General features: G+C 62.4%; 121 protein-coding genes and 1 other RNA gene (2 of these 122 cut by a window edge). 54 read left to right on the forward strand and 68 right to left on the reverse strand.

The genetic code is table 11. The features are described from left to right. On the forward strand, nt 1-433 hold the 3' portion of the coding sequence (locus tag CLU90_RS24860) for an ABC transporter permease (RefSeq protein ID WP_092714916.1). Its footprint begins 542 nt before the window's first position; only the last 433 of its 975 coding nucleotides appear in the window; its start codon lies beyond the left edge, outside the window; it ends in the stop codon at nt 431-433. A 72-nt stretch (nt 434-505) separates the two neighbouring features. Beyond that, nucleotides 506-1441 carry an ABC transporter substrate-binding protein gene (locus CLU90_RS24865; protein ID WP_198511351.1) on the forward strand — a complete coding sequence of 312 codons (936 nt, stop codon included), beginning with the start codon at nt 506-508 and terminating at the stop codon, nt 1439-1441. Between the two features lie 15 nt (nt 1442-1456). Here the strand turns inward: CLU90_RS24865 and CLU90_RS24870 are convergent, their stop codons facing one another. Continuing rightward, complete coding sequence (locus CLU90_RS24870; protein WP_092714920.1) at nt 1457-2356, reverse strand: LysR family transcriptional regulator; 900 nt, start codon at nt 2354-2356, stop codon at nt 1457-1459. A gap of 98 nt (nt 2357-2454) precedes the next feature. On the opposite strand from CLU90_RS24870, the gene CLU90_RS24875 reads away from it, so the two are divergent. Next, nucleotides 2455-3522: an SDR family oxidoreductase gene (locus CLU90_RS24875; RefSeq protein ID WP_092714923.1), complete on the forward strand. Its 1068-nt coding sequence runs from the start codon at nt 2455-2457 to the stop codon at nt 3520-3522. Nucleotides 3523-3583: 61 nt separating this feature from the next. On the opposite strand, the gene CLU90_RS24880 is transcribed toward CLU90_RS24875, so the two are convergent. From CLU90_RS24880 to CLU90_RS24890, 3 genes are all read right to left on the reverse strand, one after another. Next, nucleotides 3584-4546 carry an SMP-30/gluconolactonase/LRE family protein gene (locus CLU90_RS24880; RefSeq protein ID WP_198511261.1) on the reverse strand — a complete coding sequence of 321 codons (963 nt, stop codon included), beginning with the start codon at nt 4544-4546 and terminating at the stop codon, nt 3584-3586. 63 nt (nt 4547-4609) lie between these two features. Next, nucleotides 4610-4852: an Imm32 family immunity protein gene (locus CLU90_RS24885; protein ID WP_072454415.1), complete on the reverse strand. Its 243-nt coding sequence runs from the start codon at nt 4850-4852 to the stop codon at nt 4610-4612. A gap of 5 nt (nt 4853-4857) precedes the next feature. After that, nucleotides 4858-5607 (reverse strand): hypothetical protein, encoded by a 750-nt coding sequence (locus tag CLU90_RS24890; RefSeq protein ID WP_034759643.1) that lies wholly within the window; start codon nt 5605-5607, stop codon nt 4858-4860. A gap of 274 nt (nt 5608-5881) precedes the next feature. Here CLU90_RS24890 and CLU90_RS24895 point away from each other — a divergent pair, with 274 nt between their 5' ends. Continuing rightward, entirely contained in the window at nt 5882-6124 is a 243-nt protein-coding gene (locus CLU90_RS24895; protein ID WP_034759639.1) for a hypothetical protein, read from the forward strand. A 47-nt stretch (nt 6125-6171) separates the two neighbouring features. On the opposite strand, the gene CLU90_RS24900 is transcribed toward CLU90_RS24895, so the two are convergent. Next, complete coding sequence (locus CLU90_RS24900; RefSeq protein ID WP_092714925.1) at nt 6172-7326, reverse strand: sensor histidine kinase; 1155 nt, start codon at nt 7324-7326, stop codon at nt 6172-6174. A 330-nt stretch (nt 7327-7656) separates the two neighbouring features. Here CLU90_RS24900 and CLU90_RS24905 point away from each other — a divergent pair, with 330 nt between their 5' ends. The 8 genes from CLU90_RS24905 to CLU90_RS29485 all read left to right on the forward strand — a co-directional run bounded on the left by CLU90_RS24905 (nt 7657) and on the right by CLU90_RS29485 (nt 15312). Next, nucleotides 7657-9258 carry a sensor domain-containing diguanylate cyclase gene (locus tag CLU90_RS24905; RefSeq protein WP_092714927.1) on the forward strand — a complete coding sequence of 534 codons (1602 nt, stop codon included), beginning with the start codon at nt 7657-7659 and terminating at the stop codon, nt 9256-9258. A gap of 134 nt (nt 9259-9392) precedes the next feature. After that, on the forward strand, nt 9393-10232 hold the full coding sequence (locus CLU90_RS24910) for a hypothetical protein (RefSeq protein WP_139178318.1): 840 nt from the start codon (nt 9393-9395) through the stop codon (nt 10230-10232). 2 nt (nt 10233-10234) lie between these two features. After that, the gene (locus CLU90_RS30165; RefSeq protein WP_092714932.1) at nt 10235-10681 is read left to right on the forward strand and encodes an HD domain-containing protein; all 447 of its coding nucleotides are present in this window, start codon (nt 10235-10237) and stop codon (nt 10679-10681) included. A gap of 426 nt (nt 10682-11107) precedes the next feature. Beyond that, the gene (locus tag CLU90_RS24920; protein WP_100429079.1) at nt 11108-11854 is read left to right on the forward strand and encodes a RelA/SpoT domain-containing protein; all 747 of its coding nucleotides are present in this window, start codon (nt 11108-11110) and stop codon (nt 11852-11854) included. Nucleotides 11855-11931: 77 nt separating this feature from the next. Further along, nucleotides 11932-13038 carry an IS5 family transposase gene (locus CLU90_RS24925; protein WP_070221477.1) on the forward strand — a complete coding sequence of 369 codons (1107 nt, stop codon included), beginning with the start codon at nt 11932-11934 and terminating at the stop codon, nt 13036-13038. 148 nt (nt 13039-13186) lie between these two features. Continuing rightward, a complete protein-coding gene (locus tag CLU90_RS29480; RefSeq protein WP_157808893.1) occupies nt 13187-13522 on the forward strand; it encodes a hypothetical protein in 336 nt (111 codons plus the stop codon). Between the two features lie 504 nt (nt 13523-14026). Further along, a complete protein-coding gene (locus tag CLU90_RS24930) occupies nt 14027-14890 on the forward strand; it encodes a hypothetical protein (protein WP_100429080.1) in 864 nt (287 codons plus the stop codon). A 125-nt stretch (nt 14891-15015) separates the two neighbouring features. Further along, nucleotides 15016-15312 (forward strand): hypothetical protein, encoded by a 297-nt coding sequence (locus CLU90_RS29485; protein WP_157808894.1) that lies wholly within the window; start codon nt 15016-15018, stop codon nt 15310-15312. Nucleotides 15313-15392: 80 nt separating this feature from the next. On the opposite strand, the gene CLU90_RS24935 is transcribed toward CLU90_RS29485, so the two are convergent. From CLU90_RS24935 to CLU90_RS24980, 11 genes are all read right to left on the reverse strand, one after another. Continuing rightward, on the reverse strand, nt 15393-16538 hold the full coding sequence (locus CLU90_RS24935) for an Arm DNA-binding domain-containing protein (protein ID WP_100429081.1): 1146 nt from the start codon (nt 16536-16538) through the stop codon (nt 15393-15395). 201 nt (nt 16539-16739) lie between these two features. Next, entirely contained in the window at nt 16740-17591 is an 852-nt protein-coding gene (locus tag CLU90_RS24940; RefSeq protein ID WP_100429082.1) for a phosphoadenosine phosphosulfate reductase domain-containing protein, read from the reverse strand. Beyond that, entirely contained in the window at nt 17588-18202 is a 615-nt protein-coding gene (locus tag CLU90_RS24945) for a hypothetical protein (protein ID WP_198511262.1), read from the reverse strand. The genes CLU90_RS24940 and CLU90_RS24945 overlap by 4 nt, the downstream gene beginning before the upstream one ends. Then, nucleotides 18199-18438, reverse strand: coding sequence for a hypothetical protein (locus tag CLU90_RS24950; RefSeq protein ID WP_100429083.1), 240 nt, complete (start codon nt 18436-18438; stop codon nt 18199-18201). The genes CLU90_RS24945 and CLU90_RS24950 overlap by 4 nt, the downstream gene beginning before the upstream one ends. Continuing rightward, complete coding sequence (locus tag CLU90_RS29765) at nt 18432-18584, reverse strand: hypothetical protein (protein WP_175445091.1); 153 nt, start codon at nt 18582-18584, stop codon at nt 18432-18434. The genes CLU90_RS24950 and CLU90_RS29765 overlap by 7 nt, the downstream gene beginning before the upstream one ends. Continuing rightward, on the reverse strand, nt 18581-20416 hold the full coding sequence (locus CLU90_RS24955) for a replication endonuclease (protein WP_100429084.1): 1836 nt from the start codon (nt 20414-20416) through the stop codon (nt 18581-18583). The genes CLU90_RS29765 and CLU90_RS24955 overlap by 4 nt, the downstream gene beginning before the upstream one ends. After that, complete coding sequence (locus CLU90_RS24960) at nt 20406-20783, reverse strand: hypothetical protein (protein WP_100429085.1); 378 nt, start codon at nt 20781-20783, stop codon at nt 20406-20408. Before CLU90_RS24960 ends, CLU90_RS24955 begins: the two co-directional genes overlap by 11 nt. A 101-nt stretch (nt 20784-20884) precedes the next feature. Continuing rightward, on the reverse strand, nt 20885-21286 hold the full coding sequence (locus CLU90_RS24965) for a hypothetical protein (protein WP_100429086.1): 402 nt from the start codon (nt 21284-21286) through the stop codon (nt 20885-20887). Between the two features lie 121 nt (nt 21287-21407). Continuing rightward, nucleotides 21408-21671, reverse strand: coding sequence for an ogr/Delta-like zinc finger family protein (locus CLU90_RS24970; protein ID WP_100429087.1), 264 nt, complete (start codon nt 21669-21671; stop codon nt 21408-21410). Further along, nucleotides 21668-21880 carry a hypothetical protein gene (locus CLU90_RS24975; protein WP_332870875.1) on the reverse strand — a complete coding sequence of 71 codons (213 nt, stop codon included), beginning with the start codon at nt 21878-21880 and terminating at the stop codon, nt 21668-21670. The genes CLU90_RS24970 and CLU90_RS24975 overlap by 4 nt, the downstream gene beginning before the upstream one ends. Nucleotides 21881-21903: 23 nt before the next feature. Continuing rightward, nucleotides 21904-22107 (reverse strand): hypothetical protein, encoded by a 204-nt coding sequence (locus tag CLU90_RS24980; RefSeq protein WP_100429088.1) that lies wholly within the window; start codon nt 22105-22107, stop codon nt 21904-21906. Between the two features lie 312 nt (nt 22108-22419). Between CLU90_RS24980 and CLU90_RS24985 the strand changes: the two genes are divergently transcribed. Together CLU90_RS24985 and CLU90_RS29490 are read left to right on the forward strand one after the other, a co-directional pair. Further along, nucleotides 22420-22845 carry a helix-turn-helix domain-containing protein gene (locus CLU90_RS24985; protein ID WP_232731326.1) on the forward strand — a complete coding sequence of 142 codons (426 nt, stop codon included), beginning with the start codon at nt 22420-22422 and terminating at the stop codon, nt 22843-22845. Nucleotides 22846-22945: 100 nt separating this feature from the next. After that, nucleotides 22946-23635 (forward strand): hypothetical protein, encoded by a 690-nt coding sequence (locus CLU90_RS29490; protein WP_157808895.1) that lies wholly within the window; start codon nt 22946-22948, stop codon nt 23633-23635. Here CLU90_RS29490 and CLU90_RS29495 read toward each other — a convergent pair. Beyond that, nucleotides 23632-23859: a hypothetical protein gene (locus tag CLU90_RS29495; protein WP_157808896.1), complete on the reverse strand. Its 228-nt coding sequence runs from the start codon at nt 23857-23859 to the stop codon at nt 23632-23634. The two genes, CLU90_RS29490 and CLU90_RS29495, sit on opposite strands and share 4 nt — an antisense overlap. Here CLU90_RS29495 and CLU90_RS24990 point away from each other — a divergent pair. Continuing rightward, nucleotides 23858-24298 (forward strand): hypothetical protein, encoded by a 441-nt coding sequence (locus tag CLU90_RS24990; protein WP_157808897.1) that lies wholly within the window; start codon nt 23858-23860, stop codon nt 24296-24298. The two genes, CLU90_RS29495 and CLU90_RS24990, sit on opposite strands and share 2 nt — an antisense overlap. A 4-nt stretch (nt 24299-24302) precedes the next feature. Here CLU90_RS24990 and CLU90_RS24995 read toward each other — a convergent pair whose 3' ends face one another. After that, nucleotides 24303-24752, reverse strand: a complete 450-nt coding sequence (locus tag CLU90_RS24995) for a hypothetical protein (protein ID WP_100429090.1) — start codon at nt 24750-24752, stop codon at nt 24303-24305. Nucleotides 24753-24853: 101 nt separating this feature from the next. On the opposite strand from CLU90_RS24995, the gene tnpA reads away from it, so the two are divergent. Genes tnpA through tnpC form a run of 3 tightly spaced genes read left to right on the forward strand, consistent with a single transcriptional unit; the run spans nt 24854 to nt 27200 of the window. Then, the gene (tnpA, locus tag CLU90_RS25000) at nt 24854-25240 is read left to right on the forward strand and encodes an IS66-like element accessory protein TnpA (protein ID WP_100427870.1); all 387 of its coding nucleotides are present in this window, start codon (nt 24854-24856) and stop codon (nt 25238-25240) included. Continuing rightward, nucleotides 25237-25584, forward strand: coding sequence for an IS66 family insertion sequence element accessory protein TnpB (gene tnpB, locus CLU90_RS25005; protein WP_100427869.1), 348 nt, complete (start codon nt 25237-25239; stop codon nt 25582-25584). The genes tnpA and tnpB overlap by 4 nt, the downstream gene beginning before the upstream one ends. A gap of 29 nt (nt 25585-25613) precedes the next feature. Further along, nucleotides 25614-27200, forward strand: a complete 1587-nt coding sequence (gene tnpC / locus CLU90_RS25010; protein WP_100427868.1) for an IS66 family transposase — start codon at nt 25614-25616, stop codon at nt 27198-27200. Nucleotides 27201-27256: 56 nt separating this feature from the next. Here tnpC and CLU90_RS25015 read toward each other — a convergent pair whose 3' ends face one another. The 24 genes from CLU90_RS25015 to CLU90_RS25125 form a co-directional block, all read right to left on the reverse strand. Then, complete coding sequence (locus CLU90_RS25015) at nt 27257-28318, reverse strand: phage late control D family protein (protein WP_100429091.1); 1062 nt, start codon at nt 28316-28318, stop codon at nt 27257-27259. Next, entirely contained in the window at nt 28315-28923 is a 609-nt protein-coding gene (locus CLU90_RS25020) for a phage tail protein (protein WP_100429092.1), read from the reverse strand. Before CLU90_RS25020 ends, CLU90_RS25015 begins: the two co-directional genes overlap by 4 nt. 15 nt (nt 28924-28938) lie before the next feature. After that, nucleotides 28939-31809 carry a phage tail tape measure protein gene (locus CLU90_RS25025; RefSeq protein ID WP_442906710.1) on the reverse strand — a complete coding sequence of 957 codons (2871 nt, stop codon included), beginning with the start codon at nt 31807-31809 and terminating at the stop codon, nt 28939-28941. Continuing rightward, entirely contained in the window at nt 31810-31923 is a 114-nt protein-coding gene (locus tag CLU90_RS25030) for a GpE family phage tail protein (RefSeq protein ID WP_071650284.1), read from the reverse strand. 8 nt (nt 31924-31931) lie between these two features. Further along, nucleotides 31932-32240, reverse strand: coding sequence for a phage tail assembly protein (locus CLU90_RS25035; RefSeq protein WP_100429094.1), 309 nt, complete (start codon nt 32238-32240; stop codon nt 31932-31934). Nucleotides 32241-32279: 39 nt separating this feature from the next. Beyond that, complete coding sequence (locus CLU90_RS25040) at nt 32280-32789, reverse strand: phage major tail tube protein (RefSeq protein ID WP_100429095.1); 510 nt, start codon at nt 32787-32789, stop codon at nt 32280-32282. A 56-nt stretch (nt 32790-32845) separates the two neighbouring features. After that, nucleotides 32846-34021, reverse strand: a complete 1176-nt coding sequence (locus tag CLU90_RS25045; protein ID WP_100429096.1) for a phage tail sheath protein — start codon at nt 34019-34021, stop codon at nt 32846-32848. Between the two features lie 71 nt (nt 34022-34092). Next, a complete protein-coding gene (locus CLU90_RS25050; RefSeq protein ID WP_139178466.1) occupies nt 34093-34572 on the reverse strand; it encodes a hypothetical protein in 480 nt (159 codons plus the stop codon). Beyond that, on the reverse strand, nt 34572-35468 hold the full coding sequence (locus CLU90_RS25055; RefSeq protein ID WP_100429097.1) for a phage tail protein: 897 nt from the start codon (nt 35466-35468) through the stop codon (nt 34572-34574). Before CLU90_RS25055 ends, CLU90_RS25050 begins: the two co-directional genes overlap by 1 nt. Continuing rightward, nucleotides 35465-36085, reverse strand: coding sequence for a phage tail protein I (locus CLU90_RS25060; RefSeq protein ID WP_198511263.1), 621 nt, complete (start codon nt 36083-36085; stop codon nt 35465-35467). Before CLU90_RS25060 ends, CLU90_RS25055 begins: the two co-directional genes overlap by 4 nt. Next, entirely contained in the window at nt 36078-36989 is a 912-nt protein-coding gene (locus tag CLU90_RS25065; protein WP_100429098.1) for a baseplate assembly protein, read from the reverse strand. Before CLU90_RS25065 ends, CLU90_RS25060 begins: the two co-directional genes overlap by 8 nt. Further along, nucleotides 36986-37321 (reverse strand): GPW/gp25 family protein, encoded by a 336-nt coding sequence (locus CLU90_RS25070; RefSeq protein WP_442906711.1) that lies wholly within the window; start codon nt 37319-37321, stop codon nt 36986-36988. The genes CLU90_RS25065 and CLU90_RS25070 overlap by 4 nt, the downstream gene beginning before the upstream one ends. Nucleotides 37322-37326: 5 nt before the next feature. Further along, entirely contained in the window at nt 37327-37980 is a 654-nt protein-coding gene (locus tag CLU90_RS25075) for a phage baseplate assembly protein V (RefSeq protein WP_232731327.1), read from the reverse strand. A gap of 131 nt (nt 37981-38111) precedes the next feature. Beyond that, a complete protein-coding gene (locus CLU90_RS29500; RefSeq protein ID WP_157808898.1) occupies nt 38112-38546 on the reverse strand; it encodes a hypothetical protein in 435 nt (144 codons plus the stop codon). A 183-nt stretch (nt 38547-38729) separates the two neighbouring features. Beyond that, entirely contained in the window at nt 38730-39197 is a 468-nt protein-coding gene (locus CLU90_RS25080; protein ID WP_100429101.1) for a phage virion morphogenesis protein, read from the reverse strand. Continuing rightward, complete coding sequence (locus CLU90_RS25085; protein ID WP_070301026.1) at nt 39194-39682, reverse strand: phage tail protein; 489 nt, start codon at nt 39680-39682, stop codon at nt 39194-39196. The genes CLU90_RS25080 and CLU90_RS25085 overlap by 4 nt, the downstream gene beginning before the upstream one ends. Then, nucleotides 39666-40178: a lysis system i-spanin subunit Rz gene (locus tag CLU90_RS25090; RefSeq protein WP_232731328.1), complete on the reverse strand. Its 513-nt coding sequence runs from the start codon at nt 40176-40178 to the stop codon at nt 39666-39668. Before CLU90_RS25090 ends, CLU90_RS25085 begins: the two co-directional genes overlap by 17 nt. Continuing rightward, nucleotides 40175-40735 carry a glycoside hydrolase family 108 protein gene (locus CLU90_RS25095; RefSeq protein WP_100429102.1) on the reverse strand — a complete coding sequence of 187 codons (561 nt, stop codon included), beginning with the start codon at nt 40733-40735 and terminating at the stop codon, nt 40175-40177. The genes CLU90_RS25090 and CLU90_RS25095 overlap by 4 nt, the downstream gene beginning before the upstream one ends. Further along, entirely contained in the window at nt 40735-41106 is a 372-nt protein-coding gene (locus CLU90_RS25100; RefSeq protein ID WP_100429103.1) for a hypothetical protein, read from the reverse strand. Before CLU90_RS25100 ends, CLU90_RS25095 begins: the two co-directional genes overlap by 1 nt. Nucleotides 41107-41171: 65 nt before the next feature. Next, nucleotides 41172-41387, reverse strand: coding sequence for a tail protein X (locus CLU90_RS25105; RefSeq protein ID WP_100429104.1), 216 nt, complete (start codon nt 41385-41387; stop codon nt 41172-41174). Continuing rightward, on the reverse strand, nt 41387-41890 hold the full coding sequence (locus CLU90_RS25110) for a head completion/stabilization protein (RefSeq protein ID WP_100429105.1): 504 nt from the start codon (nt 41888-41890) through the stop codon (nt 41387-41389). Before CLU90_RS25110 ends, CLU90_RS25105 begins: the two co-directional genes overlap by 1 nt. Nucleotides 41891-41998: 108 nt before the next feature. Continuing rightward, nucleotides 41999-42715 (reverse strand): phage terminase small subunit, encoded by a 717-nt coding sequence (gene gpM / locus CLU90_RS25115; protein WP_100429106.1) that lies wholly within the window; start codon nt 42713-42715, stop codon nt 41999-42001. Continuing rightward, on the reverse strand, nt 42715-43734 hold the full coding sequence (locus CLU90_RS25120) for a phage major capsid protein, P2 family (protein ID WP_100429107.1): 1020 nt from the start codon (nt 43732-43734) through the stop codon (nt 42715-42717). Before CLU90_RS25120 ends, gpM begins: the two co-directional genes overlap by 1 nt. Before the next feature lie 47 nt (nt 43735-43781). Next, on the reverse strand, nt 43782-44570 hold the full coding sequence (locus CLU90_RS25125) for a GPO family capsid scaffolding protein (protein ID WP_198511264.1): 789 nt from the start codon (nt 44568-44570) through the stop codon (nt 43782-43784). Nucleotides 44571-44706: 136 nt separating this feature from the next. Here CLU90_RS25125 and CLU90_RS25130 point away from each other — a divergent pair, with 136 nt between their 5' ends. The 5 genes from CLU90_RS25130 (at nt 44707) to CLU90_RS25150 (ending at nt 49277) form a co-directional block, all read left to right on the forward strand. Next, nucleotides 44707-46506, forward strand: coding sequence for a terminase ATPase subunit family protein (locus CLU90_RS25130; protein WP_100429565.1), 1800 nt, complete (start codon nt 44707-44709; stop codon nt 46504-46506). Between the two features lie 62 nt (nt 46507-46568). After that, complete coding sequence (locus CLU90_RS25135; RefSeq protein ID WP_100429564.1) at nt 46569-47573, forward strand: phage portal protein; 1005 nt, start codon at nt 46569-46571, stop codon at nt 47571-47573. Then, nucleotides 47570-47785: a hypothetical protein gene (locus CLU90_RS25140; protein WP_100429109.1), complete on the forward strand. Its 216-nt coding sequence runs from the start codon at nt 47570-47572 to the stop codon at nt 47783-47785. Before CLU90_RS25135 ends, CLU90_RS25140 begins: the two co-directional genes overlap by 4 nt. 516 nt (nt 47786-48301) lie before the next feature. Further along, the gene (locus tag CLU90_RS25145; RefSeq protein ID WP_100429110.1) at nt 48302-48628 is read left to right on the forward strand and encodes a hypothetical protein; all 327 of its coding nucleotides are present in this window, start codon (nt 48302-48304) and stop codon (nt 48626-48628) included. A 10-nt stretch (nt 48629-48638) separates the two neighbouring features. Beyond that, the gene (locus CLU90_RS25150) at nt 48639-49277 is read left to right on the forward strand and encodes an SOS response-associated peptidase (protein WP_100429111.1); all 639 of its coding nucleotides are present in this window, start codon (nt 48639-48641) and stop codon (nt 49275-49277) included. Nucleotides 49278-49812: 535 nt separating this feature from the next. Here CLU90_RS25150 and CLU90_RS29505 read toward each other — a convergent pair. Next, a complete protein-coding gene (locus CLU90_RS29505) occupies nt 49813-50055 on the reverse strand; it encodes a hypothetical protein (protein WP_139143671.1) in 243 nt (80 codons plus the stop codon). Between the two features lie 295 nt (nt 50056-50350). On the opposite strand from CLU90_RS29505, the gene CLU90_RS25155 reads away from it, so the two are divergent. Then, on the forward strand, nt 50351-50728 hold the full coding sequence (locus CLU90_RS25155; protein WP_070219393.1) for a response regulator: 378 nt from the start codon (nt 50351-50353) through the stop codon (nt 50726-50728). 286 nt (nt 50729-51014) lie between these two features. Here the strand turns inward: CLU90_RS25155 and ssrA are convergent. The 4 genes from ssrA to ompA form a co-directional block, all read right to left on the reverse strand. After that, nucleotides 51015-51375: a transfer-messenger RNA gene (ssrA, locus tag CLU90_RS25160) on the reverse strand. Nucleotides 51376-51641: 266 nt separating this feature from the next. Then, nucleotides 51642-52346 carry an HAD family hydrolase gene (locus CLU90_RS25165; protein ID WP_100429566.1) on the reverse strand — a complete coding sequence of 235 codons (705 nt, stop codon included), beginning with the start codon at nt 52344-52346 and terminating at the stop codon, nt 51642-51644. A 68-nt stretch (nt 52347-52414) separates the two neighbouring features. After that, nucleotides 52415-53110: a bifunctional 2-polyprenyl-6-hydroxyphenol methylase/3-demethylubiquinol 3-O-methyltransferase UbiG gene (gene ubiG / locus CLU90_RS25170; protein ID WP_092714937.1), complete on the reverse strand. Its 696-nt coding sequence runs from the start codon at nt 53108-53110 to the stop codon at nt 52415-52417. A gap of 127 nt (nt 53111-53237) precedes the next feature. Then, entirely contained in the window at nt 53238-53948 is a 711-nt protein-coding gene (gene ompA, locus CLU90_RS25175) for an outer membrane protein OmpA (RefSeq protein WP_046682685.1), read from the reverse strand. 655 nt (nt 53949-54603) lie between these two features. Between ompA and gyrA the strand changes: the two genes are divergently transcribed. From gyrA to CLU90_RS25255, 16 genes are all read left to right on the forward strand, one after another. Next, nucleotides 54604-57288, forward strand: coding sequence for a DNA gyrase subunit A (gyrA, locus tag CLU90_RS25180; protein WP_092714939.1), 2685 nt, complete (start codon nt 54604-54606; stop codon nt 57286-57288). A 152-nt stretch (nt 57289-57440) separates the two neighbouring features. Continuing rightward, nucleotides 57441-58025, forward strand: a complete 585-nt coding sequence (locus CLU90_RS25185) for a DUF2059 domain-containing protein (RefSeq protein WP_157808899.1) — start codon at nt 57441-57443, stop codon at nt 58023-58025. Between the two features lie 24 nt (nt 58026-58049). Beyond that, on the forward strand, nt 58050-59141 hold the full coding sequence (gene serC / locus CLU90_RS25190) for a 3-phosphoserine/phosphohydroxythreonine transaminase (RefSeq protein ID WP_092714943.1): 1092 nt from the start codon (nt 58050-58052) through the stop codon (nt 59139-59141). Between the two features lie 82 nt (nt 59142-59223). Beyond that, complete coding sequence (pheA, locus tag CLU90_RS25195) at nt 59224-60294, forward strand: prephenate dehydratase (RefSeq protein ID WP_092715296.1); 1071 nt, start codon at nt 59224-59226, stop codon at nt 60292-60294. 91 nt (nt 60295-60385) lie between these two features. Further along, complete coding sequence (gene hisC, locus CLU90_RS25200; protein ID WP_100429112.1) at nt 60386-61492, forward strand: histidinol-phosphate transaminase; 1107 nt, start codon at nt 60386-60388, stop codon at nt 61490-61492. A 4-nt stretch (nt 61493-61496) separates the two neighbouring features. Further along, the gene (locus CLU90_RS25205) at nt 61497-62405 is read left to right on the forward strand and encodes a prephenate dehydrogenase (RefSeq protein WP_100429113.1); all 909 of its coding nucleotides are present in this window, start codon (nt 61497-61499) and stop codon (nt 62403-62405) included. 18 nt (nt 62406-62423) lie between these two features. After that, nucleotides 62424-63779, forward strand: coding sequence for a 3-phosphoshikimate 1-carboxyvinyltransferase (gene aroA / locus CLU90_RS25210; RefSeq protein WP_100429114.1), 1356 nt, complete (start codon nt 62424-62426; stop codon nt 63777-63779). A gap of 121 nt (nt 63780-63900) precedes the next feature. Further along, the gene (gene cmk / locus CLU90_RS25215) at nt 63901-64569 is read left to right on the forward strand and encodes a (d)CMP kinase (RefSeq protein WP_046682679.1); all 669 of its coding nucleotides are present in this window, start codon (nt 63901-63903) and stop codon (nt 64567-64569) included. Nucleotides 64570-64687: 118 nt separating this feature from the next. Beyond that, nucleotides 64688-66400 (forward strand): 30S ribosomal protein S1, encoded by a 1713-nt coding sequence (gene rpsA / locus CLU90_RS25220; RefSeq protein ID WP_071650172.1) that lies wholly within the window; start codon nt 64688-64690, stop codon nt 66398-66400. Between the two features lie 17 nt (nt 66401-66417). After that, nucleotides 66418-66723 carry an integration host factor subunit beta gene (locus CLU90_RS25225; protein WP_008446215.1) on the forward strand — a complete coding sequence of 102 codons (306 nt, stop codon included), beginning with the start codon at nt 66418-66420 and terminating at the stop codon, nt 66721-66723. Between the two features lie 240 nt (nt 66724-66963). Beyond that, nucleotides 66964-67266 (forward strand): LapA family protein, encoded by a 303-nt coding sequence (locus CLU90_RS25230; RefSeq protein WP_034751796.1) that lies wholly within the window; start codon nt 66964-66966, stop codon nt 67264-67266. 46 nt (nt 67267-67312) lie between these two features. After that, complete coding sequence (gene lapB / locus CLU90_RS25235) at nt 67313-68488, forward strand: lipopolysaccharide assembly protein LapB (protein ID WP_092714952.1); 1176 nt, start codon at nt 67313-67315, stop codon at nt 68486-68488. A 78-nt stretch (nt 68489-68566) separates the two neighbouring features. Then, nucleotides 68567-69934, forward strand: coding sequence for a UDP-glucose dehydrogenase family protein (locus tag CLU90_RS25240; RefSeq protein WP_092714954.1), 1368 nt, complete (start codon nt 68567-68569; stop codon nt 69932-69934). Beyond that, complete coding sequence (gene rfaE1 / locus CLU90_RS25245) at nt 69931-70884, forward strand: D-glycero-beta-D-manno-heptose-7-phosphate kinase (protein ID WP_092714956.1); 954 nt, start codon at nt 69931-69933, stop codon at nt 70882-70884. The genes CLU90_RS25240 and rfaE1 overlap by 4 nt, the downstream gene beginning before the upstream one ends. Nucleotides 70885-71050: 166 nt before the next feature. After that, nucleotides 71051-71734, forward strand: a complete 684-nt coding sequence (locus tag CLU90_RS25250) for a ComEA family DNA-binding protein (protein WP_100429115.1) — start codon at nt 71051-71053, stop codon at nt 71732-71734. Nucleotides 71735-71912: 178 nt separating this feature from the next. Next, nucleotides 71913-72881, forward strand: coding sequence for an IS1595 family transposase (locus CLU90_RS25255; protein ID WP_100429116.1), 969 nt, complete (start codon nt 71913-71915; stop codon nt 72879-72881). A 15-nt stretch (nt 72882-72896) separates the two neighbouring features. Here the strand turns inward: CLU90_RS25255 and CLU90_RS25260 are convergent, their stop codons facing one another. Continuing rightward, nucleotides 72897-74462, reverse strand: a complete 1566-nt coding sequence (locus tag CLU90_RS25260) for a phospholipase D family protein (RefSeq protein ID WP_100429117.1) — start codon at nt 74460-74462, stop codon at nt 72897-72899. Nucleotides 74463-74663: 201 nt separating this feature from the next. Between CLU90_RS25260 and CLU90_RS25265 the strand changes: the two genes are divergently transcribed. Continuing rightward, nucleotides 74664-76019, forward strand: coding sequence for a M20/M25/M40 family metallo-hydrolase (locus CLU90_RS25265; RefSeq protein ID WP_100429118.1), 1356 nt, complete (start codon nt 74664-74666; stop codon nt 76017-76019). Here the strand turns inward: CLU90_RS25265 and CLU90_RS25270 are convergent. Then, the gene (locus CLU90_RS25270) at nt 76016-77779 is read right to left on the reverse strand and encodes an FAD-dependent oxidoreductase (RefSeq protein WP_092714966.1); all 1764 of its coding nucleotides are present in this window, start codon (nt 77777-77779) and stop codon (nt 76016-76018) included. The two genes, CLU90_RS25265 and CLU90_RS25270, sit on opposite strands and share 4 nt — an antisense overlap. A 252-nt stretch (nt 77780-78031) precedes the next feature. Between CLU90_RS25270 and cysM the strand changes: the two genes are divergently transcribed. Next, nucleotides 78032-78934 carry a cysteine synthase CysM gene (gene cysM / locus CLU90_RS25275; RefSeq protein ID WP_034751785.1) on the forward strand — a complete coding sequence of 301 codons (903 nt, stop codon included), beginning with the start codon at nt 78032-78034 and terminating at the stop codon, nt 78932-78934. Between the two features lie 89 nt (nt 78935-79023). On the opposite strand, the gene CLU90_RS25280 is transcribed toward cysM, so the two are convergent. The 5 genes from CLU90_RS25280 to CLU90_RS25300 all read right to left on the reverse strand — a co-directional run bounded on the left by CLU90_RS25280 (nt 79024) and on the right by CLU90_RS25300 (nt 84867). Next, a complete protein-coding gene (locus CLU90_RS25280; RefSeq protein WP_034751784.1) occupies nt 79024-79356 on the reverse strand; it encodes a hypothetical protein in 333 nt (110 codons plus the stop codon). Nucleotides 79357-79794: 438 nt separating this feature from the next. Beyond that, nucleotides 79795-80958, reverse strand: a complete 1164-nt coding sequence (gene mltB / locus CLU90_RS25285; protein ID WP_092714968.1) for a lytic murein transglycosylase B — start codon at nt 80956-80958, stop codon at nt 79795-79797. Beyond that, complete coding sequence (locus CLU90_RS25290) at nt 80949-82970, reverse strand: transglutaminase TgpA family protein (RefSeq protein ID WP_100429119.1); 2022 nt, start codon at nt 82968-82970, stop codon at nt 80949-80951. The genes mltB and CLU90_RS25290 overlap by 10 nt, the downstream gene beginning before the upstream one ends. Further along, the gene (locus CLU90_RS25295; RefSeq protein ID WP_100429120.1) at nt 82967-83953 is read right to left on the reverse strand and encodes a DUF58 domain-containing protein; all 987 of its coding nucleotides are present in this window, start codon (nt 83951-83953) and stop codon (nt 82967-82969) included. Before CLU90_RS25295 ends, CLU90_RS25290 begins: the two co-directional genes overlap by 4 nt. Before the next feature lie 5 nt (nt 83954-83958). Next, complete coding sequence (locus CLU90_RS25300; protein ID WP_100429121.1) at nt 83959-84867, reverse strand: AAA family ATPase; 909 nt, start codon at nt 84865-84867, stop codon at nt 83959-83961. Between the two features lie 217 nt (nt 84868-85084). Between CLU90_RS25300 and CLU90_RS25305 the strand changes: the two genes are divergently transcribed. After that, on the forward strand, nt 85085-86011 hold the full coding sequence (locus CLU90_RS25305) for a histone deacetylase family protein (protein WP_092714977.1): 927 nt from the start codon (nt 85085-85087) through the stop codon (nt 86009-86011). Here CLU90_RS25305 and CLU90_RS25310 read toward each other — a convergent pair whose 3' ends face one another. Both CLU90_RS25310 and CLU90_RS25315 read right to left on the reverse strand, forming a co-directional pair. Then, nucleotides 86012-86338, reverse strand: coding sequence for a hypothetical protein (locus tag CLU90_RS25310; RefSeq protein ID WP_092714979.1), 327 nt, complete (start codon nt 86336-86338; stop codon nt 86012-86014). Between the two features lie 162 nt (nt 86339-86500). Continuing rightward, on the reverse strand, nt 86501-87226 hold the full coding sequence (locus tag CLU90_RS25315; RefSeq protein WP_100429122.1) for a hypothetical protein: 726 nt from the start codon (nt 87224-87226) through the stop codon (nt 86501-86503). Nucleotides 87227-87485: 259 nt separating this feature from the next. Here CLU90_RS25315 and ylqF point away from each other — a divergent pair, with 259 nt between their 5' ends. After that, nucleotides 87486-88433 carry a ribosome biogenesis GTPase YlqF gene (gene ylqF, locus CLU90_RS25320; protein WP_100429123.1) on the forward strand — a complete coding sequence of 316 codons (948 nt, stop codon included), beginning with the start codon at nt 87486-87488 and terminating at the stop codon, nt 88431-88433. 156 nt (nt 88434-88589) lie between these two features. Here ylqF and CLU90_RS25325 read toward each other — a convergent pair whose 3' ends face one another. Beyond that, nucleotides 88590-89393, reverse strand: coding sequence for a DODA-type extradiol aromatic ring-opening family dioxygenase (locus tag CLU90_RS25325; protein WP_100429124.1), 804 nt, complete (start codon nt 89391-89393; stop codon nt 88590-88592). A 114-nt stretch (nt 89394-89507) separates the two neighbouring features. On the opposite strand from CLU90_RS25325, the gene CLU90_RS25330 reads away from it, so the two are divergent. Further along, nucleotides 89508-90398 carry a LysR family transcriptional regulator gene (locus tag CLU90_RS25330; protein ID WP_100429125.1) on the forward strand — a complete coding sequence of 297 codons (891 nt, stop codon included), beginning with the start codon at nt 89508-89510 and terminating at the stop codon, nt 90396-90398. Here the strand turns inward: CLU90_RS25330 and CLU90_RS25335 are convergent, their stop codons facing one another. Together CLU90_RS25335 and CLU90_RS25340 are read right to left on the reverse strand one after the other, a co-directional pair. Next, nucleotides 90399-91283 carry a hypothetical protein gene (locus CLU90_RS25335; RefSeq protein ID WP_100429126.1) on the reverse strand — a complete coding sequence of 295 codons (885 nt, stop codon included), beginning with the start codon at nt 91281-91283 and terminating at the stop codon, nt 90399-90401. Beyond that, on the reverse strand, nt 91280-93532 hold the full coding sequence (locus CLU90_RS25340; RefSeq protein ID WP_175539344.1) for a M1 family metallopeptidase: 2253 nt from the start codon (nt 93530-93532) through the stop codon (nt 91280-91282). Before CLU90_RS25340 ends, CLU90_RS25335 begins: the two co-directional genes overlap by 4 nt. A 231-nt stretch (nt 93533-93763) precedes the next feature. On the opposite strand from CLU90_RS25340, the gene CLU90_RS25345 reads away from it, so the two are divergent. From CLU90_RS25345 to CLU90_RS25365, 5 genes are all read left to right on the forward strand, one after another. Continuing rightward, on the forward strand, nt 93764-95299 hold the full coding sequence (locus tag CLU90_RS25345; RefSeq protein WP_092714991.1) for a TonB-dependent receptor domain-containing protein: 1536 nt from the start codon (nt 93764-93766) through the stop codon (nt 95297-95299). 146 nt (nt 95300-95445) lie between these two features. Beyond that, nucleotides 95446-96117 carry a thiol:disulfide interchange protein DsbA/DsbL gene (locus CLU90_RS25350; protein WP_092714993.1) on the forward strand — a complete coding sequence of 224 codons (672 nt, stop codon included), beginning with the start codon at nt 95446-95448 and terminating at the stop codon, nt 96115-96117. A 14-nt stretch (nt 96118-96131) separates the two neighbouring features. After that, nucleotides 96132-96356, forward strand: a complete 225-nt coding sequence (locus CLU90_RS25355) for a hypothetical protein (RefSeq protein ID WP_092714995.1) — start codon at nt 96132-96134, stop codon at nt 96354-96356. An 81-nt stretch (nt 96357-96437) separates the two neighbouring features. Next, nucleotides 96438-97184 carry an SDR family oxidoreductase gene (locus tag CLU90_RS25360; protein ID WP_100429127.1) on the forward strand — a complete coding sequence of 249 codons (747 nt, stop codon included), beginning with the start codon at nt 96438-96440 and terminating at the stop codon, nt 97182-97184. Between the two features lie 114 nt (nt 97185-97298). Then, nucleotides 97299-97847 carry an ester cyclase gene (locus CLU90_RS25365; RefSeq protein ID WP_100429567.1) on the forward strand — a complete coding sequence of 183 codons (549 nt, stop codon included), beginning with the start codon at nt 97299-97301 and terminating at the stop codon, nt 97845-97847. Between the two features lie 10 nt (nt 97848-97857). On the opposite strand, the gene CLU90_RS25370 is transcribed toward CLU90_RS25365, so the two are convergent. From CLU90_RS25370 to CLU90_RS29770, 7 genes are all read right to left on the reverse strand, one after another. After that, complete coding sequence (locus CLU90_RS25370; protein ID WP_100429128.1) at nt 97858-98775, reverse strand: LysR substrate-binding domain-containing protein; 918 nt, start codon at nt 98773-98775, stop codon at nt 97858-97860. Further along, complete coding sequence (locus CLU90_RS25375; RefSeq protein ID WP_092715001.1) at nt 98772-99668, reverse strand: efflux RND transporter periplasmic adaptor subunit; 897 nt, start codon at nt 99666-99668, stop codon at nt 98772-98774. Before CLU90_RS25375 ends, CLU90_RS25370 begins: the two co-directional genes overlap by 4 nt. 38 nt (nt 99669-99706) lie before the next feature. Further along, a complete protein-coding gene (locus CLU90_RS25380) occupies nt 99707-99907 on the reverse strand; it encodes a DUF1656 domain-containing protein (protein ID WP_034751763.1) in 201 nt (66 codons plus the stop codon). After that, nucleotides 99897-102041, reverse strand: a complete 2145-nt coding sequence (locus CLU90_RS25385; protein ID WP_232731330.1) for an FUSC family protein — start codon at nt 102039-102041, stop codon at nt 99897-99899. The genes CLU90_RS25380 and CLU90_RS25385 overlap by 11 nt, the downstream gene beginning before the upstream one ends. 10 nt (nt 102042-102051) lie before the next feature. Next, entirely contained in the window at nt 102052-102558 is a 507-nt protein-coding gene (locus CLU90_RS25390) for a MarR family winged helix-turn-helix transcriptional regulator (protein ID WP_100429129.1), read from the reverse strand. Nucleotides 102559-102631: 73 nt separating this feature from the next. Continuing rightward, nucleotides 102632-104044 carry an efflux transporter outer membrane subunit gene (locus CLU90_RS25395; RefSeq protein ID WP_100429130.1) on the reverse strand — a complete coding sequence of 471 codons (1413 nt, stop codon included), beginning with the start codon at nt 104042-104044 and terminating at the stop codon, nt 102632-102634. Between the two features lie 122 nt (nt 104045-104166). Continuing rightward, nucleotides 104167-104484, reverse strand: coding sequence for a DUF4148 domain-containing protein (locus CLU90_RS29770; RefSeq protein ID WP_198511265.1), 318 nt, complete (start codon nt 104482-104484; stop codon nt 104167-104169). A 286-nt stretch (nt 104485-104770) separates the two neighbouring features. On the opposite strand from CLU90_RS29770, the gene CLU90_RS25405 reads away from it, so the two are divergent. From CLU90_RS25405 to CLU90_RS25415, 3 genes are all read left to right on the forward strand, one after another. After that, nucleotides 104771-105073, forward strand: coding sequence for a hypothetical protein (locus CLU90_RS25405; RefSeq protein WP_100429132.1), 303 nt, complete (start codon nt 104771-104773; stop codon nt 105071-105073). A 96-nt stretch (nt 105074-105169) separates the two neighbouring features. Beyond that, nucleotides 105170-105487: a hypothetical protein gene (locus CLU90_RS25410; RefSeq protein WP_100429133.1), complete on the forward strand. Its 318-nt coding sequence runs from the start codon at nt 105170-105172 to the stop codon at nt 105485-105487. 81 nt (nt 105488-105568) lie between these two features. Beyond that, a complete protein-coding gene (locus tag CLU90_RS25415) occupies nt 105569-106045 on the forward strand; it encodes a DUF2244 domain-containing protein (RefSeq protein WP_092715014.1) in 477 nt (158 codons plus the stop codon). On the opposite strand, the gene CLU90_RS25420 is transcribed toward CLU90_RS25415, so the two are convergent. Next, nucleotides 106030-106512, reverse strand: a complete 483-nt coding sequence (locus tag CLU90_RS25420) for a hypothetical protein (RefSeq protein ID WP_092715016.1) — start codon at nt 106510-106512, stop codon at nt 106030-106032. The two genes, CLU90_RS25415 and CLU90_RS25420, sit on opposite strands and share 16 nt — an antisense overlap. Before the next feature lie 86 nt (nt 106513-106598). After that, entirely contained in the window at nt 106599-107639 is a 1041-nt protein-coding gene (mgrA, locus tag CLU90_RS25425; RefSeq protein WP_100429134.1) for an L-glyceraldehyde 3-phosphate reductase, read from the reverse strand. Between the two features lie 121 nt (nt 107640-107760). On the opposite strand from mgrA, the gene CLU90_RS25430 reads away from it, so the two are divergent. Continuing rightward, a protein-coding gene (locus CLU90_RS25430; RefSeq protein ID WP_100429135.1) for a CYTH and CHAD domain-containing protein crosses the window boundary here: on the forward strand, nt 107761-108790 show its 5' portion. The gene runs 551 nt beyond the window's last position; the window shows 1030 of its 1581 coding nt (coding positions 1-1030); the start codon lies at nt 107761-107763; its stop codon lies off the right edge, out of view.

Below are 108790 nucleotides of genomic sequence, written 5' to 3' on the forward strand. Positions count from 1 at the left end.
GGTGATCGCCGTGGCCGTCTCCATCATGCTCAGCCGTACCACCTTTGGCCGGCATATCTACGCCGTCGGCTCGAATGCGGAAGCGGCGCGCCTGTCCGGCGTGAAGGTGGGCCGCGTGACCCTGCTCGTGTACACCCTGTCCGGCGCCTTGTCGGGCCTGACTGGCTGCGTGCTGATGTCGCGCCTGGTGACGGCGCAGCCGAACGAGGGCGTGATGTACGAACTCGATGCGATCGCCAGCGCCGTGATCGGCGGCGCCTCGCTGATCGGCGGCATCGGCACCATTTCCGGCACCGTCATCGGTTCCTTCGTCATCGGCATCCTGCGCAATGGCTTGAACATGAACGGGGTATCGAGCTTTATCCAGCAAATCATTATCGGACTGGTCATCTTGCTGACCGTCTGGATCGATCAGAAGCGCAACCGCGCCTGAAGCAGCAGCTGAAAGTAGTCACATCCATAAATCTATAATTAAATGAGGACGACAATGAAAACCATCAAAGCCATGTCTCTCGGTCTGTTGACCGCAGCATTTGCCCTGAGCGCCAGCGCCGCCTTCGCCGCCCCGGGCGAGATCGCCGTGATCGTCAAGACGACCAATTCCAACTACTGGCAAAACGTCAAGAAGGGCGCCACGGCCAGCGCGGCCGATGCCAAGGGCTACAGCCTGACCTTCCAGGGACCGGCTTCGGAATCGGCCATCGCCGACCAGGTCAGCATGGTGGAAAACGCCGTCACGCGCAAGGTGGCCGGCATCGTGCTGGCCGCGTCGGACCCGGACGCGCTGGTGCCGGCCCTGAAGAAGGCGTGGGAAGCGAAGATTCCCGTCGTGCTGATCGATTCGCTGGTGGCCGACAGCGGCAAGCGCTATTACCAGTCCTTCCTGTCGACCGACAATGAAGCGGCCGGCGAGCAAAGCGCCAAGGCCCTTATTTCGCAAGTCGGCAAGACGGGCAAGATCGCCGTGATGTCGTACGTGGCGGGCGCCGGTTCCGAAACGGGCAGGGTGGGCGGCTTCAAGCGCTATATCGAAAAGAACTCGCAGCTGCAGATCGTCGGCACGTATTACTCGCAGTCGCAGATGGCCACGGCGCTGAACCAGACGACCGACGTGCTGGCCTCGAATCCTGACTTGAAGGGCATCTTCGGCGCCAATGAGCCGACGGCCGTGGGCATGGGCCGCGCCATCGCGCAGGCGGGCAAGGCCGGCAAGGTAATCGCCGTGGGCTTCGACGGCAATGAAGACCTGAAAAACTTCGTCAAGGACGGCACCCTGTACGCGACCGCCGTGCAGGGTTCGTACTCGATGGGCGCGCTGGGCGTGAAAACCCTCGTCAGCCTGATCGAAGGCAAGAAGGTCGCACCGTTCGTCAACACGGGCGTGGTGATCGTCACCAAGGCCAATGTCGACCTGCCGGAAGCGAAGAACGTCTTGTATTGAGTTCCATATTGCGTATCAGCTGATCGTCAGGCGCCGCTTCAATTCATTGAGCAGCGTGCCGGTCTTGGTGGTCAGCTGGCGCGCCAGCGGCCACGCGAGGGACAGCGGCAAGCCTGGCGTGGCGCAGGCCGGCAGTACTTCGACGATGGCGCCGCTGGCCAGGTGCTCGTGCACGAGCCAGGTCGCCTGCTGCGCGATGCCCAGGCCCGCCAGCACGGCGGCCGTTTGCGCCTCGGCGTCCCCCACCGTCAGGCGCGGACTGACCGTCCGCCGTTCCGCCCCATCCTCGCCAGCAAACAGCCATGGCGCCGCCGTGCCGTCGCCGCGGCCGTAGGCGATGCAATCGTGGCCATCGAGATCCGCGATGGCGAGCGGCGTGCCGCGTCGCGCCAGATAGGTGGGCGCCGCGCAAAAGATCAAGCGCTCTTCGCCCAAGGGCATCTGCCCCAGCGTTGGCGGCCAGCTGCCCGGTGCGCCGATGCGCACGGCGATATCGATGCGCTCCTCGAACAGGTCGGCAAAGCGGTCGCTGAAGCTGATGGATGGCTGCAACTGCGGATACTTTTCGCACAGATCAATCAGCGCCGGCATCACGCGCATGCGGCCATACGACGCGGGCACGCCGATGCGCACCTTGCCTGCCAGTTCCCCATCCTGCTCGGCCAGCACGTTTTCCGCCTCGACCAGTTCCTGCAGCACGCGCTTGCAGGTGGCGTAATAGGCATGCCCCGCGCTGCTCAACTGCAAACGCCGCGTACTGCGCTCGAACAGGATCACGCCCAGGCGTGCTTCCAGGCGCGCCACGCTCTTGCTCACGGCCGAGCTGCTCAGGTGCAGTCTCTCGGCCGCCCTGGTGAAACTGCCGGCATCGGCGGTGGCAAGAAAAGGGGCGATACCTTTCAAATGTTCGGACATGATTGCAGAATATTTTTCACGAATAAGGTGAAATACTATCGCGGATAAGAATTTCTGTCCGCTATATCATGGCTTTTTACACAGGCATGGGAGTACGCATGAACAAGCACGCATTGATTATCGGCGCCAGCGGCGTTATCGGCAGCAATCTGGCCACGCACTTGCTGGCGCAGGGCTGGCAGGTGACGGGCGTCTCGCGTGGCCGCACGCCGGTTCCCGCCGGTTGCGCATGCCTGCCGCTCGATGCCACGGATGGCGCGGCGGTCAGCGCCGCCCTGGCGGGCCTGGACGCCAGCCACGTCTTTTTCACGGCCTGGGCGCGCCAGGCCAACGAGCAGGAAAACATCCGCGTCAATGGCGCCATGGTCGCCAATGTGCTGGCCGCGCTGGGTCCCACCGGCTACTTGCGCCATGCGGCGCTGGTCACTGGCCTCAAGCACTACCTGGGACCGTTTGACGCCTATGGCAAGGGTAGCGTGCCCGTCACGCCGTTCCGCGAAGAGCAGGGTCGGCAAGCGGTCGAGAATTTTTACTATGAGCAGGAAGACCGGCTGTTCGACGCGGCCGCGCGGTATGGTTTTACGTGGAGCGTGCACCGCCCGCACACCATCATCGGCTACGCGCTGGGCAATGCTATGAACATGGGCCTGACCCTGGCCGTGTATGCGAATCTGTGCAAGGCCGGCGGCCAGCCCTTCGTCTTTCCCGGTTCGCTCGCGCAATGGCATGGCTTGTCCGACATGACGGACGCGGGGCAGATCGCGCGCCATCTGGCGTGGGCGGCCGACAGTCCCGCCGCGCGCAACGAAGACTTCAATATCGTCAATGGCGACGTGTTCCGCTGGAAGTGGCTGTGGCCGCGCCTGGCCGCCTACTTCGGCATCGAGGCGGCCGATCTGCCCGAGGCGATGACACCGCTGGCCGACCGCATGCAGGACGCGCCCGAGCAGTGGCGCGCCATCGCCGAGCAGCACGGCCTGGTGGAGGCGGATGTCAGCCGCCTAGCTTCCTGGTGGCATACGGATGCGGACCTGGGCCGACCGATGGAAGTGATGACCGACATGGGTAAGAGCCGCAAGGCGGGCTTCCTTGATTACCGGGATACGCAGGATGCCTTCGTCAATCTGTTCGACAGGCTGAAGGCGGAGCGCGTCATTCCGCGTTAAACCCAAAAGCAAGGACTGGGGTCGGACCCTGAGGGTCCGACCCCGGCACTTCGCCGTTGGGCTATTGAGGAGGCACCGCCAATCCATGCGCCTTGCGCTCTTGCGCCCGTTCCCATTCCAGGCCCGGGCGGTCGACGCGGAACTGCAGCAGCCGTCCCTGCACGACTTCCGTCACGTAGGCCGTGCGGCCATCGGGGCCGCCGAAGGTGATGTTGCTGGGCTTGGCGCCGGGTACGCTGATCTCGCGCAGGATGCGTCCTTGCGGCGACAATTTGACCACCGTGCCCTTGCCGTAGCGCGTTACGTACAGGTTGCCGTCCACGTCCACGCGCATGCCGTCCATGCCGAAATCGTCGAACTTGATCAGCAATCGCTTGCCGCTCAGGCTGCCGTCCGTGGCGATGTCGTACATCCAGATATTGCGCTGCACGCTTTCATTCACATACAAGATCTTGCCGTCGGGGCTGACCTCGATGCCGTTAGCCGTGCCCATGGTGTCGAGCGCCAGGGTCACCGTGCCGTCGGTCGCGATGCGCCACACGCGGCCCGTGTTTTCCTTCCAGTTCGGGTCGCTCGCATACAGCACGTCGTCGGCCGTGATGGCGATGTCGTTCGGCTGCGTCATGCGCGGCTCGCGCGCGTGGATGGTGAGCGCGCGCGTGGCCGGGTCGACCAGGTAGATCGTGTGTTCCATGTAGTCGGCCAGATACATCTGGCCGCGGCTGCCGAAGCGGATGCCGTTGGCGATGCTGGCGCCGGGCAGGGTCAGGTACACCTCGCCGGCGCCGCCGGGGCTGACCTTGCCGATGGTTTGCTGGCGCGCGAAGTTGACGGCATAGATATTGCCATCCGCATCCACGGCCGGGCCTTCGATGCCCTTGGTGAAGGAGTGCGCGGGCGTGAGCGTGGTGGCGAGGAACAGCGCCTCGTGCGCGGGCTGGCTGGCGCAGGCGGACAGGCTGGCCAGCGCGGTGGCCAGCACGGCCGTGCGCAGCGACGGCAGGGCATATCGGGATTGGTGCATCGGTGTTCTCTGGATGGCAAAGGTGGCGTATGTTACCCGACGCGCGCCAGCCGGTGCGCCTGGCTAGGCCGCCACGACGACGAGGTCGGGAAAGTCGTCCTGCCAGCCGTCCCATTCATCTTGCAGATGGGCGTGCATGCCGGCGCGCTCTTGCGCCTGATCGAAGGTGTCCGCGCTAGCCAGCAGAAAATGGGCGATGGCGCGCAGGGTGGCCGGGTCGGCGTGGATGGTCACGTCGGAGCAGCGTTTGGGACGTTCTGCGGCCTCGTCTTGCAGATAGCAGTGCAGCGATAAATGTGTACTCATGGGTGTCAGTTGTTGATATAGGCGCCCAGCATGGTGTGTGCGTTCAGTGCGGCGCGGGCCGCTTCCAATTCCCCTGGCTGCAGGTACCAGAAGATCCAGTCGGCATGCTCTTCGCAGCGGCCATACGCCTGCATTGCGTCGCGCAGGGCTTGTCGGCGCTCGGGCGGCAGCGCATCCAGTCGGGCTTGCGTAAAACCATTGATGGGATATACATCGCGCAGGTGCGAGTCTTGCAGTCCGCGCCGCTTGATGGCGGCCCAGTTATTTGCGGGGCAAGGAATGCCAAAGGTCATCGGATGGGCCTCGTCGAGCTGCCGGTAGCCGAGTGCGTAGCCGGTGCCATAGCCCTGCGTTTCAGCGTAGCAGTACATATACTCGCAATGCTCGAACAGACCGGGTATGGCCCGCGCAGCGTCGAACAACGGCGCCAGCGCAAGCTTGCTGGCGCGTATGGCCAGCACGAACAACGAGCCCGATGAATACACGACAAGCGCGTCGCAGTTGGTGGTCTCGTCGGCTTCGTCGGGCGGCACGATGCGCGGTGAAAACAGCTCGATGCTGTCGGTCTCTGGCGCAAACAGCATCTTCTCGTAATTTCGCTGTGAGAATTTGACGACCTTGCCGCGCTTGTTGCCATAGCGCTCGACGGGTTCGCCGATGTGTGCGAACCAGGCAAACAGCTGCGCGCTTGCCGCGGCGGCGATGAAGGGGCTATCTTTCTTGAATTCGCCTACCAGGAAGTGATATTGATCCATGTGTCGTCAGAGTAAATGGGCAACGCGCATGATGCCATGCGCGGCCCCCCTGTGCCTAGCGCGCACGCGAGGAATGGTGCTGGCCATGGATGCATGGTGGCGGTGCCGCGCGGGCGAGGTGGAAAAAGATGCGCGACAGGACAGCGCAATGGCCGGGTTGAGGCGTATGATGGAAATACGGATGTGGTTGCCGCAAGGCAGTGCGACCGGCGCCGGCCGTACCTCTTGCAGGTTTTTTTCGTGGTTTTGGCAGTAGTGACAACGAGGAGACATCATGGACAAACCCGAATTCATCCTGGCCGCCAAGGCCATGGAAACGCTGGAGATGTATCAAACGTTTTACGGCCACTCCAGCGAGTACCAGGCGCACCAGCAGGAAGTGCTGAAACTGCTGCGCCACAAGGGCGCCTCCCTGCTCGTGTCCGAGCATGGCCCGGCGAAATTTCTGCTGGCCTTTGCCGATGCGCTGGAAGCGGCCAGCTTGCCGGGGGAATATGTGCCGCTCAACCGCAGGTAGGGCGAGCCTGTCCCGGCAGGGGATCCAGATATCTGCCGGGATAGTCCCTAGCCGCCGTTCCCTCTGTCGTTCAGCGATACCCTGGGCAGGCGCACGGTAAATATCGTGCCGCTTTCCAGGCTGGACTCGGCGCCGATGGTGCCGCCGTGCGCGCTGGCGATCTCACGCGCGATAAACAGACCCAGGCCGATGCTGGTGGCATTGGGCGCCTTGTGATCGTCGGAAATGGCCAGCTGGACCAGCGGATCGAAAATGCTTTTCAGCGACGCTTCCGGGATCTGGCGGCCGAAATTCTTCACTTGCACCACGGTCGTATCGGCATCGCCGAAAGCCGTGATGGTCACCGGCTGGTCGTCGGTGCGGTATTGCGCAGCATTGTTGAGCAAATTGGAAAACAGCTGGGACAGGCGGGCCGCATCGAAGTCGCCAATCATCTCGCCCGTGGTGCTCAGTTCAAACTTGCATTGCGGGTGAGCGGCCGATGCATCCTCGACGGCCGTCTTGCAGATTTCCCCCAGGTCGCCCAAGGCGGGTGAAATGGGCATGTGTCCCCCCAGCTGCGTCCTGGCGAACTCCAGCAAATCGTTCACCATGGTTGTCATGGTGGCCGCGCTGCGGGCGACCCGCGCACCGATCTGCACCGTGGAAGCGGAGGTCGCGCTTGGCCTGCTCAGCAGAGCACCGGCCATCGTCATCGTGCTCAGCGGACTGCGCAGATCGTGGCTGAGGATGGCGAGAAAGGTATTGCGGGTGCGGTCGCTCTGCTGCGAGTAGCGTATGGCTGATTCCTGCAGCGCCTGGTCTATCGCTTCATTGAAGCGCAAGATGTCGTCCGTTGCCGTTTTCGACGTCACCGGCACCTGTGCCATCCACAGGCGCAGCACGCTGGCCCGCATGGCGCGAAATTCCGCCGTCAGCTGCGGTAGCGTGAAGCCGATCTGCTGGCGCAGCGAGCCATGCGTGGCGGCTGCCGTTTCCTTGCCCGTTATTTCCGATACGCCCGTGGTCGATTTCTTTTTTCGCTGCGCCGCGTTCTCGATGACGTCCATGTCGCGCACGATGGTTTGCAGCATCTGCTTGGCATGATCGCGCAATTCCACTTTCGAGATGGCGGCTCCCGGAATGGGCAGCGACCTGGCGAAGAGTTCCCACTCTTCCAGGATTGGCTCCAGATGGCCGGTAATAAAGCGCGATAGTTTCACGGAGGACCAATGCGTTGATGGAAGAGGAGCCAGTGTACGCTGTTGAGGTGGGGATGGGGGATTGCATCCCTGTGCCGGGTGTTATCTACGTGTGACCCGGCGCCATGGCGTCAAACATGTCCTTGCCAACGGCCCCTTGGCCATGAAAGAAATCTTGCGTTCATGCTGTGCAGGTGGCTGGAATTGCGGTATCGCAAACAGTGGCAAGCATGAATCGGATTCATCGATGCCATGGTAGTGACTTTTTTATATCGTGTTTGTGACGATGTGTGAGTATTTTGCCGCCTATTTGGTGCACACTTTGCCGGATATAAATCCGGGAGTGCCGCCATGACCAGGTCACGCAGCTTGCCGCCACGATTGCTGGGAGCACGCTTCCGTGGCTTTTCCCTGCTGCCGCTGGCCATTTCATTTGTCGTGCTGGTATGCCTGTCGCTGCTGGCGCTCCAGCTATGGATGACCTTGCGCGCCCGCGAAGTGCAACTCGATGAAGCGGGGCGCGAAAGCGCCAATCTGGCGCAATCTGTGGCGCAGCATGCCTATGACACCATCAAGGAAGCCGATACGGTGCTGGTTGGACTCGTGGAGCGGGTGCAAACAGACGGTGTTTCCGATCCTGAACTGGCCCGCATGCACAAGTTGCTGGTCACGCGTGTCGCCGAGCTGCGCCAGTTGCACGGCATCTTCATCTATGCCAGGGATGGCAGCTGGCTGGTGAACTCGCAGCAAACGCTGTTGAGCAATTTGAATAATTCCGATCGCGATTACTTCAACTACCATCGAACGCATGCAGATCGAGGCCCCTATGTCGGGCCTCCCGTGCGCAGCAAATCGACGGGACATTGGATCGTCACCGTGTCGCGGCGTATCAATATGCCTGACGGCAGTTTCGGCGGCGTGGCGCTGGCGACCATTGATATGAATTATTTCAGGGTGTTTTATGAACGCTTTTCGATAGGAAAAAAAGGCGCCATTTTCATTGCAAATGGAAACGGTATTCTGTTATTGAGACGGCCGTTCGACGAAAGTTTGCTGGGACGCGATCTTTCGCAGTTTCCCTTATTTCATGATTATTTGCCCAAAAGTCCCGTTGGGACGGCTGTGATCAAGTCGCGAGTCGATGGCGTGACGCGTATCAATAGCTATCGTAGAGTCGAGGAATACCCGCTGGTGGTCTCCGCCGCGTTGTCGCAGGATGAAGTGCTCGCTGCGTGGCGTGTCGATGCGGTGATGCAAAATGCGGTGGGGGGCGTGCTGGTATTGCTGATCGCGTTCATCGGATACCGCGTGGTGCGGCAGATCGATTTGCGGGGCAAGAGCGAGGCGGGACTGGTCGAGGCGCGCAATGAACTGGAAATGATCAATGAAACCCTGGCCCGCCTTGCCAACCAGGATGGGTTGACGGGGCTGGCGAACCGGCGCCACTTCGACCAGTCGCTGCTTGCCGAGTTCAGCCGTGCGCAGCGTGAGGAGAGCTCGCTTGGGTTGGTGTTGATCGATGTCGATTTCTTCAAGCAATACAACGATATCTATGGCCATGTGGCCGGCGACGAGTGCCTGAGAAAAATCGGCAAAGTGGTCGGCTACAGCATGCGCAGGCCGGGCGACCTTGCGGCGCGCTACGGCGGCGAGGAAATGGTCGTTTTATTGCCCGGTACGGATATGCAGGGCGCATTGGCGGTGGCGGAAGGCGTTCGCCAGGCCGTGCAATCGCTGGGAATCGAGCATAGTGGCAATCCTCTCGGCGTGGTGACGGCCAGCGTCGGCGTGGCGGCTTTTATGCCGATGCACCTGGAAAACCTGCCGGTCGAGTTGGTTGAGCTTGCTGACAAGGCACTGTACAAGGCCAAGGCATCGGGGAGAAATCAGGTTTGTTATGAGTCTTCTGGCAAAAGTGCCGAGCAGGCCGCCACTGCTCTTGCGTTTCGATAGCCGTTGTTGACGGTGCATGAGCCGGGGCGGCTTTGTGCTGCGTCCTCGGTGGCGCGTGCGCCAGCCCTGTCCATGTACAATCGGCAACATACGGATCGACGTATCCGCCCCTTCATTGCGGAGTACGTTCAAGCGTGACACAAACATTGCAAACCTGGCTGCTGGCCTGGCGGGAAGCCTTCACATGCGTCGGCCTGGGGCTGCGCGATGCGCGTCATGCGGGCCTGTGGTGGCGTTCCGCGCTGTGGTGCATGGCGGTCGTGGCGCTGTGGCTGGGACTGTATGGTTACTTCGGCCGTTTTTTTGTCGAGCTGAGCGCCATGCTGGCGCTGGTGTCCGTCACCGGCTTGCTGGGCCTGGGCGTGATGGATGGCGTCGGGACACTGGCCAGCGGGCCGGCCACCGTGTCGCAGATGGGCAATATCGCCGGCGGCCTGGGCAGCGCCGCCAAGGCCATGCTGTCGATCGGCCAGATTGCCCTGGCGTTGCTGGCGCTGGCTGCTTTTTTCTATGTGATGGTCTTTATCGTCGGCGCCATCGGCACGGCGCGCCTGCCGCTGCGCTGGCTGCTGCTGGAGCGCGCCAAGGCGGTGGCGGCGCGACGCTATGTAGCGTGGCAGCCTCCGGCCGGCCTGGATGCATCCTCCGCGCGCCCCGCCTGGCGGCGGCGTCTGTTGCTGCTGCTTTCCCTCTTGATTCCGGTGTGGGCCATGTGCGTGCTGATCTCGTACTTGCTGGCCTGGAACATCCAGATGGTCTACGGCGCGGCGGCCGAAGAGGTGCTCGGCGCGGAACAGCAAGCGGCGTTGCGCCGCGAACAGCGCCCGGCGATTTTTGCTCTGGGCCTGCTGCTGTGCTTGCTGATGCTCGTCCCGGTCCTCAATTTACTGTTGCCAGCCGTGCTGTGCACCAGCGTTTGCCATTTGCAGCGCCGCGGCTGGCGCGCAACGCATGCATTAATCAAAGTGGAGTGAACATGAGTGAACACGCAAGACGCGGTACCTTGGAGCGCGCGATTGAAATCGCCGCCGCCACCCATGCCGGCCAGACGGACAAGGGCGGCGCGCCATACATATTGCACCCTTTGCGCGTCATGCTGCGCGTCGCCCCCGGCGCCCAGCAGATTGTCGCCGTGCTGCATGACGTGGTGGAAGACAGCGATGGCAAAGTCACCTTCGACGACCTCGCGAGTGAAGGATTTTCCCAGGAAGTCATCGACGGCGTGCGCGCCGTGAGCAAGATAGAAGGCGAGTCGTATGAAGCGTTTATCGCCCGCGCGGCGTTGAACCCGGTGGGCAAGGCCGTCAAGCTGGCTGATCTGGCTGAGAATAGCGATTTGTCGAGGATAGAGATGCCGACGGAGAAGGATTTGGAGAGGGTGGGGAAGTATGGGCGGGCGATGGGGTATTTGGTGGTGAATTGAGTTGACTACATAATGGCTGGTAACTCTTGCAGGAAAAGGTAGATAGTGACGCGAGTTATTTTATTTATCTAACTCTATTGCAAATCAGTAACTGGAGTAGGATTACTCTCTCCAGTCTAAGAATTAAAGTAAAAAGGCATTAACGTCGACTGGGTGGTTGAGATGAAGGTGAGAAATTGATTTCTATCGAGAAAGACGATTGCTTTTTCAATGAAGCTGATATTGTCTTTGGATGCATCGATGAAAAATATATTGCTCCCCATACTGATAATTGCGATAAGAAATTTAAAAAATTAAATATTGATGAATTCTTTGACTTTATCAGGGTTGTTGTTTGAAACTGAACTATATCTTTTGATAAATTTTTTAAGAAATAAAACTTTTATGTAGTATTATGTTGGTAAATTTATTAATCCAAGGATTTTTATGAGCTTTCCCATACCGGAATTTTCAAGAAAACAAGTGCAACGTGCCGGATACACATTGGTAAATTTCGAGGAGAGTGAAGGTGATTTTGACATGGATGCTTGGCATGATGCATTTCTTGTCCTTACGAACTGGAGAGCTTGTCACGGTTATCCAATAAATACGTTTCAAGCAACTTTAAGGAACAAACTAAAAAAAATTGATCCTGATGCTCTTGTTGCTCAACGGCTTAAAAGAACGCCTTCGATTATAAATAAACTCCAGCGAATAAAAGGAATGAATTTGGCTCGGATGCAAGATATTGGCGGATTGAGGGCCGTTGTAAATTCATTGCCGCAGCTTCAGGTTCTTCATCAAGAATATAAAACTACGATTTTCACACACACATTGGTTTCCGAATATGATTATGTGAAAGAACCAAAAGAATCTGGATATCGCAGCGTTCATCTTATTTATAGGTACAAACTACGCTACGACTCGCCTTATGATGGCCTTCAACTTGAACTTCAAATGCGAACTAAGTTACAGCACGCATGGGCTACGGCAGTTGAAACAATGGGGACATTCCTTCGGCACTCTTTGAAGTCTAGCGAAGGGCCGGATGAATGGTTGAATTTTTTTGCACTTGTATCTTCGGCTTTCGCTCACTCCGAGAAAATGCCACTCGTGCCAGGGTATGAACACCTATCAAAGGCTGAAACGTACAGGAAGACGAAAGAAGACTCTGAGCGTCTAGCAGGCTGCTGAAATACCAGAGCGGCCGCCCGTCCAGAGCGGCGATCTGAATGTTATCCTGTCACTCCCGTTCCCCTACCTGAGAATCGATGCGCGGCGCCGACACCTTCACCGAAAGCTTGTTCATGATGCGCAAGCTGGAAGACTTCATTCCCCAAGATCACCCGCTGCGGGAGGTCCGCAAGATGGCCAACGCGGCGCTGGAAAAGATGGCAGGTCTGTTCGCCGGCATGTACGAATCGGAAAGCAAAGGCGGCCGCCCCAGCATCGCGCCGGAAAAGCTGCTGCGCGCCATGCTGCTGCAAGTGCTCTACAGCGTTCGCTCCGAGCGGCAGTTGATGGAACAGGTTCAGTACAACCTGCTGTTCCGCTGGTTCATCGGCCTGGCCATGGACGACAACGTCTGGGTGGCCAGCGTTTTCAGCAAGAACCGCGAGCGCCTCATTCGGCACGACGCCGTCATCGAATTCTTCAATGAAGTGCTGGCCATCGCCGGCCAGAACAACTGGCTATCGGGCGAGCATTTCAGCGTGGACGGCACCTTGATCCAAGCTTGGGCAGGCCACAAGAGCTTCGTGCGCAAAGACGGTGATGGCGGCGACGGCAATGGCGACGGCGGTGACTTCAGGGGCAAGAAGCGCAGCAACGAAACACACCAATCGAAGACCGATCCCGAAGCGCGCCTGTACCGCAAGGGCAACACAGGCAGCGAGCTGCGTTACATGGGCCATACCCTGAGCGACAACCGCCACGGACTGATCGCCAATGCGCGTGTGACCCAGGCCGACGGCTATGCTGAACGGGAAGCGGCGAAGGCGATGGTGAACGATGCGCGGCAAGCGCTGAGCGATCCCGCAATTGTGATCACGGTGGGCGCCGATAAGGGGTACGACGCGGCAGAATTCATCCAGGCCTGTGCGGCCATGAACGTGATGCCACATGTGGCGCAGAACAAGTCGGGCCGCAGCTCGGCGGTGCCTGACACGATTGCCCAGAGCCTGGGCTACGCGATTTCTCAGCAGAAGCGCAAGCTCATCGAGCAGGGGTTTGGCTGGGCCAAGATGATTGGCGGTATCCGCCAGGTGATGGTGCGCGGCCTGCGCAAAGTTGACCAGATGTTCGTGCTCAACATGGCGGCTTATAACTTGGTGCGCATGCGTTCCCTAGGACAAATCCGTCCGCAGGGCGCGCAGTAAGGGAAAACGGGTTCGAAATCCGACGAAAACAGGAGAAAACGGTCATGTTCGCGTAAGACTTTTCACTTTACGAAACGAATTTCGAAATCCTCATGATTTCGCCATACGACCGTTTTCCGTCGGCTGGTATTTCAGCAGCCTGCTAGGAGTGAGAGAAAAGCTTGAACGATTTAGTAGTGCGGTACGTGCAATCCCCACTACCGGAAAGAAAAGAGCGGCGTACTACTTAGTTGAACTTCAACTTACGGGAGATGACTCCAATGTGAAAATCACCTCGTTTGCAAGGGATAAGCTAGAAGAGGCAAATACGCAGTACAGCAGCGCTGAACGCGAGGCCAAATCGACCGGGACACAAGTAGTATTGGTTGCAGCAGGCTCTATTGAATCTCTAAAGCGTGCTTACCCGAACTATTTTCTTGATACCCACGAATTTTTGACACACCTTGAAAAAATTGCACGAAGCAAGTTTTCGATTGTTGAGTAATTTTCACTTCTCAGTAGTTGTGGGCGAGTGCGGGCGAGGGTCATGCGGGCGAGGCTCAGATCCGGCATTTGTACATAGCCTGAGCCGTTTGTGTTGTCGTTAGGAAAAACCGCCTGCGGCGCAAAAGCTAGTCAGAGGAATCGGAGAGGGTTGCGCTTGCAAGCGCAACCCGGTTTTGCGGCGCCGAGCTGCGCTCGCCGAATGCCCCGCAAAACCCCCGCGCCCGTACCGGACGCGGATTCGATGCCCGCGTTCTGCATACATGGAATAAATAAAAAGGGCCTCCCCGCCAAAACGGGGAAGCCCTTTTTATTTATTCGGTGGTGGAGACGGCGGGAATCGAACCTACCGTAAACCTAGATTTTTAAGGCATCTTGACTGTTTTGCTGTCAAAATGTGGACAATCAACCTCCCAGCGGCAGTAGTTGGGCAAGAACCAGAAGAATACTGTACCAGTTGTCATTCGCGGCTGGGTGGGTAGCCAAATAAACTAAGGAGTAGGAGATGTTCAATTTGTTGGTGAGCGGCTGGGATATAGCGTCCACACGTGGATCGCTGACGATGCCACTTGGTCGGGTCTTTCAGTTTACAGACGCAAATATTGATGCCCAGTACGCCCCAGGCGGAGTTCTTGACGAGGCTGCACTGATGAAGCTGCCGTTGGTAGTCACCAATGAATCATCTAGCGATCCTGCCTCCCCTGTGATGGCCAGGATTGGCAAGATCACCAAAATTAAGCGCGGCGGTAGGGATTACACCATTGAATACGCGATAGATACGGAGATTCCGCCGATTCCTAATTCTGTGCTTGAGTCGCTCGCTGGCCAGTTGAATTTCGATATTAACGGAAGGTCCTTCGGTGAATTTGAGACAAACCATTGGGCCGTTAAGGATGTTGACTTGTTCCAAGTGTTGTTCACGGAAGGTATCGGCCGCACTGAGCCGAGGATTTTCAAGCTACCCATAGGCCCTATAGATGCAAACCTCGTAACGGTGATGATGCCGTTCGACTCTGGGTTTAATGGCGTGTTCACCGCTCTTCAAGGCGCGGTCAACGCCGCCAACATGCGATGCTTACGAGCCGACAATATTTGGGATCATGATGTAATTATCCAAGACGTAGTTATGCTCATAGGAAGCGCTCGCGTTGTGATTTGTGATCTAACGAACAAGAATCCTAATGTATTCTACGAAGCTGGGATTGCACACACGATAGGCAAAGACGTAATCTTGATCGCGCAACATGACTCCGACATTCCATTCGATCTACGTCATATACGATATATAAAATATTTATCTAATGAGCAAGGTTTGAGGGAGCTCACGGAGAAGGTATCGATGCGGCTGGAAGCGTTGACGAGTAGATAATAAGAGCCTCCCTCTGGTTTTTATGCGAATGGCCGGTTTCGAAGGGGCTATCTCGACAGCACTATAAATTTAAAAAGATCATGGTACGAAACTCGTATTCAATAATGTAAACGTGGGATTTTTAAATGCTTTGTTCTATATATTATTATTTTCCTCACGCGTCAGCCTTCTTTGGAATGGCATCTGCTGGGGCATGGTTTTATTCGTGTTTTGTAAAAGTAACAAGAGATCAGATGGTGGCACGACGCATCAAGAAAGCACATCTAAAGGGTGAAAAACCGAATCTTAGCGGGGTATCCTTTGATGGGAAAGATATTTCGGAAACTTTATCGGCTCAATCTAAATGGAATGCTATAGGTGCAGTTATGGCCGCGTTTGCCGTTGGCCTGCAATCATTAAGTTTAGCCGTAAACTGCGGATGAATTCGTTTGCCTATCGGGAATGACCACAATGGCTGCTCGGGGGCATTTTCAGCCCCTTGTTTAAAGAAGTAACGCAATCGTTAAATGCCAAAAACACTCTCTGCTTTTGACCCGGCACTTTGATCTGCATCCGGCATCCACCGTCCGTAAACCCGGGCAATCATTGTCCAGTCTGCATGCCCCATTTGCTTTGCCACCCACATCGGGTGCTCACCGGCCGACAACATCATGCTGGCATAGGTGTGCCGCGTTTGATAAGGGTTTCGATAGCGCACGCCAGCGCTTTGCAGGATGCCGGTCCATAACGTTTTGCGGATCGGCTGATCACCTTCCCAGCGCCGCTCCAGGCGAGGATTTTGAAATACTTCCTCCCCCTTTGCCCAAGTGAATGCTTTTTGTTCCTGCAGCGCATGCATGGCGCGCTCCAGCAGCTTGATCTCGCGGCGGCCGGCGTTGGTCTTGGTGCTCTCGGCCGCCTTGGAATGCTGGGTGAGGGCGCGCGTCACCATCACGACGCCACGCACGAAGTCGACGTCTGCCCAATCGAGGGCTACCAGCTCGGACGTGCGTAGGCCGCTCCAGAAGGCAAACTGCAGCAGGTTACGCCCCTGGCCGGTTGCTTGCGTGAGAATCGCCGCCTGCTCTTCCTTCGTGAATGGGTCAATATCGTCCTTCGATTGCGGCGCCTCCACTTTGGAATAGCACCAGCGCGCCAGCGGGTTGACCTCGATCAGCTCGTCCTCTATCGCGTCGTCCAGCGCCTTGCGCAGCACGCTCTGGATGTTGGCCATGGTCTTGTTGGTCGCGTTCATGGGTTCCAGCTTCGCCCGTACATCCTTCTTGCGCAGTGCCGACAGCATGATGGTGCCGAACCAGGGGATCAGCTGGCCAACGACTATCTTGCGATAGCCGTTGTACGTGCTGGCCTTAAGGTGCTTTTTCTGCCTGTCCAGCCACTTATCCAGAAACGCCTCGATGGTCTGCACGTCGCCGACCTGGTCGGCAAACTTGGCTGCATTGGACGACTGCGGAAAGGTGGCCGTGTAGTCAAAGCTGTTGGTGGCGATCGCATGAAGGATCGCCGCCCGATGGTTCTCGGCCCGTTTCAGGTTAGCGGAGGTGGGCTTGAGCGCGATCCTTTCCCGGCACCTGGTGCCGCGATACATGAAGGTGATTTCGATGCTGCTTTCCGATGCAGCTTTAACACCTCGCCCGTCTCTACCCATGATTCATACCCTTTCACGTCAATTAAAATTCGATTGTCTGGTGCCTTGATCCAGACGGCATCTTTCGGCCAGATCCCGTCCCGGATCTTTGTTCTGATCGCGTCAGGCGTGTAGCCTGACTCGCTTGAAAACTTCGGTATGGTCATGTAGCGAAGCATTCGCTTTTCCTTTTTAAACTGGTATCGTTTTGTGAGCACATCATCAGTCCGTGCAGCCGCAATCCGTCAGCGCATCATCGAACGGGAACAATTCACCGTGATTCATCGCCATGTCATACATCGCCTGATAGCTGGGTCGATCCTTTCGGAACCAGCCGCCTGCACCCGATCCGGCCGTTTGGGCGTTCCTTTCCTGCTGTATCCACCACAGGGCGCGGCTGGGCTTTTCGCGGATCAGGGATAGCACCTGGTTGCCGCCTTTCAGGAAGCACAGATCGCAGTTGCCGTGCATCGTCTTGCCGCTCATATTTGGCAAGCCCAGGTCAAAATCTTGTGTTGCCCAGAACGCGCTGACATCGGCCACGGTCAGGCCGGCCGCCGCCAGGGGCGCTTCTTTCACTTCGTGCTTGCCGTAGTCCTGCGTCGACAGCCGCGCCACGCGCACGGGCTCGTCGGCACGCATGCCGATAAACGTGGTCCACTCGACCAGGCCTATCGACTTCAAATAGCGCTGCATCGGGCGTACCTTGAGTTCGGCCGTGCAAAAGCGCGCCACAGGGTTCGGGAGGAATTTCTTTTCGTCGTGGAGATCGGCGAACGGTTCGCCGCAGCGGCTGGCCGTTGCAAAGTCCACGATGGCAAACTCCTTGCCGCGCGCTTCGTTGCGAGGACGGTTTTCTATCCAGACGATGGGAACGCCCCAGCGCTCGCCGCAGTCGCGCACAAATTCAAGGGTCGCTTCCTCTTCCTTGCCGGTGTTGGCGAAGCAAACCACCACGTCAGCCGGCAGCGTGCCGCCGTAGGCCTGAATCGTCATCCACAGCATCATGCCGCTGGTGCGGCCGCCGCTGAACGAAATGACGCCCGGTCCGTCGAACAGGAATGGGCTGTTCATGCTGGCACCGCGCAGCGTTGAGCCAGGGCCACCAGCCAATGCGCCAGCTCGGGCGGCGTGTGTTCGCGTTCCGCCTTGCCGCATTCCGGCCGCCAGCCGGGATCTCCTTTCCGGCGCCGCTCGCCGGCGCGGTTGCGGCCGGATGGGGCGATCACATGCGAGGCTTCGCCCAGGAGGATGGGCATGGCCGGTATTTGAGCCGGCGCACAGCCGACGATGTACAGCAAGGTAGCCTTTTCGGCGCGGTGGCCAAACGAGCTTTGGAAAATGGGCAGCGTCCAGCCGCCAAATTTGTCCCGCTCGCCGACCGCTGGCAAGCCGCAGTGTGGCCAGAGGGTAGAGCGCTTCGGGTGTTCGAGCACGCCGCCGAACTTGCGCACCTGGGCGACGGCCCACACCGCCAGTTCCTTTTCGTCCGGGCGCGGCTTGGCCAGGTGGCGCAGCGTGCCCCAGGAGCGGCAAGGCGGATGCGCCACCACCGGCACGCCTCCCGGCCAGGCGCGGGCGTCGCGCTCCGCGTCCCAGGCGTCAACCGCCGGCATGGTCTTGTAGATCGAATTGGCGCGCACGAACAAGGCCGCCACGGCAGGTACTGAGCGTTCCGTTGTCATGCTGGACACCCGATAGGCGCGGTTGCCTTCTTGACCGCCTCGATGGCCGCCAGGGGCACCGCACGGAACATGCCGGGCCACTGGTGGTCCAGCTCCACCCACGCATGCAGCTCGCCATTGCCCACGTCGCGGCGCAGGTCGTTGACGGTGCCGGCCTGGTAGCCTTCGTCGGTATCGAATGTCACGCGGTCGCCCAGGGCGATTTGCCGCGGTGAATCGGTCAGGGTGGTCAGCATTGCGGTGCTCCTTTCAGTTTAGCGGTAACGCCGCACACGCCGTAGCGGTCGATGGCGGCGTCGATCACGTCGCCGCTGGATGCGGCAACCTCAAAAAATTCAAAGCGTTCGGTTTGCGTGCGAACGATCACGGCAAAGGTGCTCATGTGCCATTCCCTTCTTGGGGTGGGGTGTCGGGGACGATCAGCCGGGGATACGGGCAGGCATTGACGGCCGCCCAGGCGGCAATCACGGCTGTTTTTGCCTCGTCGGGAAGGTCAGGCACTGGCGCCGCCGGCGGCGTGGCCGGGGCAGGGCGGTCGGGGTGCGTACAGTTATTTACACGAGTCCGAGGAACGGCAACCCCAACAGCCACCCCGCGCCCGCCTGTGGCCTGTACCGGCGTCCACGTATGGCGCACGGACTTGAAGACCACGCCGATGAGGTCGCTGCAGCGCACGCCGTAGGGCGTGGTGCGCAGCGTTTCGCCATAGCGACCGATGACGGTCTTTTCGTCCTTGGCCAGGGTGACGACCAGTTCCTTGCGCGGCACCAGGGCGCCGCCCTGGGCGCGCAAGTATTCGGCCCAGCAGGCGCGCTTTTCGCCCTGGATCTTTTGCACGGCATCCCAGGCGCGGCGCATGGCGGCCGGGGCTTCGTTGAGCATGCTTTTCTCGATGCGGCGCAGTTCGCGCCACACGGTCACGGGCGCGCCACCCCATTGCTGGAATTGACGGATGCCCCAGCAGGCGGCCCAGGACTCGACGCGCGCCGATGGCGTCAGCTCGACATCGCCTTCAGTGTCGGCGGTGACGACATAGCCTTCCTTGGTCTTGTGGTCGGCCACGCCGTCGATGTTCTTGGCCACGTACTTGGCGATGTAGCCGGAGGCGCTGCCCTTGGCCCAGTCGATGCGTTTCACGTCCAGGCGGCGCGCGAAGGCGCCCGGTTCGCCACGGTCCACGCGCCAGGCGTAGCGCTTCATGATGCGGATGGCGCGGCCTGCCACATCCTGCAGGTGAACCGTCTTGTATTTCGCGGTGGGGCGCACGAACAGCAGCAAATGCCAATGCGGGCACCCATCGTGATGCGGCTCGGCGATGCGAAAGCCGTACAGGCCGATACCTCGGCGCGCCAGCGCGGAGCGGCACAGCGACGTCATCTTGCCCAGGTAGGCATTCGCCTCGCGCGGCGTGGAGCCGTCGAACTTGTCGTTTGGCTTGCCGCTGTGCTGCATGGCGTGGAAGCGCGATGGGCACGTCCAGGTGATGAAAATGCCCTGGTCGCCGCACTCGCGGGCGATCTGCTCAAAGCCGTTGATGCGCAACATCAACTCGCCGCGCCGGATGGCTTTATTCGCGGTCGTTTTCTCGGCCAGCTCGGCGATGCTAAATTGCTGGCCGTGCTCGTTCTGCACCAGCGTGGCGGCCAGCGCTGCCGCGTTTCGCCGGTTTTGCGCCAGGCGCGACAGCACGGCGTCGTTGCTGGCGTAGGGTTCGCCGCTGTATTTCACATAGCCCAGGCGGATATTGCCCGCTTCAAAGGCGCGCTTGACGCGTTTGCGCAACTGGCGGCGCCACCAGCGGGCATCCACCAGGCGGGCGATGGTGTCCGTCAGCGCATCGAACTCGGGAAGCTCGATGCCATACGAGGCGCATTCATCTTCCATGATCTGCAGGGCGTGCGTGTCGGACACGGCCATCCACAGCATCTTAGTGACACCATCGGCCGCGCGCTCGGCGGTGGCCACGATATCGGCGTCGCTTTGCGACAGATCGACGCCAGCCGGCACGTACAGATCGGCGAATTCGCGCACAAAGCTGGTGGCGATGGACTCATAGACTTTGTACCAGGACGACCAGGCCATCTTGGCCATTGCGGCCGTGATGACGCGGTTGCGCCATTTGTAGGGGATGCGGGCCAGCTCGGGCGCGAAGTACGGGGATCGCAAAAACGCCTCGTGACGCTGGGCGGGCTTGAGAATTTCTTTAGATGGCATTTAACAGTCTTTCGTACACACGGATAGCGGCAGAGGTGGCGGCGCGCAGCTCGATGCGCTCTTCCTCGGTAAATGAATGGATGGGCGATTCCCAGCGGTCGGCGTCCATGCCGGCGGCGATCAGCACTGAGCGGCGCGCGCCACGCGGCGACAATCCCCAGGCCTGCGCGATAAAGCGCGTCTCGCTGGCACGCCGCCGCTCGATGGCGCGCAAGCTGGCCCGTTCGGCCAGGCTGGCTTTCGCGGCAGCGATGGCGGCGAGCGCTTCCGGCGCCCCTGGGGGCGTCGGCACGTCCCTGTCACGGGCGGCGAGGATGGCCGCCGCTGGCAGGAACGACAGGTGATTGTCGATAAGAGACGCCGGCATCGCTCAGTCCTTGATGGCGCCGATGGCCCGCAGCACGTCAGGGGTAATGACGATTAGGAGCGACAGCAGCCAGATGCCGCAGGTTTTGGCCAGGCGCAGCATCAGCGCGCCTCTTGCTTTGAAAAGTACTCCGCCCAGTAGGACAGCGTGCGCGAGGAGCCATTGCTGTGCCGGACGCCTTCTTCGGTGGCAAACATGTAGTGCAGCTCGATGGGCATGCTCCCGACCAGTACGCGCTGGTGCGCTGGTGTAAAGAATCCCGCGACGGTCAGTGCTTTGGCATCGCTGATGATGAAAGTGATGTTGGCGGCGCCGAAGGCATGATAGGTTTTTGCAATCTGATGTATGGAGTACGACAGCGCGTCGATGCTGGTGCCAGCGCTGGCTTGCAGCAGGAAGCAAGCTGGGGCCACCGGAACAACGCATTGTTGCGGGGCAGGGCGGGCCGTGCTCGGCGCGGAAAGAGTGCCTGTTTGCTTGGCGGCGTACAGCGTGGTTTCCATCGGTTTCCTTATTTTTGGTTGAACGAATCCCGCACGCTCAAAAAGGGAGCGCTGCAGGGCACAGCAAAAGAGGGGGAGTTACAGCGGCCGGGTTACGGCGGCGCGAGGAGCGGAATAGTCATCAGCAGCCCGCAGTCAGGTCCAGGGCCAGCTGGCTGGTGGCTGCCGTGCGCGCATGCTGGGACATTGGAATGCGGATATCGGCCTTGGGCATGGCGGACAGCGAGAGGGTGCGCAGTACTTCCAGGCCTGCCACGAAGGAGTGCCCGCATTCAGGGTTCTGGCACATGTAGGTGATTTCCTTGAACATGGCGGACATGGTGCGGCTCTTGACGGCGCGGACGGTGTATTCGCAATGCGGGCAGGGCAGGCCGATGACTCTCATTTCAGCTTTCTTTCCACTTGGTACAGGGCGCGACCGCGACCTGTCATGTTTTTTGCCTGCTTGCGTAAGCGCGACTTGACCAGCCATTCGGCCGCCTGATCGATACTTGCCAGCCCCTGGCGTTGACGCACAATTTCCAGCAGCGCGCGCTCGTCGTCATTGAGATTAATTTGGTGATCTGGCATGTGGATAGCTTTGCAGTTGCTCAAAAGTTACTATTCAGTGTCTCGGATTAAGCACTGCGAAGCTGTACGCTGTCGATGTTGGCTTCATCAGCGGCAATAACTGCCAAGGCTTCACGCATGACGATCTGGCGCACCAACACTGCAAGCGCTTCGCCTTGGTAGTCGGCGAGAGAGGAAACAAGCTGGTGTTCGTAATCGTCCAGACGCAGCATGACGCGGTGGCTGCGGATACGTTTTGCATCGGGGTACATGGGCCTGCTCCTGTGCAGTTAAGCGTGATGGACAACGGACAATTGGACGAGTTCGGCCTCATAAGATTGCAGGCCTCGCAGCAACATTAGGCGCATAAACGACGCCCGCGAACGGGAGTCTTTCTGTGCGAACTTTTCTACGCGCTCAATTTCAGGTGGGAGCAAGCGGATAGGAATTGGCTGCGAAAGTGGATTCTTTGGCTGCCGCGTAACTGGGGCGATAGTTGTCATAAGGTATGATTTGTATACGTCACATGGTAATGACGTAAATATAGTGCGAAAAACCGCACTTGTAAAGTAAAAGGTGAGAAATTGCGTGAAATTATTGGTGTGCGTCTTAAGGCTGAACGTGAACGACTCGGCTATAACCAGGCGGATTTTGCGGCGGTAGGTGGGGCCTCAAAGCGTACCCAGATCGACTGGGAGCAAGGGAAGCAAGTACCAAATGCGGAGTTTCTAGCTGCTGTTGCGGCAATTGGGGTTGATGTGCTCTATGTTGTTACGGGCCAATTCACGCCTGGGAACTTGAGCGCGGACGAGAGCGAAGTTGTTGCTGGATATCGCAAGATGGATATTCGTGGAAGGGCTGGCGTGCTTGGCTTAATCGGCGGAATGAACCAGCCGCAAAACCTTGTGCAGCCAGTGCACCATGGTGATATTGGACAAAATATTTACGGCAATATCACTGGGCCAAATACAGTAAAAATGCCCAATAAGAGTAAAAAGAAACCCATTTGATGGGGTGTTTTCCCTCACCAATAGTCAGTGAGAGAGGGCTTCATTTTGTGATAAATGTTGTTAAATTGAAATTATAAGTTGTAAAGATGTGGATTTCGGAATGGATAGACCAGAATTTAGCGGCGATGTTGGACAGAATGTCTTTGGAAATATTATTGAAGCTCCCCGGCTGAACAATGTAGTTACACTGCACTTGGGGGCAGAAAAAAATGACGTTGAATTAATTACCGATTTCCAACGACGTCGTATCAATGCACTGGTGAAAGACCTGTCCGCACTTACGGGCGACCATCCCTTGGACGTGTACAGAATCATCATTACAGACTTCGGTTTAAAGAAGATCAAGGAGCTACCACTTGAGAGGTACTCGGAAGTAAAAAATCTACTGGAGACCTGGATAAAAGATGCCAAGTCTGCCGATGTCCCTGCAGACCAAGGCGAGCCACCGTCAGAAATTCCTGTATTACCGCGACCTGTTGTGGGAGGCAATGCTGATAATGCTTGCCAAGTATGTGAGGAGCGGGCCGCTAACATCGGCAAACTTCAACGAACTGCAAGGGTCCGTTTGATTTTGCTTAGCATGTCTTTAGCTGCGTGCGGCTGGCTCCTATACAAGTCCCCTGTAAGCGGGGAGTCAAGCACTTCTTCCTTAGATAGTAAGTGCTACATTGCCGGAAAATCCTACTCGATAGGGCATATTGAAAAATCTAGGGGAAGCGTCCCCGTTGAGTGTGTCGGCGCGACTGGCGATATGCCAGCAATGTGGCTTCCCGCTAATCGAGGGCATTAACGACGGCAGATGCATTGTTTGCGGCGCAGCACTTCCTGATATTTGAAATGCGTGAGCTGTGTACTTAGCGCGGTTGCAATGGTTTCGGGATTTGCTGTCGCCAGAATCCTAAGCCATATTTCTTTGGAACGCACCTGGTCAGATATTCCTAATATCTGCCGATGGATATGGTGCCGAATTTCGTTTTCTTGGCGTTCTACTTCTTCTAAATTTCTGTTGATCATGACATTCTCCAATATTGATGCTTTTGATGTATTAACTGGCCAAATTTTTGCAAAATTGTACGAAAATTTTCCGAAACCAATCTTCCTGGACGCGAGAAAATTTGTAGAAGGTGGTGAAGCTGCATGCTTCAATGCTGACAGCTTCACAGGTGCCGAAGTGACTCCTCCAGCAGAGGCATTTATCAACACCGCCACATGGTTGGTGCAAGAGGGGTACATTTCCGTACGCCCCAATAGCAAGACAGCCACAGGCTTCTCGGATGCGGTACTTTCCGAAAAAGGTTTGACCGCCCTCAAAGCTGTCCCCGATAGTCTGGTCAGCCGCGTTACCTTGGGCGAGAGATTGGTGCAATCAGTGAAGGCCGGAACTATGGAGACACTCAAGGGTGTAACAAATGAAGTATTGAGCGTCCTGATAAAGTCTGTGACCCTCCCGTAGTTCGTCACGCCTGCGCTTTGGAAGTCGTTTCCGCCGGCTTCCATGGCTCCTCGCTGTTCTCCCGAATTATTTCGCGCACCTCCTTGATGTGCTCCCACGCCAGTTTTGCCGCTCGCTTGGCACCGCTCTTGCTTTTGTAAAGATGCTCCAAGGTCTTTAGCGTTCCCGTGGCTCCTGCCTGCTCCTGCCCCGTCTTTTTTTTCTTCGCCGCCACGTCCTTCCACTTGGCCACCACGCCCGTGATGCCTTCGTCCGGGTCTTTCTCGTCCTCGCGTTCAGCCTCGACCGCTTCCGTTTTCGTTTCAAACTCCACGCGCGTGGTAAAGCCGTTGCCGCCCAGGCTGTGCGTGACCTTGACCGATAGCCATTCGGTGGCGTCGATCTCGGGCTTGAAGCCTTGCACGGTCACTGGTGATTGCGGGAACACGGCCGGGTTGCCCAGGGCCAGGCTCATTTCAAAGGTAAGCGTAAAGCCAGCGCCGTCTTTACCTTGACTACTCCTGCCAGCATGATTTGAGGTTGAGACACAAATCGATTGTGTCCACAAACTCGATTATGGACACAATAATTCAACCAGTCGCAAGACCCTCAAAACGTGGCAGCTACCGGCGCCACTCCGATGAATTCAAGCGGGCCGTCGTCGCCCAGTCGCTGCTGCCTGACGCATCCGTTTCGCGCATCGCCCGCCAGCACAACCTCAACGCCAATCAGGTATTCGCTTGGCGTAAACTGTTCGGAGAAGGCCAGCAGGAATCTGGCAATAATGTCTGCACACTGCTGCCGGTGACGGTGGTGGCGTCGGTCATGGCACAGCCCGTGGCCGAGCAGGCACCAGCGTGCGGCGGCATCATCGAACTGACCGTTGGCAAAGCGCGGCTGCGGCTGGAAGGCGCCGTTGACACTGCCGTGCTGCACCTGGTGTTGCAGCGGCTGCTGCCATGATCGGCCTGCCGGCCCACACCCGGATCTGGATCGTCGCTGGCATCACCGACATGCGCTGCGGCTTCAACGGCCTGGCGGCCAAGATAGAGACGACGCTGCAGGCCGATCCATTCAACGGCCATGTGTTTGTATTTCGTGGCCGGCGCGGCGACATCATCAAACTGCTGTGGTGGACTGGCGACGGCCTGTGCCTGCTGGCCAAGCGGCTTGAGCGGGGCCGTTTCATCTGGCCGCAGGCCAGCAGCGGCACGGTCACGCTGACGCAGGCCCAACTGTCGATGCTGCTCGAAGGCATCGACTGGCGCCAGCCAGTACGCACCTGGCAACCATCGTCGGGCTTGTAAACGTCGGCGCCCTCGCGTAAACTTGGCCCATGCTCAATTCAGCCGATCTGCCCAACGACATCGATGCCCTCAAGGCATTGCTGCTGGCGGCCGAGCAGACGCTGCGTGAGCGCGACACCGTCATCGCCGCGCACGACGAGCTGGTGTCAGGACTGCGCGCGCAACTGACGACGACCGAGGTCGAGATCGAGCATCTGAAGCTGATGATTGCCAAGCTGCGTCGCATGCAGTTCGGTCGCAAATCCGAGAAGCTGGACCACCAGATCGAACAGCTGGAACTACAACTGGAAGACCTGCAAGCGACCGAGGGTGAGGCCGAGCGTGAGCGGCCGCCGGCAGACAAGGCACCGCGCACCAAGTCGGCGCGCAAACCGCTGCCGGAGCACCTGGCGCGCGACGAGCGCGTGTATCAACCGCAGGCCGAGGCTTGCCCGGCCTGCGGTGGCGGGCTGCGCAAGTTGGGTGAGGACGTCGCCGAGCAACTGGAGTTCGTGCCGGCCAGCTTCCGCGTGATCCGTCATGTACGTCCGAAGCTGGCGTGCAAGTGCTGCGACACCATCGTGCAGGCACCGGCGCCAAGCCGGCCGATCGCGCGCGGCATTGCCGGACCGGGGCTGCTGGCCCATATCCTGGTGGCCAAGTTCGCTGACCATCTGCCGCTATACCGGCAGTCGGTGATCTATGCCCGCGAAGGCGTCGAACTGGAACGTGCGCTGCTGGCGAACTGGGTCGGGGCGGCCAGCGCGCTGCTGCGCCCGCTGGTCGAGGCGATCCGGCGCCATGTGCTCGCTGGCGCCAAGCTGCACGCCGACGACACCCCGATTCCGGTCCTGGCGCCCGGCAATGGCAAGACGAAAACAGCGCGGCTGTGGACCTACGTGCGTGACGATAGCGCGTCGGGCGACACCACGCCAGCAGCGGTCTGGTTCGCCTACACGCCGGACCGCAAGGGTATCCATCCGCAAACCCACCTGGCCAGCTTCAGCGGCGTGCTGCAGGCTGACGCCTATGCCGGCTTCAATGCGCTGTACGTCGACGGCACCATCCAGGAGGCGGCATGCTGGGCGCACGCACGGCGAAAATTCTACGACCTGCACGCGGCCAGGTCATCTGCCATCACGACCGAGGCTCTACGACGCATCGCCGAACTGTATGTGATCGAAGCCGAGATACGCGGCAAGCCGCCGCACGAACGACAACTGGCGCGCCAGCAACGATCACGACCATTGCTCGACGAGCTTAATGGCTGGCTACGCGCCACGCTTGAAAAGCTGTCGCGCAAGTCGGACACGGCGGCGGCAATCCAGTACGCGCTGAACCTATGGCCGGCGTTACTGCGTTACTGCGACGACGGCATCATTGAGATCGACAACTCGGCCGCCGAGCGGGCGTTGCGCGGTGTCGCCATCGGCCGCCGCAATTACCTGTTCGCAGGTGCCGACAGCGGCGGCGAGCGTGCTGCCGCGATCTACTCGCTGATCGGCACGGCCAAGCTCAACGGTGTTGACCCCGAGGCCTGGCTGCGCCATGTGCTGACCAACATCGCCGATCATCCGGTCAATCAGGTCGACGACTTCCTGCCTTGGAACTGCGCCGCGCAGCTCCCTTCGGCTTAAACAACACGCCGCTTCCCAGCGGTGTGATGCCATCATCTAGCAAATCAACGCCAGGCTCAAGACGGCGCAGGCTTTACGCTTACCGTGATGCCTTCGTCCGGGTCTTTCTCGTCCTCGCGTTCAGCCTCGACCGCTTCCGTTTTCGTTTCAAACTCCACGCGCGTGGTAAAGCCGTTGCCGCCCAGGCTGTGCGTGACCTTGACCGATAGCCATTCGGTGGCGTCGATCTCGGGCTTGAAGCCTTGCACGGTCACTGGTGATTGCGGGAACACGGCCGGGTTGCCCAGGGCCAGGCTCATTTCAAAGGTGGCCAGTCCGCGCAGGATGCGCTGCCATTCGGCCACGGCCGCCGCGCGCGCGTCGGTTTCGTTGGCGAAGGTGGTGCGCAGGCGCTTGCTGTTGCCGGGCACGCCGGCCACGACGCTGCGGCGGCGCGCGTAGCGCTCGTCGTGCCAGAAGGCGCGCACGCCCGTATAGGCGTCGCTCTCGGCGCTGTGATAGCGGTGGCCGTCGCCCAGGGCGCGCGTGATGGGAATGACGGGCAGCGCCTTGCCGCTGGCGGTGCGGCTCTGGTTGATGGGGATGAAGAGCAGGGTGTCATTCTTGACGGTGGCCACCGCGTCGTATTTCCTGCCCAGCCGGCGCAGGAAGGCCGCATCGCTTTCGTGCGTCTGGTCGATGTGCTCGACGGCGGTGTCGCGCAGGCGCGCCGACACGCCCGACGCCAGCTCATTGCGGAAGGCAATCGCCTCGATGATGGCGCCCAGGGTGGTCTTGTGAAAGCTGTGTTCCTGCTGCTGTTTAAACGTGTCGATCAGGTTGGCCGACCTGGCGCGCAGGGTGATGGTGTCAGGCGCGCCGCTGTGCTCCACCTCGTCGACGGTGAACTTGCCCATGTCCACCAGACCGGACGCTTGCCAGCCCAGCGCCAGGGCGATCTGCGCGCCGCGCGGCGGCATGGCCAGCTTGCCGTCGCTGTCATCCAGGGAGATATCGAGCTGGTCGCTCTCGTCGCCACGGCACAGGGTCAAGGTGAGATTGATGAGCCGCGGCGAGACGATGGCCGTCAAATCCTTGTCCTCGATGCTGACCTTGAAGGCGGGGATATGCTCGCTCATTTGAACTTGTTCGCCGCGCTGCCGATGGCGTCGCTGATGCTGCCGCCGATCTTGTCTTTCATCTCGCTGACCACGCCGCCATATTTCGAGGTGATGCCGCCGACCACATTGCCCACCACGCTTCCCACGGCATTCTTGGCCGCGCCGGCAATGCTGCTGGTCATGCCGTCGATGCTGAGCATGTTTTTCAGGTCGCCGATGTCGCCCAGGCCGACCATGGCCAGCACGCCGTCGTCGTCGCGCTTGAGCGCAATCGAGAACTCGACACGGCGCGCGCCACCGCTGCCGTCCAGGATGGTGCGGCCTTCCGTCATGCTCGTGATGCGGTAGGAGCCGAGAATGCGGCCCGTGCCCTGGATCAGTATCCACGATTTGCCCGTGTCGGCCATCATGCGCAGCGCATCGAGCGAGTACAGGGAGCCGGTCAGTTCCGGCGCCACCCAGCCCGACAGGGTTATGGTGTCGTCGCCTGGCCCCACGTACTGGTGCGCGTCGCGCAGGCCCACGCGGGCCGTGCTGGCGTGTTTCCATTCCGTTTGCCGCTGCAGCTCGTGATAGGCCAAGGTCGGCAGGCTGAACACGAACATTCCTAAAATCATCATCATGGCGTGCTTCTTTCTTTAATCGTGGTCGCGCAGGGACGAGCGGATGCGCGCCGCCTTTTCGCGGTCGCGTTGTTCCATGGCCGCATACACGGCGCGGGCGATGGCCTGGGGATCGGAACCGGCTTGCGCCTGGATGGTGATTTCGATCTTGTCGCCCTGGATGCTCAATCCGGCGCCGAACCCGCCTTGGGCCAGCGGTGCTCGCGTGTCGAAGGCGCTGGCGGGCAAGGCGGTGGCCGTGCCGATGGCGATGCCGGCGCCCAGTTGCGTCAGGCGCTGCGCCAGGCCCGATACCTTGGCAATCGGCGCGCCCTCGCTGCGGTCCAGGCCCACGGCCAGGCCTTGCATGGTGTAGTCGCCAAGCTGGGCAAATACGCGGCTTGGGCTGTGGATGCCCAGCTTTTCCTTGAACCAGGCAATGGTGCTGGAACCGGCATTGCTGATGGCGTCCTTGACGGCGCCCATGGACCCCGTGATACCGTTGACCAGGCCGCGCAGGATGTTGGCGCCGAACTCGGTGAACTGGGCCGGCAGCTGGATGCCGAACCAGCTCATGACGCCCGCGAACGCCTGGTAAAACACGCCGATGGGCGACCAGTTGATAATCAGGGCGCTGATGCTGCCCATGCCGCCGGCACAGACCGTGCGCAGGCGCGACCAGATATCGGCAAAGAAGGCGGAAATGGGCGCCCAGGATGCGGTGATGCACTGCAGGATGCTGGCGCCGAAGTCGGTGAACTTGGCCGGCAGAGCAATGCCGAACCAGCCCAGCACGCCCGCGAAGGCGCGATAGAACAGGCCCAGCGGTGACCAGTTGGCGATCAGGCTGCTGACGCCGCCGATGCCGCCGGCAAAAGCGGTCTTGACGTGCGACCAGATGCCGGTAAAGAAACCCTTGATCGGCTCCCAGTATTTGTAGATCAGGTAAGCGGCGCCGGCGATGGCCGTCACGGCCAGGCCAATCGGATTGAGCATGAAGGCACGGCCCAGCCACAGCACGGCCCGGCCCGCCCACATGAAGGCGCCGCCCAGGCCGCGTAAGATCGGCGTGAGCACGCCGCCCGTCACGCCCATCTTGGCGAACATGACGTGCAGCATGGCATACGGGCCGATCAGTGCGGCAATGCCCAGCATCAGCGGGCCGAGCACCAACAGCAGGCCGGCCAGCACGGCAAAGGCGGTAATCATGACCTTGGCCACGGTCGGGTTGCGTTCCATGAAGCCATTCAGGCGCGTGACGGCGGCAATCGCCATTTCCAGCCCCTGCGCATACAGTGGCAGGATTTTCTCGCCCATGGTGAGCTTGAGGTTGGCTAATTTGGATTGCGCTTCCAGTTCCTTGCCGGCGGCCGAGTCGCGGCCCAGTTTTTCCAGCTTGCCGATATCGGCGGCGCCACGGTTGAGCTTTTCGTTCTTGTGGATTTGGCCGCGCTGCAGATACATCTGCGAATACAGGTTCGACGCGGTGCGGTTCGAAAAGATGCTGCCGATGGCGTCGAGCACCTGGTTTTTGTCTTTGATGCCTTTCTTGGCCAGTTGCGGCAACAGCACCTTTTCCATCCATTCGAACTGGTTTTCGCGGAATAGATCGGAACCCAGCAGCGCGCCAGGATTGAGGAAGGACAGTTGTCCCGCTTTATCATGCGTGACCTTGCTCTTGTCACCGATCAAGCCAAATTCTTCCAGTTTCTTGGCCGAGCGTTTGGTGGTGCGGCCTTGGTACAAGTTTTGGTAGGCGCTCATCAGGGACGTGCCGACGCGGTTGCCGCTCATTTCCTGCACCAGCGGTTCCATCTGGTAGTAAAAGGCGTCATCTTTCAAGCCCTTGGCCGCGATGCCGCCCGTCTTGATCATGTTCAGCCATTCATTCGGGCCGACGCGCCCGCCCGTGGCGGTGATGACCTGCTGGACGATGTTGGCCTGGGCTTCGAACTTTTCCTTGCTCTCCAGGCCGCCGCGCAGCTCGATGACCTTGAGCATGTCCATGAACTTGCGTTCGTTGTCGGCGCCTTCGGCCTCGCCAAAGAAGGCGTGATTAGCAAACTTCATCTTGGCTAGGGTAGGGGCGACCATTTCCGCGTGGTGCACATCGGCAAAGGCGCTCATGCCGTCGCGCATGAGCTGCAGGTTGTCGAGCTGGCTGGTGCCGTAGGTCTGCATGTTGCGCGCGAAGGCGACGGCCTCGGCTGACACCTTGTCGCCCAGGCCCAGCGCGTTGACCCTGCCTACTTCCGTTTGATAGTGCTTGGCCTCGTTCAGGCCCTTGACGACAGGCGCGCCCAGCACGGCGCCCGTGGCGGTGGCGCCAGCGCCGGCCATGGCCAGGTTGCCCGCCTTGTTGCGCAGCTTGTCGGCATGCTGGGTGGCGTTGGTTACGCGCTGCTGCTTGGCGTTTGAGGCGGCCAGGCGCTTTTGTTGCGACGCCAGCTCAACGTTGGTCAACTGGATACTGTTTTTAAGCCACTCCTGGGCCTTGCCCAGTTGGCGCGTGTCGATGCCGGCCTCCTTGAGGCTGGCGCGCAGGACGCGGAATTGCTGGCTTTGTTCTCGGCCTTTCAGCGTCAAAGCCTGGGTGACCTTCGTCGCCGCCTTCAAATCACGCGTCATGGCGCGTGTAGGAGACTCGGTCTGCTTTATGCTTGCGGCCAGCTCTTTTACTTTTTTTTGAGCTTCTTTCAGCTCAACCCCCGTTGTTCGAATACCGCTATGTAGTTCGCGGAATTTCCCAAGGTTTCTCTGCTGCGCGTTCAGGTCGCGCAAGCGGTCGCTGGTCGCCCTCAAAGCCTTAGCCGTATCGCTGGAGCCGCCCATGATCTTTTTCAGCGGGCCGGTAATTTTGTCCAGTGCCGCAAATACCACCTGTAACTTCAAATCCCGACCGGCCATCTATTCCGCTCCGCTTCGCTGCCGGGCGCGCTCGCGCCAGGCCATCAGTTCATCAATCGTAAAACCGTCCATCGCCGCCGGCGTCCAGTGAAAGACGCCGGCAATGTCCGCCATGGCGTCTTCTACTTCGCCGGGGATACCGAAAGGCGATCGGCTTTGCTCGCCAAAAAACCGGCGACCTCGGCACCCACGGCCAACAGGTCGGCCGGGTCCATGTTGGCGATGTCGTGCGCGGTCAGGGTCGGCTCGGTAATGCGCGGCAGCACGATCTGCAGGGCCGACACGTTCAGGTTGGCCAGCTCGATCAGGGAAATGCCGCGCAGGGCGCCCGCCTTGGGTTTGCGCACGGTCAGCGCGGTGATGAAGCTGTCGCCGCGCTTGATTGGTTCGTCCAGCTCGATGACGGCTTGGTTTTGGGTATCGTTGTTCATGCTGTGTTCCTTGTGGTGGGGTAGTGAGTAAAAAGGGGATTACAGGCCGATGGCCTTGCGAATGGCGGCATTGGTGTCGCCGCCGCCGAAGTTTTCGGTGCCGCTCATGAAGTCCAGTTCGATGACCGTGGCGCCGTCGATCATCAGCTTGTAGTAGCTGCAGGCCATGGTGTATTTGTGGGTGGTGTCGTCGCCCATCTTGGCCGCGCCCATATCGATTTCCTTGTAGCGGCCGCGCACGACGACCTCGACGGCGGCGACCGTGCCCTCATCGTCTTCCTGGTAGGCGCCGGCAAAGCGCAGTTGCACGGCGCCGTGCGCATGCGCGCCGTACTGTTTCAGGGCTTCGGCGATCAGGCCGCCAGCGCTCCATTCCAGCGACAGCGCCTCGTTGCCGAAGTCGACGGACACGGGGCCGCTCATGCCGCCGGCTCGGTACTCTTCCATCTTGCGGCTCAGTTTCGGCAAGGTGACTTCGGGCACCATGCCCATGAAGGAGACGCCGTTCTGGAACAAGTTAAAATTTTTCAGTTTGCGGGGCAGGCCCATAATTTCTCCAATGCTTCAATGCGCCCGCGCTGGGGCGGGCAGGGTGGTGATGGGTATTACGCGGCGATGCGCGAGGCGAAGTCGGCCAGGTAGCGGTCGGTAATGCGCTGTTGGAATTTCAGGTTTTCCAGCGGCGGCACGGGCGTGTAGTCGTAATCGATGGCCAGCTTGCCGTCTTTCAGCGCCGTCTTGTCGTTGTATTGCTCGTCATACCAAGCGTGGCCGTCGATGATGTAGCCCTGCAGTTTCAAGTCGCGGAACTTGGCGTTGATGCTTTCCAGCAGGTCACGCACCAGGGACGGGTGCAGGGGCAGGTCGACAAAGGCGAAATGCGCCTCTGCGATGGTGTCGGCCAGCACCTGGGCCGTGCGCGTATAGCTTTCGAAATAGAAGAAGCCGCCCGGCGCTTCGCAGGTGCGCGAACCCCAGAAGCGGTAACCGCCCATGTTGATCAGGGTGGTTACTTCCTTGGCGTTGAGCACGCCCGCGTCGGTGGCGGGGTCTTGCAGGTCGAAAAACACGTCCTTGGTGATGCCGGTCGGACCGTTGACGACCACGTTGGACAGGGTCTTGTGCCAGCCCGTTTCCTCGTCAATCTTGGCGCGCAGGCCCATGGCGTAGGCGACAGCGGAAATGCTGGCTTCTTCATCAAGGGCTGTATCCCAGTTCACAAAATCCGGCCAGATCATCATTGCCTCGCGCTGGCCGAACTGGCCACGATAGGCGGTGGCCGCCGTGACGGTGGCGCAGCCGTAGGCCGACGCATACACGAAGCCGCGCAGGCGCTGCGCCACGCTGGCCAGGGCGTTGGTGACGGCCTGGGTATCGAGGCCCGGCGCGCCCAGGATGCGCGGTTTCACGCCCAGTTTGCTTTGCGCAGCCAGCAGCGCCTGGGCGCCCAGGTACTTGCCGTCCGGGGAAACGCCGCCCACGGCGTTGCTGGTGGTTTCCGCTTCCGTCTCGCCTTGGGCCACGCGCACCACGATGGTCAAGGGCTTGGTCTGCGCGGCAATGGCCTGCAGGCTGCGGTACAGGGTGCCCGTCTTGCCAGCCTTGCCCATGGCGGCCAGCACGTTAGTGACGAGCACGGGCGTGTCGAGCGGGAAGGCCGCCGGGTCGGCGTCGTCGGCCGTGGCGATCAGGCCCAGCACGGCCGTGGAGACGGTGCGGATGGGGCGCGAACCCTCGTTGATTTCAATGACGCGCACGCCATGGTGGTAGTCAGTTGCCATGTGGTTCTCCTTGGTAAATGTGAAAATGTCGGTTGGCGCTTCGGCGCAAGGGCGTTAGCTGCCTGGCACCGCTATAACTGGATGCCTAAAAAGGCCACCTGCATTTGCTCCGGCGCCGCAGCGACAATCACCTGATAGGCTGCGCTGACAGCATTGCGCAGCTGGTCGATGTCGGTTGCCGCAACGACCGCAGGGGCTTCGGTAATGTCCCGCAACGCCCGGCGGGCCGTGTGGATGGCCATCACCATGTCGTTGTCACCCTCGTTCAAGGCGTCATAGCCGAGTCCACACAGGCGATTGAGCAATTGCTCTCGCAAGATCCGCGTGGCATTCAAATGCGCCAGGGCTTTGCCCTGAAAGAGGGTGCCGTCCTGGTCGGGACGAACGGCCCACATGGCTGTCTCACGATCCCAGGACTCGTTTTCCTCGGGCGGGCGGCTGCAATCGACCATGCCGGCGGCCAGCGCCTTGTCAATGAATGCCAAGGCTTCGCGCTCAAAAGCACAGACGGCGGATGTGACGGGATCAATCAGATAGCGCATTGTGTTCATCAGTATGTCTCCCGCCAGAATTGAAGTGTCGGAACGGTTAATTGCACGTTGTAGTTCCATTGATAGGTTTCACCTGGCAGAACGATGACGCTTGCCTTGGTGCCGTAGCCGCCGTTTGAATTGGAGATATCGCCGTCGGCATGGACTTCCCCGCCGCTGTCCCTGACGAGCACCATTGCGTGGAACTGACTGTTCGTAAGGTGAATGAAGCCGGCATTGATATGCATCACGCGGCCGGTGCTATTGGTGTAGTTCACGTTGGGTAGGCGACTGGCCGGGGCGACGTTATGGCGCCGCAGATCGCCTGGCGCCTTGCCGGCCAGCGCTTCTTGCAGGCCGGTGATGCGGCTGATGGCCAGTTGCGGAATGCGTGCGGTGGAGAGCATGCCGCTGATGACATCAGCCGCGTCGTGCTGGTGCCCAATTTTCGCGGCGTATTGTTCTACATAGCCCCGCGTCGCCAGCACGATGCTGGGATCAATCTTCAGCTCGATGGCGGCCGTGCTGGCGACGATCAGCACCACACGTACCACTTGCGTGCGCGCGCTGCCTTCGGCCATGACGGGCTTGTAGCTTGGCGGGCAGTTGGCCACCGCGCACAGATCGCCCGCCTCGTCGTAAAGACCGATTTCGCGTATCCACCAGCCGCCCACCTCTTCGGGCAGCACCTGTTCGGCGATGATCTGGCTGGGGTTGGCCGGGTCGATAGCCAACTGGTTCAGGTCGGCCCGGCGCACTTCGCGCACCAGCACCTTTTGCATGCGGTCGGGGATCGGCAAGGCGCCGTTGCCGTCACCCACGCCCATTTTTTTCAGTTTCAGGGTTTGGCCCAGGGCGATGGCATTCGCCAGCTTGGCCTCGCCCACTTGCGTCAGAACGGCAAAATATGTGCTCATGGATAGATGGTCATGGTGTCGATGGTATGGGATGCGCCGCTTTGTAACAGCGTGCCGCGCACTTCGATTTCTTCGGCGATCCACGGATAAACCGTCATCGCATCGCCGTGGTAGGTGGCCAGGCCGATCTGTGCCTGGCCCCGGCTTTCCAGATACAGCGCCAAGCCCGTCAAATGCCGGCTGACGGGCTTGGCGTCGGCGATCAGGCGTTCCATTTCCTGAAACATCGCGTCCGTGATGCCCGTGTCGAGCACGCCCACGTCGAGGCGGAAGGTGCCCGGCACGCCGGGCGGCGTGGTCTGCCACCATTCGGTGATACGGATCAGGTAGCCCAGGGACTCCACTACGCGGCGCACGGCGGCAATGGTGCCCTTGTGCTTGTGGATGAAGTAGGACGCCTTGATCGTGCCGCGCTTGATCGACTCGGGCCAGGCGTCATCCCAGCGGTCGACGGAACAGGCCCAGGCCAGGAAGGGCAGCAAGTTGACCGGGCAGCGGTCGGCATTCCACAGGTCGCGCAGCGGCACGGGCACGTTGACCAGCTCGGCGCAGGCCACGGCAATGGCGCGCTCCAGCTCCGTGGTGTTGGGCGGCAGGGTCGGCACGATGCTATTCATCGAGCACCACCACGTTCAAGTTGATGCCGGTGCAGCGCGCGGCCTGGGTGGCGTCCAGTTCGATATCTGCGGCCGGGCTGGCCAGCACCACCTTGCGCACGCCCTCGACGTGGACGGCGGCGCTGCAGGCGGAACGATAGATGCTGTGGCCCAGCGGGCGGCGCGGCTGCGACACGCGCGCGGCGTTGGCGCGCGCGGCGTCCAGCAGAATCGGCACTTCCGGGCCGACGCCGATAAACAGGGTGGCTTCGATCTGGTAATCGATGACCTGGGCGGCCTGTACCGTGAGGCGGTCGCCCAGGGGACGCACCTCCTCGGCGTTGAGCGCGCGCGCCACGGTGCCCAGCAGCGCGGCATCGGCAATGCCGGTGGCGTTATTGGCCAGCACCGTGACGGTGACGTGCGCCGGCGCCGGGCTGGTGGCGCTCGCGTCCTTGACCTGGCCGTCCGCACTGCGCGCATGGAATTCATACGACGCCTTCGGGCCGGCCACGGACAGGCCGTCCGGCGCTTCCTGGATGCGCAGGCGGTAGGCGTCGTTGTCTTCCATGACGGCGGCCACGGGCGGCAGGGCGTTGGGATTGGCAGGCGTGATGACCAGGCGCGCCACGTTGACGTTGGCGCCCAGCTGATCGAGGTCGCCATCGAGGGCAAACGCCAGCATGACGGCCTTGCCCGCTTCGTTGACACGGTTGCGCAAGATGGTTTCCTGATACGCGTTTTCTTCCAGCAGCTTGGTGGCCGGCTCCGATTCCAGCTCCAACAGGGCCGTGACGGCTTCGCGCTCGGCTTCCGGCAGCAGGCTGACCAGGTGGGCTTTGCGCGTGGCGAGGATGGCTTCGAAGTCCAGCGCTTCCACCACGCTGGGCGCCGGCAATTGGGTCAGGTCGATAGGCGTGCTCATACGACGCCCCTTTGCTTGACGGGTACGGCCAGGGTGATGCCCTGGCCATTCGCCGTGCCGTCCAGCAGCAGCGCGATGGCGCCGTCCGTGTCGCGCGTGAGCTGCACGCTGGCCAGTTGCAGGCGTGGCTCCCAGCGGCGCAGGGCAAAGGCGGTGGCCGCGTAGATGCGCAACTGCGTGGCGCTGTTCAAGGGCTGGTCGATCAGCTCGGGCACTTCGGAACCATAGCGACGGCGCCGGATGCGCGAACCCATGGGCGTGGTGAGAATGTCGGTCACGGACTGGCGCAGGTGGTCCAGGCCCGTCAGGCTGCGCCCGGTGGCGCTGTGCATGCCCATCATGCTTGCGGCCCGCCCGACTGGTCGCCGCCGGCCCGGACGCCGCCGTGCGCATGCTTGGCCAGGCTGATGGCGCCGGCCAGCACGTCCTCGCTGGCTTTGACAGTTCCTTGCACCGCCATGGCCACGCCGCCAGCGGCGCCGGCCTTGGCGTTCACGCCGCCATTCAGCGCGGTGGCACCGTTGACGATCAGGTTTTTCATGACGGTCAGGTCGCCCATGCAAATGGTGCTGGGCGCGTTCGATGTGACCTTGTTGGCCGTGATGGTGGCGGTGCCGCCGGGTAGCACTGCCGTCAGGGCGTGGGCCGCGTGGTCGTACTGCACTACGGCGCCGTCGGGGTAGTGGGTGGTGTGGATGCTGTCGCTGGACTCGGGCGCGTCAAATTCCTGCGAGTACAGGGCCGGCACGATGATGCCGCGTGTCAGGTCGCCGCCAGGGGAAAAGACGATGACCTGTTCGCCGACAGTCGGCGCTGACCAGGTGCGCGTGCTGCCAGCGCGCGGCGTGGCCCATTTCAGCCATTCGGTGGTGAGTGTCGGCCCGAGCCGCACGCGCGCCTTGGCCCCTTTGACCTCGGCAATGGTGCCCAGGCGGATCAGGTTTTGCAGCAAGCGGAGGAGGTCGGACTGGTCGGCGTTCATGCAATGCATGTTGCCGAAGTCCGCGTGCGGATGCACGCGGGGGCGGGTTGATAAGTGGCTTAGCGACTATGGTGCGAGTGTCGCTTTATCAATTCTGCATGTTGTCAGGTGAAGTTCTGCTTAATAAATCGTATCGGTTTTCATAAATCTGGCAATCTCGTACGGGACATTGCAATTGCCTCAGGCGAAAAACTTTGCGGATGGCGGAGAACAACCGCTTCAAAAGCGAAGTCCATCAGATCCATTTCCGCCAGTATGGTAAACCCCATTGAAACCTCTCGTTTGGTTACGATACGCTCAACGGCAGGGATAATTCCATGACGCTTGATCATCTGCCAAGTTCGTGATGCTGGCTGACGTTTACCTTTTCGGGCGGAGAGGCCTTCTTCGTAAGCGTATACCGCCAGAAGGCATTCACGTTCTACGTCGCTGGTAGCTCCGTGCGCATCGGCTCGAATTTGGATAGCGCGCTTGCGAGCTTGATCAGCCAAGTGTGGAGCGCCTCGGGCCCGTGCATTTACACCAAATGAATCGCAATCTTCCACCGTGACAAATTTGGCTATTTTCGGGTCCATGACGGAACCTCGCTTTAGTTAGGTTATGGGGTGTTCAAGAGAGTAATCGTAGGACTTTTCATATGGCTTGAGTCATTCTACGCCGTTTTTTGTAACCTTTTACCTCTGCTGGGCTGCGGCTTTTGGCCTGAAAGACCACAGTTCCTCGAAACCAACCTTGGATGAAGAATAAATCAGCTCATCTCAGAACTTTTCCAAGTGACGCAGCAAGGATTCGCGGATTAACGTCCGATCCGTTTCACTTAACCCCAATAGCGGTCGGGCGGGGTAGCTGTATTTCGGTCCCTTCTTGGTGACGTTGTCTGTCAGACCCTCATGATGCACCCGTGCGACGTGCATCACTTTGCCCACGAAGCCGATAGTCAACTGGCCAGGATCGGCGTGCACCTTGAGGTATTTCGCGGTGCGTATCTTGTTGAACATGGCCGCCTTTTGCCGCTTGATCCGTCCATTCTTCCCTTTGAGTTCCTTGCGCCGCTTACGCGCCGGGTAGGCAGTGCCATCCGGCCCCTGCTGCGCCTTGATGCGCTGCGCCTGGCTGCGGCGCAGGTCGATGGCCACCTTGTGATTGATGGCGCGGCGCTGGGCTGGCTGCAGCTTGACCAGCAGGGCGCCGGCCCAGGCTTCCAGTGCGTGCAGATCGTCGCTCATGGCGTTGCCTCGGGCGTGCGCCATTCGGCCAGAAGGGTTTCACCGTCATACAGTTTCCAGAACTCGTCCGCGTAGGCCGGCATATGCTGTATCTCGGCCAGATGCTTGATGTCCAGGCGGCCCGCCTCGCCTGCCTTGACTGCCACGCGCTCGGTCAGGTCCAGCTTGATGGAAATGTCGACCGTTTCGTGGTTGTTAAAATCCACCTCGAAGGCGATACCGTGCTTGCGGGTTTCCTCGTTGGCCATCAGGTCGAGCTGGTGGACTTTGAGCCAGGCGATCAGGGCCACCATGATGGCGTCGGCGTCGCCCGCGTAGTCGGTGACGATCAGGTTGAGCTTGAAGCGGTATTCGAAGGAGAGCGAGGCGGTGGCACTGGCCACCACATTGCCCTCATCGGCGAAGACCAGCAGGCGGTCGGGGTCGCGCTGCAGGTCGGGGATGGCGGCGGCCAAGTGCTGGCGCAGGCTATTCGGTTTGTACATGGTAGGTGTCTCGTACTAGGTTGTAGGCGTCGATGCAGGCGTTCAGCTGGCGGGTGGCGTCGTCGCCGTCGCCGGCAATGGCGTCAAGAGCTGCCGCAGTCGCTGGGTCAAGTTCGGCGCGCGCTTCACGCCGATGGCCTGCGGCAGCGGTGGTATCTGCGCTTGCGGTGCACTGGCCGCTGGCAACGGGGATTGACAGGCGCACAGCGCCGCTGCGCACATCAAGGCTGAAACGGTTGCGCTCGGTTTTCGCATGGGTTTGCTCCTGGGTGAGGTGGTCGGCGCGCAGCGCCAGGGCGGCGCCGGCGGCGCGCTCCAAGGTGAGCACGCGGGCGGTGGCCTGGGCCAGTTCGGTGGCGGCGGTGGCTGTTTGGATAGCGGCCGCCCGCTGCAGTTCGGCGATGCTGGCATCCTTGCGCCAGCCCTGCGTCGTCCAGCCCGCGATGGCGCCGCACAGCAGGCAGGCAGCCAGCGGGCGCCAGGTGGTTGCCGTCACATGACCACCCGTTCCTTGATCCAGCCGAACAGAAAACGGCGCTGGCTCTTGTTGGACTCGGTGATGTCCAGGTAGCGCGCCGCCTGCAGGCCGTTCAAGGCGCGCAGCAGCACGGCGGCGCCGTCCTGGCCGCGCCATGTCAGGAAGGCGGCCAGTGCCCCTAGCGACTGCGCGCCCAGGCGACCGTCGACGAACAGGGCGGGATAGCGGGCGCCCGTGTCGTTGAAACCGTTCAGCCAGCGCTGCAGGAACTCGGCCGCGCGGTGCGGCCCCATGTTCACGCCCGTGTCGATGACCTCGGCGCCAATGCCGGCATGAATGGCCAGCACCTGGTCGAACTTCGGTTCCGTGATGTAGCGCGCCGTGTAGATGGCGCGCGCCACAGCCACGGGCAGGTCGCGCATCGGGCCTTGATAGCCGTTGGCGCGCGCCACGGCCACGGTGATGCCGAAGTTGGTTTCGCCGCCCTTGTCTTGCGGGTCGTTCACATAGCCGCCTTCGGCGCGCAAGATGGCGTCGATCACGCGCGCGATCAAAGGGTTGTTGGTGGTGGCCATCAGTGTTCCTTCGCGTCTTTGACCAGCTCGGCGATGTCCTTGTCGCTGCGGCGCTGGAACCACAGGGCCACGGCGCGCGATACCCACCAGCCCGGCGCGCCCACGATCAAGTCGATGGCCGAGGCGTTGACCATGGCGCCGATGGTCGGGAGCTGGGCGCACAGCAGCTGGTACACCGTGCCGCCCAGCAGACACGAGAAGACGCCCGCGCAAGCCAGGCGGGCGACGAATTCGCCCTTGTTGAAGGTGCCGTCGCTGTTCAACGGCGGCAGGACGATGTACAGCATGGCGGCGCCGACCATGCCCAGCGCCGCCTTGAAGCCGTACAGTTTGACCAGGGTGGCGAAACCACCAAACGATTCTGCGGACATTGCTTGATTCTCCGGGGTGAGGATAGATAGATTTTTCATGATGGATAAAAGGGTGAATGCCAGGATCAGTCCCATAGCTGCACAAGATCGGCGGCGGCCACCTGGCCCGTGCTGGGCGCCGGCTCGGACAGGGTAACGACCAGGCCGGCCGGCAGCACGGCGCCGTGGCGCGCCAGCGCGGGATTCATTTCCAGGGTTTGCTCGACGTATCCCGCGCCGTCGCCCAGGTAGCGCCACACCAGGGCGTCCACCGTGTCGTGCTGCTGCGTGCGCACCTGCATCAGATGAGTTCCACGGTGAGGTGCGTGCGGCCGACGATATCGGCAATCGCCCATTGCGCATTGCGCCGCTGCGCGCCGGGCGCCTCGTCCAGCCACTCCATGCTTTTCTTGTCGCTCACGGACGTGGCCGTGCTGTCGTAGTCGCGGTAACGCTCGATCAGATCGGCTTTCGCCGTGCTGTAGACGGCACGCCGGTACTGCGCCAGCAGGCGGGACTCGCGGTTGATCTTGGTTGCGGGAAGGTCCCCCAATGCAAGGAATCCGGCAGCGGCCTGCTTGCCCTGCCAGTCGGCCAGTTCGCGGTTGACCTGCAGGATGGCATCGACCACGGCTTGCACCAGGCGCGCGTCGGTGACGGTTCCATCCAGGCGCATGGCGTCGCGCATATCGGTGAGCAGGATGTCGGGAAACCAGCCGTCGTTCTCGATGACGCCAGGGACAGACGCTGGCGGCGCCGGCGTGCTGCCGGGATGGATGGACGGGGGCAGGGCCATGAAGGACATACGGGACGCTTTCAATAATAGGGCGGTGGACGGGGTTCATCAGGTCAACATCGTTGCCAATGCGTTGGCCAGAATCCCCCCGTGCCGCCGTGCTGCGGGGGATGCTCTTTACGTGGAACCGGCCGCGCGCTTGAGGCGCCTTTCCAGCCGTTCCATATCTTTCTTGACGCCGCATGACTCGGACAGGGCGCGGGCACGTTTCAACTGGCCCATGGCCGTTTCCGCCTGTGCTACCAGTTCCGGGGCGATGTCCGTGTCGTCCGCCTGATCGAGCACAGCGATCATGGCCAGGCCGATGGCCTTGTGCAGCTTGGCGCGGGCCTGATCGGGCGCATCGCTGGCGGCCGTCAGTTGTTCCACCTGGCCCAGCACCTGCGCCGCGTGCTGCGGATCGGCGGCGAGCTTGCCGTGCAGGAAGCCCTCGGCAAACTCGTCCAGCATCAGGGTGGCGATGTCGCGGCTGTAGGTGTCGGGCAAGGTGAACTTGTGTGCCAGCGCGTATTCAGCCATGACCAGGGCGCGCGCGTATTCGCCCGTGTCGATGTGCCACACCAGCAGGGTGGCGAACACGTCATCCTGGGCGCCCTTGCCGCCGGCCAGCACGCCGTCGATCCATTGCGCGTAATCCGGCAGCAAGGTGGCCTTGACCTCGATCTTGCGTTCGACGGACTGGATAGCCTTCAGTCGGCGCCGGTCGTCGGACAGCTTGTAGAGCATCAGCTCGTAGGCCGTGCCGGTGGTGACGCCCTGCGGCGGTGCGGCGCCGGCCGTGCGCTCGGCCAGCATGCGCGCGCGGTGGCGCAGGGCGGGGGACTGGTTGGCCATTATTTGTCTTTCAGCTCGATGTTTTCCACCAGCGCGGCCAGGCCCAGGTCTTCAATCACGTAGGCGTCGTTGGACGACTCGTAATTCTCGATGCGGTCGCGCTTGGGCACGTCCTCTACGCGGCGGCGGCGCGCGCCTTCCTGGAAGTAGATCGACAGATTGTCGAAACGGGTAATCAGGATGGCGTTATCGGGGAAGAAGGGCACGCGCGCCGCTGGCAAGCCGCCGATGCGCTTCTGGCTGATGATGATGTCGGCCGCCAGGGTTTCCGTGGGCGCCTGCTTGGTGTTGACCAACGGGAAATACTTGTCGTTCAACAGCTTGCGCCCGACGATGGCCACCAGATTGGTGTCTTCCTGATACCACGGGTCCAGCAGGTTGACGGCATCGGTGACGGCCGCGTCGAGGTTGGCATAGTCGGCGCCGTCCACGTCGCCGATGATGACCTTGCCCGGCATGCCGTTGGCGACCAGGCCCAGCACGCGCTCGGGCGCCAGCTCGCGCAGGTGCTGCAGCCAGCCTTTATTGACGTCCTGCAACAGCGGGTTGGCGTCCAGATCGGTGTCGGCCATGGCTTTCACGCCGTTGAAACCGATGACGATGCGGTCCAGCGCCTGGCGCGTCAGGATGGCATTGGCCACGCGCGATTGGAAGTCAGGGAACTTGGCCCAGGCGTCGAGCTTGGCATAGTTCAAATGCGTGTCGAAGTTGGTCTGTTCGCAGCGGTACTTGGTGCCGTCCAGGGTGGACAGGTCGCGCGTCTTGCGCTCCTTGTCCTTGGTGTTGGTGCGGCCGGCAATCGGGCCGGACACGCCCAGGCCCAGCTTTTCGCCTTCCTGCTCGCCCACGCCGATGATGTTCACCTTCGACAGGAACTCGCTCGATTCCTGCATCTTGTTTTCCAGCTTTTGCTGCACGCTGGGCGTGACGCTGAAGGTCTTGGCCACGTTGTCCGTGTCGTTCAGTTGGCCCAGGCGGGTTTCGTATTGGCCAAAGACCTGGCGCGTTTGCTTTTTCATAAATCAGTGCTCCGTTGTTGAATGTGGTAGGTGGATGGCGCGGGCGTTTAAAACTCGGTCTGCACGGCGCCGTCGTTGCCGGTGGCGGCCGGGCGGCGCGGACCGTTGCCAGGGGCTTCGTCCATCTGCGCCTTGAAGGTGGCCAGCTCGTCCTGCGTCGCTTTCTGCGCTTTTTCCGCGGCATCGAGCCGCTTGAGGGTGTCGGCGTAGTTGTCGTTGACGGTGACGACGTGGCCAGCCAGCGCCTCGACGGCCTCGCTGATGTCGGCGAACTGCGCCGCGTCGGTGCCGGATTTATTGGAAAAGCGCGACAGCAGGTTTTTCACGGCGTCGGCCAGCTTGGTGCCCTGCGGCTCCTCAAATTCCAGCGTCACCTCGATGGCGGAGGTGAACAGGTTGTCGGTTTGCTGCTTGCGGCCGGCGGAGAATTTCAGCGCCTCGGTGCCCAGGCTGGCCGGGCTGTCGGTGACGCCCAGGCCGACCAGGTAGGGCTGCGACGAGTCGGCAAAGTCGGGCTGAATTTCCAGGCTGGTGTACAGCTTCTGTTTCGCCTTGTTGATGGCCACCAGTTCCGGCGTGGGTTCGATCTGCGCGAACAGAGCCAGTTTTTTCCCGCTGTCCGTGTCCACTTCCTCGGCCTTCACGGCGATCACGTCGCCGTAGGCCTTGAACTGGCTGTCGGGCAGGATGCCGCGAATGTGTTCGAGCCAGATGCGCGCGCCGTAAGTTTTCGGGTTGTAGGTGGCGGCGATTTGCTCGATGGTGGCGCGGTCGATGTTGCGGCCGTCGGTGGTGGCGCCTTCGGTGGCGACGCGGAAGAATTGGGATTTAGGCATGGTGGCGTGTCTCGGTTGATCGGATAACGCCATGGTCAACGTCTTGGCGCTACGATTCAATGCGGCGCGGGTTGCTATGGGCCATAGCGACTTTTGCCTTTCCCCGCTCCGCGCGCGCGCGGCCTACGCTGGCGGCATGTTAGGAATCCATCAAACCCCTGAAGAAAAAATCGCCGAACTGGCCGTGCCCGAATCCGAGCCGCGCCGTGCCGCGCGCGCCCTGTACTGGAAGGGCTGGCGCATTTCGTCCATCGCCCGCCACCTCGAAATCAAGCGCAGCACCATCAATAGCTGGAAGCTGCGCGACGAGTGGGACAAGGCGCAGGCCATCGAGCACGTCGAGGCAGCAGCCGAGCTGCGCCTGGTGAAACTGATCGAAAAAGAGGTCAAGAGCGGCAGCGACTACAAAGAAATCGATCTGCTGATGCGCGCTATCGTGCAGGCGGCGCGCGTGCGCCGCTATGAGCAGCCGGGCGGCAACGAGGTCGATCTCAACCCGAAGCTGGCGAACCGCAACGCCGGGCCGAAGAAGAAGCCGATGCGCAACGACTTCAGCGAAGAACAGAAAATCCAGCTGCTCGACGCCTTCCAGGACTCGCTGTTCGATTACCAGAAAGTTTGGTATCGCAACGGCGACCAGCGCACACGCGCCATCCTTAAATCGCGCCAGATTGGCGCCACCTGGTATTTCGCGCGCGAAGCGCTGGCCGACGCCATGGCCACGGGCCGCAATCAAATCTTCCTGTCCGCGTCGAAGTCGCAGGCGCATGTCTTTAAGCAATACATCGTGCAATTCGCGCGCGAGGCGGCCGGCATCGAGCTGACGGGCGACCCCATCGTGTTGCCGAACGGCGCGCATCTGTATTTCCTGGGCACCAATGCGCGCACGGCGCAGGGCTACCACGGCAATTTCTACTTCGATGAATTTTTCTGGACGCAGAACTTCCAGGAGCTGAACAAGGTGGCCTCGGGCATGGCCATCCACAAGAAGTGGCGCAAGACCTACTTTTCAACGCCATCCTCGACCACGCACCAGGCTTACCCGTTCTGGACTGGCGAGCTGTTCAACAAGCGCCGCGCCAAGGCGGATCAGGTCAATATCGACGTGAGCCATGGCCGCCTGTCGTCGGGTTTTACGGGCGAGGACAAGATCTGGCGCCAGATCGTCACCATCCTGGATGCCGAGCGCGGCGGCTGCAACCTGTTCGACATCGACGAGCTGCGCAACTTCGAATACAGCCCGGACCAGTTCGATAACCTGCTGATGTGCAATTTCATCGACGACTCGGCCTCGGTCTTCCCCCTGGCCGAGCTGCAGCGCTGCATGGTCGATTCCTGGGTGGAATGGGACGACTACAAGCCCTTGCTGGGTCTGCGCCCGTTCGGCAACCGGCCCGTGTGGATCGGCTATGACCCGGCCTTGAACGGCGACAGCGCCGGCTGCGTGGTGCTGGCCCCGCCCATGACGGCCGGCGGCAAGTTCCGCATCCTGGAGCGCCACCAGTGGCGCGGGCAAAGCTTCGAGGATCACGCCGACGCCATCCGTCAGATGACCGGCCGCTACAACGTCGAATACATCGGCATCGATACCACGGGCATGGGCATCGGCGTGCTGCCCATCGTGCGCGGCTTCTTCCCTGCTGTGACGGCCCTGAATTACTCGCCCGAAGTCAAAACCCGCATGGTCTTGAAGGCCAAAAACATCATCAGCAAGGGCCGGCTGGAGTTTGACGCCGGCTGGACCGACATCGCGCAGTCCTTCATGGCCATCCACAAAGCCCTCACCCCAAGCGGGCGGCACGTGACCTATGTCGCTGGCCGCAGCGACGAAACCGGCCACGCCGATCTGGCGTGGGCCTGCATGCACGCCCTCGATCACGAGCCCTTCGAAGGCACCACCGATAACCACCACTCTTTCATGGAGATTTATTCTTGAGCAAAGCACGACACTTGCGCGCGCACGGCCAGCAGGCCCAGGGCGCACCATCAACAGCGGCCATGGCCACGGCGCCGGCCGCCGCCGGCATCGAGGCGTTTTCGTTCGGCGACCCCACGCCCGTGCTCGAGCACGCCGATATCCTCGACTGCTTCGAATGCTGGAAGAACGGCCACTGGTATGAACCGCCCGTCAACCTGGCGGGCCTGGCCAAGTCCTTCAACGCGGGCGTGCACCACAGCAGCGCCATCCACTTCAAGGCCAACGTGCTGGCGTCCACCCTGATTCCCAGCAAGTATTTGTCACGCGACGCCTTCAAGCGCATGGCCCTGGACTTCCTGACGTTCGGCAATGCCTACCTGGAAGACCGGCCCAGCCGCAGCGGCAAGGCGCTAAGCTATCAGCACGCCCTGGCCAAGTACATGCGGCGCGGCGTCGATCTGGATACCTATTATTTCGTGAACGGCTACCAGGCCGTGCACCAGTTCGACAAGGGCCGCGTGTTTCACGTGATGGAGCCGGACGTGAACCAGGAGCTGTATGGCGTGCCGCAGTACCTGAGCGCCCTGCAATCGGCCTGGCTCAACGAGGCGGCTACTTTGTTCCGTCGCAAGTACTACAAGAACGGCTCGCACGCCGGTTTCGTGTTCTACATGACCGACGCCGCGGCGAACACGCAGGACGTGGACAACCTGCGCCAGGCCATGCGTGACAGCAAGGGGCCGGGCAACTTCCGCAACCTGTTCATGTACGCGCCCAACGGCAAGAAGGACGGCATCCAGATTCTGCCGGTGTCGGACGTGGCCGCCAAGGACGAGTTTTTCAACATCAAGAGCGTCACGCGCGACGACCAGCTGGCCGCGCACCGCGTGCCGCCCCAACTGATGGGCATCCTGCCGAACAATGCCGGCGGCTTCGGCGCCGTCGAGCCTGCCGCGCGCGTCTTCGCGCGCAATGAACTGGTGCCGCTGCAGGCGCAGTTCATGGCGATCAACGAGTGGGCCGGCGTGGAAGTGGTGCGCTTCGCCCCGTATGACCTGGGCCTGGGCAAGGAGAGCGCGCAATGAGCGACCACGTGGACAATACCGACAAGATCATCTTCGCCGAGGTGGCGCGCGGCCTTGCCGCCGTGCGGCGCCGGCCGGGCCTGGTGGCGCACGGCTGCTGCCACTACTGCGACGAGCCGCTGGCGCCCGCGTTGCTGTTCTGCGATGTGGACTGCCGCGACGATTACGAGAAGGAGCTGGCGGCCAAGACCCGTGCCGGTCGCACAGGATGACCGACACGCCGCGCTAGCTGGCAGGGCAGGGGCGCGACAGCCCAGCCGCGCCAGAGCGCCCCAGCCACCGCACAAGCCGCCCATGAGGCGGCTTTTTCACGTCCCGCCGAATGATGTTGCTCCAGAAGCAAGAAAAAGTCCCATTTCGGCCCGGCGCGCGCAGTTGTCCCCCCTCCACACCTGCCCGCTATATAGGGCTCTTTTGACTCAAATTTGCGCCATGGCCGAAGGCGCATGAGGACTGGCGCGGCGGGGCGAAGAGGGGGCATGCGATTTGACGCATTTTGACGCACTTTGAGCGGTTTTTCGTGCTGGTGGTGTTGCGACGTGGGGGTAGTGTTGTTTTCGCGCTGCGCGGCGTCCTGGCACGGTTATGGGCTATGTATGGGCGTCTCTATTCTGAGGATCATTCATCTTCACGCCGTCGCATCATTGCCAAGTATTGCGACCTCAAGAACTCTTGATATACTGTATGTATGTACAGTATTTTACTTGGGTGTCACAATGATTGTTAAAATGTTAAAGATGCGCCTTGATGGAGTGGAGGTGCCCAAGCGAAGGTTGAATGATCGCTACCACTCGGCCCGGTCTGGCACATTGGAAGTCGTGGAAACGACAGACCAGGGCTTGCACCGTTTGGTAAAGCTGGCCCGCTTCACTTACGGGGATAGCGGCAAATACGTTGACACACTTTTCGATGTGAATTTGCTCTGGTATCGGGACGGGCGCATGGTCTTGTCAGGGTTTGAGCGCAGCAAGAAAGATATGCAATTTTGCGACTATGCGCAGTCCTGGCTGTGTTTTGTCGGGACGGAGCCGCCGCCAATGCCGGAAGGCAGGTAGAATAATTTGCATGTGCGCCGACTATACCCCCAGCCGTAGCGATCAAATCGAACAGCATTTTGCTGTCCGTTCCCCTCAATTTGACCTGCCGCCGGAAGCCTGGCCAGGCTACATGGCGCCGATCATTCGAGCGTCGCACGACGTGCCCGGTGAGCTGGAAGTCACGCCGGCATGTTTCGGGATGGTGCCCCATTGGGCCGATATGAAGCTGGCGCGCCAGACCTACAACGCCCGCACCGAAACCGTGGCGCAGAAACCATCCTTCCGCAATGCATGGAAGCGCAAACAGTTTTGCATTATTCCTGCAGATAATTTCTTTGAACCCTGCTACGAAACAGGGAAGCCGGTCCGCTGGCGCATCGAGCGCGCCGATGGCATGCCGGCCGCCATCGCCGGGATATGGGAATTCCGGCCGCAAGACTTCCTGCTGTCGTTCTCGATGCTGACGATAAACGCCGATGGCCACCCGCTCATGCAGCGTTTCCACAAGCCGGACGATGAAAAGCGGATGGTGATGATCCTCGACCCGGACCAGTATCACGGCTGGCTCGATGGTTCCCTTGTGAGCCAAGAGGATTTGTTCCAGCAGTATCCAGCAGAACGCCTAATAGCTGTAGCTGATCCGCTTCCGCCGCGTGTGAAAAAATGAACACGCGCTGGGCGCTTGCGAGCTAGGGGCCGGTCAGACAATCGGACAAAAGCTTAACAGCTTTGTGCTTCAACGCAGTGCAAATTTCACCACGCCAGTTCTATAAAAGCAGAGGTCGTGTCCAAATGTCAGTCTTGATTGCCGCTCTGGACTACGGCTCTGGCTGTGCAGTGTGCAACATTCGATCTGGCCTCAAAATCAGCGAAGCCGCCAGGTTCACAGGTTGACCAAGCTATGTTGTTTCTCCTTTCGGCGCGCCTTAAAACCACCCTTACCGCCACGGACATGTCAATGTTATGGCGACGCATGTAGAGGATGGCATGTAGAGATCCTAATCGTTCTTCCATATCGATGGCTGAATTGACGATCGACTCGGAAAGAGCGTCAATTCTGCGTTCGTTCGCGGGGTCTGGGGATAAAAAAACAATATTCATTTTTTCATCTCTCGCTTTATATCTAGAAGTACTAACATCACGAGAAACTGACGTTAGAGAGTCGGTTGAGACTCCTTCGGCCAGGAAGTGGATTTGCCATCTTATGGCACAAGTGCAACCACTCCGCCTGTTTCTATGAGCTGACATGCTAACGCAGAAGCTTCGATCCGTGCCGCATGCTCCGATTTAAATACACTTGGCGTTGGGATTTCAACAATAGGGGAATACTGAATCCCTGCATGAGCGGTTAAGAGGACCATGCCCTGATACATGCCGTTCACTTTCCTGTAGGCAACTATCTGGTACTCATAGTCACCATGTTGCAATTTTTGGTCATTTCCCATTTACGCCTCCGCTATGAAAGATGTTGGGTAGTCAATTTCGAATTTGTATTTTAGAGCATTTTTTGAAATTGAAAAGCGCACTACAGTCAGCAACTAATATGCGTTTTGGTCCAGTGGAAACCAATGACATTATTTCATTTTTTGCATGTTTTTCTGAAAGTTATGTATAATCTCAATCAGGCAATCTTATCCTCAGTCCTCACCCCTGACTGTTCAAAATTTCAGCCGCCTTGAACTTGCCGGCTCAATATGTGTCCTTACATTTGGATGCATCAGAACGAACGGCAGGTGCTGTATGGCAAACCAACTCTACCCCTTGCGAATCATGATTGTTGATGACAATCGTGATGCCGCCGATCTTGTCGCGGAATTTCTTGTGATGTGTGGCCATGAGGCTGTCCCGGTATATGGCGGCGCCGAGGCACTGCAGACGGCCGATAGTTTTATCCCTGATGTGGTCTTCCTTGATTTGGGAATGCCTGGTGTGAACGGCTTGGAGGTCGCCTCCACCCTCCGGCAGGCGTCTCGCTTCCAGCACATCAAAATGATTGCCCTTACTGCGTGGAGTGATGACGTCACTCGGATGCAGACTAAGGCCGTGGGTTTCGATCATCATTTGGTCAAGCCGGCAGACTTGGACGACATACTCGGACTGTTGAGTGTCGGCGCTTGAGCGTCGGAATCGTCTGGCCTGGTAACATCGAATTGACTCTTTGCTCACTAAGTCAGCGAATGAACTTACTTCGCCGCCCCGCTGACATGGGATAGCGAAGGCGAGCGTTGTTTCTTATGTGCGTGGTGAGGTATTGTTAACGTGCCGATGCCAGATCAGGGTACGAGGCGTGTACACAGAAAAAAAGGCTGTCATTTTGTTGTCATTCCCAGGCTAAAACAGCCCAAAAACAACCCAAATAATGGCAGCCTTCTTCTTGCTAACTACTTGATTCTAAAGAATTCAGTGGTGGAGACGGCGGGAATCGAACCCGCGTCCGCAAGCACTCCACAGACAGTTCTACATACTTAGCACTATCATTTAATTTAACTCAGCCAGCACGGATGTGCACGTTATGGGCAAGCGAGTTACCTATTATTTAGTCGGACGCTAAGTAACCCAGCATACGACGAGTCCCTGTAAATGACTCTAGAGCTTTTGACGGCCCACCCCAGGGACGAGGTGTTCTAGAGCTAACAGCGATTAAGCTGCCAGTGCGTACGAGTTATCGTTTGCAGTTAAGTTTTTTCAGGTTGTATTTACGAGGTAGCCCGCCCTCGGTATGCCCTGCGCTGCTTTGCAACCCACGTCGAAACCAGGTCGTCCCCACAGAACCTTCATTGTAGCGCAATCTGCCCACTCTTGCATGCTGCATTCGCGGTAAGGAACGAGGTATCCTCGAATCGCTTGAGCCAGACGAATTGGAGGGGCTTGTGCCGGCAGGCTGCAAGCCGCGCATCCGCAAGCACTCCACAGGCAGTTGTATCACCCTACAGGCAAGTGCTGGGGTCAGACCCGGCGGGTCTGACCCCGGATTTTTGTTGCTGGTCGAAACAGGTGTTTGTAGCGTGCGTGAGTTTTCAGAAGTAAGCCATCAAGCCGCCAACTGCCGCTCCTGCGCCGCCTTCACCACCCCGGTGACCAGCTCGAGCAAGGCCTGCGGCGTATCAAGCAAATGGTCCGCGTTCCAATGTTGCGGCTCGACGGGGCCGCAGTAGCCCCAGGCGCAGGCGACCGTGCGCATGCCGGCTGCGCGGCCGGCCTGGATGTCGCGCAGGTCGTCGCCTACGTACCAGCAGTCTTCGGGCGCCAGGTCCAGGCGGCGGGCCGCTTCCAGCAGGGGGGCGGGGTGCGGTTTCGGGTGCGGCATGGTGTCGCCCGAGATTACGCAGCCGGCGGCGCCCAGGCCGATCTGGCCGACCAGCGGGTCGGTGAAGCGGGCGGCTTTGTTGGTGACCACGCCCCAGGCCAGGCCCAGAGCTTGCAGGCCTTCCAGCATGGCGGGGATGCCGTCGAACAAGCGGCTTTCCACGGCCAGGGCCGCTTCGTAATTGTTCAGGAAGCCGTCTTTCAGGGCTTCGTAGCCGCTTTCGCCAGGAGCTATCCCATACGACGCGCCTATCATGCCGCGCGCGCCGGCCGAGGCCGTGGGGCGCAGGATGTCATACGGGGTCGGTGCCAGGCCGGCGCGTGCGCGCAGCAGGTTGATGGCCGCCGCCAGGTCGGGCGCGGTGTCGGCCAGGGTGCCGTCGAGGTCGAACAGAATGGCGCGCGGGGCTGGCAGATGGTCAGTGATCATGGCGGGCAAAGTGTGTCAAGTGAGAATGAAAAATGGCGGCCGCAGCCGCCCTGTATTGTGCGTGATGGTTACAGCGGCCGGGTGCAGGCCACCAGGTAATTGACGCTGGTATCGCTATTAAGTGAGTAAATCTTGGTCAGCGGATTGTAGCCCATGCCGCGCATGCTGTTGACGTCCAGGCCGGCGCTGCGCAGGTATTGCGACAGCTCGGCCGGGGTGATGAATTTGTCATAGTCGTGCGTGCCTTTCGGCAACAGACGCAGCAGGTATTCGGCGCCCAGGATGGCGAACAGGTACGCTTTCGGGTTGCGGTTCAGGGTCGACAGGAAGACGTGGCCGCCCGGCTTCACCAAGGTGGCGCAAGCCTTGACGATGGCGGCGGGGTCTGGCACGTGCTCGAGCATTTCCATGCACGTCACGACGTCGTACTGGCCCGGCTCTTCCTCGGCCATGGCTTCGGCGGCGATCAGCTTGTAGCGGACCTTGGCGCCCGATTCCAGGCTGTGCAGGTCGGCCACTTTCAAGGCCTTGTCGGACAGGTCGATGCCCGTCACGTCGGCGCCCTTGCGGGCCATCGATTCGGCCAGGATGCCGCCGCCGCAGCCGATGTCGATCACGCGCTTGCCGGCCAGCGGCACTTTCGCGTTGATCCATTCCAGGCGCAGGGGATTAATTTCGTGCAGGGGACGAAACTCGGAAGTGGGGTCCCACCAGCGGTGGGCCAGCTCACTGAATTTTTGGATTTCGAGAGGGTCGGCGTTCATAGGTCGAATAATAGCGGCAATTTTACAATCGGGCAGCCACGGACGAAAAAAAACCCCGCCGTAGCGGGGTTTTTCATGCTGTTCTTGACCTGCGCGATGACTTGCGCAAGTCGAGAGGGCTCAGCTATTACTTGTTGCGGGTACCAACAACTTCGATTTCCACGCGACGGTTTTTCGCACGGCCTTCGGCAGTTTTGTTGTCAGCAACAGGTTGTTTCTCGCCTTTGCCTTCGGTGTACACGCGGTTGCTTTCAACGCCTTTGTTGACCAGGTAGGCTTTGACAGCATCAGCACGACGTACCGACAGTTTTTGGTTGTAAGCATCGGTGCCGACGGAGTCGGTGTGACCCACAGCGATGATGACTTCCAGGTTGATGCCACCCAGTTGTGCGGCCAGCTCGTCCAGCTTGGCTTTGCCTTCTGGCTTCAGCGTAGCTTTGTCGAAATCGAAGAATGCATCAGCGGCGAAGCTGACTTTTTCCGAGGTAGGAGCAACGACGACTGGCACTGGTACGACAGGTGCTGGTGCTGGAGCAGGTACGACTGGTGCTGGAGGAGCCACGCATTTGCCGTCTTGCAGGGTTTCTGGCTCTACGCACAGTGGCACGTCGCAACCTGGCACCGCGTCAGCAGGTGTCCAGTAGCCGGTACGCCAGCACAGACCGAATGGGTCACGCACGATGACGCCGCGAGCATCTTGCACATAAGCGCTTTTTGGGCTTGGTGCTTTGATGTCAGTGGTAACTGGCGCGAATGGTGGGGAGGTTGGGGTTTGGGCCGAAGCCGAGCCAGCAATCACTGCGGATGCAGCGAAAAACAGCGTTACAAATTTATTCATTCTTTTTTCCTTTCGGGGGGTGATATCCGCAGAACAACACTGCGCTACTGGTGCTACGTGCCAAGATTTTATCATGTAGACCATATGCGCTCGTTTCAGATTGCGAAACTAGCAATTAACTTCTCAGTCATTTTGCCACACGCATCAGGGGCACACGACCGTGGTTAAATCAAAGCTTGCCCGATTTTAGACCGTGCGTTGTTTTTGCGCAACGAAAATGCCCATTTGTAACGCGTCTGTAACATTTGATCGCTTTTTTTGCCTCTTTTAAGGGCAGGTGTCTTGAACTGGTATTGCCATTGTGCATTATCGACAGGTCAACATGCGCGGCCCCGGTGCAAACTGCCAATCTTGTTGGTATGGCCAATTTGTACAGGTAGCTGAGCGCGCATGCTAAAATCGTGCGCTTGACTGTCAAGAGCGTCGAGCAAATGCCCACGGCGGCACTGCATGGCCAGGACGTACCCCCGCGGTACCCGTACTGGCCGTGCCGCCAGCCCGCCGATTTGTTTTGCGCTCTGCGACATGGAAGCCGGGCCCCGCCAGCAGCGCGCGGCGCGGCGTCCACGACGACAGCCACCCAGGATATGCAGTATTGCGTCATACATTGCGTAACAGATAAGTTAACCACAGCCTGAGATCAGTCGAACCGCCAATGGATCAATTCGCAAAAGAAACAATTCCTATTTCCCTCGAAGAAGAGATGCGCAAGAGCTACCTCGATTACGCCATGAGCGTGATCGTCGGTCGCGCCTTGCCCGATGCGCGTGACGGCTTGAAGCCTGTGCACCGCCGCGTCTTGTTCGCGATGCATGAAATGAATAACGTGTGGAACCGCCCTTACGTCAAGTGCGCCCGCGTGGTCGGCGAAACCATGGGTAAGTACCATCCCCACGGCGATGCCTCGATCTATGACACCCTGGTGCGCATGGCGCAGGATTTTTCGTTGCGCTACATGCTCGTCGATGGTCAGGGCAACTTCGGTTCCGTCGACGGCGATGGCGCCGCGGCGATGCGTTACACCGAGTGCCGCCTGGACAAGATCGCCAGCGAGCTGCTGGCCGACATCGACAAGGACACCGTCGACTTCCAGCCCAACTACGATGGCAAGGAAAAGGAACCGACGGTCTTGCCGACGCGTATTCCCAACCTGCTGATCAATGGCTCGTCCGGTATTGCCGTCGGCATGGCGACGAACATTCCGCCACACAACATCACCGAAGTCATCGACGGCGCGCTGCACGTGCTGCGCAACCCCGATTGCACGATCGACGAATTGATCGAGCTGATCCCGGCGCCGGACTTCCCGACGGCCGGCATCATCTATGGCGTATCCGGCGTGCGCGACGGCTACCGCACGGGCCGTGGCCGCGTCGTCATGCGCGCCAAGACCCACTTCGAAGAATACGGCAAGGATGGCGGCCGCATCGCCATCATCGTCGACGAGCTGCCATTCCAGGTCAACAAGAAATCCTTGCTGGAACGCATCGCTGAAAACGTGCGCGACAAGAAGCTCGACGGCATTTCCGACATCCGCGACGAGTCCGACAAGTCGGGCATGCGCGTGGTGATCGAGCTGAAACGGGGCGAAGTGCCGGAAGTGGTGCTGAACAATCTGTACAAGCAGACCCAGTTGCAAGACACTTTCGGCATGAACATGGTGGCCCTGGTCGATGGCCAGCCCAAGCTGCTGAACCTCAAGCAGATGCTGCAATGCTTCCTGTCGCACCGCCGCGAAGTGGTCACGCGCCGCACCGTGTTCGAACTGCGCAAGGCGCGCGAACGCGGCCACGTGCTCGAAGGCCTGGCTGTCGCGCTGGCCAACATCGATGACTTCATCGCCATCATCAAGGCCGCGCCGACGCCGCCGATCGCCAAGGTCGAGCTGATGGCCAAGGCCTGGGATTCGTCCGTCGTGCGCGAAATGCTGGCCCGTACGGGCGACGGCACGACGCCGGGCGGCGTGGACGCCTACCGTCCGGAAAACCTGCCGAAGCACTACGGCATGCAGACCGATGGCCTGTACAAGCTGTCGGACGACCAGGCACAGGAAATTCTGCAGATGCGCCTGCAGCGCCTGACCGGCCTGGAGCAGGACAAGATCGTCAACGAATACAAGGAAGTCATGGCGCACATCGCCGACTTGCTCGACATCCTGGCCAAGCCGGAACGCGTCACCATCATCATCACCGATGAAATGACGGCGGCGAAGAACGAATACGGCGTCGGCAACAAGGACGTGCGCCGCTCGCAGATCGAACTGAACGCGACCGACCTGGAAACGGAAGACCTGATCACGCCGCAGGACATGGTCGTGACCCTGTCGCACACCGGCTACATGAAGGCGCAGCCGATCACCGAATACCGCGCGCAGAAGCGCGGCGGCCGCGGCAAGCAGGCGATGGCGACGAAAGAGGAAGACTGGATCGACCAGCTGTTCATCGCCAACACGCACGACTACATCCTGTGCTTCTCGGACCGTGGCCGCATGTACTGGCTGAAGGTGTGGGAAGTGCCGCAAGGCTCGCGCAATTCGCGCGGCAAGCCGATCGTCAACATGTTCCCGCTGCAGGACAACGAAAAGATCACCGTGATCCTGCCGCTGTCGGGCGAGAACCGCACGTTCCCGGAAGACCATTATGTCTTCATGTCGACCAGCCTGGGCACCGTGAAAAAGACGCCGCTGAAGGACTTCAGCAATCCACGCAAGGCCGGCATCATCGCGGTCGACCTGGACGACGGCGACTTCCTGATCGGCGCGGCGCTGACCGATGGCCAGCACGACGTGATGCTGTTCTCCGATTCGGGCAAGGCAGTGCGCTTCGACGAAAACGACGTGCGTCCTATGGGCCGTACGGCGCGCGGCGTGCGCGGCATGAACCTGGAAGAAGGCCAGCACGTGATCGCCCTGCTGGTGGCCGAGAACGAGCAGCAGTCGGTGCTGACGGCCACGGAAAACGGCTACGGCAAGCGTACGCCGATCACCGAGTACACGCGCCATGGCCGTGGCACGAAAGGCATGATCGCCATCCAGACCAGCGAGCGCAACGGTAAAGTGGTTGCCGCGACCCTGGTCGATACCAGCGATGAAATCATGCTGATCACCACCGGCGGCGTCCTGATCCGCACCCGCGTGTCGGAAATCCGCGAGATGGGCCGCGCGACGCAGGGCGTGACCCTGATCGCCGTGGAAGACGGCACCAAGCTGTCCGGCCTGCAGCGCGTCGTGGAAACGGATATCGACGAAGTCGAGCTGACGACGGAGGCGGGTGCGGAAGCCGCCGCTGCGCCGGCAGCGGCTGAACCGGCCGATCCGGCAGATCCGGCCCAGCCGGAGTAAGATGATTGGGGCTCTTTCGGGAGCCCCAATTGCTATTGGCGTGCCATGTGCGCCGCCAGCAGCGTTTCGTAGGTCGGCTTAGCCCGTCGGGCGTAAGCCGACATGCATCGCCGGCAATGTCTATTTACAAGTCACTCAACATCCCGCATGCCATGAGAAAAATCGTCGCCACCTTCTTCGCCGCGTTTTCGCTGGCCTTTCTTGCGACCTTGCCGGCCCTGGCCCAGAGCACGCAAGCCACGCCCGCCCGCCAGGCGGCGCCCAGCCCCGCCATGAAGGTCGCCGTGCGGCGCATGCTCGATGCGATGCAGTTCCCTCAGCTCACGCGCAATATCTTCGACCAGATGCTGCAATCGGTGCCCGCCATGATCCGCCAGTCGGCGCAGCAGCAAATCAGCGGCAACCCGAACCTGGACGAGCAGCGCAAGGCACGCGCGCTGGCCAGCGCCGAGGAAGAAATCCCCCTGGCCATCGGCACCCTGACGCAGGTACTGGCCGACCCGACCCTGATCGACGAGCTGGCCGCCGAAATGGTGCCCCTGTATGCGCGCTTTTACACGGTGCAGGAAGTCGAGCAGCTGACGGCCTTCTACAAGACGCCGCTGGGCCGCAAGATGCTGTCCACCATGCCGCAGCTGTCCGCCGAATCGCTGGCCATCAGCCAGCGCGTGCTGATACCCCGCGTGAATGCCGTGCTTGACCAGGTCATGCGGGCGGCCACGCAGTCGCCCCAATAACTCCACTTTTCCAAGGACCGTATCGTGACTCACATCTATAATTTTTCCGCCGGCCCGGCCGTCCTGCCCAAGGAAGTGCTGGCGCAAGCGGCTGCCGAGATGCAGGACTGGCATGGCAGCGGCATGTCGGTGATGGAAATGAGCCACCGTGGTCCCGAATTCATCTCCATCTACAAGCAGGCCGTGACCGACCTGCGCGAGCTGCTGGCCGTGCCCGAGAATTACAAGATCCTGTTCCTGCAGGGCGGCGGCCTGGGCGAGAACGCCATCATCCCCATGAACCTGGCGGGCCTGGCGGCGCAGCAGCCGGCCACCGTCGACTTCGTGCACACGGGTTCGTGGTCCGGCAAGTCGATCCAGGAAGCGGCCAAGTATGCCAACGTCAACGTGGCCGCCTCGTCCAAGGCCGCACGTTTCACTGGCGTGCCGCCCGTCTCCGAATGGAAGCTGACGCCGGGCGCCGCCTACCTGCACATCTGCACCAATGAAACCATCGACGGCGTGGAATTCCAGCAGGCGCCGAACGTGCCGGCAGGCACCACCATCGTGGCCGACATGTCCTCGCACATCCTGTCGCGCGTGATCGACGTGTCGCAATACGGCGTGATCTTCGGCGGCGCACAGAAAAATATCGGCCCGGCCGGCCTGACCCTCGTCATCGTGCGCGAAGACTTGCTGGGCAAGGCGCTGCCGATCTGCCCGTCGGCTTTCGACTGGACCATCGTGGCCGAACATGAGTCGATGTACAACACGCCGCCCACCTACGGCATCTATATCGCCGGCCTGGTTTTCCAGTGGCTCAAACGCCAGGGTGGCGTGGCAGCCATGGAACAGCGTAATATTGAGAAAGCGGCGCTGCTGTACGCGGCGCTCGATGCGGACGACTTCTACCAGAACCGGGTCGAGCCCGCATACCGCTCGCGCATGACCATCCCGTTCTACCTGCGCGATGAAAGTCTGAACGACGCATTCCTGGCCGGCGCCAAGCAGCGCGGCCTGCTGCAGCTGAAGGGCCACAAGTCCGTCGGCGGCATGCGTGCATCGATCTATAACGCGATGCCGATCGAGGGCGTGCAAGCCTTAGTGAATTATCTGAACGAGTTTGCCGGACGCTGAGTCGCCTAGACGACCGCGCCGGCCCGCCGCCGGCGCAGGCCGTGCGGCCATGATTGAAGTACAGCTGACGAAACAAACCACCATGACCGATAAATTGAAACCGCTGCGCGAACAGATCGATGCCATCGACGCGCAAATCCTCGAACTGCTGAACCGCCGCGCGCAAATCGCCCAGCAGGTGGGCCACGTGAAGGCCGAGACGCAGGCGCCCGTGTTCCGTCCCGAGCGCGAAGCGCAGGTGCTGCGCGGCGTGGCCGAGCGCAATCCCGGCCCCATGGGCGACCGCGAAGTGCAGACGATCTTCCGCGAAATCATGTCGTCCTGCCGCTCGCTGGAAAAAAGGGTGACCGTGGCGTATCTGGGCCCGGCCGGCACCTTCAGCGAGCAGGCCGTGTACCAGCAGTTCGGCAGCGCCGTCGAAGGCTTGCCGTGTGCGTCCATCGATGAAGTGTTCCGTGCCGCCGAAGCGGGCACGGCGGACTTCGGCGTCGTGCCGATCGAAAATTCCTCGGAAGGCGCCGTCAACCGCACTCTGGACATGATGCTGCAGACCAGCCTCATCATCAGCGGCGAGGTGGCCATTGCCGTGCACCACAGCCTGATGACGAAGAGCGGCAACATGGATGGCGTCACGTCCATCTGCGCCCATTCGCAGGCGCTGGCGCAGTGCCAGGTGTGGCTGAACCAGCATTATCCGAACGTCGCCCGCCACGCCGTGGCCTCGAACGCCGAGGCGGCCCGCATGGCCGGCGAAGATGGCACGGTGGCGGCGATTGCCAGCGAACTGGCCGGCGCGCAGTACAAGCTGGGCGTGGTCAAGGGCCATATCCAGGACGACCCGCACAACCGCACGCGCTTTGCCGTCGTGGGTACCTTGCAGACGGCGCCGTCGGGCAAGGACCAGACCTCGCTGGTGCTGGCCGTGCCGAACAAGGCGGGCGCCGTGTACCAGTTGCTGGCGCCCCTGGCCAAGCACGGCGTGTCGATGACGCGCTTCGAGTCGCGCCCGGCGCGCATGGGCAGCTGGGAGTATTATTTCTACGTCGACGTGGAGGGCCACGTGCACGACGCCGCCGTCGCCCAGGCGCTGGCCGAGCTGCAGAGCAATGCGGCGTTTTTCAAGGTGCTGGGGTCGTATCCGGTCAGTTTGTAACCCGGTAAAGGCCGGGGTCGGACCCTCAGGGTCCGACCCCAGTCATTGCTTTGGGGGTTCACCAATCATTCACCAACTTTTAAAGAACACCATGTCTAAAAATATCGGTCCAGAATACGTCCGCGCCATCGCCCCTTACCAGAGCGGCAAGCCGATCGCGGAAGTCGCGCGCGAATTCGGCCTCGACGAGGCAGCCATCGTCAAGCTGGCGTCGAATGAAAATCCGTACGGCATGCCGGAATCGGCGAAGCAGGCGATGATCGCCGCCATCGATGACCTGGGCCGCTATCCGGACGCCAATGGCTTCGACCTGAAAGCCGTGCTGTCGAAGCGCTACGACGTGCCGGCCGACTGGATCACCCTGGGCAACGGCAGCAACGACATCCTGGAAATCGCCGCGCACGCGTTCGTGCAGCATGGCCAATCCGTCGTCTACTCGCAGTATTCGTTCGCCGTGTACGCGCTGGCCACGCAAGGCCTGGGCGCGCGCCACATCGTCGTGGCGGCGCAAGCCTACGGCCATGACCTCGATGCCATGGCGGCGGCGATCGCCGACGACACGCGTCTGGTCTTCATCGCCAATCCGAACAACCCGACCGGCACCTTCCTGACGGCCGCGCAGCTGGAAGCGTTCCTGCAAAAAGTGCCGGCGCACGTCGTCGTCGTGCTGGACGAGGCCTACAACGAATTCCTGTCGGCCGACGACCAGTACGAGTCGACGGCGTGGGTGCGCCAGTATCCGAACCTGGTGGTGTCGCGCACCCTGTCGAAGGCCTACGGCCTGGCCGGCCTGCGCATCGGTTTCGCCATCGCCCAGCCGGCGCTGACGGACTTGATGAACCGCATCCGCCAGCCATTCAACGTCAACTCGCTGGCGCAGGCCGCCGCAATTGCCGCCTTGAACGACAAGGCCTTCCTCGAGCAAAGCGCGCGCAACAACGCGGCCGGCTACCAGCAGTTCACGCAAGCGTTTGCGCAGCTGGGCCTGGAATACGTGCCATCGCACGGCAATTTCGTGCTGGTCAAGGTGGGCGATGACGATGAAGCTGGCGCGCGCGTGAACCTGGCGCTGCTGAAACAGGGCGTCATCGTGCGTCCCGTGGGCAGCTATGGCTTGCCGCAATGGCTGCGCATTTCCATCGGCCTGCCGCAGGAAAACGCCATCTTCATCGCCGCGCTGACGAAAGCGCTGGCCTGACGCTATGACGACGCCTGCACTGAAAAAAATCGTCATCTTCGGCGTGGGCCTGATCGGGGGCTCGTTCGCGCGCGCCCTGAAACACGCGGGCGCGGTGACCAAGGTGGTCGGCATGGGCCGTTCGCCGGCGTCGATGGCGCGCGCGCTCGAACTGGGCATCATCGACGAGATCGGCGGCGACATGGCCGATGCCTTGCATGGCGCCGACCTGGTGCTGCTGGCCGCGCCCGTGGCGCAAACGGGCGCCATCCTGGCATCCATCGCGCCGCACCTGCAGCCTGCTACTGTCGTCACCGATGCGGGCAGCACGAAAAGCGACGTGGTGGCGGCCGCGCGCGCGGCGCTCGGCGGAAAAGTCGGACAATTCGTGCCGGGCCACCCGATCGCGGGGCGCGAGACGAACGGTCCCGACGCCGCCATCATCGACCTGTATCAAGGCAAGAAAGTGGTGCTCACGCCGCTGGCGGAAAACGCCGCGGACGACGTGGAGCGGGTGGCGGCCGCCTGGCGCGCCTGCGGCGCCATCCTGCATACATTGAGCCCCGAAGAACATGACAAGGTGTTTGCCGCCGTCAGCCATCTGCCGCATCTGCTGGCCTTTGCGCTGGTCGACGACATCGCCAACAAAGCGCACGCGGGCCTGCTGTTCCAATACGCGGCCAGCGGCTTTCGCGACTTTACGCGCATCGCCGGCTCATCGCCGGAAATGTGGCGCGACATCAGCCTGGCCAACCAGCCGGCGCTGCTGCACGAACTGGACGCCTACCTGGCGCAGTTGACGACCTTGCGTGCCCACCTGGCCGCGAACGACGGCGCCGCCATCGAGGGCGTGTATGCGAACGCCCAGCACGCGCGGCAGCAATGGATAGAGGCGATTGAAACGGCGGAAGTGCCGGCCGCGCCCACACGATAAATACTCAAGGATTCCAGCATGACCCAGACCAAGCACTACCCCCACCACATCGATCTGAAGCCGGTGATGCACGCCCAGGGCACGGTGCGCCTGCCCGGCTCGAAAAGCATTTCCAACCGCGTGCTGCTGCTGGCCGCGCTGGCCAAGGGCACGACGAAGATCATCGACCTGCTCGCCTCCGACGACACCTTCGTCATGCTGACGGCCTTGACGTCGCTGGGCGTCAAGTGGACGCAGGATGAATTGACGGGCGATCCGGCCACGGCCCACCAGGTGCACCACGTGGAAGGCTGCGGCGGCGTGTTCCCGCACCACGAAGCGGACCTGTTCATGGGCAATGCCGGCACGGCCATCCGTCCGCTGACGGCGGCCCTGGCCGTGATCGGCGGCGACTACACCCTGCATGGCGTGTCGCGCATGCACGAGCGCCCCATCGGCGACCTGGTCGACGCGCTGAACGCCGTCGGCACGCAGATCGAATACACGGGCGAGCAGGGCTTCCCGCCGCTGCGCATCCGCCGCGGCCACATCCACGCGCAGCGCATCGCCGTGCGCGGCAACGTGTCGAGCCAGTTCCTGACGGCGTTGCTGATGGTCGCGCCGCTGATGGCGCGCGACCATGCGGTCACCATCGACGTCACGGGCGAGCTGATTTCGAAGCCGTACATCGAGATCACCCTGAACCTGATGCGCCGTTTCGGCGTGACGGTCGAGCATGACGGCTGGCAGTCGTTCACCGTGCAGCCGGGCCAGCAATATCAAAGCCCGGGCACGATCCACGTGGAAGGCGATGCGTCGTCGGCTTCGTACTTCCTGGCGGCCGGCGCCATCGGCGGCGGTCCCGTGCGCGTGGAAGGCGTGGGACGCGACAGCATCCAGGGCGACGTGCGCTTCGTCGAAGCCTTGCAGCAGATGGGCGCGACCATCACCATGGGCGAGAACTGGATCGAGGCACGCTCGAACGGCGTCTTGACGGCCGTCGACATGGATTTCAATCACATTCCCGACGCGGCCATGACGATCGCCGTCGCCGCCCTGTACGCGGATGGCACCAGCACTTTGCGCAATATCGCCAGCTGGCGGGTGAAGGAAACGGACCGCCTGACGGCCATGGCGACGGAATTGCGCAAACTCGGTGCCGAAGTGGAAGAGGGCGCCGACTACCTGCGCGTGACGCCGCCGGCGGAAATCGCCGCCGCCACCATCGACACGTATGACGACCACCGCATGGCCATGTGCTTCTCGCTGGCCTCGCTGGACGGCGCCGCGCGCCGCGGCAACGAGATGCGCATCAACGATCCGAAATGCGTGGCCAAGACCTTCCCCGAGTATTTCGCCGCGTTCGCGGGGATTGCCAAAGACAGTCTTATTTAACCGAAGGCAAATTTGGGGTCAGACCCGCAGGGGGAATGCCTTCCAATGGAAGGCATTCCGATCCGCCAGGTCTGACCCCAGCTCTTGTTTTTGGGTTTAGTTTTTTTAAAGTGACAAAATAATGCCGACCTCCCACATCCCAGTCATCGCCATCGACGGCCCCACCGCTTCCGGCAAGGGCACGGTGGCGCACCGCGTGGCCGACAAGCTGGGCTTTCATTACCTGGACTCGGGCGCGCTGTACCGCCTGACGGCCTTGAGCGCGCTGCGCCGCGGCACGGATCTGCGCGACGAGCACGCGCTGGCCAAGCTGGCCGAACACTTGCCTTGCCACTTTGCCAATGGCGAGATCCTGCTGGCGCAGGAAAACGTCACCGAGCAGATCCGTGCCGAAGAAGTGGGCAATACGGCGTCGAAGATTGCCGTGTTGCCAACGGTGCGCCAGGCGCTGGTCAGCTTGCAGCTGGGCTTTCGCAAGACGCCTGGCCTGGTGGCCGACGGGCGCGACATGGGCACGGTGATCTTCCCGCACGCCCAGTTGAAGGTGTTCCTGACGGCCAGCGTCGAGGCGCGCGCGCAACGGCGCTACAAGCAATTGATAGACAAGGGTTTTTCTGCTAATATGGAAGACCTTCTGATGGATTTGCAGGCGCGGGACGAACGTGATACTCACCGTGCGATTGCGCCGCTGGTCCCCGCGGAAGGGGCGCATGTCCTCGATACGTCGGAAATGACGGCAGATGTTGCCGTTGAAACCGTGTTGAAATGGTATGCAGCTGCAGCAAAATAGCGTGTTGTTGTGCTATGTGGTGCCCGTTGACGGCTCCTGGCCTGTCCGGGTGTGTCAAAAACCTAACCCAGTTTAAGTCGCATCGTGCGATCTCTGCTGGATAACCTGTGTGAACCCTATGTCTACTGTTACAACTAACGAATCTACCGGTATGGAAAGTTTTGCTGCGCTCTTCGAGGAATCGTTGTCGCGTCAAGATATGCGCTCCGGCGAAGTTATTTCCGCTGAAGTCGTGCGCCTCGACCACAATTTCGTGATCGTGAACGCTGGCCTCAAATCCGAAGCATTCATCCCTGTCGAAGAATTCAAGAACGACCACGGCGAACTGGAAGTCAAAGTTGGTGACTTCGTTTCCGTGGCGATCGAATCGCTGGAAAACGGTTTCGGCGATACCATCCTGTCGCGCGATAAAGCCAAGCGTCTGGCTTCGTGGCTGGCTCTGGAAAAAGCGATGGAATCGGGCGAAATCGTCGTCGGTACCGTCAATGGTAAAGTCAAAGGCGGTCTGACCGTGTTGACCAACGGCATCCGCGCATTCCTGCCGGGCTCGCTGGTTGATACCCGTCCTGTCAAAGACACCACCCCATTCGAAGGCAAAACCCTCGAATTCAAAGTGATCAAGCTGGATCGCAAGCGTAACAACGTGGTTCTGTCCCGCCGCGCCGTCATCGAAGCTTCGATGGGCGAAGAGCGTCAGAAACTGATGGAAACGCTGAAAGAAGGCACGGTCGTGACCGGCGTCGTCAAAAATATCACCGACTACGGCGCGTTCGTGGATCTGGGCGGTATCGATGGCCTGCTGCACATCACCGACCTGGCATGGCGCCGTGTACGTCACCCGTCGGAAGTACTGACGGTTGGCCAGGAAATCACCGCCAAAGTCCTGAAATACGATCAAGAGAAAAACCGTGTTTCGCTGGGCGTGAAACAACTGGGCGACGATCCTTGGACCGGTCTGTCCCGTCGTTACCCACAAAGCACCCGTCTGTTCGGTAAAGTAACGAACCTGACCGACTACGGCGCGTTCGTTGAAGTGGAACAGGGTATCGAAGGTCTGGTACACGTTTCCGAAATGGACTGGACGAACAAAAACGTTGCTCCTAACAAAGTTGTCCAACTGGGCGACGAAGTAGAAGTGATGGTTCTGGAAATCGACGAAGAGCGTCGTCGTATCTCGCTGGGTATGAAACAGTGCAAAGCCAACCCATGGGATGACTTTGGCGTGACCCACAAGAAGGGCGATAAAGTCCGCGGCGCGATCAAATCGATCACCGACTTCGGCGTGTTCATCGGCCTGGCCGGCAACATCGACGGTCTGGTGCACCTGTCCGACCTGTCCTGGACCGAAACCGGCGAAGAAGCCGTGCGTCGCTTCAAGAAAGGTGACGAACTGGAAGCCATCGTTCTGGCCATCGACGTTGAGCGCGAGCGCGTTTCCCTGGGCGTCAAGCAACTGGAAGGTGACCCATTCAACAACTTCGCAGCCATGAACGACAAAGGCTCGCTGGTAACCGGTACCGTTAAATCGGTTGAGCCTAAAGGCGCCGTGATCCAACTGTCCGAAGAAGTTGAAGGCTACCTGCGCGCTTCCGAAATCTCGCGCGACCGCGTTGAAGATGCTGGTACGCACCTGAAAGTCGGCGACACCGTTGAAGCAATGGTGCTGAACATCGACCGCAAAGCCCGTGGTATCCAACTGTCGATCAAAGCGAAAGACAACGTTGAAACCCAGGAAGCCATGCAGAAGATGGCAGCTACCGACAACAACGCAGCTTCGGGCACCACCAGCCTGGGCGCCTTGTTGAAAGCTAAGTTCGATAACAAGAACTAAGACTGCGGATACGGCAGATGACAAAGTCCGAGCTGATCAACCGCCTCGCTGAGCGTTATTCTCAGCTGGTGGCGAAAGATGCGGAGTATGCCGTCAAGACCATTCTCGATGCGATGACCAACGCCCTGGCGACCGGTCAGCGTATCGAGATCCGCGGTTTTGGCAGTTTTGCCCTGAACAGCAGGCCCCCGCGCATCGGCCGCAACCCGAAATCCGGCGACAAGGTGATGGTTCCCGAAAAACGGGTGCCCCACTTCAAACCGGGCAAACAGTTGCGCGAGCGCGTGGACGCGATGGTCGGGCAACCGATTATCGAGGATTAATCGTCTGCTGGAAGGCGACATAGAAAGCGGCGTCCTTGGATGCCGCTTTTTTTTGTTAATATGCTGTAGAGCACTGCTCAAACCTACTGCGCGGCGCGCTTTGCGGCCGGCGATGCTCACCGTACTTCAGTACGGTTGCGCTTCTCGGCCACAAATCACTGCCGCTCGCTACGGTTTGATCAGCACTCTACGTTTGTGCCATGTGGCACCGGCATTTTTTTGTTCTTTCTGGACCTATCGATGAAAATCATCTCCACCATCGTTGGCTGTGTTCTTTTCGTCCTGTTCTTCAGTTTTGCGCTGAAGAATGCGCAGGTTGTCGACCTGCATGTTTTCCTCAATTATGAAATTCGCGGTCCCCTGGTCCTGATGCTGCTGGGCTTTTTTGTCGCCGGCGCCAGCCTGGGCGTACTGGCCCTGACGCCGACCGTGTTCCGTCACCGCCGCGAAGCGACCAAGCAAAAAACCACCATTGCCGCGCTGCAGACCGTTGGCGTGGCCAGCAATGTCCAGCCGCAACCGGACAGCGTGAGTGCGCAATAAGCGGCGCCGTCGCTCCTATCTCTCTTACTCGAATAAAAACAATCGCATGGAATTTGAACTCTGGTGGCTCTTGGGTATCCCGGTGTTTTTCGCGCTGGGCTGGATCGCCGCGCGTGTGGACATTCATCAACTGGTGTCCGAATCGCGCAGCCTGCCGCGCAATTATTTCAAGGGCTTGAATTTCCTCCTCAACGAGCAGCACGACAAGGCCATCGACGCCTTCATCGAAGTCGTCAAGCTGGACCCGGAATCGGCCGATATGCACTTTGCGCTGGGCAACCTGTTCCGCCGCCGCGGCGAGACGGAGCGCGCCATCCGCGTGCACCAGAACTTGCTGGCGCGCCCGGACTTGCCGCTGGAACAGCAGGGCCATGCCGCCTATGAGCTGGGCATGGATTACCTGAAGGCGGGCTTGCTGGACCGCGCCGAAGAAACATTCAACAGCCTGGTCGATACGCAATATGCGGCCCAGTCGCGCCGCGCGCTGCTGGAAATCTACCAGCGCGAAAAGGAGTGGCCACGCGCCATCGAAGCGGCCGTGGGCTTGCAGGAGTCGGGCGCCGGCGCGCGCCAGAAGGAAATCGCCCAGTTCTATTGCGAACTGGCGCATGACGCCCTCGTGCACATGAAGCCGGACGACGCCATGCCGCTGCTGGAAAAAGCCCTGCAGACGGACCGCAAGAGCGTGCGCGCCACCATCCTGACGGGCGACGTGCTGCTGGCGCGCGGCGACGTGGAAGGCGCGCTGACCACCTGGCGCCGCGTGGAGCAGCAAAGCGTGCCACACGTGGCCCTGGTGGCGCAGCGCCTGATGGATGGCTACACCAAGCTGGGCCGTCCACAGGAAGGCGTCAACCTCCTGCGCTCCTACCTGGAAGAAGCGTCGTCGATCGACCTGATCGAAGTCGTCTTCAAGGCCGTCATCGAACTCGACGGCGTGGAAGCGGCCAAGCAGCTGGTCAGCGCCGAGCTGCGCCGCACGCCGACCCTGCTGGGCCTCGACAAACTGCTGGAGGCGCGCATGATGGATGCGCCGGCCGCCATCTGGTCGGAGCTGTCGATGGTGAAAAACCTCGTGCACGGCTACACGCAGAAGCTGGCCCGCTACCAGTGCAGCCACTGCGGCTTCAAGGCGCGCCAGTTCTACTGGCACTGCCCTGGCTGCAACAAGTGGGAGACATATCCTCCACGTCGCACCGAAGAACTCAACGTCATGAATTAACCGTACACGCCACCTTGCCCCGCGCAACGTGGCGTGTACTTGTATGTACCATCCATATCTAAGAAACACGGCACAACCATGAAAATCACCATTATCGGCACGGGCTATGTCGGCCTCGTGACCGGCGCCTGCCTGGCGGAGCTGGGCAACGACGTTTTTTGCCTCGACCTGGACGCACAGAAGGTAGCACTGCTCAACAGCGGCGGCATTCCCATCCATGAGCCGGGCCTGGAAGAAGTCGTGGCGCGCAACCGCGCCGCCGGCCGCATGACCTTTTCCACCGACGTCGAGGCAGCCGCCGCGCACGGCGTGATGCAATTCATCGCCGTCGGCACGCCGCCCGACGAAGACGGTTCGGCCGACCTGCAATACGTGCTGGCCGCCGCGCGCGGCATCGGCAAGTACATGACGGACTTCAAGGTCATCGTCGACAAGTCGACCGTGCCCGTCGGCACGGCCGAAAAAGTGCGCGCCGCCATCCAGGGCGAACTGGACGCGCGCGGCGTGACCGCCACGTTCTCGGTGGCGTCGAACCCGGAATTCCTCAAGGAAGGCGCGGCCGTCGAAGACTTCATGCGCCCGGACCGCATCGTCATCGGCGTCGACGCCACGCCAGAAGGCGAACGCGCGCGCGAGTTGCTGAAAAGCCTGTACGCGCCGTTCAACCGCAATCACGAGCGCACTTACTGGATGGACGTGCGTTCGGCCGAATTCACGAAATATGCGGCCAACGCCATGCTGGCCACGCGCATCTCGTTCATGAATGAACTGGCGAACCTGGCCGACAAGGTGGGCGTCGACATCGAAGCCGTGCGCCACGGCATCGGTTCCGACCCGCGCATCGGCCACAGCTTCCTGTACGCCGGCTGCGGCTATGGCGGTTCCTGCTTCCCGAAAGACGTGCAGGCGCTCGAGCGCACGGCGCGCGGCTACGGCCAGGAATTGCTGATCCTGCGCGCCGTCGAAGCCGTCAACGACCAGCAGAAGCAGGTGCTGGGCCGCAAAGTGGTCACTCGCTTCGGCGAAGACCTGACGGGCCGGCATTTCGCCGTATGGGGCCTGGCCTTCAAGCCGAATACGGACGACATGCGCGAAGCGTCGGCCCGCGTGCTGCTGGCCGACTTGCTGGCGCGCGGCGCCACCGTGGCCGTGTACGACCCCGTCGCCATGACCGAAGCGCGCCGCGTGTTGCAACTGGACTTGACGCCGGAGCAATTGGCCAAGGTGCGCTTTGCCGACAGCTCGAAGGATGCGCTGCAGGACGCCGACGCACTCGTCATCGTGACCGAATGGAAAGCCTTCCGCAGTCCCGACTTCGAGCAGGTCAAGGCGCGCCTGAAGCAGGCCGTGATCTTTGACGGGCGCAACCTCTTCGAGCCGGCCGTCATGGCCGAGAACGGCATCGAATACCACGGGATCGGTCGCTCGATCCTGACGCGCGCATGAGCGCCCAGGAGGTGGTCGCCTTGACGGCGCCGGCCGCGTTGGCCCAGGTACGCCTGCTGGTGGTGGGCGATGTGATGCTGGACCGCTACTGGTTCGGCGACGTCAGCCGTATTTCGCCGGAGGCGCCCGTGCCCATCGTGCGCATCGAGAAGCGCGAAGAGCGCCTGGGCGGCGCGGCCAACGTGGCGCGCAATGCGGCCGCGCTGGGAGCGAAGACGAGCTTGCTGGGCGTGGTCGGCGACGACGAGGCCGGCAGCCAGGTCGAGCGGCTGCTCGAGGGCGGCGGCATCCACAGCTATCTGCAGCGCGATGCGGCCATTTCCACCATCATCAAGCTGCGCGTGATCGGTCGCCAGCAGCAGATGCTGCGCATCGACTTCGAAGATGCGCCCAGCGATACGGTCTTGCGCGACAAGCTGGCGCAATTCAATGCGCTGCTGCCGCACTACGATGTGGTGATCCTGTCGGACTACGCCAAGGGCAGCCTGGTGAACGTGGCCGAGATGATCAAGGCGGCCCGCGCCGCCGGCAAGATCGTCATGGTCGACCCGAAAGGCGATGATTTCAGCCGCTATACGGGAGCGTCAGTGCTCACTCCGAATAAATCGGAACTGCGTCGCGTGATCGGCAACTGGAGCACGGAAGAGCAATTGACGGAACGCGCGCAGCAGATGCGCGCGCAACTGGGCCTGGACGCCTTGCTGCTGACGCGCTCGGAAGAGGGCATGAGCTTGTACACGGCCGATGAGGTGGTGCACATGCCGACCGATGCGCGCGAAGTGTTCGACGTCTCGGGCGCCGGCGACACGGTGATCGCCACCATGGCGGCCATGCTGGGCGCCGGCATGGGCCTGGGCGACGCCGTGCGCACGGCCAACCGCGCCGGCGGCATCGTCGTCGGCAAGCTGGGCACGGCCACCGTCACCCGCGACGAGCTGTTCCCGCAGTAACTACGCGCTACTACCTGCGCCGGTCCGTTTGATCTGGCGCAGGTCTTCCCCTCCTTCCGCTGTCCCGTCTTGTCAACCGTATCACGCCACAGCCGTTAAAGCCGTTAAGGCGCTGCTCTTCCCTTGCGTTCGAGTCATCTTGAAACCACATCACGGAGAGATATCCATGTTCAAAAAAATACTGCTGGCCATCGCCACCCTGATCGCGACGATGGGCTTTGCCTTTGCCCAGGTCGACGTCAACAAGGCGGACCAGGCGGCACTCGACAGCGTCAAGGGCATCGGCCCCGTCACATCGAAAGCCATCATCGATGAACGCGCCAAGGGCGGCGCCTTCAAGGATTGGGCCGATTTCGAAACCCGCGTGAAGGGCATCGGTCCGAAAAGCTCCGTGAAACTGTCGGAAGCGGGCTTGCAAGTGAATGGCCAGGCCAAGTCCGGCGCGCCAGCGGCGCCCGCTCCGGCAGCGAAAGCCGCCCCGGCAAAAAAGGAAGCTGCTGTGAAGGAAGTTGCAGCGAAAGAAGCCGCACCGAAGCCAGCTGCTGCGACCGACACCGCTGCGGCGCCAGCCAAGACAGCCGCTGAAACGAAGAAAGAAGCTGCTGCTGCGAAGAAAGAAGCCAAGGCCGCTGCTGCTGCAGCCAAGAAAGAAGCTGCCGCCGCCAAGGCTGCCGCTCCTGCGGCTCCAGCCGCCGCAGCCGATGGCGCCACGCCTGTGAAGTCAGCCGCTGAAGCGAAGAAGGAAGCTGCCGCCGCCAAGAAAGAAGCGAAGGCTGCCGCCGCCGCTGCGAAGAAGGAAGCAAAACTGGCTGCCGCCGATGCGAAGAAGGCGGAAGCCGAGAAAAAATAAGCGTGTTGCTGTAAGGCGTGTTGCGTGGTGGTGCCGCGCAGCACGAAAAGAAAACCCCGCGTGGTACCGGCCGCGCGGGGTTTTTTTTAGGCTCTGTCATCGGCAAGTAGGGGAAATGCCGGAATCTTCCTGTGGACGTGCTGTCTGACTCTGCATACTCACTCTGCGGGAGCCAATCATGCGGCCAGCCGAATGGATCACCTTGATTGCGCAGTTTGCCCGGTTGAGCCGACGCCAGCGGCAGGCAGGCATTGCCCTGTTGCGTGGCAACTCTCCACACGACGCGACCATCGCGCTGCTGGAAAGCGTGGCCCTGCCGCGATTGGCCTGTCCCGCCTGCCACTCGGCACACTTGCACAGGCACGGCCATGCGCACGGACTGCAGCGCTACCGCTGCGTGCCCTGCGGGCGCACCTTCAATGCGCTCACCGGCACGCCGCTGGCCCGCTTGCGCCACAAGGCGCTGTGGCTCGACTACGCCGATTGTCTGCTGGCATCGGATTCCGTGCGCAAGGCGGCATTGCAGCTGGGCGTGCACCGCAACACCACCTTTCGCTGGCGCCACCGATTTTTATCGCTGGCAAGGACGGACCGGCCGCATGGCCTGCATGGCATTGCCGAGGCCGACGAGCTGTATCTGCTGGAATCGGAAAAGGGAGCCAGAAGCATGACGCGTCCGGCCCGTCGCCGTGGCGGCCATGCCCACAAGCGCGGCATTTCCAATGAACAGGTCTGCATCCTGGTGGCGCGCGACCGCACTGGCCAGACGCTCGATTTCGTCACGGGCAAAGGAGCGCTAACCAAGGCGCAGTTGCACCACTCTTTGTTGCCCGTCATTGACAAGGATGTCTTGCTGGTCACCGACGGCCATGCCGCCTACCGGGCTTTTGCGAGGGAAGCGGGCATAAGTCATCAGGCCGTCAACTTGCGCGCCGGCATCCGCGTGCAGGGCGCCGCCCACGTACAGAACGTCAATGCGTATCACAGCCGATTACGACAATGGCTGGGGCCGTTTCATGGCGTGGCGACGCGCTATCTGCCGAACTACCTGGGATGGCGCTGGATACTCGACGCCAGGCGCATCCGCTCACCCGAAACGTTATTGAAGGCAACATTGGGCGCATTCCCACACCTGACGGTGACATAGCCTTTTTTTAGGCGCTTACAGCTGCGACTCGATCGGCAGCCAGCGCATCACCGATACCAGCGCGCGGCGCCAGAAGCCCGTTTCCGGGTCTTGCGTCCACACTTTGGCGGGCACTTCGGTGGCGTCGGACCAGCGCAGGGCGCCGTTGTCGAGAAATAGTCGGTAACTGGTGTCGCTCGAGACCGAGTGCTGGAACAGCGTGCGCATGTCCGCCGCCAGCGCGGCATCGTCGAACAGCACGCCCATTTCCGTGTTCAGCTGGGCCGAGCGGGGATCGAGGTTGAAGGAGCCGACGAAGCCCCGTTCCCCGTCCACCACCACGGCCTTGGTATGCAGGCTGGCGCGGCTCGAGCCCATCAGGCTGATGCGTTTGCGGTGCTGGGTCTTCAATTCAAACAGCCCGACGCCGCCGCCCAGCAGCGCCTCGCGGTAGCGCGTATAGCCCGCGTGCACGAGGGCCACGTCGGTGGCGGCCAGCGAGTTGGTCAGCACCTGGACCTCGACGCCGGCGGCGACCTTGTCGGCCAGGGTGTGTGTCAGCGCCGTGCCGGGAACAAAATAGGGGGAGGTCAGCAGCGCTTCCTTGCGCGCTTCCGTCAGCAGGGGCAGCAAGCTGTGCATGAGCCAGTGTTCGCTGCGCTGCAAACTGGCCACGGGCGCGGCTTTTTCCGGCGGGTCTGACAGCACTTGCACTCGCTCGCTCCAGTGCAGGCGCAAGCGGCCATCGAGGTGGGCCTGCAACTGGCCCGCATCGGTCAGCTGCCGCAGGTAGGGCGAGGCACCCAGTTCGCCAGTGAGCGCGTCGAGGCGGGCGCGCACAGCCTGCAGTTCAGCCGCACCCGCGTCCTTGCCCTCATGCAAGGCGCCGATGGGGATGACGGCGCGGCTGTTCCAGAAGCGGTCGAAGATGTCGCTCGTCTGCCGCACGGCGGGTCCCACCAGCAGCAGGTCGGCATCCTGGAAATTGACCTGTTCGGCAGCATCAAAATATTCATCGCCGATATTGCGCCCGCCGACGAGGGCCACCCGGCCGTCGACGATCCAGGCCTTGTTGTGCATGCGCCGGTTCAGACTGACGGCGCGCAAGGCCATTTCCACGGCGCGCATCCAGATGCCGTCGCGGTTGCGGCCCGGATTGAAGATGCGCACGTCGATCAGCGGGTGGCTGTCGAGGGCGAGGATGGCGGCGTCCTGGCCGCGCGCGTTGATATCGTCGAGCAGCACGCGCACGCGCACGCCGCGGTCGGCCGCGCGCAGCAGTTCGCGCACCAGCAGGCGTCCCGTGACGTCGTTGTGCCAGATGTAGTATTGCAGGTCGAGGCTGCGGCCCGCTTCGCGCGCGCTCAGGGCGCGCAGGGCGAACGCTTCCAGATTGTCGTCGATCAGGGCCGTGCCGCTGTGGCCGGGGCGCTGCGCCAGTTGCGGCGCCAGCACGCGGTCGAGCAGGGTGGCATCGATCGCCACGGGCAAGGCCGTGCCCGGCGCGCCCAGCGAACGTTCGGCGAAACGCCCGTAGCTGTACAGGGCGGCAATGCTGAGCACGGCAAACAAGGTGGCCAGCAGCAGCAATTTGACGAGCATGCGGCGCACCGTCAGCGAGCCGCGCGTGTGCTGCGGCGTGCGGAGAGGAGGGGAGGCTGGCGCATGCGGTGTCTTTCAGCTGGATGGCAACGGCCGATTGTAGCAGTTTCTATAGTGCACGATTTTCATCCGGGAACATCCTTGCCTGGGGTCAAAAAATGCGAGAATGGCCAGTTCAATCAGGCATAGGGAGATGCAGGCATGCGACGGATTTTGACGGCAATGACGGCAGCCATGCTGTCGGCGGGTGTGGTGGCTGCGCCGGGCGCCGACCCGGCGCAGCAGCAGATAAGGCAAGTGGTGGCCGACATCTCGCCGCAGCGCATCGAGGCGCATGTCCGCAAGCTCGTGGGCTTCCAGACGCGCCACACGATGTCCGATACCGTGTCCGACACGCGCGGCATCGGCGCGGCCCGGCGCTGGATCAAGGCCGAGCTCGAGCGCTGCGGCGCGCAGGCGGGCGGACGGTTGCAGGTGGCGTTCGACAGCCATGTCGCGCCCGTGTCGAAGCGCATTGCGCGGCCGACGGACATCGTCAACGTGGTGGCGACCTTGCCGGGCAGCCAGCCGCAGTCGGCCGGGCGCATCTACGTCGTCAGCGGCCATTACGATTCGCGCGCCACCGACGTGATGGATGCCCAGGGCGATGCGCCCGGCGCCAACGACGACGCGTCCGGCACGGCGGCCGTGATCGAGATGGCTTGCGCGATGGCGCGCCACCGCTTCGACGCCACCCTCGTCTTCATGGCCGTGGCGGCCGAGGAGCAGGGGCTATTGGGTTCCGGCCATTGGGCACAGCAGGCTAAGTTGAACAAGCTCAACATCGCCGGCATGCTCAACAATGACATCATCGGCAGTTCGCGCGCGGAAGATGGCACGGTCGATGGCGGCCAGGTGCGCCTGTTTGCGGAAGGCATCCCCGCCGTGAAGGAAATGAGCGACGGCGTGCGCGCCTTGGTGGCGACGGGCGGCGAAAACGATTCGATTTCGCGCCAGCTGGCGCGCCACGTCAAGCAGGTGGGCGAGCGCTATGTGCCCGGCTTTAGGGTCAACGTCATCCAGCGCGCCGACCGCTACCTGCGCGGCGGCGACCATATGCCTTTCCTTGCGCAAGGCTATGCGGCCCTGCGCTTTACGGAACCGCACGAGGATTTTGCCCATCAGCACCAGGACGTGCGCGTGGAAAACGGCGTGCAGTATGGAGATTTGCCGCAATTCGTCGATTATGACTACGTGGCAAAAGTGGCGCGCGTGAATGCGGCGGCGCTCGCGTCGCTGGCCCTGGCGCCGGCCGCGCCCGCCGGTGTGCAGGTGCGCACGGCCCAGCTGGAAAACGCCACCTCGCTGGTCTGGCAGCCGAATACGGAACCGGACCTGGCCGGCTACCGCATCGTCTGGCGCGCCACGACGGCGGACCAGTGGCAGGGCGCGCAAGACGTGGGCAATGTTACCGAAGCCAGGGTCAAGCTGTCGAAAGACAACTATTTCTTTGGCGTCCAGGCCATCGACCGCGACGGCAATGCCAGCGTGGCCACGTATCCCATGCCCTTGCGTTAGGCACTGTTGACGGGCTGGCGCGCAAGAAAGCCGTGAATCTGGGAAACGACGGCAGCCCCTTCGCCGACGGCGGCGGCCACGCGCTTGGTGGAGCCGGCCCGCACGTCGCCGATGGCGAATACGCCCGGCACGCTCGTTTCCAGCGCGGCACGGTCCGGCAAGTCCGGTGGATAGATTGTGTGGCCGTGGCCATGGGCGCGGCATTCGGCGCGCGTGACGTCGAAGCCCGTGCGGATGAAGCCCTGTTCGTCGACGGCCACGGCGCAGTCGTGCAGCCAGTCCGTGTTCGGATCGGCGCCAACAAACAGGAAGACGCGGCGCACTGCGCAATCGCACTCCTTGCCCGTCTGGTTGTTGCGCCAGCGCACCTCCGTCAAGCCATCGTCGTCGCCTTCGAGGGCGATGATTTCCGTGTGCGTGTGCAAGGTGATGTTGGGCGTGGCGGCGATGCGCTCGATCAGGTAGCTCGACATGCTGGCCGCCAGTCCCTCGCCACGTATCACCATGTGGACCTTGGCGGCGTGTCCGGATAGAAACACGGCCGCCTGGCCGGCCGAATTGCCGCCGCCAACGAGGATGATTTCTTCCTGCCGGCACAGCTTGGCTTCAATGGGCGAGGCCCAGTAATACACGCCGCGTCCCTCATACGTTTTCAGGTTGGCCAGCGAGGGCCGGCGGTAGCGTGCGCCGCACGATAGCACCACGGTGCGGGCGCGCACTTGCGTGCCGTCGCACAGATTGACGCGCAGGGGCCACGTGTCGCACAGCAAGTTGGCGGCGCTGGCCGGGGTGGCGATTTCCACGCCAAACTTTTGCGCCTGCACGTAGGCGCGTCCCGCCAGGGCGCGGCCGGAGATGCCTGTCGGAAAGCCCAGGTAATTCTCGATGCGCGCGCTGGCGCCCGCCTGGCCGCCGTACGCGCGCTGCTCGAGCGCCAGGACCGATAGCCCTTCGGAGGCCGCATACACGGCCGTGGCCAGGCCGGCAGGTCCGGCGCCCACCACCAGCACGTCGAAAATCTTGTCGCCGGACAAATCGGGCAGCATGCCCAGGCAGCGCCCCAGTTCCGCATTGCCGGGATTTTTCATGATCTTGCCGTCAGGGCAGACGACCAGCGGCCATTCCTGCGGCGTGGGCTGATAGCGTTCGGCCAGCGCGGCGGCGGCCGCATCGGTGGCCGGATCGAGCACCGTGTGCGGGTGGCCATTGCTCGATAAAAAACTTTGCAGGTGGAACAGGTTGCCATTGCCGCGCGGCCCTACCAGCACGGGGCCGCCCGAATTCGATTCGATCAGCGCCACGCGGCGCAGGATCAGGGCGCGCACGATGCGTTCACCCATTTCCGCCTCGGCCACGATCAGCGCGCGCAGGGATTCCGAACTGATGTCGAGCAATTCCACGTCACCGACGGCGCTGCCGTTGACGAGGGTGGGGCGGCCCGACAATTGCGCCACCTCGGCAATGAAGTGGCCGACGCCCACTTCGCGCAGCACGGACGCCTGTCCCATGACTTCGTGGCGCTTGATGCTGACCCGTCCGGACAGTATCACCAGCATGCCGAAGCTGCTGCTGCCCGCCTCGAACAGCGTTTCGCCATCGGCAAAGTGATGGCGCGTGCCATAGCGCTGCAAGCGCTGCAGTTCGAGCCCGTTGAAGACGGGCGAGATCTGGTGGCTGCGGCCGTGCAAGTCGAGCGTGGCGAACTGGACGGGATCGTCCTGCGTTGTTTCGGGAATGAATTCGGGTGTGCTGCTGGCCATGGCGAGTCCGTTCGGAGGCTGAATAAGCAAATAACAAAAATAACTAACAGTGACGAGTCTAGCGCATGCGGCGTGTGCCTGCCGCAATACCCCTTGTGCACGCCCGGAAATGGCGGCGCGGCAGGCGCCATGCGGCATGGGGCGGCGTAGCCGGACGCGCACGCAAGCCCGGATGCCGCCGCCGATCAGCGATACGCCGTCCAGCATCTCATATTAGAATGGGTCTTTGTTGAATCTACTCAAACAGACACGATGGCTTACAAGACACTTGAAGATACGATAGGCAATACCCCGCTGGTGCAGCTGACGCGCTTGCCGGGCGCCGATGCGCTTGCGCGCAACAACGTCATCCTGGGCAAGCTGGAAGGCAATAATCCGGCCGGCTCCGTGAAGGACCGCGCGGCCATGTCCATGCTCAAGCGCGCTGAAGAGCGCGGCGTCATCAAGCCGGGCGATACCCTGATCGAGGCGACCAGCGGCAATACGGGCATCGCGCTGGCCATGGCCGCCGCCTTGCGCGGCTACAAGATGCTGCTGCTGATGCCGGACAACCTCAGCGTGGAGCGCCGCCAGAGCATGGCCGCCTACGGCGCCGACATTTTATTGACGCCGAAGACGGGCGGCATGGAATATGCGCGCGACCTGGCCGAGCAGATGCAGAAGGATGGCCGCGGCGTGATCCTCGACCAGTTCGCCAACGAAGACAATTCGCGCGCCCACTATGAAAGCACGGGACCGGAAATCTGGCGCGACACGGAAGGGCGCGTTACGCATTTCGTCAGCGCCATGGGCACGACGGGCACCATCATGGGCGTGTCGCGTTATTTGAAGGAACAGAATCCCGCCATCCAGATCATCGGCGCCCAGCCCGAGGAAGGTTCGCAGATTCCCGGCATCCGCAAGTGGCCGGAAGCATACTTGCCGAAAATCTACGACAAGTCGCGCGTCGACCAGGTGGAATACGTGAGCCAGGGCGTGGCCGAGCGCATGGCGCGCAGCCTGGCGGCGGAAGAGGGCTTGTTCTGCGGCATCTCGGCAGCCGGCGCGTGCGAAATCGCGCTGCGCATTTCACAGACGGTGGAAAACGCAACGATTGTGTTCGTCGTGTGCGACCGCGGTGACCGCTATCTCTCGACCGGCGTGTTTCCTGCTTGATTGTTTTAATGTCGGCCAGAACGGCCTGAGAACTGCTGGAAATACCCCCTCCCCATGGCGGGGAGGGAAAACCTGCGAAACTGGCAGGATCAGCCTTGTGGCGTTTCGCCTTCTTTTGGCTTGAATTGCTTGTCGCTGATACGGAATTTGTTACGACGGTCACCCATCAGGTAACGCAGGTCGCGGATGCTCAGATCGCTGACTTCGTGCATGCGGATCAGCAGCGATGCGCCGACCGGCAGGCGGTGGTGGCGGATTTTGCTGATGACCGGTGGCGCTACTTCCAGCGCGCGGGACAAGGCTGCGTCGTTTTTCAGGCGCAGGTTTTCGATCAGGGTATCGAGCAGTCTGTTTGGGTTGTACTGGAGCAGATCGTCGGAGTCCGAATCGCTGTTCATATCAATGCCGACTTGGTTTGTCATGATGTTATTGTTCCTTCTGTAGTTGCACTGCAAAGTAAAAAACACTCGGAGCTCGCTCTTGCTGCGTTCATGTTCATTCTTTACTAAAAGGAACGAATTCACACACGGTACGATCCGGGATACAGTTTTTCATGATATATACACAATTGTACAACAGGATTCAGTTTCAGGCGGGAAAGCCCGATAATCTTGCTTTGTACAGAATCGGTGTTGTCTAGTTGCAACACCTATTTATTCTTTATTATGCTCTATGATAGAACAAAAATTGTACTTTGACAAAAGTTAAGTATAAAACCATTACTGCATTCCGTGCCGCACAAAGGCTGGCGAGCGAGGCTGGCACATGTTATCGGCTCTACCATAGACGTGTTTACTGGTAGCTTCAACATCCCTTACGCTTTCTTACAAGTAATATTATAACTTTACACCGACTTTCGGTTAGCGTGCGCGCACTTGACTAATCGCCTTGCCCAAGTCGATCACCGACATGGCATAAAAATAACTTCTGTTGTACTGAGTTATAGCAAAGAAGTTATTGGTTGCCAAGTGATACTCAGTTGCTTCTGAACCATTTTGCAAGTCGATCAGGCCGAACAACATGTTCTGGGGCGTCGACGGGCCGGCATTCACGCCGGCTTCCTGCAATTCCCCCAGCCGGTACCTGGCTTGCAAGCCCTGGCCGATGAATTTTTCCCACGTGCGGCTGGCCGAGACGGTGACGGGATAGGTGCTGATGGCCGGGTCATCGCGCCGCCAGCCGTGCTCGACGAGGAAATGCGCGACGCTGCCGATGGCGTCGGCCGTGGAATTGCGCAGGTCGATGTGGCTATCGCCATCGAAGTCCACCGCATATTTCATGATGCTGCTGGGCATGAACTGGGGCAGGCCGATGGCACCCGCATACGAGCCGAGCAGGGTCAATGGATCGATGCCATCCTTGCGTGCAAACAGCAGCGCATTTTCCAGTTCGCCCTTGAAAAATTCCATGCGCGCGGCACGGGTGGGGCTTTCCGGGTAGGAAAACGCCAGGGTCGTCAGCGCGTCGAGCACGCGGAAGCGGCCCGTGTTGCGTCCATACACGGTTTCCACGCCGATGATGCCGACGATGATCTCGGCCGGCACGCCATATTCGCGTTCGGCGCGCGCCAGCGCTTCCGCATTCTCTTCCCAGAATTTCACGCCTGCATTGATGCGCACCGGCTCGATGAAGCGGGCGCTGTACGCTTGCCAGTTCTTCGGCTTGCCGGGCGGCGCCGGCTTCATCAGTTGCACCGTCGTGTCCACATAGCGCACCTTGCCGATCAGGGTATCGAGTTCGGCGCGGTTAAAGCCATGCTTGGCGGACATCTCGTCGAGGAAGGCGCGTACTTCTTTCCAGTTGGCATAGTCGACAAACTCGCCTTCGAAGTCGAATTTCGCCGCTGCTTTCTTGATTGTTGCCTTGGTGGCCGGGGCCTTGGCCGCGCGTACGGCACGGGCGCGGTCGGCAGCGGAAATATTGCTGTTTTCGCCAGCGTGCGCGGTGGGCAGGCACAGGGGCAGGGAGAGGAGCAGGGACAGGGCGGAGGTTTTGATCGGTAACAAGGAGCGTCTCATCGGCATTGGGTTAACAGGCGGCGCAAGTGGCGCCGCGCGCGGAGTTGTTCGTCTGGGCTGGCATTACCATACTTCATCGCGGCATAGATTGCCAGAAACTGTGCGATGGCGGCATGCGCTTCTTGTGTGGCCTTGCCTGCGGCCAACCTGGCAGCATAACCGTGCGGGCCTTCGTGCGGCGCACGGCTGTAGCCGCGCCGCGCCTGCTGCTGGCAAAACCGCGCGTACAGGGCGTCGAACGGATCGCCTTGCCGCGCCTGCCGCCACCAGACCAGTGCGCCCGCCATGGCGGACAGCAGGGCCAGCACGGCGCAAGCGACTGCCAGCTTTGTCGCCGGCACGTTTTTCAAGCCGTCGAGCATGGCGCGCTGGCGCTGCGGCGTGGTGTCGAGCACCCAGCTGCTCCAGGCGTGCTCGGCCTGTTGCCATTGCTGGCGCCACGCGGCAACCGCCCCGGGCGCGCCGCCGTCGAGGCCGGCCAGGGCGCGCCAGGCCGTCAGCGGCGACGGGGCCGGCGGCAGGGCGGCGTCGAGGTTGCGCTGCGTGCGCAGGGGCGCGACGGCGCCGGTGGGATCGACGCGCACCCAGCCCCGGCCCGCCAGCCACACTTCGCTCCAGGCATGGGCGTCGGACTGGCGCACCGTCAAGCTGTTGTCGGTACCGTTGCGCAGACCGCCCTGGTAACCGGTGACGACGCGCGCGGGTATGCCCATGGCGCGCATCAGCACGACAAAGCTGCCCGCGTAATGTTCGCAAAAGCCCGCCTGCGTGCCAAACAGGAATTCGTCGACGCCATGCTTGCCCAGCAGCGGCGGCTGCAGGGTGTAGCGGAACGGCGCGCGGCGGAAGTGGCCAAGCACGGCGGCGATGGCGTCGGCGGGCGCCAGCGCCTGCGCGCCATGGCCGCGCAATGCGCGGGCCCAGGCCACGCTGCGCGGGTTGCTGCCAGCGGGCAAGGCCAGCCATGGCCGCTGCTGTGCTGGCGACAGGTTTGCCTGCAGCCGGTAGCGGGACTGGGAACTGACGCGGTAACGCACGGTCGAAGTAATGGGCTGTATGGTCAGCACTTCCAGCGCGGACGACACGACGTACGGGTTACCGGCCAAGCGTTCGATGCTGCGCGGCACGTCGAGCGCGAAGATGCGCCGCTGGCCGCTCGCTTGCAAGGTCACTTCGTAGTGGCTGGGCTGGCCTTCCAGCGCGATGTCTATGCGGCTGTCGCCGGCAGGCGCGCGCCCGTTCGCGCCCCGGCGCGTCCAGGTGGCGCCGTCGAAGTCGCCCAGCACGACGCCGCGCCAGTACAGCTGGTCTTGCGGCGGGATCGCCGTGCTGAAACGGGCCGTGAAGACGGGGTCGCCTGACAGGGCCAGCGAGGCGATGGCGCCCGGCTGCATGCTGTCGGACAAGCCCGTGCGCGCCTGCGCGCCTTCCGGTGCCGTGCCCCACAGGGGGCCGTCGACGCGCGGCACGGCAAGAAACATCAGGGCCGACAGGGGGATGGCCAGCGCCAGCATGCGTCCCAGCAAACCCAGCCTTTGCGCCAGGCGGGGCTGGAAGGTGCCGTATTGGGCCGACAGCAGGCCGGCCAGCAGGACGATGACGGTGGCCAGCATCCAGGCGGCGCTGAGGATGCCTTGCGCATGGAAGAAATTTGCCAGCAGGAGGAAAAAACTGAGGAACACAAAGACGAAGATGTCGCGCCGGCCATGCATTTCCAGCGATTTCAAGGCCAGCAGCAGGGCCAGCATGGCCACGCCGGGATCGCGTCCCAGCACGGTGCCGTAGCTGGCGCAGACGGCGGCGATGCCCAGCAAGGCCAGCGGCGCGAGCACGGCCAGCTGCGGCTGGCGCTTGCCCCGCACGGTGATGACGGCGCGCCACAGCAGGAGGGCGGCAGCGGCGGCCGACAGCCACGGGGGCAGGTGCAGCGCGTGCGGCGCCAGCACCATGGCGGCGGCCAGCAACAGCAGCAGAATGTCGGCCTTGTCGCGTGGCAAGTTGGCCAGCCATTGCCTCATGCCATGGCCTCATCCTGTGGCAAATCGTGCAGGGCCAGCGCGCGCAGGCAGGCGTCGCGGTGGCTGGCACCCAAGGCTGGCGCCACGGTCAGCGCGCCCAGGCGCAAGCCATATGGCAAGCCCGCGCGTTCCGCCTGCAGCACCCATGCGGCCAGGCGCGACAGACGCGCTTCCGGGGCCAGCGCGTGCAGGGCCGCATGCTCGAGCATGATGCAGCCACGGGCTGCGCCCTGCGGTGCCTCGGCGGCAGACTGGAATTGCTTGCTGAATACATGCTCGTCATCATGGCGGGCGATCCGGCGCCAGGCCAGGCGGTGCAATGGGTCGCCTGGCTGGTAGGCGCGCACGCCGGCCAGTTCCATGGCGCCGTCTTGCGTAGGTGGCTGCCGTACTTGGGGCGCCCGCTGCACCGTGCCGACAGGCAAGGGCAGCGGCGGCGCCGTGTGTTCGGGTTGCGGATACACGAGTACGCGGGTGTCGGGCTGCCAGTGGCACCAGGCAACAAACAGGCCCAGCGGAAAACTGCCGGACAGGCGCACGCCAGGCGCAGCCAGCCATCCCCGCTGCGGCGCCGCCACGACGATATCGATGGCCGTTTCCCCGTGGGCGGCGATGTCGGCCAGACCGGGTGCTGCAGCCGAATCGCTGATGGCCACGCGGATCGCATGGCGCGGGCGCGCGCTGCGGTTGATCAGGTGCAAGGTGAACGTGGCCTGGCTGCCCGCGAATACGGGCTTGCCCGGCGTGGCGGCCAGCGCCAGGCCCGCCAGGTTGCGGCTGGCAAACAGCATGTCCGCGATGGCGCAGGCGGCCGCGAAATACGTGAGCGCATAGCCCAGGCCCAGGCGGTAATTGACGGCGGCGATCCACAGCGCCAGCAGCAGCGCGGCAAACGCCAGGCCCGCGCCCGAGGGGCGGACGTGCACGCGCTGCGCGCCCAGCCAGGGGCGCGGCGGCAGCCATTGGATAGTGCGCCAGCGCATGCCGCTCAGACGGGAATACTCAACAGCATGTGCTGCAGCAGGCTGCGGCTATCCGTCGCCCCTTGCGCGGCATGCAGGCGGTGGGCGCAGACGGGCAACAGCACGGCTTGCACATCGTCGGGCGTGACGTGGTCGCGGCCTTCCAGGGCGGCCCAGGCGCGCGTCGCCTGCAGCAGGGCCAGCGCGGCGCGCGGACTCAGGCCATCGGCAAACACGCCCGGCGCGCGGGTTGCATGCACGAGGGCCAGCACGTAGTCGACGACGGCGGCCGAGGCGTGGATGGCGCGCAGGCCCGCTTGTGCCTGCAGCAATTCTTCCCCATTCATGACGGCCGGCAAGGTGTGCAGCATGGCGCGGCGGTCGGCGCCCAGCAGCAGCGCCCGTTCGGCGGCCGCATCGGGGTAGCCCAAGGTCACGCACATGAGAAAACGGTCGAGCTGAGATTCGGGCAGGGGGAAGGTGCCCAGCTGGTGCGCGCAGTTTTGCGTGGCGATGACGAAAAACGGCTGCGGCAGCGCGTGCGTGACGCCGTCGAGCGTCACTTGCCGCTCTTCCATCGCTTCGAGCAAGCCCGATTGCGTCTTCGGCGTGGCCCGGTTGATCTCGTCGGCCAGCAGCACCTGCGTGAACAGGGGGCCGGGATGAAACACGAAGCTGGCGCTGCCCCGGTCATACACGCTCATGCCGGCCACGTCGGCGGGCAGCAGGTCGCTGGTGAATTGCTGGCGCTTCCATTGCAGGCCCAGCGAGATGGCCAGCGCATGGGCCAGGGTGGTCTTGCCCACGCCGGGCACGTCTTCGATCAGCAGGTGGCCGCCGGCCAGCACGCAGGCGAGGGTCTGGCGGATCTGCAAGTGTTTGCCGACGAGAACTTCGCCGATCTGCTGTGCGGCCTGGTGTATTTTCGAAAACATGCTATTTCTATCACAGTAAGTCGGATTATTTAATTTACAATCGCTTTGGCCAGGTCAAGCCGCGCCGCCCGCCCGTGCCGTGCACGTGGTAGATTAGCGTGGCAACGACGGCGGCACAGACCGGCCAGTGATTTTATGCGAGAACGCGCAGGGCGAACAGGAATGCCATGCAGTGTTCCCGGAGAATGGACAGAGACAGAGGTAACCAGTACAGCGCATGAGCACAGCCATTTATACCCATCCCGATTGCCAGCGCCATGAAATGGGCGACTGGCACCCAGAATCGCCGGCCCGCTTGCAGGCCATCAATGATCAACTGATCCTCGCGCACATCAGCGACCTGGTCGAGCACCGCGACGGCGCGCGCGCGCAATTGTCCGATATCGAGCGCAACCACAGCGCCACGGCCATCGGCCTCGTGCGCGACAATGTGCCGCAGGAGGGCGACTACTATCCGCTCGACGGCGATACCCTGCTCAACGCGCACAGCTACGACGCGGCGCTGGCGGCCGCCGGCTCGGCCGTGGCGGCCACGGACGCCGTCATCGATGGCGAGATCAGCAACGCCTTTTGCGCGATCCGCCCGCCCGGCCACCATGCGCGGCCCAGCGAGCCCATGGGTTTTTGCCTGTTCAATAATGTCGCCATCGCCGCCAAGCATGCGCTCGACGTGCGCGGGCTCGAACGGGTCGCCATCGTCGACTTCGACGTGCACCATGGCAATGGAACGGCCGAGTCCGTTGCGCACGATCCGCGCATCCTGATGGTGAGTTTCTTCCAGCACCCGTTTTATCCGTACAGCGACGTGGAATCGTATACGGACACGCGCGTCAACGTGCCCGTGCCGGCCCGCTCGAAGGGCGACGCCGTGCGCCAGCTGGTGCTCGACCACTGGCTGCCCGCGCTGCACCGCCAGCAGCCGCAGATGATTTTTATTTCCGCCGGTTTCGACGCCCACCGCGAAGACGACGTGGGCGGCATGGGCCTCGTGGAAGCCGACTACACGTGGATGACGCAGCAGATGATGGCCGTGGCCAGGCAGTATGGCAAGGGCCGCATCGTCAGCTGCCTCGAAGGAGGCTATAACCTGTCGTCGCTGGGCCGCAGCGTGGCCGCGCACGTGAAGGCGCTGGCGGAACTCTGACTACAGCAAGGTGGGGCGGCTGCCGGAATGCGTGTGGCGGTGGGTCTGGTAGTCGAGCGCGTCGCCAGCCATGAAGCGGTGCCAGGCTTGCGTGTAGACGAGCGATGACTTATCCGCATCAAAACTGTCGAGTTGCAACATGTCGCGGTGGTGCTTGATTTCATTGACCAATTGGTCATACAGCATTTGCAAGCCATAGCTGTCGGCGCTCTGGCGTTTCAGGCGCTCTTCCAGCTGTGCCACTTGCCCCTGCCATTGCCGGCATTCCTTCTTCCAGTCATTGCGCGGCAAGCGCCTGGGCGCCTTGCCCGTGTGTTCCATCGTCATATCGTGCTATCCCCATCACCTATCTCCCTGCACCTGGCGGGAGCCAGCCTGGAAAATAATTGCTTTTCATTTAAGAGGCGATATTAGAGCACATTTTTTTATTTCTCTCAGTAAATAAAAGAATCCTTGTGGAAATACTTGACCTGGCTTCCAGCGCGCGTATCACTGGCGCAGTGCCGCCGCCGGGGCGGCTTGCGCCATGTTGCCGTCGTCGTAGGTGATGGTCAGCAGGGTATTGTCGTCCCAGTTCGCGTCGTGCAGCGGCGGCACGTAGCGCTGGCGGTCTTCCGTGATGCGGATGTCCAGCGTGCGCTCGCCCGAGCGCGCCTGCACGGCAAGCAGCTTGCGGAACACGGGATACGGCACGTGGATCAGCGACGAGTGGCACGGTCCGCCCGCCAGGCGGAACAGGTTGCGCCGTACGAACGGCAAGTCATCCTGCTCGACGGCCCAGCGGATTTCGCATTCGAGGCGCAAGTCGCCCAGGCGGCGCACATTCGGGGGCAGGCCCGGCGTATGGATGTCGGCGCGCCAGCGCAGGGTGGCGCGTTTCTTGTTGCTGACCAGGTCGGCATTCGCATCATAGGCGGTCTTGTCGCGCGTCAAGATGAAGCCGCCGTCCGCCGCCAGCGGTATGGGAATCGACAGGTTGTCGGCCGACAGGTGCAAGGTCACGCCATCGAGCCTCGCCTTCGGCGTGGCGGGGATCAGCATGAAGCGCAGCGGCGCGTCCGGCGCCAGGTGCTGATGGTCGGCATACGCGTCGAGTCCCTTGAGCATGGTGCGGTAGGGGCGCAGGTCGGGATCGCGCGTGCCTTGCACGTCGACAATCTGCTGCATATCCTGGATCGCCGCATCGCCTGGCGCCGCCGCTTGGTCCTGGGCCATGGCGGGCAAGAGGCAGGTGGAAAGGGCAGCGAGGAGACAAAGACGGGGAAGATGCATGGAGTGCGTGCCAGGTTGAGCGTGCAATAGGGAAACCAGTCCAGACTGGACGGCCTGCGGATATTATCATTCGAGTAACTGCCAAATTATCACCAATTGTCTCGTTCGCGTCGCACGGCTGGCGCTGGCGGCGGAAAATGGGACGTCGCGGCGGCAACCACGTAAAATAGCGGATTGACCGAACGATTTTGAAAGCAAGAGCATGGCGATACAATGGTACCCAGGACACATGAACGCGGCCCGCAAGAAAGCGGCCGAAACCATGGAGAACACCGATCTGGTGATTGAAGTGGTGGACGCGCGCCTGCCGGCAGCCAGCTGCAATCCCATGGTGGACGAGCTGCGCCTGTTCCGCCAGCGCCCTTGCCTGAAAATCCTCAACAAGACCGATCTGGCCGATCCTGCCGCCACGGCCGCCTGGGTGGCGTACTTCAATGCCCAGGAAGGCGTGACCGCGTATGCGATGACGACCAAGAAGCCGGGCGACGTGGCGCGCATCCCGGAGCTGGCCAAGTCGCTGGCGCCGCACCGCGGCGTGCCGACGAAGCCGCTGCGCATCATGATCATGGGCATCCCCAACGTGGGCAAGTCGACCCTGATGAACGCACTGCTGAAAAAGCGCGTGGCCAAGGTGGGCGACGAGCCGGCCGTGACGAAAATGCAGCAAAAGCTGTACCTGGACAAGAACACCATCCTCGTCGACACGCCCGGCATGTTGTGGCCGAAGATCGCCATCCCCAGCGACGGCCTGATGCTGGCCGCCAGCCACGCCATCGGCTCGAATGCGCTGATCGAAGAGGAAGTGGCCGTGTTCCTGGCCGAGGAATTGCTCAAGCGCTACCCTGACTTGCTGGCAACCCGCTACGGTACCAAGGTCGGCGAAGTCGATGCCATCGGCGTGGTCGAAGGCATCGCCGCCAAGCGCGGCTTCCGCATCAAGGGCGGCGACTACGATTTCGAGAAAGCGTCGCACACCCTGCTGCTCGACTACCGCAGCGGCATCCTCGGACGCATCTCGCTGGAAACGCCGGACACGCGCGCCGCCCTGCTGGCCCAGCACGCGGCCGAGATGGCGGAAAAAGCGGCCATAGCGGCAGCGATTGCCGCCGAAAAAGCAAAAAATGCGGCGCGCGGCAAGCGCGGGACGTAATTCACGGCCGCTGACTCACCCCAAAGCAAATTTTGGGGTCAGACCCCCGGTGACGTTGGCGCTGAACCAGCCGTTAGCGGTGTTGAGGGTCTGACCCCGGCTTACAAAAAGCGCCGCGACATCACTGTCGCGGCGCTTTTTTTATGCGTTGCCGGATTATCCGAATTTGAAGCTGGTGACGGCCAAGGCTCCAAAAAAATCCTCCTCGTGATACGCCACGTGCGCCGCTTCCTGCTCGGCCGCACCGAGCGCCACCATCAGGGGCAGCAAATGGTCTTCCTGCGGATGGGCCTGGCGCGCGCCCGGTGCCCGGTCCCAGGCCAGCAGCTGCTCCAACCTTTGTTTCGGCGGCAAGGCCATCGTTGCGCGCAGCCAGGCGTCGAACTGGTGCGAGGCGACGGCGCCCGCCTGGCCGAACTGGCGCAGGTTATGGTAACTGAGGCCGCTGCCCAGTATCAGCACGCCCTGCCGGCGCAGGCCGGCCAGCGCGCGGCCCACCTCGACGTGGGTGAGCGGGTCGTAGCCGTGTTTCAGCGACAGCTGCACCAGCGGCATGTCCGCCTGCGGGTAGATGGGGAACAGGGCGCTGAAGGTGCCATGGTCGAAACCGCGCTCGTGGTCGAGGCGCGCGGGATGGCCGGCAGCGTCGAGCAACTGTTTTACCTGTGCCGCCAGGTCTGGCGCGCCCGGTGCCGGGTACTGGATTTGATACGTGTGCGGCGGAAAGCCCGAGTAATCGTAGATCATGCCCGGCCGGGGGCTGGCCGAGACGAGAAATTGCGGCCCTTCCCAGTGCGCCGTGACGACCAGCACGGCCTTCGGACGCGCGCCGATCTGGCGCGGGATATCCTGCAGCGACGCTTCGAGCACGTCGTAGCGGCCGCCGAACTGGTCTTTCATGAACGGCCACGGGCCGCCGCCGTGCGACAGGAAGTAAGTAGGGAAGGTGTGCTCTTGCATGGCGGCTCCTGGTGGGAATGGCTGATGATGACACCATGATAGTCATGCGCAATGAGTTGATCAAGATCGCTATTATTGATATATCATTTCCATTTTGTTGATGATTGGGCCGTCATGGATACCTTGCGCAGCATGCGCGTATTTCGCGCCGTGGTGGAACTGGACAGCTTCGTGCGCGCCAGCGAGCGCCTCGACCTGTCGCCGGCCATGGTCAGCAAGCATGTGATGCACCTCGAGCGCCATCTGGGCGCGCGCCTGCTGAACCGCAGCAGCCGCCACCTGAGCCTGACGGAAATCGGCAAGGTGTATTTCGAACAGTGCCGCGACATGCTCGACAACCTCGACGAGGTGGAAGCGACCGTGGGCCGCACGACGGTGGTGCCGCGCGGCATGCTGCGCCTGAGCGCCCCCGTCTGGTTCGCCAACGCCATCTTTACGCGCACCCTGGTCGCCTACCGCGAGCGCTTTCCGGAAGTGACGTTCGACATCGACTTGAGCGGCAGGGTCGTCAACCTGGTGGAAGAGGGCTTCGACCTGGCCCTGCGCGTGAGCCAGGCGCCGTCGGCGGCCCTGATCGCGCGGCCCATCGGCAACATCGCCTTTCACCTGGTGGCCGCGCCCGCCTACCTGGCGCGCGCGGGCCAGCCGCAGACGCCGCAAGACCTGGTCCGCCACGCCATGATCAGCTATTCCTTGCTGTCGAACGGCAACGAATTGACCTTCGACGGGCCGCAGGGACGCGAGACGGTGAAGTTCTCGCCCGTCCTGCAATGCAATAACGAAAGCCTGCTGCACGCGGCCGCGCTCGACGGCATGGGCATCGCCTTGCTGCCGTCGTGGCAAACGGATGCGGACCTGGCGGCGGGGCGGCTGGTGCGCCTGTTCGACGATTTCACGCTGGCGGGCGGCAGCGTCTACGCCGTCTACACGAGCCGCCGCTACCTGTCCTCGAAAGTGCGCACCTTCATCGACTTCCTGGCCGATGAAGGGCGCCTGGGAGCCTGACTAGGCGATTGAGCGCTTCACGTCGATCAGGGCGAACAGGCGCGCGCTGCGCATCCACGCCAGCACCAGCACCGCCAGCTGCGTGGCCAGGAAGCCGGCCACGATGGCCAGCGGGTCCGGGGCGGCCAGGTTCAGGCGCGCCACGCCCAGCAGCGCATACAGGGCCAGCCCCAGCAAGGTGATGGCCAGATAGATGGCCAGGCAGGCCAGCGGACGCCGGCGCAGCATGCCCAGGCCCCGCCACCACGCCTTGACGGCCGACGTGCGGCGACGGTCGACGGCCAGCGCCGCGCGGCCCGCGTCCAGCGTGGCGCAGGCCAGCAGGAACAGCAATCCCGTGAACAGCAGGGCCAGGTGGCGCGCCAGGTCGGCGTCGGCTTCCAGGACGGCTGCCGCCGCGTGCTTGTCGGCCAGTTTCAGCGCACCGGCGCCGATCGCCAGCGCCACGCCCAGCGGGACGATGCTCCACAGCAGCATGCGCAACATGCGCCCGTATTCGCTGAAGGCGCCCGTCAGCAGGGGGCCGAAGCGCGGTGGCGCAGGCGCGCGCGCGGCCGTCACCACCAGGCCGCTCAGCAGCGGCGACAGCAGCAGGGTCAGGACGATGCCGGCGATGGCGGCCTGGCTGATGGCGGCGCCATTGCGGCCGGCATTGGCGGCCAGGTCGGCCACGGTCATCAGGTCGAGCTGCTGCGCCAGCGCCGCCGCATGCACGGCGTGATCGAGGCTGGCGCTCAAGGTGTGCCAGACGGGAATGACGGCGACGATGGCGGGAATCAGCAGCAATCCGAGCCACAGCAGCAGCAGGCGCCATTGCAGGGCGGCGCGGCCGGCGCGCGTGAGGAAAGTCAGGCCGCTGGCCCGTGTCGTGGAAGTGGCGCTCATACGATGGCGATCAGGGAAAGGAGGTATTGGAAGACGGCGGCAATATCAAGGCTCCAGCGCCGCGCGGCGGACTTGTCGGCTTTCAGGGTGCGGCTGTCATCGAGCTTGTTGACGTCGAGGTAGTGCACGCGGTCGGGATCGAGTTCGGCCGAGACGGCCTTCACGGGCTTGCTCCAGGTGTAGCGCTGCCACAGCTGGTCGTTGTCCCACACCACGCGTTCGGAGGTGCCGTCGGCAAATTTCACGAGCAGCACCTGCGGCACGGGCGCGCCGCGGCGGCGCAGCACCACGCTGGTCAGATAGGGGTAGGGGCCCGTGCCGGGCTTGGCATCCGGGTGCGTCTTGTCCCATGCTTCGCGCACCTTGTCCTCTTCCTTTTTCAGCGCGTCGGGCGTGCGCTCCACGCGCTTGCCGTTCACCAGCGCCATGCCGGCCAGCGGCGTCTGCTCTTCGCTGGCGAAGCTGCCGATGCGGTCGTCGATATTCGCGCTGGCATGGACTTGCTGCGCGAAGACCTGTTCCACGATGCGCCGCTGGCCCGTCGCTTCAGCCAGCGTTTCGCGCAAGTCGGCCACGCTGGGGTGGCGGAATTTCCACTGTTCATAGTAGGCCTTGAAGCCCCGCTCCATGGCCTCGCTGCCGATGCGCGCTTCCAGGTCGCGCAGGGTGACGGCCGTGCGGCTGTAGACGGGGCTCACGCCCTGCAGGCGGTCCCACGCATTCTGGCCCAGCGGGTCGGCCGCATCCTGGCGCGGCGCGGCCATGCGCTCGGCCTCGAAGACCTTGAAGGCGGGAGCGAAGCCCAGGCGCTTGAGCAGGGGCGTCGTGGCGTGGATGTCCTGGCCGCGTGCGCGCAGCATGCGCTGGTCCCAGTACTCGTTCAAGCCTTCGTCGAGGATCGGTTCCTCGAACTCGTTCGAGGCCAGGATGCCATAGAAATAGCCATGGCCGAATTCGTGGATGGTGACGAAATCGAGGCCGAATTCGGCGGCGGTCTTCGGCTGCAGGCTGGCGAAGGCCGAGGCCGTGATGAAGGTCGGGTATTCCATGCCGCCCGCTTCGGCCGCATTAAATGGCGGAATCACCACCGTCAGGGTCTTGTACGGATACGGGCCCAGGGTGCGCGAAAAATACGTGAGCGCATCCTTGGCCGCCTGCAGCGCGGGCGCCGCGTTCGACGCGTACTCGGGCGGGTACAGCACCTTGATGGCCACGGGCGGGCTGCCAGGGCCGTTCCAGCTGCCGATCAATGGCTGCGCGCTGCGCTTGTCGGCCGTCCAGGCGAAATCATGCACGTCGCCCTGCACATAATGGTGCGTGAGCATGCCGTCCTTTTCCTGCGGCGCACCCTGCAGCTCGCCCGTGGCGCCTACCGTATATTCCTTGGGCACGGTCAGCTTCACGTCGTAGTGGCCGAAGTCGGCGTAGAACTCCGAATTGAGGTGGAATTCATGGGCGTTCCAGCGCGGCGCGGTGGCGCCCCGTTCGCCGGGCAGTTCGAGAACGGCGATCTTGGGGAACCACTGGCCCACCAGGTGGAAGCTGCCGAAATAGCCGGTGCGCGCGATGACGCGCGGCAGCTGGTCGAAGAAGCGGATGTCGAGCGTCGTCTCGGCGCCCGGCGCGACCGCTTGCGGCAAGTCGACGCGCACGACGGTGCGGTCGGTGGCCGGGCCGTTGTCGGGCTGGACGACATGCCAGGGCGCCGTGGCGCCGTTCTGCGTCATGCTGTGCAGTTCGATGTAGCCCCATTCGCCGTCGCGCGTGCCGACGCCCGAACGAAAGCTCGTATCGAGCTTGCGCTTCTCGGTAAAGAAAGTCGAATGCTCGCCCTCGAACGCATTCAGGTACAGGTGCAGGTACACGCTGCCGACGGCTTGCGCGCTGCGGTTGCGCCAGCGCAGTTTCTGCCGGCCGTCTATCGTGTGCCTGACGGGATCGAGCGTCGCTTCGATCTGGTAGTCGACCACGCGGTCCGACAGGGTCGCTTGCGCGCCCGTGCGTGCGCCGCCCCAGGCGTTGCTGGCGCTGGGCGTGGTGACGGCGGAGGCATGCGGCGACGCCAGGGCGATGCCGTCGGAGGACGGTGCCGGCGGCATCGCCGCGCCGGCAGGCTTGCCCTTGTCGGGCTGGGCGAACAGGTCGGCTTGCAGGGCGAGGCCGGCCAGCAGCAGGGCGGCGATGGAGAGGGCCTTGAGCTTGCCCGGGATGGAGGAAATACCGCGGCGCGGTGTGCTACGACTATCCATGCGTGACTCCCACTGTGACTTCTTATTGATGATTTTCAAATGCAGTCGGCCGCGTCCAGGATCGCCGGGCGCTCCGTTAATATACCTGTAAAAATTACAAATTAGCAATGAATTCCGCAAGCGGTCCCGCTGGCTGTTGCGGCGCCGTGCGCCGTGCGTATAATGATTCGCTTTTGCGATCCTCCCTACTACCGTGCGTGCGCGCCCCGGTAGCGCACCCAGCTTTCCGCCATGATGCCTGCCCCTTCCGCCCTGACCATTGCCACGCGCACCTTGCTGTTGTGCGCCCTGGCCATGCCGGCGTGTGCGCAGGAAGGCGCCGATGCCGGCGCGCCCGGCGTCACGCATGGCGCCTGGTCCGCCGAACTGGGACAGGGTGGCCAGCACAGCGTGCGCGGCGCCCTGTCGCGCGACCAGGGCGGCATGTCGCTCGACGCGGCCATCGACGGGCTGCGCAATGGCAATTACCGCGATGGCAGCGTGTTTCACCAGCATGGCTTCAATGGCGGCGCGGAATGGAAGGCGCGCGAGGGGCGCTTCGGTTTCAGCGCCGACCAGCTGAAGCAGGACACGCGCTACCCCGCGCCCGAGGCGCCGTTCCTGGCCTTGCTGGCGGCCCGTCCGGAAGACCTGTACCGCTATGAGGTGCGGCGCGGCAGCGCCTTCGTGCAGCGCTATGTGGGCAAGTTCGAGCTGGGCGTGGAACTGTCGCAGCGGGAAAAACGCGCCACGGCCCACTATGCGGGCGAGGACGGCAGCAGCGTATCGACGTACAGCAGCCGGCGCCGGCAACTCGCGCCCCGCCTGCGCCACTACGGCAAGGTGGGCGGCGTGGGCACGGATACGGAAGTGGGCCTGGACCTGATGCAGTGGCAGCGGCGCTCGGGCCGCGATGGCGATGCGCAGCGCCGCCAGTACTCGCGCGCGCTGCTGCTGCGCGAAGAGCTGGCCTTCGGCGGCCCGTACGCGCCGCGCGTGCTGCTGGGACTGCGGCATGAACAGTTCCAGCTCGATCCGGCCGACATGCCCGCCGGCGGCAGCGACTGGGAAAACCAGAATGCCTGGGACGTGCAGGGCAGCCTGCAGCTGCGCCCGCAGCTGAGCGTGTACGCCAAGGCCGCGCGCAGCTACCGCATCGACGACGACGGCTATACCCGCGCCGGCTACCGCCCCCTGGCGGGACAGCTGCGGCGCGAAATGGAAGTGGGCGCGACCTTTGGCGACGCGGCGCGCAGCGCTTCCGTGCGCGTGTTCAGCGAGCGCCTGAGCAACCAGATCGTCTTCGACCAGAGCCTGGGCCAGCTGGGCTTTGCGGGCAACCTCGATCCCTCGCGCCGCGACGGTATCGCCATCGAGGCCAGCATGGCGCTGGCGCGCGGCTGGCGCCTCGACGGACAATTGCGGCAAGTGCATGCGCGCTATGACGATTACGCCTACGACGGCCCGGACATCGCCCTCGTGCCCAAGACCCTGGCCAGCCTGCGCCTGTACTGGACGGGGCAGGGCGGCGCCAGTGCCGACGTCGGCGTGCAATGGCTGCGCGCCCTGCGCTATGGCCCCGATTTCGCCAGCAGCTGCCTGGCGCAAGTGCCTGCGTTTGCCACCGTGGACGGACGCTATGCGCGCAAGCTGGGCGCCTGGGAGCTGGAACTGGCCGGCAGCAACCTGACGGACCGCCGCCATTACGGCGATGCGCCGGGCTGCCGCTCCAGCATCTACCTCAACGATGCGCGCCAGCTGCGCGTGTCGGCGCGCTACCATTTCTGAGGCAGGGTCGCGCCAGGGCTTAAATGCGGCTTAAGCGGGCGCAAACGGAGCGGATAAAAGCGCTTTTTTTCCGGCCTGGCCTCATCGCCCGGCGCAAAAAGTGGTAATCTCGCCCCGTTCACGACCACTTATGATGAAGGATTTATATGCGTTTTCTGCGTTTCTTGCGTCCCCTGCTTGCCGCCGTCACCCTGGTGGCGGCCACCGGCGGCGCCATGGCGGCCGATACCGGCTTTACCACGCTCACGACGCCAGTGCGTACGGACACGGGCAAGAAGGTGGAAGTGGTCGAGTACTTCATGTATTCGTGCCCGCATTGCTACGCGCTCGATCCGCTGATGCACGACTGGGTCAAGAAGCAGGGCGACAAGATCGCCTTCCGCCGCGTCCACCTGGCTGCCACCGGCCCGAAAGACCCGCAGGCGCACGCCTATGCCACCCTGGAAGCGATGGGCCAGCTGGACCAGTTCCACGACAAGATCTTCCGCGCCATCCACGTCGAGCGCAACCGCCTGAACCGCGATGACGCCATCCTCGACCTGCTGGTCAAGAATGGCATCGACAAGGCCAAATACCTGGACATGTTCAATTCCTTCGGCGTGCAGACCAAGCTGAAACGCAACGAGCAGCTGATCGCCGCCAGCAAGATCGACAGCGCCCCGACCATCGTCATCGATGGCCGCTTCGTCACGTCGCCGGCGCAGTTGTCGCGTCCTGGCCAGTCCGAGCCGCAGACCCAGGCGGCGACCCTGCGCGTGATGGATGAACTGGTGGCGCGCGTGCTGAAAGAGCGCGCTCCCGCGCCGGCGAAGAAGTAACACTGGAGATCACCATGAAACAGCTGCCCTGGACTTTGTGCGTACTGGCCGTGGCCCTCGTGGCCTGGCTGGCGATTGCCATCGTCAACGTGGAAAATCAGCGCAATGCGCTGGTGACCAAGGCTTGCGTGGACCCCGCGTTCAAGAACGAGGTCGACGCGAAATGCCTGGCGTCCGTGCGGACGCGCGAACACTGGTGGCAGCACCTCACTTACGCCATGACGCATTTCCGAAATTGAATGTGTTAGTAGGAAAAACCCGCCGCGCGCGGGTTTTTTTTCGTCCGCGTATGATGAAGCCACCACTATTCAGGAGGGACAATGAAAGAAGTGATCTTGATTACGGGCAGCAGCCGCGGCATCGGCGCGGCGACGGCGCTGCTGGCGGCGCGCCAGGGCTATGCCGTGTGCATCAACTATGTGCGCGACGCGCAGGCGGCCGACGCGCTGTGCGCGCGCATCGTGGCCGACGGGGGCGAGGCCATCGCCGTGCAGGCCGACGCCAGCGATGAAGCGGACGTGGCGCGCCTGTTTGCGGAAGTCGACGCGCGCCTGGGAAACTTGACGGCGCTGGTCAACAATGTGGGCGTGCTGGAGCAGAAATGCCGGCTCGCCGACATGTCCGTGCAGCGCCTCGAACGCGTGCTGCGCACCAACGTGATCAGTTATTTCCTGTGCTGCCAGCAAGCCGTGCGGCGCATGTCGACGGCCCATGGCGGGCAGGGCGGGCGCATCGTGAACGTGTCGTCGGCGGCGGCGCGCCTCGGCTCTCCGGACGAATACATCGATTACGCGGCTTCGAAAGGCGCCGTCGATACCCTGACCCTGGGCCTGGCGAAGGAAGTGGCGGCCGAGGGCATCCGCGTCAATGGCGTGCGGCCCGGCATCATCTATACGGAGATCCACGCGTCGGGCGGCGAACCGGGCAGGGTGGCGCGTCTGGCGCCCGGCGTGCCGATGCAGCGGGGCGGCCAGCCCGAAGAAATCGCCGATGCGATTTTGTACCTGCTGGGACCGGGTGCCAGCTATGTCACGGGCAGCATCCTCGACGTGGCGGGCGGGCGCTGATCTTCAACTGCTACAAGTAATTGATTCAAGCGCGGGACCAATTATCAAGCAGGACAAGCGAGTCCAGAATGGCGGGGTGTCATGTGCACGCCGATCAACCAACCTGGATTCATCATGCCCGTATCTGCTTCCGCCTCCGTTGTTGCCCCCGCCATCCTGGCCCTGTCGCTGCTGGCCGCCGTGCCAGCCCATGCGGCCATGGATTTGCCCATGCCGGCCCAGCTGTCCGGCGCCACCGCCACGGATAAAACGGCGCTGGCCGCGCGCCGCTACGCCGCGTTCTGGCAAAGCGGCGACCCGGCCCTGGCGCGGCTGGCGCTGGCCGACGATTTCATCGACCGCAGTTTGCCCGCCGGCCGGCCGCAGGGACTGGCCGGCCCGCTGCAGGCGTCGCAAGTGTTCCATGCGGCCGTGCCGGATTTGAAGGTCGCCATCGAGGAGATGCTGGTGGCCGGCGACCGGGTCAGCCTGCGCCTGCATTTCACGGGCCGCTTCACTGGCGTCTTCCCCACGCCACAGGGCGAGCTGCGCGGCCAGGGGCAAGCCATCGATTTCCATGCGTTCGACCTGTACCGCGTGAATGGGCAGGGGCGCATCAGCGACAACTGGCACCTGGAAGACAATCTGACCCTGCTGCGCCAGCTGGGCGTGCTGGCGCCGTGATGGCGTCCCGCTAGGGCTGCGCCGGCAGCGAGGAAAACTGCTGCAGCAGGAAGTCGGCCAGCAGCGTGACGCGCGGCGGCTGGAAGCGGCTGCGCCGGTACAGCAGGTTCAGGGGCACGCTGTCGGCAAAATATTCGTCGAGCACCGTCTGCAAGCGCCCCGCGCGCAGGTCGTCGCCGATGTCGAGCAGCGATTTGTAGGCATAGCCATGGCCGGCCACGGCCCAGCGGCGGATGATTTCGCCGTCGTTGCTGTGCCAGTCCCCCTGCGGGCGCAAGCCGTGGCGCTTGCCGTTTTCGCGGTAGCGCCATTCCTGCGGCGCGCCGTCGCCGGCCGTGAGCACGAGGGTGGGCAGCGACGCCAGGTCGCGCGGCGCGGCCGGCACGCCGAGCCTGGCGGCCAGCGCGGGCGCCACGCACACGACGCGCCGGCCCGGGTGCAGCAGGCGCGCCACCATGTCGCTGTCGGGCAGCTCGCCGTAGCGGATGGCCAGGTCGACGTCGTCCTGCACCAGGTTGGCCGTGGCGTCCGTCAGGGTCAGCGCATGGCGCACCTGCGGGTGCAGCGCGGCAAAGCGGTCGAGCATGGGCAGCAGCAGCTGGCGGCCGATGTCGGACGGCGCCGAGATGCGCACCATGCCGCGCACGGCGTCGCCGCCCGCGTGCAAGCCGTCTTCGGCCTGCGCCAGCAAGTCGAGCGCCTGTTCGCTGTAGCGGCGGTAGTGCAGGCCTTCTTGCGTCAGGCGCAGCTGGCGCGTGGTGCGTTCGAACAGGGTGGCGCCCAGCGCCGTTTCCAGGCGCGCGATGGCGGCGCTGGCGGCGGCCGGCGACAGGCCGTGCTTGCGGCCGGCCGCGGAAAAACTGCCCAGCGCCGCGGCGTCGAGGAACAGCGCGATTTCCGCCAGGCGTCCGGCGCCGCCGCGGCTCATGCCGGGTGCGCGGCCGCTGGTTTCGGCGCCGGCGCCGAATGCGGCGTGATCACCACGGTGCAGGTGGTGCCGGCCACCAGCAATTGTCCTTTCGGCTGCTCGTCGATGTGGATGCGCACGGGCACGCGCTGCGCCAGGCGCACCCAGTTGAAGGTGGGGTTGACGTCGGCCAGCAGTTCGCGGCCTGTGGCGGCGTCGCGGTCGGTGATGCCGCGCGCGATGCTTTCGATGTGGCCGTGCAGGGTGCCGCCGCTCATCAGATTCATTTCCGCCTTGTCGTCCTGCGCCAGCATGCCCAGCTTGGTCTCTTCGAAATAGCCGACGACGTAGTACGAGGCGCTGTCGATGACGGCCAGCTTGGCCGCGCCGACGGCCGCGAAGTCGCCCTTGTGCACGTTCAGGTTCGTCACGTAGCCGCTGACGGGCGCGCGCACGGTGGTGCGCTCCAGGTTCAATTGGGCCAGCGCGCGGGCGGCCACGGCGGCCTGCACTTGCGAGGTGGCCGAGGTGGCGGCAAACGCCGCGCTTTCGCGGCTTTCCGTCGAGATGATGCTGGCGTCCAGGCCTGCGCGGCGCTGGGCTTCCTTGCCGCGGCGGCCTTGCTCCGTCCTTTGCGCGGCCAGCACGGCGTCGGCCTGCGCCAGCGCGCTCGCGTAGCGTTCCTTGTCGACGACGAACAGCACGTCGCCCTTTTGCACGACCTGGTTGTCGCGTACCAGCACGTCCGTGACGGTGCCGGCCACGTCGGCGCTGATGTTGACGATGTCGGCCTTGATGCGGCCGTCGCGCGTCCACGGCGACTCCATGTAGCGGTCCCAGACGGTCTTGCCTATCCACAGGGCGGCTGCCAATAGCAGCACGGTGATTGCATAGCGGGTCAGTTTGCTTACCATGTCGGCAGCCTTTCCTTGATCGGGTTGAACGGTTTTTTTTATTTGTAAAGCGATAGCGCCAGCGCGCCGAAAATGGCGATGAAGATGCACAGCCGCGCCAGCGACGGATGCCACACCATGCGGTACACGCCCAGCCAGCCCAGCACGCGGTCGAGCAGGGTTTGCAGGGCTATGCTGAGGAGGAACAGGGGCAGCAGGGTAGGAATCAGAATTCCGAACAGGGCGAATTCACGCGGCATGGTGGTCTCCGGCGCCAGGCGCCATATGGTCGAGTAATGAGGTGTAGATCGAGTGCAGGTCGGCCAGCGCCGTGTGCAGGCGCATGCCCCGTTCCGGCGCCGTACCGGCTTCGGCCTGCGCCGCGCGCACGACGGCGCCCGCCTGCAGGGTGGCCGCCAGCGCCGCCTGCAGTTGCGCGTCGCCGCGCGTGCGCAGCCAGGCGGCGATGTGGTCCACGCACTGCTGCAGCGCGTGGCGCGTGGCGCCTGGCCTGGCGGTCGCGATCAGTTCGCGCAGTTCGATCACGGAATGGCCGATTTCCAGCAGGGTCAAGGCCTGGCGCACGACGGCGCGCGTCGCTTCGCCCGGCGCCGGGCCGGCCGCCGCGTTGAGCTGGCTGAGCAGGTCGCGCACGCGGTTGTCGAAGCGGTGTTTGACACGGCGCGCCGGGGCCGTGCACGCATGCAGCGCTTCGCGCCACAGGGCCCGGCCGATATGGTCCTTGTGGCCCATCGTGTGCTCGGGCAGCAGCACGGCAAACACGAGGGCGGCCAGCATCAGGCCCACGATCAGGGCCATGCCCGTGTTCAAAAAGGCTGCACCGTCGACGTGCATCACATTCGTCGGCGCCATCTGCGTGATGAAGGTCGACACGCCCAGGCCCACGCCCAGCTTGGCGGGATTCGTCATCAGGTACAGGCCGACGGCGAGGAACGGCGCAAAACTGAGCACCAGCATGGGGAAGCCGTCGCCGTGCACCAGCACGAAATACACGCAGACGAGCGACAGCGGCATGGCGATGAGGAAGCCCGCCAGCACCTGGCGGATCATCATGATGGGACGCGGCGAGGACGAGGCCAGCGCGCAGAACACGGCCGCCATTAGCATCGCCGTGCTGGCGTAGGGCCAGGCGAGGAAGTAGGCGCCCAGCGCCAGCAAGGCCAGGCTGATGCCGGCGCGCGCGCCGCTGGCGAGCACCAGCGCGGGCGGCGTCTTCGGCGCATACGCCTGCGGCGTGCTCACTTCCAGCGGCGTGTCGTGCACGAGGCTGAAATACACTTCGTGAAAGCGGCTCATGTCGCGCGCGAAGCGTTCGAGCAGTTCGCACACGGTGTCGAAATCGATGCGCTGCGCATGCGCGACGTGGGTGCTGTCGATGTCCGCGCGGGCCTGGCCCAGCGCCGTTTGCAAATGCCGCTGCATGGTGTCGAGCGAGTCTTGCGAGGGCGTCGTTTGCAGCGCTTCGGCGACGATGGCGTACAACGGCGCGCAGGCCTGCATGACCTGGGTTTCGCCATCGCGCTGCAGGCGGTCGAACAGGCGGTGGAAGGTATAGAAGGTGGTCAGCGCCGTCATGAAGGTGGCGTTGAAGGCGTGCAGCTTGCGGTTTTGTGCGCGCACGTGACTGACCTTGCTGGTGACTTCGAACAGGGCGGCCGAGCGGCCCAGTTCCAGCGCCGCCACGTCGGCGGCAAACTGCAAATGCGTCAGTTCCACCTGGGCCGGCGTGAGCTTTTGCTGCAGCACGTCCTGGCAAAAAGTAAGGAATTTGCCGTAGCGGGCCTGCACCGTGCGCATCACCTGCGTGCCCTGGTGGCGCGGCAGCAGCACGCTGGAGACGGCGGCCGAGCAGATGATGCCCAGGCTCACTTCAGCCACGCGCGTGACGGCCAGCGAGAAGACCTGCATCGGCTGCTCGATGGCGGGCAGCACGATCATGCAAGCCGTGTAGCCGGCCAGCACGTACACATACGACTGGGCGTTGCGGTGCAGGGCCGAGCCGCTCGTGCACAAGCCCACCCACAGGGCCAGGCCGGCGAACAGCAGCACGGGCTGCTGCGGGAACAGGCCGATCAGGGTCAGTGCGGCCGTGCAGCCGAGCAGGGTGCCGCACAGGCGGTAAAAGCTTTTTTCCAGCACCATGCCGCTGCTGGGCAGGGCCAGGATGATGGTGGTGGTCATCGCCGTGCTGGGCGAATCGAGGCCCAGGCGGTAGGCCAGCCACAGGGCGCAGAATGCGGCGATGAGGGTCTTGCCGACGTAGATCCAGCGTTCGCCTTCCGTCGCGCGCCAGTCCTGCAGCGCCAGCGCCAGCCAGCGGGCCGCCCGGGTCAGGGGGCCGTCTATAGGTGTTGTTGCTGTGGCTGGCGTCATCGATAGGCTATCAGTTCTGGTTGTTGAGATTGTTCAGGTTGCGCAGCTGGCGCATGTACAGCTTGTCGAGCACTTGCAGCTCTTCTTCCGTGAACCCTTCGTACAGGGCCGACGTTTCCTGGTACACGTCGGGCAGCGCCGTCTCGATCAGCGCGCGGCCCTTGTCGGTCAGCGAGATCATCACGGAGCGGCGGTCGCCGGGACGCGTGCCCCGATGGATCAGGCCGCGCGTTTCCAGGTCGTTGCACACGCGCGTCAGGTTGGCCGGCTTTTCATGGCAGGCCATGCCCAGGGTGCAGGCGTTCGAAGTTTCGTCTTCCGTGCCGTACAGCACGGCCAGCACCATGTAGCTGGCATCGACCAGATCGTGCTTTTTCAGCGCGGCATTGGTCAGGTCCTTCATGCCTTTTTGAATGTGGTACGTCATGCGCAGCAAACGCATCAGTTCCATGGGGAAGCCTGGCATGCGCGTGCGGATGTTTTTCAGCCGCTTGGAGGTGGCGTCAAAAGCGGTCATGTCATATTCCTTCATGTGTGAATAAAGTGCCGATTGTATCTTGTTGGGCTAGGGCAATGCCAGGATTGCAAGCTCAGATGCCGCCTCCTAGCGCATTCATCAAGGAAACGTACAGATCGAGCTCGCGCGCCCCATTTTGCGCCTGCTGCTGTTCTTCCGCCAGCAGCGCCACTTGCGTGTTGAGCATGGCGATGGCGTCGCTCATGCCCGCCTTGTAGGCCTTCTCCGCCAGGTCGCGCGCGCGCTGCGCCGTGGCCAGCGCCTGCGCGGTCAGCTGGTGCTGCTTGGCAAGCGATTGCGCGCGGGTGACGGCGTTGGCCACGTCCGACATGGCGTTGATGACGGTGGCGTTGTACTGCTCCACGGCGCCGTCGTACACGGCCGTCTGGCTGCCCAGCTGGGCGCGCAGGCGGGCGCCGGCGAAGATCGGCAGGCTCAGCGCGGGCGAAACGCCGCGGATGTCCGAGTTGGCGTCGAGAAAATGGCTGAAGCCGAAGGCCTGGAAGCCGGCGAAGGCCACCAGGTTGACGTTCGGGTAGAACTCGGCCTTGGCGGCGTCGATGCGCCGCGCCGCCGCTTCGACTCTCCAGCGCTGGGCGGCGATGTCGGGACGGCGGCCGATCAGGTCGGCCGGCAGGGCGGCGGGGATGGCCAGCGGCTGGTCCAGGCGCAGCACGGGGCGCGTGAGCGCCGCGCCGGCCGCCGGACCCTTGCCCGCCAGCGCCGCCAGCTGGTTGCGCAGCAGTGACAGCGATTCGGCCGACTGTTCCAGCTGGCGGCGTCCGGCCGGCAAGGTGGTTTCGATCTGCGCCACGTCGATGTCCGTGCCGATGCCGGCTTGCTTGCGCTGACGCGTGATGTCGAGGATGCGGGCGCGCTGCGCCAGGCTGCGTTCGATCACGTCCTGCAGCTGGAATTCATACGACAGCTGGATGTAGGTGCGCACCAGCGCCGTTTCCAGGGCCAGGCGGGCCATCTGCGATTCGGCCGAGGCCATCTGCACGTCGCCCAGCGCGGCGGACAGGGCGGCGCGGTTGCGGCCCCACAGGTCCAGGTCGTAGGAGGCCGTGACGGTGGCCTGGTTGCGCCACGCGTAGTTGCCGGCCAGCGGCGCCGGCGTGCTGCCGTGCTGCGAATACAGTTCGCGGTTGATGGAAACGGCCGCGTCGGCCTGCGGACGGGTCTTGTCCTCGGCAGCGCCGGCCAGCGCCTCGGCCTGGCGCACGCGCGCCTGGGCGCCGCGCAGGGTGGGGCTGTCGGCCAGGACCTGGTCCATCAAACGGTTCAATTGGGGGTCGTGCAAGTCTTGCCACCATTGCGTGCGCGGCCATTGGATGGCGACGCTGGCGGCGGCATCCATGGCTTGGCTCGCCTGCAGCTTGTTGGCGTCGAGCATGGCCGATTGCGGCGCGATATGGCCCATGTCGGCGCACGCGCTCAAGGCAAGGATCAGGCTGGCGGCAAGCAAGCGGCGGTGCAGGGACATGCAGGACTCCGGAAGGTGGTGTTGGGGCGATGCTGACAGCTCGCCGCGGTGAGCGCCGGGAGTGGCCCGGGGTGCTGCGCCGCAACTGAGTTGTTACTGAGTGAAACCGGCTGACGGGTTTCTTATTGCACGACGTGTTTTGCCGTTTGCGCGACGTCAAAATCCGCTTCCGTTTGCGGGATCAGACCAGCCTTGCGGGCGGCGTAGAACTCGGCCATGACTTGTTCGCGCGTCACCTGGCTGGCGGCGGTGGCCGGCGTTTTCGGGTAGTCGACTTCGCTCGTGGCGATTTCGCCGGCGTTGCGGGCACGGATGTATTCGGCCGTGACGTCAGCGCGCGTGAGTTGCTGGCTGGCAGCCGCAGGCGCGGCGCTTTGGGCGAAAGCCGAGGTGGCGGTGGTGATGGCAAACAATGCTGCGATCAGTGATTTGGCTTGCATGATAAGACTCCAAGATGTGCATGATGGCTGGGTGGATGGGCCGGCTCGCCACGTACCGGTCGGTTCGGCGGCATGGCGCTGGTGGGCGCCGTGCCGCCGATGAAGCAGTTTCTGGATGAGAAGATGCTTACTTGAATTAACTATAGCAATGAATAGTACATTTGTGAAGTAATTTTTGAAAATATTTGTGCGTCGCCGCATTTTCCCTGCGGAAAATGCCGTGCAGGCGTGCGCCGCTGGCCGGGCCAGGGGAGTAAGCTGGTTTTTTTATCAAGGGGAGTCAGCCATGAGCGGCAGCACACTCGATCCGGACAATTTGCCCGTCACGCCCGACCGCGTCCTGGGCAGCGGCCATGGCAAGGGCGCACTGGGGCCCAGCGACAGCTCCGACAGCGGCAGCGACATGCAGGGCGTGCCTGGCCAGGATGCGGAAGAGCTCGATAACGACAGCGATGCGGCCGGCACGGGCGAGCGGGCCGGCGTGGAACCCCACAACGCGTCGCCCGATGGCGGCGACATCGACGTCGATCATGTGGAGCGCCTGGCACCGGTGCCGCCGGCGCAGGGTGGTGGTGAATTGCCCCCATGAATTACCGCCTGTCCTGCGCCATCAGCGTAAAATGTGGTCAAGGCGGCGTGCGCGCCGCGATGGCCAGCCGGCCGGCACAGGATAGGATGTCAGAGGATGCAAACGCAGATGTCGGAAGAGAAAGAAAAAGACTTGATGTCGATGTACCGCGAGACGCGGCCGCGCGAGTTTTTTGGTGAAAAAAGCGACACCAATCACCTGGCCTGGAGTCTGCTGGTGGTATTGCTGGCGCTGGCGTTCTGGCTCGTCGTGGCCCTGGCGGCGGCGGAAAACCAGCGCCATGCCCTGGAAACCAAGGTGTGCCAGGATCGCGTGTTTCCCACGGAAATTGACATGTCTTGCCTGAAACAGGTCAAGTCGCGCGATCACTGGTGGCAGCACGTGGGCCACGCGCTGGTGCGGATGGGCGCCTGACCCGGGCGCGGTCTGGCTGTACTTGGCGGCGTGCGGGCCGCTGCGGCGACAGGGCGATAGTGCGACAGTGCGGGAGGCGCCATGCCACGCGATCACTCGCGCGAGCAGCCGCAATGGCTGCTGGCGCGCCACAGTGCCTTGACGGCGCGCCAGTTGCTGCGCGCCTATGGCTTGCTATGCCTGTTTTCCCTCGTCATTGCCGCCGCCTTTGCGCTGCGCGGCCTCTGGTACATTCCCGTGTTTTCGCTTGCCGAACTGTGCCTGGTGGCCATCGCCCTGCTGCATTACCTGCGCCATGCGCGCGACTATGAGCACATCGCCTTGCGCGACGGCGAGCTGATCGTCGAACAGGTCAGCGCCGGGCGTTGCCGCCGCCACCGCTTTGCACCGTGGCGCATGCGTATCGTCGTGCCGCAAGGGCCAGGTCAATTGATACATATCAACGATACCGGCCATGGCGGCGCGCACGTGGACGTGGGCGTGTTTGCCACGCCGGAACGGCGACAGCAGGTGGCGCAGGAGCTATGCGCGCTGCTGCCGCCCTATTTGGGCCCGTAAAACTGGAAAGTCTGGACCACCAGCAAGGTGGTGGGGAAGCCCGTGATGGTCTTGAACTGCTTGACGCCGGTAATCTTGTAGGCGCCGGCCTGGAATTCTTCCCCTTCGGCCCAGCTGTGATCCTTCATGGCAAACTGCAGCAACTGCTTGTCGTTATAGCGGTAGCTGAAGATGGTGTAGGCGCCGACGCGGCTGGTGACGACGAAGTTTTCATCCTGCTGGTCGGCGATGAGCAGGATGCCCGGATAGCGCTCGATGCCCGCCTCTTCGTTCTGGATTCTCAGGATCACGTCGGTAAAGCTGCATTCGGCGTCGCGGATCTTGTCGCGCTTCGTGGCGATCTTCATCACCTCGTCGTAGCTCTTGTTGTGCACGATAGACCATTGCGGCGAATCGCAATAGTTGGCGGCATGGGCATGGGTCGCGCCGAGCAGCAGACATAGGGTAATGGCGGAGAAAGCTTTCATGGGACCTTGTGGCAAGTTGCAGTCTTGTGGAGGCGGCAGTGTAACGTCTGGCTGCCGGCCCCACAAGCGCAGGGCAAGGCGCAAGATCAGGTGGCCCGCGACGGACCTTCCCACAGATTGATATGGCCTTCGCGCGCCTGCACGTCGATGGCGGCCAGCTCGTCGGCCGTGAACGACAATTGCTGCAGCGCGGCCACGTTTTCGCGGATTTGCGCGCTGCTGCTCGCGCCGATCAGGGTCGAGGTGACGCGGGAATCGCGCAGCACCCAGGCCAGCGCCATCTGCGCCAGGGTTTGTCCCCGCTGCGCGGCGATCTGGTTCAGCGCGCGCACGCGGGCCAGGTTTTCCGCGCTCAAATGCTGTTGCAGCAGCGAGCCGCCGCCGGGACGGTTGACGCGCGCATCCTGCGGCACGCCGTCCAGGTACTTGTCGCTGAGCAGCCCCTGCGCCAGCGCCGTGAACGTGATGCAACCCATGCCTTCCTGCTGCAGGGTGTCGAGCAAGCCGTCTTCCTCGATCCAGCGGTTGAGCATGTTGTAGGCCGGCTGGTGGATCAGACACGGCACTTTCCATTCCTTCAGCAGGGCGGCCGCCTCGGCCGTCTTTTGCGGCGAATACGACGACAGGCCCACGTACAGCGCCTTGCCCTGCTGCACGGCGGTGGCCAGCGCGCCCATGGTTTCTTCCAGCGGCGTGTCGGCGTCGTAGCGGTGCGAGTAAAAGATGTCGACATAGTCGAGGCCCAGACGCTTCAGACTTTGGTCCAGGCTGGCCAGCACGTATTTGCGCGAACCGCCGCCCTGGCCGTACGGACCCGGCCACATGTCCCAGCCCGCCTTGGTGGAAATGATCAGTTCATCGCGGTAGGGCAGAAAATCGTCGCGCAGCAGCTTGCCGAAATTGCTTTCCGCGCTGCCATACGGCGGGCCGTAGTTATTGGCCAGGTCGAAATGCGTGATGCCCAGGTCAAACGCCGTGCGCAGCATGTCGCGCTGCGAAGCCAGGTTGTTGCTGTCGCCAAAGTTATGCCACAGTCCCAGCGACAGCAGCGGCAGTTTCAGCCCGCTGCGCCCGCAGGTGCGGTATTGCATGCTGTCGTAGCGGTTCTCGGCGGCGTGGTAAGTCATGGCATCTCCTGGTTGAGTGAAGCGCTCATTTTCGCGCAAAATCAAGGTCCGTGTGCGTGCGCCGTGCGCGTGGCCGGACGCGCCTTACAATAAGCGTTGAGAAGTCTCGCAAGGAGCGGTCATGGAAATCGAATTGAAATTGTTGCTGGCGCCGCAAGACGCGCCCCGTCTGCGCGCGCACCCGCTGCTGGCGCAGTCCACGCAAGGTGCGCCGCAACTGCTGCGGATGCACGATATCTATGTCGACACGCCCGATCTGCAGCTGTGCCGCCACCAGGCGGGCTTGCGCGTGCGCCAGGTGGACGGGCGCTGGGTGCAGACGCTGAAGGCGGGCGGCACGGTCAGCGGCGGCTTGCACAGCCGTCACGAATGGGAGGGCGAGGTGCCGGGGCCACAACCGGACCTGGCCGCGCTCGATGCGGCCATCGGCCGCAAGCAGCCCATCCGCGCGCTGCTGCGCCAGGACGCCATCCGCGACGCCTTGCGGCCCGTGTTCACCACGCGCATGGAGCGCACCGTATGGCAGCTGCGCACGCCGCAGGGCGACGAGATCGAATGCGTGCTGGACCAGGGTGTCATCGAAAGCGGCGCGGATGGGGCCGATGGTGGCGCGCGCAGCGTGCCCGTCAGCGAGATCGAACTGGAATTGAAGCAGGGGCAGGCATCCAGCCTGTTCGACGTGGCGCTGTCCCTGCTGCGGGACGTGCCGCTGCAGCTGGGCCACATGAGCAAGGCGGAGCGCGGTTACCGCTTGGCTGCATCGCATCCCTTGCAAGCCGTCAAGGCGCAGCCTTTGCGGCTCGATGACGGCATGACGGTGCAGCAAGCCTTCGTCGCCATCTGCGGCAATTGCCTCGAGCAAGTGAGCGGCAACCAGGATGGCGTGGCGGCGGGCGAGGACGTGGAAAGCGTGCACCAGATGCGCGTGGGCCTGCGCCGCTTGCGCTCGGCGCTGGGCATGTTCAAGTCCCTGCTGGCGCTGCCCGATGCGTTGACGGGCGAACTGGCTTGGCTGGGCGGTGCGCTGGGCGAGGCGCGCGACTGGGATGTGTTGGCAGGCAATACCCTGGCGCAGCTCGACGGCGAGGCGGCCACGGATGCGGCGGCGCTGGCAGGGGCGGCGCACGCGCAGGCGCGCCTCAAGCACGTGC

The sequence above is a fragment of the Janthinobacterium sp. 67 genome, assembly GCF_002797895.1.
GTDB lineage: Bacteria > Pseudomonadota > Gammaproteobacteria > Burkholderiales > Burkholderiaceae_D > Janthinobacterium.

Excerpts from the sequence above, each read along its gene's own strand:
- CLU90_RS24875 (WP_092714923.1), top strand. The coding sequence starts at position 2,455 with ATGAACAAGCACGCATTGATTATCGGCGCCAGCGGCGTTATCGGCAGC.
- CLU90_RS24890 (WP_034759643.1), bottom strand. The coding sequence starts at position 5,607 with ATGGATCAATATCACTTCCTGGTAGGCGAATTCAAGAAAGATAGCCCC.
- CLU90_RS25250 (WP_100429115.1), top strand. The coding sequence starts at position 71,051 with ATGTTCAAAAAAATACTGCTGGCCATCGCCACCCTGATCGCGACGATG.
- CLU90_RS25340 (WP_175539344.1), bottom strand. The coding sequence starts at position 93,532 with ATGGATAGTCGTAGCACACCGCGCCGCGGTATTTCCTCCATCCCGGGC.
- CLU90_RS25020 (WP_100429092.1), bottom strand. The coding sequence starts at position 28,923 with ATGATGATGATTTTAGGAATGTTCGTGTTCAGCCTGCCGACCTTGGCC.
- CLU90_RS25225 (WP_008446215.1), top strand. The coding sequence starts at position 66,418 with ATGACAAAGTCCGAGCTGATCAACCGCCTCGCTGAGCGTTATTCTCAG.
- CLU90_RS24970 (WP_100429087.1), bottom strand. The coding sequence starts at position 21,671 with ATGAGAGTCATCGGCCTGCCCTGCCCGCATTGCGAATACACCGTCCGC.
- CLU90_RS25280 (WP_034751784.1), bottom strand. The coding sequence starts at position 79,356 with ATGACAAACCAAGTCGGCATTGATATGAACAGCGATTCGGACTCCGAC.
- cysM (WP_034751785.1), top strand. The coding sequence starts at position 78,032 with ATGGCTTACAAGACACTTGAAGATACGATAGGCAATACCCCGCTGGTG.
- CLU90_RS25355 (WP_092714995.1), top strand. The coding sequence starts at position 96,132 with ATGAAACAGCTGCCCTGGACTTTGTGCGTACTGGCCGTGGCCCTCGTG.
- CLU90_RS25295 (WP_100429120.1), bottom strand. The coding sequence starts at position 83,953 with ATGCGCTGGCGCACTATCCAATGGCTGCCGCCGCGCCCCTGGCTGGGC.
- CLU90_RS25305 (WP_092714977.1), top strand. The coding sequence starts at position 85,085 with ATGAGCACAGCCATTTATACCCATCCCGATTGCCAGCGCCATGAAATG.
- CLU90_RS24870 (WP_092714920.1), bottom strand. The coding sequence starts at position 2,356 with ATGTCCGAACATTTGAAAGGTATCGCCCCTTTTCTTGCCACCGCCGAT.
- CLU90_RS24945 (WP_198511262.1), bottom strand. The coding sequence starts at position 18,202 with ATGACAACGGAACGCTCAGTACCTGCCGTGGCGGCCTTGTTCGTGCGC.
- CLU90_RS25085 (WP_070301026.1), bottom strand. The coding sequence starts at position 39,682 with ATGTACAAACCGAATAGCCTGCGCCAGCACTTGGCCGCCGCCATCCCC.
- CLU90_RS25290 (WP_100429119.1), bottom strand. The coding sequence starts at position 82,970 with ATGAGGCAATGGCTGGCCAACTTGCCACGCGACAAGGCCGACATTCTG.
- hisC (WP_100429112.1), top strand. The coding sequence starts at position 60,386 with ATGTCTAAAAATATCGGTCCAGAATACGTCCGCGCCATCGCCCCTTAC.
- CLU90_RS25240 (WP_092714954.1), top strand. The coding sequence starts at position 68,567 with ATGAAAATCACCATTATCGGCACGGGCTATGTCGGCCTCGTGACCGGC.
- CLU90_RS25410 (WP_100429133.1), top strand. The coding sequence starts at position 105,170 with ATGCAAACGCAGATGTCGGAAGAGAAAGAAAAAGACTTGATGTCGATG.
- ubiG (WP_092714937.1), bottom strand. The coding sequence starts at position 53,110 with ATGAACGCCGACCCTCTCGAAATCCAAAAATTCAGTGAGCTGGCCCAC.
- CLU90_RS25260 (WP_100429117.1), bottom strand. The coding sequence starts at position 74,462 with ATGCTCGTCAAATTGCTGCTGCTGGCCACCTTGTTTGCCGTGCTCAGC.
- CLU90_RS25360 (WP_100429127.1), top strand. The coding sequence starts at position 96,438 with ATGAAAGAAGTGATCTTGATTACGGGCAGCAGCCGCGGCATCGGCGCG.
- CLU90_RS29765 (WP_175445091.1), bottom strand. The coding sequence starts at position 18,584 with ATGAGCACCTTTGCCGTGATCGTTCGCACGCAAACCGAACGCTTTGAA.
- CLU90_RS25135 (WP_100429564.1), top strand. The coding sequence starts at position 46,569 with ATGGCCACGGCGCCGGCCGCCGCCGGCATCGAGGCGTTTTCGTTCGGC.
- rfaE1 (WP_092714956.1), top strand. The coding sequence starts at position 69,931 with ATGAGCGCCCAGGAGGTGGTCGCCTTGACGGCGCCGGCCGCGTTGGCC.
- CLU90_RS25150 (WP_100429111.1), top strand. The coding sequence starts at position 48,639 with ATGTGCGCCGACTATACCCCCAGCCGTAGCGATCAAATCGAACAGCAT.
- CLU90_RS24955 (WP_100429084.1), bottom strand. The coding sequence starts at position 20,416 with ATGCCATCTAAAGAAATTCTCAAGCCCGCCCAGCGTCACGAGGCGTTT.
- gyrA (WP_092714939.1), top strand. The coding sequence starts at position 54,604 with ATGGATCAATTCGCAAAAGAAACAATTCCTATTTCCCTCGAAGAAGAG.
- CLU90_RS25255 (WP_100429116.1), top strand. The coding sequence starts at position 71,913 with ATGCGGCCAGCCGAATGGATCACCTTGATTGCGCAGTTTGCCCGGTTG.
- CLU90_RS25390 (WP_100429129.1), bottom strand. The coding sequence starts at position 102,558 with ATGACCGCTTTTGACGCCACCTCCAAGCGGCTGAAAAACATCCGCACG.
- CLU90_RS25420 (WP_092715016.1), bottom strand. The coding sequence starts at position 106,512 with ATGAAAGCTTTCTCCGCCATTACCCTATGTCTGCTGCTCGGCGCGACC.
- CLU90_RS25205 (WP_100429113.1), top strand. The coding sequence starts at position 61,497 with ATGACGACGCCTGCACTGAAAAAAATCGTCATCTTCGGCGTGGGCCTG.
- CLU90_RS25110 (WP_100429105.1), bottom strand. The coding sequence starts at position 41,890 with ATGTCCTTCATGGCCCTGCCCCCGTCCATCCATCCCGGCAGCACGCCG.
- CLU90_RS25315 (WP_100429122.1), bottom strand. The coding sequence starts at position 87,226 with ATGGCCCAGGACCAAGCGGCGGCGCCAGGCGATGCGGCGATCCAGGAT.
- CLU90_RS24980 (WP_100429088.1), bottom strand. The coding sequence starts at position 22,107 with ATGTACCCCGATGCAAAACGTATCCGCAGCCACCGCGTCATGCTGCGT.
- CLU90_RS25310 (WP_092714979.1), bottom strand. The coding sequence starts at position 86,338 with ATGACGATGGAACACACGGGCAAGGCGCCCAGGCGCTTGCCGCGCAAT.
- CLU90_RS25155 (WP_070219393.1), top strand. The coding sequence starts at position 50,351 with ATGGCAAACCAACTCTACCCCTTGCGAATCATGATTGTTGATGACAAT.
- CLU90_RS25025 (WP_442906710.1), bottom strand. The coding sequence starts at position 31,809 with ATGGCCGGTCGGGATTTGAAGTTACAGGTGGTATTTGCGGCACTGGAC.
- CLU90_RS29770 (WP_198511265.1), bottom strand. The coding sequence starts at position 104,484 with ATGCAAGCCAAATCACTGATCGCAGCATTGTTTGCCATCACCACCGCC.
- CLU90_RS25385 (WP_232731330.1), bottom strand. The coding sequence starts at position 102,041 with ATGACGCCAGCCACAGCAACAACACCTATAGACGGCCCCCTGACCCGG.
- gpM (WP_100429106.1), bottom strand. The coding sequence starts at position 42,715 with ATGGCCAACCAGTCCCCCGCCCTGCGCCACCGCGCGCGCATGCTGGCC.
- CLU90_RS25080 (WP_100429101.1), bottom strand. The coding sequence starts at position 39,197 with ATGAGCGACGATCTGCACGCACTGGAAGCCTGGGCCGGCGCCCTGCTG.
- CLU90_RS25040 (WP_100429095.1), bottom strand. The coding sequence starts at position 32,789 with ATGGGCCTGCCCCGCAAACTGAAAAATTTTAACTTGTTCCAGAACGGC.
- CLU90_RS24865 (WP_198511351.1), top strand. The coding sequence starts at position 506 with ATGTCTCTCGGTCTGTTGACCGCAGCATTTGCCCTGAGCGCCAGCGCC.
- CLU90_RS25120 (WP_100429107.1), bottom strand. The coding sequence starts at position 43,734 with ATGAAAAAGCAAACGCGCCAGGTCTTTGGCCAATACGAAACCCGCCTG.
- tnpA (WP_100427870.1), top strand. The coding sequence starts at position 24,854 with ATGGACACAATAATTCAACCAGTCGCAAGACCCTCAAAACGTGGCAGC.
- CLU90_RS25350 (WP_092714993.1), top strand. The coding sequence starts at position 95,446 with ATGCGTTTTCTGCGTTTCTTGCGTCCCCTGCTTGCCGCCGTCACCCTG.
- CLU90_RS25100 (WP_100429103.1), bottom strand. The coding sequence starts at position 41,106 with ATGTCCGCAGAATCGTTTGGTGGTTTCGCCACCCTGGTCAAACTGTAC.
- CLU90_RS24965 (WP_100429086.1), bottom strand. The coding sequence starts at position 21,286 with ATGGAAACCACGCTGTACGCCGCCAAGCAAACAGGCACTCTTTCCGCG.
- rpsA (WP_071650172.1), top strand. The coding sequence starts at position 64,688 with ATGTCTACTGTTACAACTAACGAATCTACCGGTATGGAAAGTTTTGCT.
- mltB (WP_092714968.1), bottom strand. The coding sequence starts at position 80,958 with ATGCCGATGAGACGCTCCTTGTTACCGATCAAAACCTCCGCCCTGTCC.
- CLU90_RS24895 (WP_034759639.1), top strand. The coding sequence starts at position 5,882 with ATGGACAAACCCGAATTCATCCTGGCCGCCAAGGCCATGGAAACGCTG.
- CLU90_RS24925 (WP_070221477.1), top strand. The coding sequence starts at position 11,932 with ATGCGCGGCGCCGACACCTTCACCGAAAGCTTGTTCATGATGCGCAAG.
- CLU90_RS25185 (WP_157808899.1), top strand. The coding sequence starts at position 57,441 with ATGAGAAAAATCGTCGCCACCTTCTTCGCCGCGTTTTCGCTGGCCTTT.
- CLU90_RS24950 (WP_100429083.1), bottom strand. The coding sequence starts at position 18,438 with ATGCTGACCACCCTGACCGATTCACCGCGGCAAATCGCCCTGGGCGAC.
- CLU90_RS24880 (WP_198511261.1), bottom strand. The coding sequence starts at position 4,546 with ATGCACCAATCCCGATATGCCCTGCCGTCGCTGCGCACGGCCGTGCTG.
- CLU90_RS25405 (WP_100429132.1), top strand. The coding sequence starts at position 104,771 with ATGAGCGGCAGCACACTCGATCCGGACAATTTGCCCGTCACGCCCGAC.
- CLU90_RS25300 (WP_100429121.1), bottom strand. The coding sequence starts at position 84,867 with ATGTTTTCGAAAATACACCAGGCCGCACAGCAGATCGGCGAAGTTCTC.
- mgrA (WP_100429134.1), bottom strand. The coding sequence starts at position 107,639 with ATGACTTACCACGCCGCCGAGAACCGCTACGACAGCATGCAATACCGC.
- CLU90_RS25030 (WP_071650284.1), bottom strand. The coding sequence starts at position 31,923 with ATGGCGGACATTGCCGGCGTCTTTCACTGGACGCCGGCGGCGATGGAC.
- CLU90_RS24940 (WP_100429082.1), bottom strand. The coding sequence starts at position 17,591 with ATGAACAGCCCATTCCTGTTCGACGGACCGGGCGTCATTTCGTTCAGC.
- CLU90_RS29490 (WP_157808895.1), top strand. The coding sequence starts at position 22,946 with ATGGATAGACCAGAATTTAGCGGCGATGTTGGACAGAATGTCTTTGGA.
- CLU90_RS25380 (WP_034751763.1), bottom strand. The coding sequence starts at position 99,907 with ATGCCGCGTGAATTCGCCCTGTTCGGAATTCTGATTCCTACCCTGCTG.
- CLU90_RS25050 (WP_139178466.1), bottom strand. The coding sequence starts at position 34,572 with ATGAACACAATGCGCTATCTGATTGATCCCGTCACATCCGCCGTCTGT.
- CLU90_RS25165 (WP_100429566.1), bottom strand. The coding sequence starts at position 52,346 with ATGATCACTGACCATCTGCCAGCCCCGCGCGCCATTCTGTTCGACCTC.
- CLU90_RS24995 (WP_100429090.1), bottom strand. The coding sequence starts at position 24,752 with ATGAGCCTGGCCCTGGGCAACCCGGCCGTGTTCCCGCAATCACCAGTG.
- CLU90_RS25265 (WP_100429118.1), top strand. The coding sequence starts at position 74,664 with ATGCGACGGATTTTGACGGCAATGACGGCAGCCATGCTGTCGGCGGGT.
- CLU90_RS25230 (WP_034751796.1), top strand. The coding sequence starts at position 66,964 with ATGAAAATCATCTCCACCATCGTTGGCTGTGTTCTTTTCGTCCTGTTC.
- ylqF (WP_100429123.1), top strand. The coding sequence starts at position 87,486 with ATGGCGATACAATGGTACCCAGGACACATGAACGCGGCCCGCAAGAAA.
- CLU90_RS25045 (WP_100429096.1), bottom strand. The coding sequence starts at position 34,021 with ATGGCAACTGACTACCACCATGGCGTGCGCGTCATTGAAATCAACGAG.
- CLU90_RS25140 (WP_100429109.1), top strand. The coding sequence starts at position 47,570 with ATGAGCGACCACGTGGACAATACCGACAAGATCATCTTCGCCGAGGTG.
- cmk (WP_046682679.1), top strand. The coding sequence starts at position 63,901 with ATGCCGACCTCCCACATCCCAGTCATCGCCATCGACGGCCCCACCGCT.
- CLU90_RS25060 (WP_198511263.1), bottom strand. The coding sequence starts at position 36,085 with ATGAATAGCATCGTGCCGACCCTGCCGCCCAACACCACGGAGCTGGAG.
- pheA (WP_092715296.1), top strand. The coding sequence starts at position 59,224 with ATGACCGATAAATTGAAACCGCTGCGCGAACAGATCGATGCCATCGAC.
- CLU90_RS24920 (WP_100429079.1), top strand. The coding sequence starts at position 11,108 with ATGAGCTTTCCCATACCGGAATTTTCAAGAAAACAAGTGCAACGTGCC.
- CLU90_RS29500 (WP_157808898.1), bottom strand. The coding sequence starts at position 38,546 with ATGGACCCGAAAATAGCCAAATTTGTCACGGTGGAAGATTGCGATTCA.
- CLU90_RS25145 (WP_100429110.1), top strand. The coding sequence starts at position 48,302 with ATGTTAAAGATGCGCCTTGATGGAGTGGAGGTGCCCAAGCGAAGGTTG.
- CLU90_RS29495 (WP_157808896.1), bottom strand. The coding sequence starts at position 23,859 with ATGATCAACAGAAATTTAGAAGAAGTAGAACGCCAAGAAAACGAAATT.
- CLU90_RS25055 (WP_100429097.1), bottom strand. The coding sequence starts at position 35,468 with ATGAGCACATATTTTGCCGTTCTGACGCAAGTGGGCGAGGCCAAGCTG.
- aroA (WP_100429114.1), top strand. The coding sequence starts at position 62,424 with ATGACCCAGACCAAGCACTACCCCCACCACATCGATCTGAAGCCGGTG.
- CLU90_RS25015 (WP_100429091.1), bottom strand. The coding sequence starts at position 28,318 with ATGAGCGAGCATATCCCCGCCTTCAAGGTCAGCATCGAGGACAAGGAT.
- CLU90_RS25065 (WP_100429098.1), bottom strand. The coding sequence starts at position 36,989 with ATGAGCACGCCTATCGACCTGACCCAATTGCCGGCGCCCAGCGTGGTG.
- CLU90_RS25035 (WP_100429094.1), bottom strand. The coding sequence starts at position 32,240 with ATGAACAACGATACCCAAAACCAAGCCGTCATCGAGCTGGACGAACCA.
- tnpB (WP_100427869.1), top strand. The coding sequence starts at position 25,237 with ATGATCGGCCTGCCGGCCCACACCCGGATCTGGATCGTCGCTGGCATC.
- CLU90_RS29505 (WP_139143671.1), bottom strand. The coding sequence starts at position 50,055 with ATGGGAAATGACCAAAAATTGCAACATGGTGACTATGAGTACCAGATA.
- CLU90_RS24885 (WP_072454415.1), bottom strand. The coding sequence starts at position 4,852 with ATGAGTACACATTTATCGCTGCACTGCTATCTGCAAGACGAGGCCGCA.
- CLU90_RS25270 (WP_092714966.1), bottom strand. The coding sequence starts at position 77,779 with ATGGCCAGCAGCACACCCGAATTCATTCCCGAAACAACGCAGGACGAT.
- CLU90_RS25395 (WP_100429130.1), bottom strand. The coding sequence starts at position 104,044 with ATGTCCCTGCACCGCCGCTTGCTTGCCGCCAGCCTGATCCTTGCCTTG.
- CLU90_RS25105 (WP_100429104.1), bottom strand. The coding sequence starts at position 41,387 with ATGCAGGTGCGCACGCAGCAGCACGACACGGTGGACGCCCTGGTGTGG.
- CLU90_RS25070 (WP_442906711.1), bottom strand. The coding sequence starts at position 37,321 with ATGCACAGCGCCACCGGGCGCAGCCTGACGGGCCTGGACCACCTGCGC.
- CLU90_RS25125 (WP_198511264.1), bottom strand. The coding sequence starts at position 44,570 with ATGCCTAAATCCCAATTCTTCCGCGTCGCCACCGAAGGCGCCACCACC.
- CLU90_RS25075 (WP_232731327.1), bottom strand. The coding sequence starts at position 37,980 with ATGCATTGCATGAACGCCGACCAGTCCGACCTCCTCCGCTTGCTGCAA.
- CLU90_RS25095 (WP_100429102.1), bottom strand. The coding sequence starts at position 40,735 with ATGGCCACCACCAACAACCCTTTGATCGCGCGCGTGATCGACGCCATC.
- CLU90_RS25415 (WP_092715014.1), top strand. The coding sequence starts at position 105,569 with ATGCCACGCGATCACTCGCGCGAGCAGCCGCAATGGCTGCTGGCGCGC.
- ompA (WP_046682685.1), bottom strand. The coding sequence starts at position 53,948 with ATGAATAAATTTGTAACGCTGTTTTTCGCTGCATCCGCAGTGATTGCT.
- lapB (WP_092714952.1), top strand. The coding sequence starts at position 67,313 with ATGGAATTTGAACTCTGGTGGCTCTTGGGTATCCCGGTGTTTTTCGCG.
- CLU90_RS25345 (WP_092714991.1), top strand. The coding sequence starts at position 93,764 with ATGATGCCTGCCCCTTCCGCCCTGACCATTGCCACGCGCACCTTGCTG.
- CLU90_RS30165 (WP_092714932.1), top strand. The coding sequence starts at position 10,235 with ATGAGTGAACACGCAAGACGCGGTACCTTGGAGCGCGCGATTGAAATC.
- CLU90_RS24990 (WP_157808897.1), top strand. The coding sequence starts at position 23,858 with ATGACATTCTCCAATATTGATGCTTTTGATGTATTAACTGGCCAAATT.
- CLU90_RS24935 (WP_100429081.1), bottom strand. The coding sequence starts at position 16,538 with ATGGGTAGAGACGGGCGAGGTGTTAAAGCTGCATCGGAAAGCAGCATC.
- CLU90_RS25130 (WP_100429565.1), top strand. The coding sequence starts at position 44,707 with ATGTTAGGAATCCATCAAACCCCTGAAGAAAAAATCGCCGAACTGGCC.
- CLU90_RS25335 (WP_100429126.1), bottom strand. The coding sequence starts at position 91,283 with ATGAGCGCCACTTCCACGACACGGGCCAGCGGCCTGACTTTCCTCACG.
- CLU90_RS25370 (WP_100429128.1), bottom strand. The coding sequence starts at position 98,775 with ATGAGCCGCGGCGGCGCCGGACGCCTGGCGGAAATCGCGCTGTTCCTC.
- CLU90_RS24905 (WP_092714927.1), top strand. The coding sequence starts at position 7,657 with ATGACCAGGTCACGCAGCTTGCCGCCACGATTGCTGGGAGCACGCTTC.
- CLU90_RS25325 (WP_100429124.1), bottom strand. The coding sequence starts at position 89,393 with ATGCAAGAGCACACCTTCCCTACTTACTTCCTGTCGCACGGCGGCGGC.
- CLU90_RS25330 (WP_100429125.1), top strand. The coding sequence starts at position 89,508 with ATGGATACCTTGCGCAGCATGCGCGTATTTCGCGCCGTGGTGGAACTG.
- CLU90_RS29485 (WP_157808894.1), top strand. The coding sequence starts at position 15,016 with ATGCTTTGTTCTATATATTATTATTTTCCTCACGCGTCAGCCTTCTTT.
- CLU90_RS24930 (WP_100429080.1), top strand. The coding sequence starts at position 14,027 with ATGTTCAATTTGTTGGTGAGCGGCTGGGATATAGCGTCCACACGTGGA.
- CLU90_RS24960 (WP_100429085.1), bottom strand. The coding sequence starts at position 20,783 with ATGCCGGCGTCTCTTATCGACAATCACCTGTCGTTCCTGCCAGCGGCG.
- tnpC (WP_100427868.1), top strand. The coding sequence starts at position 25,614 with ATGCTCAATTCAGCCGATCTGCCCAACGACATCGATGCCCTCAAGGCA.
- CLU90_RS25375 (WP_092715001.1), bottom strand. The coding sequence starts at position 99,668 with ATGGTAAGCAAACTGACCCGCTATGCAATCACCGTGCTGCTATTGGCA.
- CLU90_RS25365 (WP_100429567.1), top strand. The coding sequence starts at position 97,299 with ATGCCCGTATCTGCTTCCGCCTCCGTTGTTGCCCCCGCCATCCTGGCC.